Genomic DNA, 112137 nt, shown 5'->3' on the forward strand with positions numbered 1-112137 from the left:
CCGGCCGGCGCACCGGGGGTGGTGGCGGCGGGGTCAGTAGGCGTAGGCAAGGCGCTTCTCCAATCGGCGGATGAGGACGGAGGTGGGGTAGCTGGCCAGCAGGAAGATGACGCCGGCCAGGGTGATGGCCTCCACGTAGCGGAAGTTGTTGCCACCGAAGATCTGGGCGGCGTTGACCATCTCCACCACGCCGATCACCAGCAGGAACGGGGTGTCCTTGAACATGGAGATCGCGTAGTTGCCCAGGGCTGGCACGGTGGCCCGCAGGGCCTGGGGGATCACGACGGCGGTCCAGGTGCGCCGCGCGGACATGGACAGTGCCGTGGTGGCCTCCCATTGGCCCTTCGGGACCGCGTCGATCCCGGCGCGGTACACCTCGGACATATAGGTGGAGTAGTGGATGCCGAACACCACGATGCCGATGGTGATCGCATCGAACATCAGGAACGTGTAGTAGGCGAACAGCAGCTGCACCACGATCGGCGTCATCCGGATGAAGCTGACGATCCACTTGACGATCCCGGAGATCGGCTGTGGCGCCATGCGGATGATGATGGCCCACACCAGGCCCAGGGCGGCCGCGATCAGGGTGGACAGGACGGTCACCAGCAGGGTGACGGTGAGGAAGCCCTCGAGGACGTCCGGGAGGGCGCGGAAGGCCAGGTCCCAGTCCCAGAGGGAGCGTTGGTTCTCCATCAGATCCCACCTCCTGCCGTGGACAGCGCATCCTTGTTCGTGGGAGTGGGTGAGAGGATCTCACGCAGGGAGGGGCCGCGGCCGAGACGGTGCTTGGCGCGGGCCTCCAGGGCGTTCATGAACAGCGTCAGGATCAGGGCCAGGATGAAGTAGCCCACCAGCCCGACGGCGGCGTACGACCAGAAGGTGTTCGTGGCCCGCGTGAGCTGGTCCAGGTAGAAGGTGAAGTCACGCAGCAGGATGACGCTGACGATCGCGGTGCCCTTGAGCAGGTGGACCAGCAGGCTGGCCAGGGACGGGATCATCAGGGCCCAGGCCTGCGGGAAGATCACGCGGCGCATCCGGTGCACGGGGGACATGGACAGGGCCGTGGTGGCCTCCCACTGGCCCTTCGGCACGGAGGCGATGGACCCGCGCACGACCTCTGCACAGTACGCCCCGTAGTTCAGGCCCAGCGCCAGCACGCCCACGAACATGCCGGGCAGCTCGACCCCGAACTGGGGCAGCACGAAGAAGATGAAGAACAGCTGGACCACCAGGGAGGTCCCGCGGAAGAATTCGATGATGATCCGGCCGGGGATGGCCAGGGCCTTGTTGGGGGCCCCGGCCATCAGCCCGAGGATCAGTGCCAGGACGAGTGCCAGTGCCGAACCCATGACCGTGAGCTGGATGGTCACCCACAGCCCCTGGACCAGGAACGGCCAGGCCTCGGCTGTGGCCTGAAGGTTCTCAAGCACGGTCTATCAGCCCAGGTCGCCCGCGCAGAGCTGCTCGGTGGTCAGGTCCTCCGGGGGCAGGTTCTCCGCCGTGAAGCCGTAGTCGCCCACGACCTCCAGGTAGGTGTCCTCGGACTCGGTCACGGAGGCCAGGGCCTCGTTGTAGGCCTCCAGCAGGTCCGTGTCGTCCTGGCGGAACACGGTGCCGCCGGCGCCGATCTGCTCCACGCCGTCGATCACCTGGACGAAGGCGTCGGTGGTCTCCACGCCGGCGTCCGGGTTCTCCTCGGCCAGGGTGTTCAGCGAGATGGCGGTCATGGCGAAGGCATCCGCGCGGCCGTTGGCCACGGTGTCCATGCCGGTCTGGGCGTCCGGGACGGACTGGACGTCCAGGCCGAGGGACTCGGCGTAGCCGGCCTCGATGCCGCCGGCCAGCACGGCCAGGTTCACGTTCTCGCCGGAGTCCATCTTCTCCTTGACCGAGTCCAGGTCGGTCAGGTTCATCGGGTTGCCCTCGGCGACCATCAGGGTGGTGGTGTACATGATCTCCGGATCGGAGAACGCGGCCTGGGCGCAGCGGTCCGGGAGGATGGACATCCCCGCGGAGACGGCGTCGAAGCGGCCGGCGTTCAGACCCGGGATCAGGGAGTTCCACTCGACGAGTTCGGCCTCGACGTTGTCGATGCCCATGTCCCCGAAGATCTTCTCGTGCATGGCCACGGTGGCCCCGGCGGGCTCACCGCCCTCGAGGTAGGAGTAGGGGACCTCGCCGGCGATGCCGACGGTGATGGTGCCCTCCTCCTGGAGGCGTTCCAGGGTGTTGCCGGCAGCGGCGGTGGTGCCCTCGCCGCCCTCCGGGCTGTCCTCGGACCCGGCATCGCCGCCGCCGCAGGCCGTGAGCATCAGGGCGGACGCGGCCAGCAGGCCGGCCCCCTGCAGCAGGCGCCGCGAGCGGCGGTGGCGGGCGACCGGGGGTGCCGCGTGGTTCAGGTGCTGGATGGTCATGGCGTGCTCCTCAGCTGGCCGGACCTCCCGGGGGCTGCCCGCGGGGGAGGCCGGAGATGCGATGGACGGTGCGTGAATCACAGTGCGGTGCGGACAGCTTCAGCCAGACGCTAGCAGAATGTGAATCGGCCCACCATCGGAACGTCGACCTGAAGAATGTCGACAATATAACGATTCACGTGGAAGGATCATGGTCCGTTGCATGGTCTGCCGCGTGGAATGATCGTGGTTGCGTCGAAAGGAACCGCCCCCATGAACGAGACCCGGGACCGGGATGCCCCCCGCCGGAACGGTCCGGTCACCAGGCCGCTGGTCAACATGGTGCGCCGGCCCTCCACGGTGGACCTCATCGCCGTGGAACTGCGCAACGCGATCTACAGCGGCACCCTGCTTCCGGGATCCTCGGTGCGTGAGGCGGAGGTGGCCTCCCAGCTCGGGGTGAGCCGCGGCCCCCTGCGCGAATCCGCCCAACGTCTGGTCCAGGAGGGGCTGCTCGTGGCCCGGCCCGGGGCCGGTTTGCGCGTGGTGACCGTGGGTGCGGACCAGGTGGAGGAGCTCTACGAGGCGCGGCTGGCCATCGAGGGGACGGCCGTGCGGAAGCTGGCAGGTCTCGAGCCGACGGCCCGGGAGCGGCACGTCTCCGCCGCCCGCGAGTTGTTCTCCTCCCTGCAGTCGGCGCTGGAGGACGGCACGGACGCCCGCCGGATCGGTGACGCGGACCTGGACCTGCACTTCGGGCTGGTGGAGGCCACCGGCAACCTGCGGATGACCGGCATGGCCTCCACGCTGATCGTCCAGACCCGCCTGGCGGCCCTGTCCCACCGTGACGGCTACGTGGTGCGCACGGACATCCTGGACGTCCACCGCACGCTGATGCGCCAGATCTCCGACGGTGACGGGCCGGGGGCCGAGCAGACCCTCGCCGGACATTTCCAACAGACTGTGGACCGCCTGCTGGGCCGGTTGGAGGAGCCCTTCAGCACGGTCATGGGCACGGCCGAGGGCTCACACTTCTCCTTCAACCGCCTGCCCTGACATCAGCCGGCCACGTTGCGCCGGCCCTCGAATGCCCGGCCGAGCGTGACCTCGTCGGCGTACTCCAGGTCTCCGCCGACCGGCAGTCCAGAGGCCAGCCGGGTGACCGTCAGCCCCGTGGAGCCGAGCATCCGGGACAGGTACGTGGCCGTGGCCTCGCCCTCCAGGTTCGGGTCCGTGGCGAGGATGACCTCTTCGATGCTCGCATCCTGGAGTCGCGTCAGGAGTTCGCGGATGTGCAGCTGATCAGGTCCGATGCCCGCAATGGGATTGATGGAGCCGCCGAGCACGTGATACCGGCCGCGGAACGTGCGGGTCCGTTCGATCGCCATGACGTCCTTGGACTCCTCGACCACGCACACCTGGGTGCGGTCGCGCCGCTCGTCGCGGCAGATGGAGCAGGTCTCCTGCTCGGAGATGTTGAAGCAGATCGAGCAGAGTTTGACCTTGTCCTTGACGGTCCTGATCGCCTCGGCCAGCCGGAGCATGTCCTCGGCGTCTGCCTCCAGGATGTGGAAGGCGATGCGCTGGGCGGACTTCGGCCCGATCCCGGGCAGCCGCCCGAGTTCGTCGATCAGGTCCTGGACTGCACCTTCGTACACGCTACCGACCACTTTCTGCGTTGCTGGTCCGGCCCGTGGGCCAGAGGATACGGTTTCCGCCGGAGGGCGGGCGGGCGCTCAGGACCGCTCAGGACAGGGGGCTGCCGTCCAGCATCCGTTCCTCGATGAAGCGCCCGCCCAGCAGCCGCTCCACCACCTTGCGCCCGGCGATGCCGGATTCCTCGATGGTGATGTCGTCCTCGCTGGGAACCTCGTCACCCCAGCTTACGGACCCGGACCCCGCCGCCCCGTCCGCACCGCCGGTGGAGGGGCCCGACGACGGCCCCGTCACCCCGGGCGCGCCGGGTGCGCCGAGGCGTGCCCCCGCCGTGGCGGAGGAGCCGCCAGTCGAGGCCTGAGACTGGTTGTACTGCTCCATCATCTGCTGGAACCGGCTCGCCCGCCGCTGGTGTGGGGTGTCTGCGGTGGGGGTGGCAGCATCACCCGGCGCGCTGACGGGTGGCTCCGCGGGCGTGCTGGCGGACGACCCGTGGACGGCGGCGGTGCGGTCGGCCCGCATCTCCGCCTCCGGCTTGGCGAACGACGGGATGCCGCCCAGTCCCGGCTCCGGCCGGGGGATCGGAGCATGACCGGGTGCGGGCCGGGGGATCGGAGCTTGACCGGGTTCCGGCCGGGGAATGGTGGACGCAGCCGGTGCGGGATTCACCGGGGTGGACGGGCCGGGTTCCTCGCCCCACTGGCGGGCGTAGCCCCCGTAGTCCTCGGGCTCGGGTTCCTCGTCGTCGTAGGGCGGGGGGACGTCGTCGTCCAGGTACGAGCCGGCCGGGCCCCCCCAGTCGGAGACGGGGATGCCTTCGGCCGAAAGGTCCTCCGGGGCCTCCGGCACCTCAGGCCGCCGTGGCTCAGCGGGTACGGCGGGCTCATCGGCGACTTCGTCCGCAGCCTGGTTCTCCGCGGGGACCGATTCGGCGCGGACGGACTCGGCGGCCGGCTCGTCGATGGTCGACCCCGCCATCACCTCGGCCGGGGCCGGGATGGACGCTTCGGTGGCAGCCGGATCGTGCTCAGGGGCGCTCGGCTGCGGGGCCGCGGGCTCGGGGCGGCGATCCTCCGGTGCAAGGACGTTCGGCTCCGGGGTGCTTGGCACCGGGGCGCTCGGCTGCGGGACGCTGGACTCGGGGGCGCTTGGCGCGGGAGCGCTGGGCCCTGTGGGGTTCGGGCGCGGGGCTTCCGCCGGCGGTGCTACCGGTTGGGGGGCCGCCGGGCTGGGGCGGCCCTCAGCTTTTGGGCCGGGACCACCCGCGGGCGCGGACCCCCCGGTGATGAGGTCCAGCTGAGGCTGGATCCCGAGGACCGAGTGGACGGCCGCGGCGATGACCTGGTCCCCGCCGCGGCGCTGCACCGTGTCCCGGGGACCGTCGCCGGAGAAGCCGATGGTCAACAGCTGGCCGTCGAAGCCCGCAACGGAGGCGTTCTGCGAGACGAGCATCCAGACGAGCCGCGAGTGCTCCTCCAGGTATGCCAGGATCTCGGGCCATGCCCGGCGGATCATCTCCACCTGGGAGGCGCCGCCGCCCTGGGGCGAGCCCGCCGGCGGTGCGGGCTCCGGACGTGTCGCTTCCTGCGGGGGCTCCGGACGCTGTGCCGCCTCCTGCTGATCGGGTCGACCCTGCGCGGGTTCCGGGCGCGAGGAGGCGGTGGGCTCAGGCTGGCTCCTGTCCGCGGCGGCGGGGCCCCAGCCGCCATGGTCGGGTGAGGGCGCTGCCGAGGGTGGCTGCGGCACGACCTCCGAAGCGGCCGGTGCGGCGGTCTGGCCACCGGCCTGACCGGCGCCTTGGCCCCCGGCCTGCCCCGGGCTGTGGCCGGCGGCCTGTTCCACTGAGGGCTCGACCGGCTGACCGGCACTCTCCCCGCGCTTCATGGCGGCCCGGGCCAGCGCGGCCCCGGACAGCCCGGCGGCCGCGGCAGCACCCTGGGGCGCAGCCGCCCCTCCCTGCGTCTGCGACTGCGCCGGGTGCTCGCCGGGGGCCGGACGTCCGCCCTCGGCCCCGGCGGGACGGGACGGGCCTGCGGAACCGGCCGGGCCGGCGTCGTGCGGGGTGGGGGTCTCAGGGGATTCCGGGGAGCCGCCGTAGGCGAGCCGGCGCTCGATCCGGTCCAGCCGGGCGGCCAGGCCGCGCTCGGTGGAGTCCGTGGTGGGCAGCATCAGGCGGGCCATCAGCAGCTCGAGGTGCAGGCGGGGACTGGTGGCCCCCACCATCTCGGTCAGGGCCTGGTTGGTGATGTCCGCGGCGCGGGAGATCTCGCCGTGGCCGAGCTGGGCGGACTGGGCCTCGAGGCGGCGGACCTGGTCCTCGGGCATGCCGTGCAGCACGGCGGAGGCGGACTCGGGCATGGCCTTGACGATGATCAGGTCCCGGAAGCGCTCCAGCAGGTCCTCCACGAAGCGGCGCGGATCCTGGCCGGACTGCACCACGCGGTCCACCACCCGGAACACGGTCTGGGAGTCGGCGGCGGCCACGGCGTCCACCACGTCATTCAGCAGGGCATCCGGGGTGTAGCCGAGCAGGTTCACGGCCAGCTCGTAACTGATGGCGCCCTCGGCGGCCCCGGCCATCAGCTGGTCCAGCACGGAGAGGGTGTCCCGCACGGAGCCGCCGCCGGAGCGGATCACCAGGGACAGCACGCCCGGCTCCACGTCCATGTTCTCCTGCACGCACAGCCGCTCCAGGTACTCCATCAGCGGCTCGGGCGGGACCAGGCGGAACGGGTAGTGGTGGGTGCGGGAGCGGATGGTCCCGATCACCTTGTCCGGTTCCGTGGTGGCGAAGATGAACTTGATGTGCGGCGGGGGCTCCTCCACGATCTTCAGCAGCGCGTTGAAGCCCGCCGAGGTGACCATGTGGGCCTCGTCGATGATGAAGATCTTGTAGCGGTCCCGCACGGGGGCGAAGGTGGCGCGCTCGCGCAGGTCACGGGCGTCGTCCACGCCGCCGTGGGAGGCCGCGTCGATCTCGATGACGTCCAGGGCGCCCGAGCCGCCGGTGGCCAGCTCCTGGCAGGACTCGCACACCCCGCAGGGGTGGCCGGTGGGGCCCTCGGCGCAGTTCAGGCAGCGAGCCAGGACGCGGGCCGAGGTGGTCTTGCCGCAGCCGCGCGGCCCCGAGAACAGGTAGGCGTGGTTCACCCGGTCCTTGGACAGGGCGGTCATCAGCGGCACGGTGACATGCTCCTGGCCGATGATGTCCTCGAAGGAGTCGGGACGGTAGCGGCGGTACAGGGCGGTAGTCACCTATGGAACCTTATCTTCTCTTCGGGGGTCTCTGCAGGCCCGATCACGGTCTGTGGAGGAGTCCAGGGCGACTCCGGCACGGCGTCCGGGGCGAAGTGCTCCAGGGCTCCGTCCAGGGAGCCGGCCGGCAGCCCGAGCGAGTCCAGCAGCAGGTCCCGCACCCGCTCCGGGGTCCAGCCGCCGCGGGGCACGCCGGCGTGGTCGACCGGGCCGGATGACGGCCCGGCTGCGGCTGCCAGATCCGCCAGCGTGACGGCACCGTCCCGCTTGGCCAGCCGCTGCCCGGCGGCATTGAGGACCAGGGGGACGTGCGCGTACTCGGTCTGTGGCGGCTGCCGGCCGGTGCGATCGCACAGCAGCCGGGCCAGCCAGTCCTGCCGCGGGGTGGAGGAGAGCAGGTCGTCCCCGCGGACCACCTGGTCCACCCCCTGCGCCAGGTCGTCCACCACCACCGCCAGGTTGTACGCATAGGCTCCGTCGTTGCGGCGCAGCACGAAATCGTCGACGCCGGCCCGGACCGTCCCGCTCAGTCGGTCCGTCACGCGGTGGACCGGCGCCTGGCCCTCCGGCAGTCCGGCCGCGCGGGCCGCGTTGATCCGCAGGGCGGCGGGACGGGCGGCGCGGCGGCGCTCTCGTTCGGCCCCGGAGAGGTTGCGGCAGGTGCCGGGATAGGACCCGGGCGGCACGAGGGTGCTGCCCTGCTGGGGGGATGCGGTGGGCGCGTGGTGGGGTGCGCTGGTGGCTTCGGCGATGTCCTTGCGGGAGCAGAAGCACTCGTAGATGAGCCCGTCCTCGGCTGCGGAGTCCAGTCCGCCGAGCGCGGTGAGCGCGTCCTCGTAGAGGTGGAGGCGCTCGGACTGGCGCACGGGTGCGGCGTCCCACGTGATGCCGATCGCCGCCAGGTCGGCGAGCTGTTCTGCCTCGGCCCCGGCGCGGACCCGGTCCAGGTCCTCGAGGCGCAGCAGGAAGTCACGGCCCGAGTGGCGGGCGAAGAGCCAGGCCACGATGGCGGTACGCAGGTTGCCCAGGTGCAGGGTGCCGGACGGGCTGGGGGCGTAGCGGCCAGCGGGCACGGGACCTCCGGACGGTGGGGCGGTCGGGGACGGTGTGGAGAAGTGGTGGGGAAAATTAAAGACCCCCCACGCACCTGCCAGAGCCCACTTACCCTTGCTACCTTCCGGTCCTGGGGGAGTTCAGCGAGATGACACCACGTGAGGGGCCGTCGTCCATCGTATCACCGGAAGGTGGGGGTACGCGGCCCGATCGCATTTCTTCTACGATGTGTAGAAGAACATGCAAGGCAGTGCCGACTATGCCGACGACAAGCCGACTACAAGGAGGACGCCACCATGTCCCACGACCCCACCCATCGATCCGCCGCAGCCTCTTCCGCCGGCGCGGCTGGCACGGCCGGTTCGGCCGCGCCCGTGACCGGCCCTCCCAGCGCCATGCCCGGGATCACCATCGGCGTCGGGGCCCTGCTTGTGATCGTCGGGGTGATCGCCTACTTCACGTCCGGGGCCGCCAGCTGGACGGCGCTCATCCCGGCCATCCTCGGGGCGCTGATCCTCGTCGGCGGGCTGATCGGCCTGAAGAGCCCCAAGATCGGTGTCCACGCCGGACTGGTGCTGGCCCTGCTCGGCATCGCGGGCACGTTCATGAACGTCCTGCAGTTGGGGGAGCTGTTCGCCGGAGAGGCCGAGCGTCCCGCCGCCGTCATCGCCAGCACCGTGACCTTCGTGGTGCTCGTGGTCTACGTGGTGCTGGGCGTGCGGTCCTTCATCCGCGCCCGCCGCTGGAAGAGGACGGCCGGCACCGCCGGCTGAGCGGCAGCCCCACGCCTACGTTGGGGACATGACCTCATAGGAACACTGGGCCGCCGTGGACGACTACCTGGTGGAGACCGCGATCCGGCCCGCGCAATCCTTCGCCCGCACCCGGAATGCCACGCATGAGGCCGGCTCCGAGGTCTGATCCGGAGATGGAGGGTGAGGCCCGAACTGCTCGATTGGTCCCCGGGGGCACCGGTCGGGTAGGATGAATCTCGCTCTTGCGTCGGTCGCCCCGGGTGGCCGAATCGGGAGCACGTCAGGAGGATTCGCCTAGCGGCCTATGGCGCACGCCTGGAACGCGTGTTGGGTTAACGCCCTCGGGGGTTCAAATCCCCCATCCTCCGCACGAGAGAAGGCCCCTGACCGGGGAAGACCTGGTCGGGGGCCTTTTTGGCATCCCCCGACGCACTCATCGTGACGCTTCGCAGTCATGATGACTGCGAAACGTCACGGACAGTGCGAGCTCACGAGCAGCGGGTGGGCGACGGGTCCGGCGGGTCAGAGCTGGTCCAGGTAGTGGGGGCTGTGGATCAGCCCGAGGACGTTGCCGAACGGGTCCACCACGGAGGCCGTCACGAAACCCTCGTCGCCCCGGGGCGTGACCGGCTCGTGCTCCGTGGCGCCGAGGCCGGTCAGGAACGAGACCGTCCCGGGCAGGTCGTCCACGTGCCACCGCGCGATCACCCCGCTGGCGTCCCCCGAGTGTCCGGGCGGCAGGTAGCGGCGGTCGATGATGCCGAGTTCATCCGCGTGGTCGCCCAGGCGGAACTCCACGTAGGCAGGGGCCTCGGCGTCGGGTTGCTGGAAGTACGGCGGCACGCCGAGGGCCCGGGCGTACCAGTCCCTGGCCGCTGCGACATCGTCGGCGGGGATGTTGACCTGGGCCAGTCCTCGGAAGGCGGACGAAGCGGTCATCGGAAGACTCCTGAGTGGGGGACGCCGGGATTCCGGCACCGGACCATGGTGCGGCCCTGGCGGGTGACCGGACAACCGCTGAACGCCGAGGGGACGGCTCTGATCAGGTCACTCCAAGACCATCACCGCGGGCTTGGCGGCCGCTGCCGTCGGAGCGGGTATGTTGCTCGCCGCTACTCCGGCGTCTGCGATAGGTGGCAACTACCAGTACTACTCCGAGGAGGGGTACAAGGAGCTCTACAACTGCTCGTCGGCACGATTCAACGCGATGGAAAGGCTGCAGAGCGAGGGGAAGACCATCTATGGCGGCGGCCAGGATTGCCACTTGGCCGTCTTCTCCAGGACGGTCGACCGGTACGCCTTCACCATCGCCTACAGGTAGGCAGTTCTCGCCCGAGCAGGGCCTCCGGGGTGGTGGTTTGGTCGCGACTCGGGGTGCTCTGGACAACGCTCCGGCCCGTGGGGAATGCTACTGACCAGTTCGTTCTGACGATCTTCAGCAGCAATTGAGAGGACCACCCATGGCCGAGGCCTATATCGTCGATGCCGTCCGCACCCCGGTGGGGCGCCGTGGCAAGGGCCTGTCCCAGGTCCATCCCCTGGACCTGGCGGCGGCCCCGATCCGGGAGATCATCGCCCGGGCGGGTGTGGACACGGAGCTCTACGACGAGGTGATCCTGGGCTGCATCGACCAGGTGGGGCCGCAGGCCATGGACATCGCCCGCAGCGCGTGGCTGGCGGCCGGCGGTTCCGAGTCGGTGCCGGGCACCACGGTGGAGCGCCAGTGCGGTTCCGGCCAGCAGGCCATCCACTACGCGGCGCAGGCCGTCATGTCCGGTACCAGTGATCTCGTCATCGCCGGCGGGGTGCAGTCGATGTCCGCCATCCCGCTGTCCTACTCCAACCAGGCCGCCCGCGAGTTGGGCTTCGAGGACCCGTTCACCGGGTCCGCCTCCTGGGCCGAGCGCTATGGGGATCAGGAGATCTCCCAGTTCCGCGGGGTGGAGCTGATGGTCCAGCGGTGGGGCTTCAGCCGGGACGAGCTGGAGGAGTTCGCGGTCACCAGCCAGCAGCGGGCGCTGGCCGCCCGGGCCGCCGGCCGCTTCGAGCGGGAGATCATCCCGGTCCCCGGTGCGGAGTCCGTCACCGCCGATGAGGGCCCGCGCGAGCCGGACCTGGACAAGATCCGCTCCCTGGACCCGATCCTGCCCGGTGGGGCGCACACGGCGGCCTCGGCCTCCCAGATGTCCGACGGGGCGGCGGCCCTGCTGATCGCCTCACCGGCCGCGGTGGAACGGCACGGGCTGACCCCGCGGGCCCGCATCCATCACCTCTCGGCCCGCGGGGCGGACCCGGTGATGATGCTCTCCGCCCCGATCCCGGCCACGAAGTATGCCCTGCATAAGGCGGGGATGAGCCTGGATCAGATCGACGTGATCGAGATCAACGAGGCCTTCGCCGCCGTCGTGCTCGCCTGGTTGAAGGAGACCGGCGCGGACCCGGCCAAGGTCAACGTCAACGGCGGGGCGATCGCCCTGGGCCACCCGATCGGGGCCACCGGCGCCCGGCTGATGACCTCCCTGCTCCACGAGCTGGAGCGCACCGGCGGCCGCTACGGCCTGCAGACCATGTGCGAGGGCGGCGGCCAGGCCAACGTCACCATCATCGAACGCCTCTGATCCACTTTGAGGGCAATCCCCACCGGTGGGGATCGCCCTCAAAGTGCCCGTACTGCACGGAAGGACTTCCCATGAACACCACGGACGCCACCATCGCCCAGGCCGGGGCCAACACCCTCGGTGCCCTGCTCGCCCGCACGGCCTCCCGCAACGGGCCGAACACCGCGCTGCGCTTCGAGGACCGCGAGTGGACGTACGCGGAGCTGGAACGGGCCGTGCACCGGGTGGCCCACCGGCTCCGGGGCGCGGGGCTGGCGGACGGGGCCCGGGTGGCCGCCTACGGGCTGAACTCGGACGCCTACGTGATCCTGTTCCTGGCCTGCGCCACCGCCGGGTACGTGCACGTCCCGGTCAATTTCGCGCTCAAGGGGGACGAGCTGGCCTACCTGCTGGAGGACTCCGGCGCCGAGCTGCTCGTGGCGGACCCGGCCCTGTTGCCGCGCATCGGCGAGGTCCGAGACCAGGGGCGAGCGGCCGGCGTCGGGCAGGTGTGGCCTTTCCTGGAGGGCCAGGCGGAGGGGCACGACGGCGGCGCGCGGCTCCCAGCGTCCGGAACCGCCGCGCTGCTCACCACGGCGCTGGACGAGCAGGCCCCGGACACCGCGCCGCAGCTGCCGGTGGCCGACGAGGACCTGGCCCAGTTGCTCTACACCTCCGGTACCACGTCCGCGCCGAAGGGCGCGATGATGTCCCACCGGGCGCTGATCGCGGAGTACGGGGCCACGATCGTCGCGCTGGACCTGACGGAGGAGGACCGGCCGCTGGTCTGCATGCCGCTCTACCACTCGGCGGCGATGCACGTGTTCCTGATGCCGTACCTGTCCCTCGGCGCCACCGTCCGGCTGCTGCCCAAGCCCGACGTGCCGGAGGCGCTGCGGCTCGTGGAGGCCGAGCACATCGGCTCCCTGTTCCTGGCACCGACGGTCTGGGTGCCGCTGTCCAACCACCCGGACCTGGAGACCCGGGACCTGTCCTCGCTGGTCAAGGCCCAGTACGGCGCCTCGATCATGCCGGTGACCGTGCTGGCCCGCTTGCGCGAGCGGTACCCGGGGATCGGCTTCTACAACTGCTTCGGCCAGTCCGAGATGGCGCCGCTGTGCACCGTGCTGCGCCCCGAGGAGCACCATGCCCGGCCGGCCTCCTGCGGCAGGCCGCTGCTGTCCGTGCAGGCCCGTCTCGTCACCGCCGAGGGGGCGCTGGCCGAACCGGGGGAGCCCGGGGAGATCCAGTACCGGTCCCCGCAGCTGATGAGCGGCTACTGGAACAAGCCGGAGGCCACCGCCGAGGCGTTCCAGGACGGCTGGTTCAAGTCCGGGGACCAGGCCACCCGTGACGCGCAGGGCTACCTGCAGATCGTGGACCGCATCAAGGACGTCATCAACTCCGGCGGCGTGCTCGTGGCCCCGCGCGAGGTGGAGGACTGCATCTACGAGCTCGACGAGGTGGCCGAGGTCGCCGTGGTGGGGCTGCCGGACGAGCGCTGGATCGAGGCGGTGACGGCCGTGGTGGTGCTCAAGGAGGGCGCGGAGTTGACGGCAGAGACCGTGCGCGCCCACGTGAAGGGCCGGATCGCGGACTTCAAGGTGCCCAAGCGCGTGGACTTCGTGGCGGAGCTGCCCCGCAACCAGTCCGGCAAGCTGCTCAAGCGCCAGCTGCGGGCGGAGCGGAGCTGAGCCGGGCCCGATACCCGGCGCACAGCCCCCAGAACAGACTTTGAGGGCAATCCCACCGGTGGGATTGCCCTCAAAGTCCTAGAGGGGGGTGGGGGTCAGGCTCACCGCTCCGGATCGAGCACGAAGTCGTACTCGGTGATCTCGCCCTCGCCGGCCGGGTTCGGCTTCGGATCCAGCATGAGCTCCGGCTTCACGGCCGAGGCGATGTCATCCTCGTTGTGCGGATCGCCCGGGAAGTAGAGCTGCGCGGTCAGCTTGCGGTGGCCCGGGGCGTGCACCTTGAAGTGCATGTGCGCCGGGCGCCAGGCGTGCCAGCCGGCGGCCTCGATCAGCTGCCCGCAGGCGCCGTCGGTGGGGATCTGGTAGGGCGCGGGGCGGACCGTGTTGATCTCGAAGCGGCCCTCCTCATTGGCCACCCAGGTCGCGCGCAGGTTCCACTCGGGCAGGCCGGGGGCGAACTGGGAGTAGAAGCCGAGGTCATCGGCGTGCCACAGTTCCAGCGTGGCGCCGGGCAACGGGGCACCGTCCACCGCGCGGACCTGCCCGTGGAAGAGGAACGGGGTGCCCGGCTCGTCCTCGCGCATCGGGATGGTGCCGTTCCACGCGACCTCGGGGGAGCCCTCGAGGTAGTAGGGGCCTTCGATGGTGCCCTTGGAGCCCTCCATGTCCGCGTTGGCGACCTCCTCCACGGAGTGCTCGAGCCAGACGTCCAGGAACAGCGGCCATTCGCCGTCCGCGCCGACCTTGATCAGCCAGGCCTTGAAGGCGTTGTACTCCTCGTAGCTGACCTTCTCCTCGAGCACGATGTCGTTCAGTGCCTTCACGGCACGGCTGGCCAGGAGGTTGACGCGCTCGACGTCGACCACGCCGCCGGCGTGCTGGGAGGCCATGCGCTCGCTGAACCGGGCCGAGGCGTTGGCCCCGGAATCGGCGGCGCGGGCAACGGTCTCCTGGTGGTAGCTGTCCTGAGTCATGGTTCCTGCTTCCTGATGGGGGTGTGCGGTGTGCGGTATGCGGAGGTGAAGTTGTGGTCCGTACGGCGGGTGGGGCCTACGGCGCGGTCGGGATGAACTGCAGTCCACGGAACCGGGCTGCCGCGGCGAAGACGTCCAGGTCCGGGTCCGTCCCCCGGTGGGCGGCCATGCGCAGGCCCAGCCGCAGCAGCATCTTGATGTCCCGCGGTGTGATGTCCGGGAACCCGTCCACCAGCTGGTCCAGCAATTCATCCGACAAGGCGATCCTGTGCCCGGCGGCGAAGGTTTGCCAGATCTGGCGTGCGGCCGCCGGTTCCGGGGGGAGGTAGTCGATCACGGCGGCGCAGCGGGCCAGGATGGCCCCGTCCACCTCGTCGATCCGGTTCGTGGTGAGGAACAGCAGGCCGTCGTAGTACTCGAGGGTGCGCAGGAACTCCGCGACGATCGCGTTCTGGTGCAGTTCGAACCCGCGCTCCAGGACGAAGACATCCGCCTCGTCCAGCAGCAGCACCGCGTCCCAGCGCTTGGCCTGGACGAAGATCTCCTCGAGGTTCTTGCGCACCAGCTCGGCCGTGATGCCCAGGGAGCCGGTGTGGATGGAGTACAGCGGGCGGCCGATGACCTCGGCGTACACCTCTGCGGTCAGCGTCTTGCCGACGCCGGGGCGGCCGCGGGCCAGGATCACGTTGCCGGAGGACTTGCCCTCGATGATGTCCCCCGTGAACACGGAGATGTCCGAGGTGAGGATGTCCAGCAGCTCGCGCTGGTCGTCCGGCAGCACCAGCTTGTCCTTCAGCCCCGGGTTGTACTCGTAGCGGGTGAGGTCGGCCGTGTTCACGTCCAGGTAGTCCTGGGCGGCGAGGTCGAACACGCGCACGGCGGTGACCACGGGGACGGCGCCGGTCTCCTGGCCCTCGAAGAGCACGGAGGAGGCGACCATGCGCAGCGGGGCCCGCTCGTCCGGGGCCACATCGTGGACCACCTTGCGGTTCGTGCGGTCCGGGGCGGAGCGGTAGTCCTCGGTGCGCATGGCGCGGCCGGTGAAGAGGAACTGCTGGCCGAAGTCGTGGTCGATCAGGTCCTGGAAGGCCTCGCGGCGCACCTGGTACTCGGCGCGCAGCGTCTCGGTCTCCTTGAACGCCCGATGCGCGGTCAGCACGTCCGCGGGCGTCTTGCCCACCAGTTCGGTCTCGTCGAACTGCAGCAGCCGCGGGGCGCGGGAGGGGCGCTTGACGGTGGGGTTGTCCGCCTCCATGGTCAGCTTGACGCGCGGTGGGTGGGTGCGGTCGCCGTGGTCCATGGTGATGTCCATGACGAGGTAGGGGTGCAGGTAGCCGTCCGGCTCCTGCACGTAGAGCCAGCCGTCGAGGAGCCCGTCCTTGAGGAACTCGCGGAACAGCTCCACGGCGGACTTGATGTCCGGGATGGGGGCGAACCGGCCGGCGCGGGCGGCCTGGACGGCCATCACGGCGCGGGCGAAGCCGGTGTCCTGGACGGACTCGGCGGCGGCGGCGAGGTCCGCCAGGGCGGCATCGCTGAGGTACCGGTCCTGGATGCCCATCTCGCGGGATCGCCACGAGGAGGCCTGGGTCCGCGCCGCCTGCAGGTCCGCGGACCCAGTGGCGAGGACGACCTCCGTGGGGGCGATGAACATCCGCTGGACTCCTTCACTGTGGTGGCTTCACTGTGGTGGCGCGGCGGTGGCACACTGTCGGTCCGCCGCAAGGCCTGTCGGAGCGGCCCGGCGACTATGCCGTGGGTCACTCCGGCGCATTGGGGTCAGCCTAACGCCCGGTTCTTGAAGAAAAAAATACCTAAACCCTCTTGATTCAGACTCAGGCCCTCCGAGTTGGGCCGTGGGGGCAGGGTGATTCGGTTAGCTTTGCCCTCAAAGTGATGGACCGTGACGGATGGGGGCGGGGGTTCCGGCGGGTTCAGTCAGGGGTTCAGGAAACCGGGGGTACGACGTCGGCCAGGAACCCCAGGATCTCCGGCGTCACCTGGTCCTCCAACTCCTCGAAGAACCCGTGGCGCCCGCCCGGGTAGAGGCGCAGCCGCGCCTCGGGGATCCGGTCCGCGATCAGGGTCGCGTTCTCGGTGGGGACCATCAGATCGTCGGTGCCGTGCAGCACCAGGGTGGGCGCGGCGATGCCGGGCAGGGCGTCCCAGGCGTCGTGGCGGTCGCTGGCCCGGCGGTGCCCCACCTGCTCGCGGGGGCTCATGGTGGGATCGCCGAGCAGGGTGCTCTGGGCGGGCGTCCCGGGCCAGTCCGGGGTGTAGAAGAGTTCGTGCAGTTTGGCCTGCTGCTCCTCGCGGCTGCCGCGGGCCAGCCACCGCCGGGTCTCGGCCTTGCGCTCGACGGCATGTTCGCCGCCGGGGGAGGTGCAGCCCAGCACCAGTGCGGAGATCCGTCCGGGGTGATGCGCGGCCAGCAACTGCGCCACCCGGCCGCCCATGGAGGTGCCGAACACGGCCGCGGAGTGGAGGCCGAGGTGGTCCAGGACCTCGATGGCGTCCGCCGCGAACAGACCCGTGGTCCAATCGCCCAGCTCCCCGCGGCTGCCTCCGGTGCCGCGGTAGTCGAACGTCACGGTGCGGAAGGACTCCTCGTAGCCGCCGCGGACGCGGTCCCACCAGCGGTGCGAGTTCGCCTGGCCGGGCAACAGCAACAGCGCCGGCCTGTCCTCCGGTGCTCCTGGCGATCCGCCGACCTGCACCGCGAGCGGGAACCCGTCCCGCGCGTGGATGGTCTGCTGGTCCATGCGCAACCCCCTTGGCAACTGCAGGTCGAAAGATGCCCCGTACGGCCCCCAATCTACGGGTTTCGGGTCACCTTTCGACCTGCGGTTTGAGGTGCCACGTGCTCCGCGAGGACATCAGCATGTCTGCAGGGCGCGACCGACGCGATGGGAGGTTCGAGGTCTGTTCAGCGGGAGCCTCCGGCCAGCAGGTCCACCGCCTGGGCGCGCAGGTCCACCTTGCGGACCTTGCCGGTGACGGTCATGGGGAACTCGTCGATCACGCGCACGTAGCGGGGCACCTTGTAGTGGGCGATCTTCCCGGCGCAGAACTCCCTGAGGGACTCGGCGGTCGGCGCCTCGGCCCCCTCGCGCAGGCGGATCCACGCCACCAGCTCCTCGCCGTATCGCTGGTCCGGCACCCCCACCACCTGCGCGTCCACGATGTCCGGGTGGGTGTAGAGGAACTCCTCGATCTCGCGCGGGTAGATGTTCTCCCCGCCGCGGATCACCATGTCCTTGATCCGCCCGGTGATCTGCACGTAGCCGGCCGCGTCCATCACGCCGATGTCCCCGGTGTGCATCCAACCTTCGGCGTCGATGGCCTCGGCCGTCTTGTCCGGGTCGTTCCAGTAGCCCGTCATCACCGAGTAGCCCAGGGTCTGCAGCTCCCCGGCCTCCCCGCGGGGGGTGACCTCGCCCGTGCCGGGGTCCACGATCCTGACCTCAAGGTGGGGCCCCACGCGCCCGACGGTACTGACTCGCTGGTCGAGACTGTCCGACGTCGCCGTCTGCAGCGAGACCGGGGACGTCTCTGTCATGCCGTAACAGATGGACACGTCTGACATGTTCATCTGCTCGATGACCTGGCGCATCACGTGCTCGGGGCAGGGGGAGCCGGCCATGATGCCGGTGCGCAGGGTGGACAGGTCGTAGGACTCGAAGTCGGGCAGGCCGAGCTCGGCGATGAACATGGTGGGCACCCCGTAGAGCGAGGTGCAGCGCTCGGTGGCCACGGCATGCAGCGTCTCGGCCGGTCCGAAGCCCTGGGCCGGGATGACCATGGCGGCGCCGTGGGAGGTGCAGGCCAGATTGCCCATGACCATGCCGAAGCAGTGGTAGAAGGGCACGGGGATGCACACGCGGTCCGTCTCCGTGTAGCCCACCCGCTCGCCCACGAAGAAGCCGTTGTTGAGGATGTTCCGGTGGCTCAGCGTGGCCCCCTTGGGGAAGCCGGTGGTGCCGGAGGTGTACTGGATGTTGATCGGATCCTCCGGGTGCAGCCCCGCGGCCACCCGGTCCAGCCGGTCCGCATCCGCCGCCGTGCCCGCCAGCGCCTCCCAGGCGCCGCTGCCGATGATCACCACGTCGTGCAGCTCCGGGCACTCGTAGCGGACGGAGTCCAGCATGGCCACGTAGTCACTGGACTTGAAGGCGCTCGCGGCCACCACCGTGTGGACGCCGGACTGATTGAGCACGTACTGCAGCTCCTCCGTGCGGTAGGCCGGGTTGATGGTCACCAGGATGACGCCGATCCGCGCGGTGGCGTACTGCGTCAGCGTCCACTCGGCCATGTTCGGCGCCCAGATCCCGAGCCGGTCGCCCGGTGCCAGGCCCGCCTCGAGCAGCCCGGTGGCCAGACGGTCGACGTCGGCCGCGAACCCCGCGTAGGTCCAGCGCCTCCCGGTGGGCACGTCCACGAGCGCCTCGCGCTCGCCGAAGGCCGCGACGGTGCGGGCCAGGTTGGTGCCGATGGTCTCCTCCAGCAGGGGGGTGGTGGTCTCGCCGCGGTCGTGGGACGGCGCGGTGGGGTGGGGGCCGGTGGGGGTGCTGGTCGGCTGGGTGGTCATGGGACTCCTGTCAGCGGTGGTGATCCGGGTCACATCGGGTGGCCGAGAGTGAGTCTAGTTACTGGCCGCTAACCGGTCCAGTCTCGCTCGCGCCTGGCCATAGATACCCCCTAGGGGTATCGTGGAGGGCGGGGGCGACGAAGGGAACGATGTTGAGCTACGACCACCATCACGAGCATCACGAGCATCACGAGCATCACGAGCATCACGAGCATCACGAGCATCACGAGCATCACGGAGAGCAACACGGGGTGCGCCTCGATGAGCACTCCGGCCACGACCACTCCGGCCACAGTCACCACGACCACTCCGACCACGTCGGCCAATTCCGCCGGCTGTTCTGGATCATGCTCGTCCTCGGCATCCCCGTGGTCGCCACCTCACCCATGTTCGCCGGCCTCCTGGGCTACGAGGTCCCGGGCTGGGCCGCGTGGATCGCACCCATGCTCGGCACCGTCATGTACGTCTGGGGCGGTCAGCCCTTCCTGACCGGTGCGGTCAGCGAGATCCGTCAGCGCCAGCCGGGGATGATGCTGTTGATCGCGCTGGGCATCACGGTCGCCTTCCTCGCGTCCTGGGGTGCCACCCTGGGGATCCTGGACCACCAGCTCGAGTTCTGGTGGGAGCTCGCACTGCTGGTCGTCATCATGCTGCTGGGCCACTGGGTGGAGATGCGTTCCCTGGCGCAGACCACCTCCGCCCTGGACTCGCTGGCCGCGCTGCTGCCGGACGAGGCCGAACGCGTCGGAGCCGACGGCGCGGTCACCACCATCGCCCCGGCCGAGCTCCAGCACGGAGACGTGGTGATCGTCCGGCCCGGCGGCCGCGTCCCGGCGGACGGCGTCGTCACCGACGGTTCGGCCTCGATGGATGAGTCCATGATCACCGGCGAGTCCGCCACCGTGCGGCGCTCCGAGGGCGATCCCGTGGTGGCCGGCACCGTCGCCACCGACTCGGGCCTGCGGGTGCAGGTCACCGCCATCGGCGAGGACACCGCCCTGGCCGGGATCCAGAAGCTCGTCGCGGACGCCCAGGCCTCCTCCTCGCGCGCCCAGCGGCTGGCCGACCGGGCCGCGGCCTGGCTGTTCTGGTTCGCCCTCGGGGCGGCGATCATCACGGCCATCGTGTGGTCCGCCGTCGGGCTGCCGGACGAGGCCGTGGTGCGGACCATCACCGTGCTCGTCATCGCGTGTCCGCACGCCCTCGGCCTGGCCATCCCGCTCGTGGTCTCCATCGCCACCGAGCGCGCCGCCCGCAGTGGCGTGCTGGTCAAGGACCGCCTCGCACTGGAGGCCATGCGCACCGTGGACGCGGTGCTCTTCGACAAGACCGGCACGCTCACCCAGGGCGCCCCGGAGGTCACCGGGGTGGAGCCCGCCGAGGGGTACGACGCCGGCCGCCTCCTGGCGCTCGCGGCCGCGGCTGAGGCGGATTCCGAGCACCCGCTGGCCCGCGCCATCGTCGGGGCCGCCACGGAGTCGGCCAGGGGAGGGGGCCCGCAGGTCCCGACGGCCAGTGGGTTCTCGTCCTCGCCCGCGGTCGGGGTGCGGGCCGACGTCGAGCTGGCCGGAACCCCGACCGCTGGGAACGCACTGCCCGCTGGGACCGGGCCGGACAGCGCGCGGCCGGGGGCCGCCGTCGTGCAGGTGGGTGGTCCGTACCTGCTGGAGCAGGAGGGCGCCTCCGAGCTGCCTGTCGCGGAGAGATGGCGCGAGGAGGGCGCGATCATCCTGCACGTGCTCGTGGACGGGGAGGCGGCCGGCGCCCTGAAGCTGGCCGACGCGATCCGCCCCGAGTCCCGGGACGCGGTGGCCGGGCTGCAGTCCCGCGGCGTCCAGGTGATCATGATCACCGGCGACGCCGAGGCGGTGGCCGCCTCGGTGTCCGCCGAGCTCGGGATCGATCGGTACTTCGCCGGGGTCCGGCCGGAGGACAAGTCCGCCAAGGTCCGGCAGTTGCAGGGGGAGGGGCGCACGGTCGCGATGGTGGGAGACGGGGTCAACGACGCCCCCGCGCTGGCGCAGGCCGACGTCGGGATCGCGATCGGTGCCGGCACGGACGTGGCGATCGCCTCCGCCGGGGTGATCCTGGCCAGTGACGACCCACGCGCCGTGCTGTCCGTGGCCGCCCTGTCCCGGGCAAGCTACCGGAAGATGAAGCAGAACCTGTGGTGGGCCGCCGGGTACAACCTGCTCTCGGTGCCGCTGGCCGCCGGGGTGCTGGCTCCGATCGGCTTCGTGCTGCCGATGAGCGTCGGGGCGATCCTGATGTCCCTGTCCACCGTGGTGGTGGCCCTCAACGCCCAGCTGCTGCGGCGGGTGGAGCTGCGGCCGGAGGCCATGACGGCTTAGGGCGTCACGGCCTCCGGGCCGCCGGGCGCCTCAGAGCTGGACGGTGTTGCTCTCCCCGGGGCGGGCCGGCTTGTCACTGACCATCCCCTTGACGACCTCCACGGCGACTGCGGGCAGGCCGGGGGAGTCCCAGTACTCACCGGAGTCCGGGTCCACCTTCAGCAGCACGATGTCCGGGTCCTCGGGCTTCGACTCGCCGAAGAAGGCCTCGGTGGCCTTGGACCAGTACCGCTTCTTGCGTTCCACATCCGCCTCCACGGTGGCGGTGCCGGTGATGGAGGCCCAGAAGCCCTTCTCCGCCACGGTCACGTTGACCGGCTGGCTCCCGGACACCTCGCCGATCTTCGGGGTGCTGACCCGGGTGATGAACCAGATCGTGTGGTCCTCCTCGATCTCCTGGACGGCCATGGGCCGGCTGACGATCCTCCCCTCGGCATCGGTGGTGGCGAGCATGGCCACCCCCGCCTTCTCGGTCTTCTCCAGCAGGGTCTTCACGGGATCGTTGGCGTTCAAGGGTCCTCCTCGGTGGTGTTCTCGGTGGTGTTGCCTGACCGCGTCATCGGTGGATGAGCGGCGCCGCCAGTCCACCACGGGCGGTGGGGGAGAGGGCAAGGGGAGAGGGCTGTCCGGAGCGGATGCCCAGTGGATTCCCAGACTCGGGCCACTGTCCCGGGCCGGAGCCGGGCCGTACCGTGGCCCCCATGACCTCCGAGCCCACCTCGCCCCTGCACCTCTCGCTCCCGGAGGGCCGGGGCCGACGTGTCCTCGTCACGGGTGCCACCGGCTACGTGGGCGGCCGGCTCGTCCCGGAGCTGCTGGCGGCCGGCTTCACCGTGCGGGCCGTCGCGCGGAACCTGGCCGGCCTCGCCGACCGGCCCTGGTCCGAGGACGTGGAGCAGGTGCAGGCCGACCTGCTGGAGCCCGGCGACGTCGGGGCCGCCACGCAGGATGTCCACACCGTGCTGTACCTCGTGCACTCCATGGGCTCCGGCGCAGACTTCATCGACCGCGAGGCAGAGATGGCCCGGACGGTGGCGGCGGCCGCCCACGAGTCAGGTGTCCGCCAGGTCGTCTTCCTGGGTGGCCTCCACCCGGACAAGCCGCTGGAGGAGCTCTCGGACCACATGCGCTCGCGCGAACAGGTCTCCCGGATCCTGCTGGGCGGCGAGGTGCCCACCCTGGTCTTCGAGGCCGGCGTCGTGATCGGCTCCGGCTCGGTCTCCTTCGAGATGATCCGCCACCTGGCCGAACGACTGCCGGTGATGCCCGGCCCGAGCTGGCTGGAGAACCGCATCGAGCCGATCGCCATCCGGGACGTGCTGTACTACCTCGCCCACGCCTGCGCCCTGGCGGAGCCGGTCAACCGCACCTGCGGCATCGGGTGCGGCACGGACCAGTCCTTCGCGGCCATGCTGACGGACTACGCCGAGGTGGCCGGACTGTCCCGCCGCCGGGTCTACGCCCTGCCGATCCCCGCCCAGCGGCTCTCGGGGTTCTGGATCGGCATGGTCACGCCCATCCCGCGCGGTATCGCGATGCCGTTGGCGGCCTCCATGGCGGAGGACGCCGTCACCACCGAGCACGGCGTCGCCGAGCTCATCCCGGACCCGCCCGGCGGGCTGACGGGCTTCAGGCAGGCCTGCGCCCGGGCCATCGAACGTCAACGCCGCGGGCCCTTGGACCAGACGTGGGATGACGACGTACTGACCGCGATGGCGCAGGACCCGGCCGAACCCCTGCCCTCGGACCCGGACTGGGCCGGCAACACCGTCTTCACGGACGAGCGGGAACGCGAGGGGGCGGCTCCGCCGGAGGCCGTGTGGGCGGTGGTGGAGACCATCGGCGGCCGGAACGGCTGGTACTCGGCCTCGGCACTGTGGCGGATCCGTGGACTGATGGACCAGGCCCTGGGCGGCTATGGGCTCGCGCGCGGCCGGAAGGATCAGGGGCGGCTGCGCGTCAACGACCACGTGGACTGGTGGCGTGTGGAGTCGGTGGACCCCGGCCGCTCCGTCACGCTCCGGGCGGAGATGCGCGCCGGCGGGCGCGCCTGGCTGCAGTTCGCGGTCGAGGGGAACGACGGCGGCGGCTCGCGACTGCGCCAGCGTGCGGTCTTCTTCCCCTCGGGGGTGCTCGGCAGGGCCTACTGGCGCGCCATCCAGCCGTTCCACGCCCTGATCTTCCCGACGATGGCGAAGAACATCCTGGCGGCGGCGGAGGAGGCGGCCGAGGGGGACCGGGCCGGGTCCTAGCCGTCCCCGTCCTCGGGCTCCGGGATCAGGCTCTCGGCGAGGGAGTCGAGGAAATCCACCACGGCCTGGCGGGATTCCTCCGGGACATCCCGGGCGGCTTGGAGCATCCGCTGGTGCATCGGTGAGAGCCAGCCGCGCACCTCCTCATGGGTGTGCTCGGTGGCGGTCACGATCACGGAACGGCGGTCTCCGGGGTGGGGGCGGCGGCGGATGTGGCCGGACTCGCTGAGCCGGTTGAGCAGCTTGGCGGTGGACGCCGTGGAGATGTGCAGGTGGCCGCTCAGGCCCCGGGCGGTCACCGGGGTGCCGGCCCGTTCGTGGGCGATGACGTGACGCAGTGCCTCGAGGTCCGTGGCGTTGACGTCCATGTCCGTCTCCATGCCGCGGCGCATCTCCTCATCCGCCCGCCGGAAGCGTCGCACCGCCTGCAGCAGCGGCACCGCAGGGTCGGAGTCATCGAACCAGTAGGCCGTGGATGGGGCTCCGCTCCCCGGTGGTGTGGACATGACCCCCATGCTACTGTCAGAATTGCTAGCCAGGCTAGGTAAAATTTGATGATTCAAGGAGACGCCATGGACCCCGTCGCGGAAGACCACGTGGTGCTCGTGGATGAGGACCGCCTCGCCCAGGGACTGGCCCCGCGCGCCACGGTGCACACCGCGGACACCCCCCTGCACCTGGCCTTCTCCTGCTACCTCTTCCGTCCCAACGGCGACCTGCTGCTCACCCGCCGTGCGCTGGAGAAGCGCGCCTGGCCGGGGACCTGGACCAACTCCTTCTGCGGCCACCCCCGGCTGGAGGAGTCCTACGAGCAGACCATCGAGCGATACGCGGACCACGAGCTCGGGGTGCAGGTCCACCGGATCCAGGAGGTGCTCCCGGACTTCCGCTACCGGGCCGTGGACCCCTCCGGGATCGTGGAGCACGAGATCTGCCCCGTCTTCACCGCCGTCACCTCGCAGGACCTCGAGCCGAATCCGGCCGAGGTCATGGAGTACCGCTGGGTGCCGGTCGCCGAGGTCGAGTCCCTGCTCCAGGTGGCGTCGTGGACGGTGAGCCCGTGGATGCAGCTGCAGTGGCCGGGTGTGCTGGACCGGCTGCGGAACCCCGGCGGCCGGTCCGATCAAAGCGGCCGGTCCGATCAGACCGGCAGATCCGCGCAGACCGACAGCCCCGAGCGGTCCGGCTCGTCTGCTCGGACCGCTGAGATGGGGATGCCATGACCGAAACGGGTGACGTCGACGGCGCCCTGGACCGGATCCTGGCGGAGGGTGCCGCGCGGTCCACCGCCCTCGGGGCGGACCACCACGGCCTCTGGGCCGCGCTGGCCCGGGCCACCGGGGGCGGCAAGCGGTTCCGGCCGGGCCTGATGGTCTCCACCTATGGCGCCCTGGCCGCAGGAGCCGCGGGTGACGCCGCGGGGGCGGATCCCGTGACCAGCACGGCCGTGGCCCGGGTGGGGGCCGCCCTGGAGCTGCTCCACACGGCCTTCGTGGTCCATGACGACGTGATCGACGGGGACACGGTCCGCCGCGGCAGCCCCAATGTCTCCGGGACGTTCGCCGCCTCGGCGCGGCAGCGGGGAACGGAGCCGGCGGCCTCCCGGCATTACGGTGAAGCAGCCGGGATCCTGGCCGGGGACCTGGCACTGGTCTCGGCCCTCCGGACGGTCGCGGCCAGCGGGGTCCCCGCCCCGGTGGTCGCCGACCTCTTCGACCTCATCGAGGACACCGTCCACGCCACGGCGGCCGGAGAGCTGGCCGACGTGCGCCTCGGCCTGGACCGGACGTCCGCCCCCGGTGATGCAGGGGGTGCCGTGCAGGAGGCCGTCCGGGTGGCCGAGCTGAAGACCGCCGTCTACTCCTTCCAGCTCCCGCTGCAGGCCGGCGCCCTGCTGGCCGGGGCTCCCCGCCGGATCACGGAGGCGCTCGAGCCCATCGGTCGGAACCTGGGCATCGGCTTCCAGCTGCTGGATGACCTGCTCGGGGTGTTCGGGCTGCCCGCCCGCACCGGCAAGAGCGTGCTGACGGACCTGCGCGAGGGCAAGCACACCGCCCTGGTGGCCCATGCCCGGACCACCGCGGCCTGGCCCGCGCTGCGGCCCCTCGTGGGAGACCCGCACCTCACGGAGCACGACGCCGGCCGCGTCCGGGACCTGCTGGAGGGCTGCGGCGCGCGGTCCGCCACCGAGGAGCTCGCGCAGTCGCACCTGGACAAGGCGCTGGCCCTGGCCTCAGAGCAGCCCGTGCCGCCGGCCCTCGCCGGGGTGCTGACGGGCCTGGCGGAAGAGATCAGCCGCACCACGGAGACCTGCCTCGCCCCGAGCCGGCACCCGCCACATCAGGACCCGGCGCCGACGCCGGAGCCAGCGTCCGAACCAACGCCGCCGCGGCGGCTGCCCGCCGGGGCGGGGGTGGCCCGGTGAGCGTGCATCCGGCGGTCGGACGTTATGACCGGGTGGCCCAGTCCAGTGCCGCCCGGGTGATCCGCGGCTACTCCACGTCCTTCGGGTGGGCCACGAGGCTTCTGGCGGAGCCGGTGCGCACCGACGTGCGCAGCATCTACGCCCTGGTGCGGGTGGCGGACGAGATCGTGGACGATCCGGGGCCCGGGCTGAGCCCTGCCCTGCGGCGGGAACTGCTGGACGGGCTGGAGGCAGAGACGCTCCGGGCGCTGCAGACCGGCCGTAGCGCCAACCTGGTGGTCCACGCCTTCGCCGGCGTGGCACGCCAGCACGGGATCGGCCCCGACCTGATCGGCCCGTTCTTCGCGTCCATGCGGGCCGACCTGATGCTGAGCGACCACACCGGGGAGAGCCTGGAGGACTATGTGTACGGATCCGCCGAGGTGGTGGGACTGATGTGCCTGAAGGTCTTCACCGCGGGGGAGGCGGCCACCTACGAACGGCTGGCCCCGGCGGCCCGCCGGCTCGGTTCGGCCTTCCAGAAGGTGAACTTCCTGCGCGACCTCGCGGACGACCACGAGGTGTTGGGACGGCACTACTTCCCCGGCCTGGACCCCGCCCGCTTCACGGACACCCACCGGGACGAACTGCTGGACGGGATCGACGCGGACCTGGCCGTGGCCGCGGCGGCGATCCCGGAGATCCCCGCGAGCAGCCGCCGCGCCGTCCGGGCCGCCCACGGGCTCTTCGCCGCCCTGTCTCGACAGCTGCGGCAGACCCCCGCCGCCGAGATCCGCCGCACCCGCGTCAGGGTGCCGGACCGCCGCAAGGCCGTGATCCTGCTGAGCGCCCTGACCGCGGGCTCACGGGGCCCTGTGGGCTCCCGCGGGGGCAGCCGATGACGCGGAGGGTGGTGGTGATCGGCGGGGGGATCGCCGGACTGGCCACGGCCGCGCTGCTGGCACGGGACGGTCACTCCGTGGACCTGGTGGAGGCCCGGGGCTCCTTCGGCGGGCGGGCCGGCTCCTGGGAGCAGGACGGTTTCCGCTTCGACACCGGCCCGTCCTGGTACCTCATGCCGGACGTCTTCGAGCGGTTCTTCGGCCTGCTCGGCACCTCGGCGGCCGCCGAACTGGACCTGCGCCGGCTGGACCCGGCCTACCGCGTGTACTTCGAGCCGGCGCCAGAACCAGAACCAGAAGCAGAGCCCGACGCCGGCCCCTCCGGCTCCCCGGTCGCCGCGCCCCGGGCGCCCCGCACCGCGCCGGATCCGATCGACATCGTCGCCGACACCGCCACCAACGTGGAACGGTTCGAGGCGATCGAGCCCGGCGCCGGGCAGGCCCTGCGCCGCTACCTCGACTCCGCGCGGGACACCTACGCCGTGGCGGTCCGGCGGTTCCTCTACACCTCCTTCGACTCGGTGCGCCCCTTCCTGCACCGCGACGTCCTCCGCCGTGCGCACCGGCTGGTGCCGCTGCTGCTTCAACCGCTCGAGCGGTTCGTGGCCCGCCGCTTCGCTGATCCCCGGCTGCGCCAGATCCTGGGCTACCCGGCCGTGTTCCTGGGTTCCTCCCCGGACCGCGCCCCCTCCATGTACCACCTGATGAGTGCGCTGGACCTGACCGGCGGGGTGCTCTACCCCCAGGGCGGCTTCGCGCACCTGATGGACGTGCTGGTCCGGCTGGCCCGGGAGAACGGGGTGCGGCTGCACGCCCACACGGCTGCCACCGAGATCCTCACCGAGCCGCTCACCGAAACGATCAGCGAATCGGACCCCGCGCGCCCCGGCGGCCGGCGGGGGACCCGCGGGCTCCGCGCCCGGACCACCGGCGTCCGCGTCCGCGACCGCGCACCCGGGGGCGGGGCCGAGCGGGAGCTGCCGGCCGACGTCGTGATCTCCACCGCGGACCTGCACCACAGCGAGACCGCGCTGCTGCCACGCGAGCTGCAGACCTACCCCGAGGAGTGGTGGCAGAAGCGCACGAGCGGGCCCGGCGGGGTCCTGGTGATGCTCGGCGTCCGCGGCGCGCTGCCCGAGTTGGCGCACCACAGCCTGTTCTTCACGGATGACTGGCGCGCCAACTTCGCGGCGATCGCGGCGGGGACGGTCCCTGACCCGGCCTCGGTCTACGTGTGCAGGCCCTCGGCCACGGACGACTCGGTGGCCCCGGCCGGCCACGAGAACCTCTTCATCCTGGTGCCGATGCCCGCCGACCCGGCCCTGGGCCGCGGCGGGACGGACGGCGGCGGCGACCCGGCGATCGAGGCCATCGCCGAGGCGGCCATCGAGCAGGTGTCCCGGTGGGCGGGCATTGGGGACCTGGCCGAACGGATCGTGGTCCGCCGCACCGTGGGGCCCGCGGACTTCGCCGGGGACCTGAACACCTGGCGCGGGGGCATCCTCGGGCCGGCCCACACGCTGGCCCAGAGCGCGTTCTTCCGCGCCGGCAACGCCTCGAAGCGCGTGGCCGGGCTCCTCTACGCCGGCTCCGGCACCATCCCCGGCATCGGGCTGCCGATGTGCCTGATCAGCGCCGAGCTGGTGCTGCGGCGGCTGCGGGGTGAGCGCGCATGACGGCGGCACTGCCCTACCTCTACCTGCTCTGCCTGCTCGTGCCGACCGGCTGCATGGCGCTGCTGGACCGCCGCTTCCGCCTGGTGCTGTGGCGCCGCACGCCCCGGGATCCCGGTCGCCGGGTGCGGGCCGGTGCGGTGACGGTGGGCCTCGGGATCGCCTTCTTCCTCGCCTGGGACCTGGCGGCCATCGCCTCCGGGCACTACGCCGCGGGCCAGAGCGCCGGGATGACCGGGATCATGCTGGCCCCGGAGCTGCCGCTCGAGGAGATCGTGTTCATCACCTTCCTCTCCTACCTCACCCTCGTGCTGCGCGGGCTCGTGGTGCTGGCCCTGCACCGGGTACGGTCCGAGGAGCACGACGCCGGCCGGCCGGCACCGGGCGTCCGCGCCGGGGCGGGGGACGGGACATGAGTTACCTTGCGCTCGCCGGGTGCTTCCTGGCGATCCCGGTGGCCGTGGCCGCCTATGCCACCTGGCGCCGGCGCCTGGACGGGCGGTGGTGGGCCGCCACCGGCCTGACCATCGCCGGGCTGCTCGTGCTGACCGTGGTGTTCGACAACCTGATGATCGCCGCCGACCTGTTCCGGTATGACGAGGAGCTGCTCACCGGCTGGCGGGTCGGCCTGGCCCCGGTGGAGGACCTCATCTGGCCCGTGGCCGCCGGACTGCTGCTGCCCTCGGTGGCCGCGCTGCTGGAGCCCGGGCAGGCTGGGCAGGTCGGGCAGGCTGGGCAGGCCCGCCCGATGGACCGTGAGGAGAGCCCATGAGCACGACGACCCCGCACCGACCGGCCGTGTCCGAGGGGTTCCGCCAGCTGCTGGGCTCCTCGCGGCCGATCAGCTGGGTCAACACGGCGTACCCCTTCGCCGCCGCCTACCTCATGGCCGGGGGCGGGATCACGGCCGGGCTGGTCATCGGCACGCTGTTCTTCCTGTTCCCGTACAACCTGCTGATGTACGGGATCAACGACGTCTTCGACTACGAGTCGGACCTGCGCAACCCCCGCAAGGGCGGGGTGGAGGGGATCGTCCTGGGGCGGCGCTGGCACCGGCTGATCCTGGTCTCGGCCGTGGTGCTGGCCCTTCCGTTCGTGGTGGCGCTGCTGGCCGCCGGCACCGTGCTGTCCGGTGTGGTGCTCGCGGTGGTGCTGGCCGCCGTCGTGGGCTATTCGGCGCCGCGGGTCCGGCTCAAGGAGCGGCCGCTGCTGGACTCCATGACCTCCTCCACGCACTTCGTGGGCCCGGCCGTGTTCGGCCTCGCGCTGGCCGGGGCGGCTCCGTCCCTGCCCGTGGTGGCCTCGATGGTGGCGTTCTTCTTCTGGGGCATGGCCTCGCAGGCCTTCGGGGCCGTCCAGGACGTCACGGCGGACCGGGAGGCCGGCATCGGCTCGATCGCCACGGCGCTGGGCGCCCGCGGCGCCGTGCGGACGGCGATCGTGCTCTATGCGGCCGCCGGGCTGGTGATGCTGCTGACCGGCTGGCCGGGGGCGCTGGCCGGGCTGCTGGTGCTGCCGTACCTGGTCAGCATCTGGCCGTTCCGCGCCCTGCCGGATGCCCGGTGTGAGGAGGCGAACCGCGGGTGGCGGCGCTTCCTGTGGTTGAACCAGGTGACCGGGTTCCTGCTGACGCTGCTGCTGATCTGGATCGCCCTCCGTGGTTGAGGGCAGATGGCCCAAGACCGGGGCGAGCCGGGGCCGCGCGGGCACCGGCGGCACCGGTTCCGTGCGGAACGCCGCGGCCGCCGTGGGACGGGACGGATGGGCCCTGCTCCGGGTGGACGGGCCCGTCGCCGCGCGCCTCACCGCCGACGCCGCAGCGGTCGTCACGGTCCTCAGCCTCGTGGTGGGGCTGTGGCAGGACGGCGTGGCCGTGGCCCTCTTCGCCCTCGTCCTGCTTGGACAGACCGTGCTGCGACTGGCCCCGCTGCGGGCGCCGGTCCAGGCCGGCACCGCCGTCCTCCTGGTGGTGGCCGCCGGGGCGGCCCTGGTGGACGCCTACCAGCGGATCCCCTGGCTCGACCTCGTGATGCACCTGCTGGTCACGGGTCTGCTGGCCGCACTCGCGGTGGGCGCGGTGCTCCGGAGCGGTTGGCTGCGGGTCGAGGGGGCGCAGGCTGAGGGGCCGGAGGCCGCCCAGCGCCCCTCCGCCGTGGACCGGACCGTCGTCACCGTGCTGACTGCCGGCACGGGGGCCCTGCTGGCCGTGCTCTGGGAGATCGGCGAATGGTTCGGCCACACGGTCCTGGACCCGGCCATCCAGGTGGGGTATGAGGACACCGTGGGGGACCTGGCCGCCGGCGTGCTCGGCGCGGTGCTGGCCGGGCTGTTCCTGGACCGGCTGGTCACCGGCCGACGGGTCGCGGACAGGCCGTCCAGATGAGCCTGGGTCGACGCGTCAGCGTGGTGATCCCGGCGCGGGACGACGCCGAGCTTCTGGAGCTTTGCCTGCGGGCCCTCGCCCGGCAGACGGTGGCCCCGGCCGAGGTCATCGTGGTGGACAACGGCTCCACCGATTCGACGGCGGCCGTGGCCGCGGCGCACGGTGCCCGCGTGCTGACGGAGCCGACGGTGGGGATCTGGGCCGCGGCCGCCACCGGCTATGACGCTGCGCGTGCCCCGGTGATCGCGCGGCTCGATGCCGATTCGCTGCCCCGGCCTGAGTGGGTCGCGTCGATCGCTGCGGCCCTGGACCGTTCTCCGCACGCCGCCGCGGTGACCGGCTGGGGCGTCTTCGAGGACCTGCCGAGACTCCTGGGCGTGCCGACGGCCGCCATCTACCTGGGGGCCTACTACCTCCTCGGGTACGCCGCGGCGGCCCGGTGTCCGCTGTGGGGATCGAACATGGCCCTCCGCCGCGTGGTGTGGCACGAGGTCCGGGACCGGGTGCACCGCACCGAGCGGGAGGTGCATGACGACATGGACCTGGGCCTGGCCCTCGGCCCCCACCGCATCGTCGCCGCCGACCCTCGGCTCGTGGTGGGTGTCTCCGCCCGGTCCCTGCGTGGCACGGCCCAGATGGGCCGCCGCTTCCAGCGCGCCTTCCGCACCCTGTCCCTGAACTGGGCCTCGATGCCGCCGTGGCAGCGGTGGTCCCGGCGGTTCCGGAACCTGGGACGCCACCCGGCACCAAGGGGGCCTCACCATGGGGAGCTCTGACGGATCCGGGCGCACGCACTGGCTGCTGCCCATCAACCCCGCCGCCCATGGCGACCTGCCGGGCCGACGGACGCACCGCGGCGGTGCTAGACCGGACGCTCCCAAGGCTCGACGGGTCCGGGGACGACCTCGAACAGGGGGTGGACCTCCGGGGTGATGACGTCTGACAGGGTGGCCAGGCGTGAGGGGTCGCGGTGATGGAGCTTCGCCAGCAGGTGCTGCCGTTCGTAGTCGACCTGGCCGTCCGTCACCGGGATCAGGAGGCCCGGGGCGCCGGGGCGATCGATCCGGGTCCGGTCGAAGCGGTACCCTCGCTCGCTGGCCTCCTCGGCCAGCACCAGCAGGAAGGACCCGACGGCGGCTGCGGGGTCTGGGTGCGCGCGGAACCGGACCAGCTGGGGGTGGGCGCGGTAGCCCTTGGTGCGGCCGGCCAGCACGGCCTGGGCGAGCAGTGCCTCGCGCCAACCGCCGGTCAGGCCCTGCCGGTCGAGGTATCGGGGGTGCAGGCTCCACAGGCGCATGGACCCATCCTTCCGTATCCCGGGCGGGGCAAGGCACAGTGAGAGACAGAGGACAGGAGAACACCATGGACACCACACACCGAGCAGGACCTGAGGCAGCAGACCAGGGCCGGGGGGCCGCCGTCGGGCTGGGGGTGCCGCTGATGGTGCTGGTCAGCGGGATCGTGGCCACCGCAGGGGCGTTCCTCGGCAGCGGAGTGCTGGGAGGGACGCCGGTCTCCGAGGCCGCCGGCGGGTGGCTGAACGAGGACTCGACCCCGCTGGCCCCGGCCTCTGCCGCGTTCCGCATCTGGTCCGTGATCTATCTGGGACTGCTGGCGTACTCAGTGTGGCAGCTGCTGCCCGCCCAACGCCGGTCCGAGAGGCACCGGGCCCTGCGGCCGTGGGCGGTGGCATCGATGCTGCTCAATGCCGCGTGGATCTGGGTGGTCCAGCTCGGCTGGCTCGTCCTGAGCCTCGTGGTGATTGCGGTGCTGCTGGTCGTGCTGGGGTGGATCCTGAGGCTGCTGGTCCGCACCGGATCGAGGGGGTGGGCGGAGTCCCTCATCACGGACGGGACCTTTGGGCTGTACCTCGGCTGGGTCACCATCGCCACCGTGGCCAACGCCTCTGCTGTGTTGGGTGCGGCCGGGTTCGATGGGTTCGGGTTGCCGATCACTGTGGTGGCCTCCGTGGTGTTGGCCGTCGCGGCGCTGATCGGTGTGGCCACGGCGTGGCGCAGCGGCGGGCGGATCGCGCCCGCGCTGGCCCTGGCGTGGGGGCTGGCCTGGATCACCATGGGCCGTCTGGACGGTGGTCTGGAGTCCACGGGGACGGCGGTGGCCGCGGGGATCGCCGCGGCGGTGGTGCTGGTGGCGGCGGTGGTGTTCCGGCTACGGGCAGGACGGTATTAGGCAGAGGGGAGGTCAGGCCGGCGGCCGGAAGAAGCCCTGGGCTGGCCGTTGTCGCCTTCCTCCTGGGCCAGCAACTGGTCCGAGGCGGCGAAGGTGTGGTGCAGCACCAGGGGCGCCAGCTCGGGTTGGTGCCGTTCGACGACCTTGCGGACGGCGTTCTCCGCCGGAGGCCCCAGCCGGTCATAGAACAGTGCGGCGGCTGCTGCGGCCCGGCGCAGCGGGGGCTCCTCGGGCAACAGGGCGTTGGGAAGCTGGGGGTCCTGGTGGACCAGCGGCCGCCACTCGGAGAGCACCTCCGTGCGCAGGCGTAGGGCCTCCAGCCCGGTGGGCCAGTGGTCCCCGAGGTCCCGGGCCCTGCGCTCCCACCGTAGGGCGAAGGACAGGTACTCCTCGTCCAGGGCGTCCGCGTCGAAGGCCCGCCGCAGCTCCAGGGGGGAGACGAAGTCCGGCAGCCGGGCCCCCTCGAAGAAGGAGACCAGGGTCAGCACGGAATCATTGCCCGACTTCAGGTGCGTGAACGCCTCCTCGGCATGACTGCCCGGCTTGATCCACACCCCGTCATTGAGGTGCCCGAACCGCAACTGACGCAGGGTGTCCCGGAGGGCCCGGCGCAGGGGGGCCGCGGTCTCCGGAACCCGGTAGGTGATGATGGTCCAGGTCCCGTCCCAGGGGCGCTCGCGGTGTGCCTGGAAGATCCGCTCGATGCGCTGCGCCTGGTACTTCCGATTGCCCGCGTGGACGGAGTAAGAGGTGCGCCGCCCGTCCTTGTGGGCCACCAGGAACCCCCGCTGGGCCAGCCGTTGGATGGCGGCCCGGGCGCTGGAGGGGGTGATCTCGAGCGCTCCGAGCAGCTCCACCAGGGCGCTGGAGGGCAGGGGTTCTCCGCGGCTGAACCAGTAGTCGCCGAGCAGCACCGTGAGCATGCGCTGCGGCGCCACCCCGGACTGGTAGCGGGGGAGGTTCCCCCGGACCGGGTCCGGGGGGCTCACGGCATCCTGAGGGCAGGCCGCAGGGCCAGGGGAACCGAGCGGGGCCCGTACTCGAGCCAGTTCATCATCACGATCTCACCAGCCAGCGTGAAGGTCTCGGTCCTCGAGAGCAACTCCTCAAGCGCGATGAGCAACTCGAGTCGTCCCATCGTAGCGGCCGGGCACTTGTGCGAACCGCGCCCGAAGGACAGGTGTGAGTTCTGCTTGCGCCGCAGGACGAACGTGTCCGGGTCCTCGAAGCGGGTCTCGTCCCGGTTGGCGGAGGGGAAGATCAGGGCGATGGGCTCGTCCTGGGCCACGTGGCGCCCGTGGATCAGCGTGTCTCGCGTGGCGGTCCGCGCGAACACCCGGTAGGGCGCGTGCAGGCGGATCATCTCCTCGATCGCCGAGGGCAGGTCCTCGGGGTGGGCCCGCAGGTGCGCCTGCAGCTCGAGGTCCGTGGCCAGGTGGGCGATGCAGCTGCCCAGGACGGCCTGGGGCGCCCCCATCCCGGCGACGATCAGCTGCCGGATGGTGGCGACGGCGGTCGTCTCGGTGATCGCGGTGGCGGGGTCCAGAGCCGCGCGGTGCAGGCTGGCCACGAGGTCCCGGGACGGGTCGGGATCCTCCGCCAGCCGCCGGTCATAGATCTCGCGCGCGATCTCGTACAGCCGCTTGCTGCACTCCTCGATCACGGGGTTGTCCATGTCCTGGATGGCGAAGCCGTAGCGGACGCCGAGTTCCCGGATCTCCCGGGTCTGGTCCCGCGGCAGCCCGAGCAGGGAGGCGAAGCAGTCCATGGCGAACGGCGCGGACAGATGCCGGACGCCATCCGGCGAGGATTCCATCAGCATCCCGTCCACCAGGCGGCGGGCGCTGTCCCGGAAGTCTCCGGCGTGTTCGGTGACCACCGAGCGGCGGAACACCGGGTCGATCGCGGTGCGGTAGTCGGTGTGCTCCGGCGGGTCGAAGTGCAGCGGCGGCCGGCGGGAGGCCCGGGGCACGTGCGGCACCACGTTCTGCTTGGCCGTGCTGAACAGGTCGTCGTCCTGGGTGATGGCCAGGATGTCCTCGTAGGTGGTGGCCGCCCAGAAGCCGCCGTAGTCCTCGCTCCAGGGGAACGGGTTCTGCTCGCGTAGCGCCGCATAGTCGGCGTGGGCCGAGCCGAAGGTCTCGTCGCGGTCCGGGGACCACTCGGAGGTGCGGACAGCCCCGGTCGGCAGGGCCTCGGCCGCCCCGGCGTCGGCGCCGGATGTCCCGGTGCCGGACCGCCCGGTGAACGGGCAGCGTCCGGTGCCGGCCGTCGTCGTGCCCTGTGGGTGTGGGGTTGCCATCTCAGATGACCTTCCTGCGCGCCCAGCGCGCCATTTGCTCGACCGCGACCACCACGACGATGAGGCCGAGGAGGATGCCCGCGGTGGACTGATAGTCGATCGAGGTGACGGATTCGTGGAGCAGGAAACCGATGCCGCCGGCGCCGACGATCCCGAGGACCGCCGATTCGCGCAGCGCCAGGTCCGCGGTGAACAGGCTGTTGCCGATGAAGGAGGGGACGAACTGCGGCCAGGCCCCGGCCACGAAGGCCTGCAGCCGGCCGGCGCCCACGGCCTCGAGGGCACGGATCGGGGCCGGGTCGATGTTCTGCAGCGCATCCGTGAAGAACTTGGAGGCCAACGCCGTGCAGGAGATGGCCAGCGCCAGGAAACCGGCAAAGGGACCCAGCCCCAGCGCGGCCACGAACACGATCGCGTAGACGATGTCCGGCACGCCGCGAACCACCACGATCACGGCACGCAGTGCCCAGCCGAGCACCGGCACCCGTACGAGGTGCTCCGTGGAGAACACGGCGATGACCAGGCCGATCAGCACGCCGAAGGTGGTGGCCGTGAAGGCCATGACGAGGCTCTCGAAGAGGCCCAGGGCGATCTCCGCCGTGAACACCGGCGGCACGAACCCGGTGAGCATGGCCACCGCGTTGTCCCAACCCCGGGCCATCCGGTCCGGGGAGACGGCCAGCGCGGACAGGGACAGGATGAAGAGCACGACGCCGGCCAACAGCCCGGCGCTGCGGCCCGCCCTGGGTGCGTCCCAGCCCGGGGTGAAGGGCTGCTTGCCGGGCGGGAAGGCCATGGAGTGCTTCGTGTCCCCTGCGTGTTCGGAGACGGTGCGCTGCACCAGGTTCGAGATGAGCTCCAGAACGAGCAGCAGCACGATGATGACGCCGATGATCCCGGCGGCGCGTGGGTAGTCCAGGCTGCCGATGGAGCGCTGCAGGGCCACACCGATGCCGCCGGCGCCCACGAGGCCGAGGACGGAGGAGGCGCGGATGTTGATGTCCAGGCGGTAGAGGACGAACGAGGTCATCTGCGGCAGTGCCTGGGTGAAAGTGGTCGCGATGAAGACCTGGAGGCGGTTCGCCCCGGTGGCGTCGACGGACTCGCGGGGCGCGGCGGAGATCTCCTCGAAGACATCCGTCATCATCTTGCCGATCATCCCCACGGAGTGGAAGGCGATGGCCAGGGCCCCGGCCGCGGGGCCGAGCCCGAAGATGCGCACGAAGATGATGGCGAAGACCAGGGAGGGCACGGCGCGGCTGACCACGATCAGCGTGCGGCAGAGCCACTGGATCCAGCGCGGGCCGGTGAAGGTGTTGGCCGCGCCGGCCGCCAGGGGGATCGAGACCAGGGCCGCGATCCCGGTCCCGGCGACGGCGATCTGCAGGGTCTCGATCACGAGGGCGGCCAGCTCCGGCACGGGGCCCGTGGTGGCGGGGAACATCCGGCGAAGCAGGCGGGCGATGTCCTCGAAGCCGGCGGCGAGGGCCGCCGGGCGGACATCGATCCACCACAGCCCGAAGACGGTGACGGCCCCCAGGATCAGCGGGATCACCCAGGTGGCCGCGGAGACGCGGGGCGGCCGGACCGGCGCGGGTGCCGGCGTCCGGCCCCGGGTTCCCGGCGGGGTCAGGGTGGCGGGCATCTCAGGCACCCCGGTGGGCTTGATAGATGGATCGGATCTCCGGCTCGTCCGTGGTGTGCGTGGGCTTGTCCAGGATGAACTGCCCGTCACGCACGGCCACGATCCGATCCGAGACCTCCAGGGCGAGGTCCACCTGATGCAGCGAGCAGACCACGGTGAAGCCGTCCTCGGCGCTGAGCTTCTTCAGCGTCTCCAGCACGGAGATGCTGGCCGCCGGGTCCAGGGAGGCCACGGGTTCGTCCGCGAGCACCAGGCGGGCGTCCTGCATCAGCATGCGGGCGATGGCCACTCGCTGTTGCTGGCCGCCGGAGAGGGTGTCACAGCGCTGGAAGCGCTGGTCCACCAGGCCGACGCGCTCCAGGTTCTCCACGGCGCGTTCGCGCAGCCGCTTCGGGTAGCTCGTGATCCCGTAGCGGGGCATGGTCAGGGAGCCGAGGGCGCCCATCAACACGTTCTCCAACGCGGTGAGCCGGCCGACGAGCCCGAACTGCTGGAACACGAAGCCGATCTCGGTGCGCAGGAGCCGCAACTCGCGGCGGCTGCAGCGGGCGGGTTCCCGACCGAGGACCTGAACGCGGCCCTCGGTGGGGCTGTGGCTGCCGTTCAGCAGGCGCAGCAGGGTCGACTTGCCGGCGCCGGAGGGGCCCACGAGAGCGATGAACTCCCCGGGGTGGATCTGTAGGTCCACCCCGTGCAGCACGGTGTTGTCCCCGAACCGCTTGACGACCCCGTCCAGGGTGATGCTGGGGGAATGCTGCGCGGTCTCGGCCGCGGGCTTCTCAAGCGTCATCACGGCAGACCTCCGCCTGGGTGGTCTCGCAGATCTTGCGGATCGGATCGTAGTCGGCGTCCGTGGCCGGCTCGAAGGCGAAGGCGCCCGTGCCGCCCCACTCGCAGGCAGGGCCGCCTGCCACGTCCTCGCCCCAGGGAGCGGGGGCCTCGCGCTGGGCGTCCGCCTCGCAGAAACCGGCCTCCACGGCGGAGACGGCATCGTACTTCTCCATCGCACGGACCACGCCGTCCCTGATGTCATCGGACAGCCAGGAGCCCACCACCATGGGGGTGCCGGGGATCGGATCGGAGGTGAAGAACGTCTCCGTGTCCCCATCCTCGATGATGCCGCGAGCCGGCAGGATGTCCGTCACGAAGGTCTCGGCCACGAACGCGGCGTCGCAGTCGCCGGCGATCATCTGCGTGACCGCCACGTCATGGGAGCCGGCGAACACCGGGTTCAGATCCTCCTGTGGGTCGATGTCCGCCTCCATCAGGGCTGCGGCCGCGGCCAGGTACCCCGTGGTGGAGGCCGGGTCCGTGAAGCAGACGTCCTTGCCCTTGAGGTCCTCCAAAGAGCTGATGCCGCTGCCGGGCGCGGTGACACCGAGGGAACTGACGGAGCCGGAGCCGGGCTCGGGGGAGAGCTGGTCCTTGGCGACCGGCTCGACGTCCGCCACATCCGAGGCGAGGTAATAGGAGAAGGCGCCGTAGACCGCGATGTCCACGCGCTCGGAGACCTGTGCCTCGATCACGCCCGCGTTGTTGCTGACGGCCTGGATCTCCACGGGCAGGCCGGTCTCCTCCTCGATGGCCGCGACCACGGGTTCGAAGGAAGCCAACAATTCCTCGCTGTTGTCGGTGGGGACCACGGCGAAGACGAGTTCAGTGGGGGCATCACTGGCGCTGTCCGCCGGGCGGGCGTTGGGACTCTCGCCGCAGGCTGTCAGGGCGATCGCGGCAGCGGCCAGGAGGCCGAGGGTCTTGAGATGGGTGCGCATGGTCTCTCCTCGGGAAAGTCCGGTGGGGGTCAGATGGAGGTCCGTAGGGGTCAAAATGTGTGGCCTATTGATCCCTGTGAGGAGGAGCGTCCAGGCCGGTGTGGTTCATATCACAGCAGGATGTTCAGTGGATGTCAAACGACTTGATATCACCCCGGACTGTCTGCCGGGTGAGAGGCTGTCACCATGAGCACTGCGTCCTCTCCGTTCGTCCCTCCCATCCGTGGGACGTTCTACCGAGCCGTCGACCCGCAGTTCCGTGAGTATGCGACGTCCGGATCTCGATCTGCGGGTCGATACTCCAGGGCGAGCGAGCCCACGCTGTACCTCAGTTCATCGGTCGAGGGCGTGGGGGCCGCCATGATCGCCCACGGTGGTGCGGGGTCCCTGGCACGAGAGATCCTTGAGATCGAGGTCGATGCCAGCGGGATCTTCGATCTGCGCGACGCGGCTGCCGTGAGCGCGCTCGGTCTCGATCTGGCGGGTGCCGCCGCCCCCTGGCAGGACGTCGCCGCGTCCGGCGGCACCCCGCCCTCGTGGACGGTGCGAGATCGCCTCATCGCAGCCGGCGCTCAGGGGCTGATCGATCCCTCACGCCAGCGTCCGGGACTCTGGCACCTGGTCCTCTTCCGTTGGAACGAGCCGGGGGCTCCGGTGGTTCGCGTGCGGGTGACGTGAGGGGTCAGGGTGCTTCCGGAACCCAGCCCGGCCGCAGAACAAGGGACTCGCGAAGCTGGGCACGATGCTGGATGTGCGTGGGAGAGAAGCGTCAGGATCTGGAGCCGGGAGCCGTCCCGCAGTCCAGTTCATCGAGGTCGTCCGGCACGAGGAACTCCCCGGAGAAATGTGCACCGGCGCGAAGCCACACGTCACGTTCCACGGTCCCTGGGACCAGGTGGTGCACGGCCAGCCGCGGCACGCCGGCGGCCTCGGCCACCCGGATCGCGTCCGCCACGGAGCTGTGGGACTTGTAGTGGTGCTCCAGCGAGGCAGCCGCCGTGGGGCTGGGGAGCCCCTGGTACTGCCGTTCCATGAACCCGAAGTCCAGGGCCTCGTGGAGCAGTAGCCCGGCGCCCCTGGACAGCCGGACGAGGTTGTCCGTATAGGCGGTGTCCCCGGAGACCACCACGGACCCGTCCGCCGTGTCGAAGCGGAAGGCGAACGCCGGGGCGATGGGCGGATGGCGCACCAGGGTGGCGCTGACGGTGACGTCTCCGTCGCGGTGGATCACCCAGGGGTCCATCTCCGGTGTCGGGTTCCCATTCGGGTGGTAGCCCGAGTCCGCCGGGACCTCGATGTCCTGGGCCCGGAAGAGTTCCATGGGGCTGGGCCGCAGCGAGTCGAGTACTCGGTCGTTGATGTCCGTGGCGTGGGCTTCCATTAGCTTCTGGAACATGGTCCGGGTGCCCGGCGTCGGCTGCTCCGGGTGGAACGGCTCGGGAGGTGTCTCGGCGCGGGGCGAGGTCGGCGGCAGCACACCGCGGTCCCCGGGCCCGAGGATCGGCACCGGCCGTCCTAACCGGTGCTGCAGGGCCGGGAGGGAGAACAGCACCACACCGTTCAGGTCGATGGCGTGGTCGGAGTGTAGGTGGGTGAGGAGGATCCCCTTCAGCCGGCCCAGGTCCAATCCGGCGCGCACGGCCTGGCGACCCACGCCCTGCCCACAGTCCACCAGGTAGAAGCCGTCTCCAACCACGACAGCCGTGGCGATTCCCGAGCGTTCCGTGTCGCGCCAGAAACGGGGTCCTCCGGCGGTGCCGAGGGTGATGACCCGGGTGCCGGCCGTCGCGGCGGGGGCGGTCATTCAGGCATCCACCTCCGTCTTGGCCAGCGTGGAGGCGTCCTCCGGGAGCACGGGCACCCGACGGCGGCGCACCAGGCGGATCACCTGCGGGATGGCGATCAGGGTCACAGCCAGGGCGAGGATCACCAGGGCGATCGGGCGCTCCAGGAAGATCCCCATCGTCCCGTCCCCGATGGCCAGGGAGCGGCGCAGCTCGGCCTCCACCATGCCGCCGAGGACGAGCCCGAGCACCAGGGGTGCCACGGGGTAGCCGTGCTGCTTCATGAAGACACCGAACACGGCCAGCCCGGCTGCGAGGAAGGCGTCGAACAGGCGGGAGGACACGGCGTAGGCGGCCACGATCGCCACCACCAGCACCACCGGGTACAGGTAGGTGTACTTGATGCGGAGCAGGGAGGCGAAGACCGGGGCCAGAGGCAGGTTGAGGGCCAACAGGATGACGTTGCCGATGTAGAAGGACGCGATCAGGCCCCAGACGAGGTCCCCCTGCTGCTCGAAGAGCTGCGGTCCCGGCTGGATGTCGAACAGGATGAAGGCACCGAGCAGGATGGCGGTGGTCGCCGAGCCTGGGATGCCCATGGTCAAGGTCGGGATGAAGGCGCCGTTGACGGCCGCGTTGTTGGACGCCTCCGGGGCGGCCACGCCGCGGATGTCGCCGTGGCCGAACTGGGACTTGTCCTTGGCGATGCGCTGCTCCGCCCCGTAGGTGAAGAACGTGGCGAGGGTGGGCCCGGCGCCGGGCAGCACGCCGATGATGAAGCCGAGCAGGCCGCCGCGGCCGATGGCGCCGCTGGCCTTGCGGAGGTCCTTCCGGGAAAGGACCATGTCCCGGAACCGGGTGCGGATCGGCTTCACCTGACCGGAGGCGCCCTGGGTGGCGAGCTCGGCCAGGGCCACGATGCCCACCACCACGGCGACGAGGCTGACGCCCGAGTACAACTCCGAGCGGTCGAAGGCGAAACGCAGCGTCGACGTCTGGGAGTCGATGCCCACCATGGCGATCATCGCACCGACCACCGCCATCAGGATCCCCTTGAGCGGGCTCTTGCCGATGATGCCGCCCACGGTCAGCAGGCCGAGCAGCATCAGGGCGAACATCTCCGGTGGCCCGAAGTTCAACGAGATGGCCGCGAAGAACGGGGCCAGCACGCTGAGGAACACCACGGAGATGGTGCCCGCGATGAACGAGGAGATCGCCGCAATGGCCAACGCCTGGCCGGCCCGCCCCTTCAGGGCCATCTGGTGGCCGTCGATCACCGTCACCAGGGCCGCACCGTCACCCGGCGTGCTGATGAGGACGGCGCTGATGGTGGAGCCGTACTCGGTCCCGTAGTACAGGCCCGCCAGCATGATCAGTGCGGTCACGGGGTCCAGGGTGAGGGTCAGGGGCAGCAGGACGGCCACACCCGAGGCCGACCCCATGCCGGGCAGCATGCCGATCACGGTGCCTAGCAAGACGCCGAGCAGGCAGAACAGGAGGTTCTGCGGTTCGAAGGCGACGCTGAAACCGTTGAGCATGTCCTGCATCAGGTTCATCTCAGAGTCCAATCAGGCTGGTGGGGAAGCGGACGGAGAGGAGCAGGTCGAAGACCAGCCACAGCATGAGTGCTGTGACGGCGCCCATGATCAGGATGTAGACGGGCTTCAGCTTCTCGACGAAGAAGGCGATCGCCATCACCACGAGGGGCATGGCGATCATCATCCCCGTGATGGGGGTCAGCATGAGACCGGCGATGAGGATGAGCAGGATCAGGATCGGCTTGACGAGGTCCCGGGCTCCCGGCTGCGCCTCGTGCCCGTGCTCCTCCCCGCGGTCCGACGCCGCCTTGGCGCGGCGGTAGGACCGGATCTCCTGCCCCAGTAGGAGCAGACAGCCCAGCATCAGCAGGGCTCCCATCGCCGCCGGGGCGGCCCCTGGGCCGAGGGGGTTGGTCTCGGCGGTCATCCCGTAGCCCACGGCCACCACGGTGTAGGCGGCGCCGACCACGAGGAGGAAGCCCAGGAAGCCTAGGCCCACGTAGTTCGGTCTGGGCGCCGCCGGGGCGGGTGCCCCTGCATCCGTCATCATGATGGTCACTCCATGTTCTCGAGCAGGTTCTGCTCGCTGTCCTCGATGAACGCGGTCAGCTCATCGCCGGTGATGAAGGCCGGGGACAGGGCGTTGTCCTCGATGTACTCGTCGTAGGCCGGGCTCTCGGTCCAGGCCGTGAGGGCGTCCATCCAGTAGTCGTGCTGCGCCGGCTCCAGGTCCGGGGCACCGAAGACGATCCGCCACTGCGTGGAGAACCTCTGGTCGGTGCCGAGATCGCTGGCAAGCGGGACGTCGGCGAGCTCCGGATGGTCGGCGGCCTCGGTCCCGGTGCTCAGCACCACCTCCAGCTCACCGGCCTCCAGCTGGGGGAGGAACTCGGCGGCCTCGAGGACGGCGAGGTCCACGTCCCCGGAGAGCACGCCGCGGATCGAATCACCGCCGCCCTCGTAGACCACGGGCTTGAGCGTGATGTCGAAGGCGTCCTCCAGCTGGCGCGTGAGCAGGGAGTCGGCGGCACCCGAGCCCACCTGGGCCACGGTGAGTTCGTCGCCTCCCTGCTCGATCATCGTCTCGGCGGAGTCGAAGGCCCCGGTCTTGGCCACCACGTAGGAGACGTCCTCGGCCACGAGCGCCAGTTGGGTGTAGTCCTTCCAGGTGTAGCCGACGTCCTGCTCATTGGGGCGGACGACCATGTTGGAGTAGTTGCCCACGCCCACGAGGTCCCCTCGGCCGGGCTCGTTCTTGACGATCAGGACGCCTTCGACGGTGTCGTAGTTCTCGACCACGGTCGAGTCACCAGTGGACTCCTCGATGGAGGCTGCGAAGGCGCGGCCCATGATGTCGCTGCCGCCACCCGGCTGGGCGCCGACGGCGACCTCGACGGTGCCGGAGGGACTCCAGGTGCCGTCTTCGTCGGTCTCGCCGCTGGAGCCCTGGCCGCAGCCGGCCAGGAGGACGAGGGAGAGTGCGGAGGCCGTTGCAAGGATTTTCCGGTTCATGGGGGTGCCTTTCAGACGATGCTGCCGTGGTGGGAGGGTGGTCGGCACCCGGAAGTGACCGACCGTTGGAGATGACGAAGGGGCGGTCGAGGGGTCAGGTCAGGGAGAGGGAGGTCTGTCGGATGGTCTCGCCGGCTGCCTGGAGCGCAGAGAGCTCCTGGCGGGACAGGTCGGGCAGGGCGGTTCGCGGCCGGCCATCCGACAGCCGGGTGGGAAGGGCCATGAAGGTCTCGGGCAGGTCCTCGATCCCCGCGGTGCTGGCCGTGGTGATGACCTCGTCACCGGCGGCCAGGGTGCGGACCAGGTGCATGACGCCGGAACCGCTGGCCCACCCGGAGCTGCGCCCCGGTTTGAGCCGTGACCAGCGGTCGAACCAGCCGTCGACGTCGGCGCGGACCCGGTCGATCGCCCCGTCCGGCCACGCGACGGGCTTGCCGTCCACGCGCACCGAGGAGAAGATCGGGACCTGGCCCTTGCCGTGTTCGCCCAGGACGCCCGCCGTCACGGAGCTGACCTCGGCGCTGAGCTCCCGGGCGATCGCCAGGCGGAACCGGGCGGAGTCGTTCAGGGCGTAGCCGATCAGCCGGTCCGCGGGAAAGCTGTGGTGGCGGTGCAGCCAGTCGGCGAGGATGTCCACGGGGTTGGTGAGGAGCAGGACGAGTCCCTCCTCGCCGGCCTCCCGGCGGATCTGCCCCGCCAGTGAGGCGAGCAGCTGGGCGTTGGCGGCCAGGAACTCGCGCCGGTCGCCGTCCGGGGTCTCCGGCAGGGAGGCGGCGACCACCACGAGGTCCACGGGTCCGTCCGGGGATCCGGCGTGGATCCGGGGACGATCGACGCCCAGCACGGCCTGTGCGTCGGACAGGTCGATCCGGTGCGCCTCCACGAGGTGGTCCCGGCGGTCCTGGAGGTACAGGTCCTCTCCGATCGCCAGGGTGGCCATCGAGGCGGCGGCGGAGGATCCCACCAGGCCGGCGGCGCCGATGATGGAGATGCTTTGAGGCCAGGCGGCTGTGCGGGTGCTCATGCGATCTGGTACTTCTCGAAGGTCTCGTCGGTGAACACGATCCCGTGGCCGGGTGCCGTCGGGACTGCGGCGCGGCCGTCGGTGATCTCCAGCCGGTTACTGGTGTACGGCTCGAGGAAGGGGAAGTACTCCACGTAGACGGTGCTGGTGGTGGCGGCCGCCAGATGGATGTTGAGGTCGGTCATCAGGTGGGGGGCGAAGCCCACGCCGTGCGATTCGGCCAGGCGCATGATGCGCACCATCTCGGTGACGCCCCCGACCATGCAGACATTGGGCTGGACCATGGTGAAGGCCCGCTCGGTGACGTAGTCGAGGAACTCGGCGGAGCTGCAGTGGTGCTCCCCACCGACGATGGGCATGGGCAGGTGTCGGGCCAGTTCCAGGTGGGAGCGCCGGTCGGTGTACAGCACGGGCTCCTCGAACCAGAAGATGTCGTGCTCGGCCAGCTGCCGACCCAGGGAGAGCGCCTCGGTGTAGCTGAGGCGCTCGTTGGCGTCGATCATGATCTTCACGTGCTCGCCCAGGGCCGCGCGGACGGCGGCGATGCGGGCCGGGTCCTCGCCAGGCTCCCGGCCCACCCTGATCTTGACGGCGTCGAAGCCGGCCTCCACATACTCCTCGGAGAGCCGGACCAGCTCGTCCACGGAGAGGCGGCCGCCGGCTTTGCCGGAGCCGTACACGGGGACGTCGTCGGTGAGCTGGCCGAGCTCAGCGGCCAGCGAGTGGCCGTTGGACTTCGCTTTGAGGTCCCACAAGGCGATGTCGATGCTGGCCATCGCGAAGCGATTGATGCCGGTGCCCATCCGGTGGGTCAGGTCCTCCATCGCGTTCCAGATCCGCTCCGGCTGGGAGGCGTCCTGGCCCAGGACGCTGGGGACGAGCAGGTCATCGAGCAGGGCCTTGACCGAGGTGCCGCCGGCATGGTCGGTGATGAAGCTGTAGCCCATCCCGGTGAGTCCCCCGGAGTGGACGGTCACGCCGATCAGCTCATGGTGGGCGTCGTCGAAGTCGGCCGTCTCCCGCAGGAAGGGCACCCGGAGGACCCAGGTGTCGATGTTCTCAATCTTCATGCCGCTCGTTTCATCAAAGTGCTGGTCAATTGTTCCGTGAGATGGAACACTGGTGTTTCAGGTGGCACAAATGATGGTGTCTCACGTCACACCGTCTGTCAACAGGTGCGGCAGGATGTGGATAGGCACGGGCCTCCGGCTGGTGCTCTCATGAACAGGAGGGATGCCCATGCAGGTCGTCACCAACGCCCTTCGCGTAGTCGAGTGCGTCATCACCCATCAGCCCGTGGGGGTCTCGGAGATCGCCCGCCAGCTGGATCTGCCGAAGTCCTCGGTGCAGCGGTCCCTCGAGGTCCTCCAGCGAAACGGGTGGCTCAAGCGGGACCGCACCAACCCGAGGCAATGGATCCAGACGCCGCGCATCTGGACGTTGGCCCACGCCGGCCCTGGCTTGGAGATCCGCGAACTGACGTGGGAGGTTCAGGACTGGCTGAACGAGATGACCGACGAGAGCATCCACGTGACGCATCAGGAGGGGGACAACATCGTGGTCGTCGACCGGGTGGAGTCGACGAAGTCGATCCGGGTCTTCGATCCCATCGGCACCACCGTGCCGATGCACCTCTCCGGCTCGGGGCGCGCGCTGCTGGCGAGCTGGGAGCCGGCCGCCCTCCAGGCCTACATCGAGCGCCAGCTGTCCAGCCTGCCGGCTGAACAGCGTCCGGAGCCGGAGCAACTCCTTGCCGAGGTGGAGGAGATCCGGGCCCGCGGCTTCTCGGTCAACCGCGGTAGCTGGCGCTCGGAGATCTCAGGGGTGGGCATCGCCCTACCGCTGGCCGGGCCGGGGAATCCGGCTGAGTACGGACTGGCCATCGCCATCCCCAGCCACCGGTTCGAAGAGGACAAGGTGGACCACTATGGCGAGCTGGTGGAGGAGGGGCGGAAGCGTATCCTGGCGGCGGCCGGTCTGCAGGTCTGAGGTTGCGCGAACGCTATGCCAGCTGACGGGTCGGCTGTCACGTCTCCTTCTCGGTCTTGCGGGAACGCCCGGGCCAGCCCTTGACGAGGTCACCGCCCCACCGGAGGACGGCGAGCACGGCAACGCCGAGGGCGAGGGCGATACCAACGAGGAGGGGCCATTGCGTCTCAAACCAGTACGCGACCCTCTCGACGAGTGAGGCACTGACCTGGACTTCGGTGACGTACGTCCGCACAGAGTCTGAGGTGATCGTCTGGGCGCCGTCGTTGATGGAGAGAGCGGGTCGGAGCTGGATTCGCACCTGCTGGTCCTCGGGGACCGTGGCCGTCACAGACCAGGCCCAATCGATCGTCCCGTCCGCCGTGAATCGCCGGTTGACCCAGTCGCTCTCGATACTCCCCGGATCCCCTGCGACGGTGACGTTCTCACCGACGGCCAGCAGCCGGGCCCCGACGATGCATCGGACGCGGATTCCCTGCTGGGTGGTCACTCCGTCCGGATTGGAGATCACCTCGTCGAGGGACTGGTCCGACTGGTCCAGGACGACGGCCGCCTGGTAGGTCTCGGAATCTCCGACGTCCGTCTGGAGGGAACGTGGGTACACCAGCTTTCCAGGCAGGTCGGTCTCCTCTGCCGACCCTTGGCACTCATCAAGCCATGGGCGCAGGTCATCAGGATCCGGAAGTGCCGGTTCCGGATCCTCGCTGGCTGTGCTGGACGGTGGTGGAGGTGCGGGTGGTGCTCCGTCCGCCCCGCCGGTTGAGGTGGGGATCGGCGCCGGCGCAGACGTGGGTGTCAGCCATTCCTCTGACGAGGAGCCATCGCCGGGCGAGCAGCCGCTCAGTCCGAGCAAGGAAGCGGCGAGGCTGCAGGCCGCCATCGGCAGTGCTGCCCTGGCCCGTCCTGAAGGGTTGCGATTCTTGAATCTGTCATGGTCCGTCATCCCAGCATCCTTCGCCGCAGTCAGTACAGGTTAGGGCGCAGCTGCTCGGAGCCGGTAGGGCTCGTCAGTGGCGTGCCTGGGAGGGCGCCAAGACCAACCGCCGTTCCATCTGGTCCGCGTACGGCCGGAGGCGCCGGGCCAGGGAGCGGGCGTCGTCCGAGCGGCTGAGCCGCAGGTACGGGAGCATGACCGTCACGGCGGCCACCGTCTGGCCGAAGCCGTCCCGCAGCGGCATGGCCAGGGCGGCCATGCCCGGCTGAGCCTCCCCGACCTGGATGGCCCAGCCCCGGTTGCGCACCTTCTTGAGCTCCGCCTTGAGCTGCGCCCAGTCCTGGATGGTCCCCGGCTGGACGGTCTCCAGGTCGGCCCCCTGGTACCGGGCCGCCAGGTCGTCGTCGCTCAACCCGGCCAGCAGGGCGCGTCCCGCCGCGGTGGCGTGTGCGGGGGTCACCGTGCGGACCGGGTGGGCGATCCGGACCAGCTGGGAGCCCTCCTCCGTGAGGAGGAACCGGATGTTCCGGCCCTCGAGCACGGCGAGGCCGGCCGTCTCCAGCAGTCCCTCCGCGACCTGCCGCAGCACCCCTCCGAGCAGGTCCGGCAGGGTCGAACCCCGCGCGACGTCGGCGGTGACCTGCCGCAGCACGGGGCCGACCGTGTACGGGCCGTGGCGCAACTCCTGGTCGAGATAGCCCGCCTCGGCGCACGTCCGCAGCAGCCGGTGGGCCATGGAGGGGCTGACCTGAAGGGCCCCGGCCACCTCGGTCAGGGTCATCTCGCCGCGGGACGCCACGAGCCGGACGAGCCGGAGGGCGCGCTCAGCGCTTTGGAGCATCGTCACCGTGTTTCCGCATAGAGGAAAGACTGGCACGGGTGCGCGTTGCGGCACAAGGGCGGCATGATCCCGTTCTCACGCACGCGAGGTGGCGTCTTTCCCGAGGCAGGAAAAGTCCCTCGAATCCATTGTCGATTTCCCTGTTCCGGCCTTTACTTCTGGAATCACCCCGCTCCCGTCCCGGACTAAGGAAGCACCATGACCTCCCACGCCGCATCCATCACCCAGCAGCTCCGCCGGGGCCTGGCCGCCGCCCTCGCTGCGGGCACCCTCGTCCTGGCGGGATGCGGCTCCGGGTCGCCGACCGGCACCGAGGAGTCGGCCTCGGAGGCCGGGTCGAGTCCCGTGACGGCGGACTCCGGGGAGCTGACCAGCATCTCGGTGGGCACCATCGCCATCGCCTCCTCCACCGAGCTCCGCTACGGCGTGGCCGAGGGGATCTTCGAGGACCACGGTCTGGACGTCGAGCTCATCGAGGGCCAGGGCGGCGCGGCGCTGCTGCCGGCGGTCCAGAACGGGTCCATGCAGTTCGCGGTGGGCAATCCCATGTCCGTGCTGACCGCGGCGGACCAGGGCCTGCCCATGAGGGTGGTCTCCGGGTACTCGTGGTCCTCGGCCGAGGGCGATGACATCAACGCCGTGGTCGCCCGCAAGGACTCCGGCATCGTCGGTTTCGAGGACCTGGAGGGCCAGACTGTGTCCGTCAACGCCGTTCACACCCTGGGGGACCTCTCCATCATGGAGTCCACGGCCATGGCGGGGGGCGACCCGGCGGAGATCAACTTCAACGAGATGCCCTTCCCGGACATGTTGGCCCAGTTGGAGCAGGGCAACGTGGATGCCGTCTGGTTGCCCGAGCCCTTCATGGGCCGGGCCCTGGCCGACCCGGAGAACGTCGCCGTCGGGTTTCCGAACCAGGAGGTCATGGACGGCATGCCCCTGACCATCGCCTTCACCAGTGAGTCCATCGCCGAGGAGAGCCCGGAGATCGTCACGGCGTTCCGGGAGGCGCTGACGGAGTCGACCGAGCGGGCCGCCGAGGACGAGGAGGGGGTCCGGGCCATGCTGCCCGAGTTCCTGAAGATGGATGAGGAGACCGCCCAGTCCATCCGCCTGGAGCCGGCGCACACGGACCTTCCGGTGGAGAAGATGCAGACCATCTACGACCTCATGCTCAAGTACGGCATGGCGGAGAACCCGCTGGACGTGGAATCCCTGTTCGTCGCGCGCTAGTCCCTCGCAGAAATCACCACGTTGAAGGAGTACTCATGAAAGTCGCTGTGATCGGCGCGGGTATCGGGGGACTGGCCGCGGTGGCCGCCCTGCGGCGGCGCGGCATCGATGCCGAGGTGTTCGAGCAGGCCCGGGCACTGGGCGAGATCGGCGCGGGCATCTCACTGGCGTCCAACGGCTGGCGGCTGCTGGAGCGCCTCGGCCTGCTGGAGCAGATCGAACGCGTCGGCTCGCACCTGGACCAGGGCTACTTCCAGCTGCGTGAGGACGGCTCCTTCATCTCCACGCTCCGCGAGCCCGGTGCCGCCTGGGACCGCCGGGTGTTCGGGGTGCACCGCGCGGACCTGATCGAGGTGCTCGCCTCCGCGCTGCCGACCTCCGCGATCCACACCGGCCACCGGCTGCTCGACCTCGAGCAGGACGACTCGGGGGTGCTGCTGCGCTTCGAGAACGGCGAGACCGCCCGGGCCGATGTGGTGATCGGCGCCGACGGCATCCACTCCGTCGTCCGCCGCCGCGTCGTCGGGGAGGTCGCCGCCCCGCGCTCCTCAGGGACCGCGGCCTACCGGGCCCTCGTCCCCGTCTCGGGGGCCGGGGACTGGGACTGGGGCACCTCGAAGATGTGGATCGGCCCGGGCAAGCACTTCCTGGTCTACCCGATCCGGGCGGACCGGCTGATCAACGTCGTCGCCGTGGTCCCCGCCCACGGCGGGGAGCGGGACTCCTGGACGGCCCCGGGCGACCCGGCGCAGCTCGCCGCAGAGTTCGCCGGCTGGGACCCCGTGGTCACCGGGCTGATAGAAAGGGTCACGGACACGTTCCAATGGGGACTGTTCGACCGGCCCCCGCTGAGCAGCTGGACCAGCGGTCGGCTGGCGTTGCTGGGTGACGCGGCCCACGCCATGCTGCCCCACCTCGGCCAGGGCGGCAGCCAGACCATCGAGGACGCCTTCGCGCTGGCCGCCGCACTCGAGGGCTCGTCCGTCGCGGACGCCCCCGCAGCCCTGGCGCGGTACCAGTCCCTGCGCCTGGAGCGGGCGAACGCCGTGCAGCTGGCCTCCCTGGAGGCCGGGCACCTCTACGATTCCGTCGTCGAGGAGGACTACGACGCGCGGGACGAGAGGATCCGGAGGATGGCACCCTTCTACGGGTGGCTGGGCAACCATGACGCGGATTCGCTCGAGGCCCCGCCCCTGGCGCCCTCACGCTGAGGAGGCCAGCCCCCCGGCCGGTGTCAGGCGGCGGACCGATACATCCTGGACGTGGGCGGGGGAGTGCCGCTCCACCACGGAGCGGACGTGAGCCAGGGACGCCTCAGTCGTCCCCTCGTAGAGCTCGGCGAAGGCCTCACGAGCCGTGCGGCGGGGCCAGTCTGGTGTCAGCAGCCCCAGGGGCAGGTCAGGATCGAACCGTGGGAAGCCACGGAAGGTGTTGATGGTCTCCGTGCGGGCCCGCATCGACTCGACCGGTGAGAGGCCGCCTTCATGGAGCCGTTCCAGGGGCACTCTGAGGATCGCGGTGAAGGACGTGTAGAGCTGGCGGGCGAGATCGAGGTCCCAGGCGTCCACGGGGTTGCCGAACCTCGTCCCGGCCGCGTCGATCCTGCCGCGGAGCAGGGATGCCGACTCCACGCCGAGTTTGTGGCAGAGGGCAATGGCCTGCTCGCCCTGCGGCCGGGGGGAGACCCAGGCGCCGTCGTACAGCGGGGCGAACCACATCCACGAGAGCCCCTTGCGCAACTGCTGCCGCACGCCTCGGTGTTCCTCCGGGACCGAGTACAGCAGGGTCGTCCATTCGGGGTCGGCGGGCCCGTGATCCGTGCCGAAGGTGCGGATCACGTCGAAGCCCTCGGTGAGCCGGTGCCGTGCCTTCGGGGAGAGCGCGTAGAACGTGCGGCGGCCCTCCTTGATGGTGGTGAGCCGCCCCTCCCTGGCGAGCCGGCTCAGCAGGGTCCGGGTGCCGGACGGGCTGACCTCGAGGGCTGACATCAGATCCACCAGGGCGCCCGAGGGCGCCGCTGAGCCCTCGTCCAGCCAGTACTCGGCCATCAGGGTGACGAGCGCGCGGCGACCGCGCGGGCCCTCGGCCACCACGGACCTCAGGTCCTCCAGATTGCTCCACACATCCCACATCATTCCACCCATGCATCCAACGTATCGCGAACTCTTGACGACCGATTCATTTATGCCATACTTCATGTGTGACCCAGTTAACATCAGCTCCCTCCCGGGGCGCCCAGAGAAACGCTCACGACGCGGACGCCGCTGAGCCCGCGGTCCAGATCCGTCAGCTGAACAAGCACTTCCGCCGCCGAGACGGCTCCACCGTGCCCGCCATCGACGGGGCGAGCCTCGACATCCAGGACGGGGAGTTCATCGTTCTGCTGGGTCCCAGTGGCTGTGGGAAGACCACGCTGCTCCGCTCCGTGGCCGGGCTCGAGACCCCTGATTCGGGGTCCATCACGGTGCGTGGCAAGGCGGTCTTCGACAGCGGCACGGGAGCCAATCTCGGCGCCGACCGGCGGGGGCTCAGCATGGTCTTCCAGTCCTACGCCCTCTGGCCCCACATGACCGCCGCCCAGAACGTGCGGTACCCGTTGGAGAACCAGAAGGGCGCCCGGCAGGGCCGAGCCGTGATGAACCAGCGAGTGGCCGAAGCCCTGGAAGCCGTGGGCATCGGTGACCTGGGTGGCCAGTACCCGAACCAGCTCAGCGGCGGTCAGCAGCAGCGGGTGGCCCTGGCCCGGGCCCTGGTGAACAACTCCAAGGTCGTACTGTTCGACGAGCCGCTGTCCAATGTCGACGCCAAGGTCAGGGAATCCCTGCGCATCGAGCTGCTGGCCATGCAGCGCCGCTTCGGGTTCACCGCCCTGTTCGTCACCCACGACCAGGCCGAGGCCATGGAGCTGGCGACGCGTATCGCCGTCCTGGACCGCGGCAAGGTCCAGCAGTTCGGGACCCCGGACGAGATCTACGCCCGGCCGGCCACCGAGTACGTGGCCAAGTTCATCGGCAACACCAACGAGCTGTCCGGTCGGCGCGCCGACGGCGGCTATGAGACCCCGCTCGGACTCGTCCGCACCCCGCAGGATGTCGGCGAACGGGCCACCGTGCTGTTCCGCCCGGAACACGCCCAGCTGTCCCGCGAACGCCCGGAGGCCGCCAGCGCCCTCGCCGGCCAGGTGGTGGCCGTCCTTTTCATGGGCACCCACACCGAGTTCCTCGTCCGGTCCGGCGAGACCCGGATGCGGATCTGGGTCAGCGGTCGCTCCACCGATTTCGCGGAGGGGGACGAGGTCTGGGTCGGCCTCCAGGAGCCCGACGTCATGGTGTTCCCCCGGCAGGACCATGACGGCCAGCCCGAGGGCGACGACTGATGAGACCGACCCCCACCCTCGAGGAACCCACGCAGACTCCGGTCGAGCCCGGACACTCCGGCCCCGAGCAGCCCATGCCCCGCTACCGGCCCGGCCTGCTCACCCGGCTGCGCCGGATGAGCAGTTTCGAGCTGTTCTCACTGACCCTCGCCGGCATCCTCGTCGCGCTGGTGTGCCTCCCGCTGGTGCGGGTGGTCATCAACATGTTCTACAAGGACGGCCGCTTCACCTTCGAGGCCATCCAGCGCACGCTGGCGATCGAGGACCTGGGCAAGATGGTCGTCGATACCGTGGTGGTGGTGCTGGCCAGCTCGATCCTCGCGGTGGTGATCGGGTTCCTGCTGGCGTGGGCCAACACCCGCACCGACGCACGCTTCGGGGTGATCAACGAGATCTTCCCGTACCTGCCCTTCCTGCTCCCGCCCATCGCGGGCGCCGTCGGCTGGACCATGCTGCTCTCCCCCCAGGCGGGCCTGCTCAACGCCTGGCTCCGGGACGTCCTCGGGGTGGTCGGGATCCAGTTGGAGTCCGGGCCGTTCGACATCAACTCCTGGTACGGCCTGATCCTCGTCTACACGTTCTATGCGGTGCCCTATGTCTACATGAACGTCTCCGCCGCCATGCAGAGCCTGGACGCCAGCCTCGAGGAGGCCTCCCGGCTCACGGGCGCCAGCGCGTTGAAGACGCTGCGCCGGGTCACCCTGCCGGCCCTGGCCCCGTCCATCGGCGCCGGCTTCCTGCTGTGCACCTGGTTCGGCTTCGGCATGTTCTCCATCGCCCAGATCATCGGCACCCCGGCGGGCATCGACATGATCCCGGTGCGCATCGTCAAGCTCCTGACCTTCACCTACCCGCCGGACGAGGACCTGGCCATCGGCCTCTCGGCCATCGTGGTGGTGTTCGTCGGGCTGTCCTATCTGGTGCAGTACCGCATCCTGAAGAACTCCCGCTTCGGCAGCATCGGGGGCAAGGCGACGCACCACACGGTGACCCGGCTGGGCGTGTGGCGTCCCGTGGTCCGGGCCGGCGTCCTGCTGTACATCGGGGTCTCCACCGTCCTGCCGATGTTCGCCCTGTTCATCGTGTCCCTGAACGGCTACTGGACCCCCAACATCCAATGGGGCTCCCTGAGCCTGGACGCCTTCCGCGTGGCCCTGTTCGAGGACCCGAAGACGCAGGAGGCGTTCGGCAACTCCCTGACCCTGGGCCTGGTCGGCGGTGTCATCGGCATCCTGGTGGCCGCGGTGGTGTCCCTCTACATCGCCCAGCACCGCAGCCGCGCCACCCTGGGGCTGGACGCGGCGATCAAGCTGCCGTCCTCCGTCTCCAACATGGTGATCGCCGTCGGCATCCTGCTGCTGCTGGCCCGCCCGCCCTTCGACCTGGGCGGTACGTGGCTGATCCTGCTGCTGGGCTACCTGGCCCTCTACCTGCCACAGGCCTCCATCGCGGCCGATGCCGCGGTGGCCACCATCGGCAAGGAGCTCGGTGAGGCCTCCGGGGTCGCCGGCGCGCGGCAGTGGAAGACCTTCCGCCGCGTCTACCTGCCCCTGATGATCCCCGGCCTGGTGGGCGGGTTCGCCCTGCTCTTCGTCCGCATCATCGGTGACCTCACGGCCTCGGCCATCCTCTCCGGGACGAACAACGTGGTGGTCGGCTTCCGCATCCTGGAGGTCTTCAACGGCGGCTCCTACGCAACCCTGGCCGCCCTGTCCTCCGTCCTGGTGGTGGTCTCCGCCCTCATCCTCGGCGTCGTCCTGTGGCTGTCCAAGCGCACCGGCGTCGCCCGCAGCCGCTGATCCCCCGCAACACCCCAGTCATCCCCGAACACCCCTTGAAAGGATCCCCCCTCATGAAGAAGAAGCTCTCTGTCCTGGCCACCCTGGCCGCGGCGTCCCTCGCCGTGTCCGCCTGCTCCGGCGGTTCGGATGCCGGCTCCGAGGCCGGCGCGGCCACCGATCTGGATGCGGCCACCCAGGCCCTCGTGGACGAGGCCCGGGAGGCCGGCTCCGTCACCCTGTACAGCATGGTGGACGAGGCCGTGCTGCGGGAGGTCGCCGCCGACTTCGAGTCGACCTACGGCATCAGCGTGGAGCCGGTCCGGCTGGTCTCCGCCGACCTGGCCCAGCGCTTCTCGAGCGAGGCGTCCACAGGGAGCAGCCCGGCCGACCTCATCATGCTCACGGACTCCCCGTTCTACGACGAGGCCCTCGAGCAGGGCTGGATCTCCTCGTTCGCCGAGGCCGAGCTGCCCGAGTCCCTCGTCGGGGAGTTCCCGGAGGACCTCTACACCCATGAGGGCAGCACGCCGATGGTGTCCTTCGTCCCCACCGAGACGGTCTACAACACCGACCTGGTCGACTCCGCCCCCACCTCCTGGGAGGACTACGCAGATCCGGCCTATGCCGGGAAGATCCAGATCGCCGAGGTCGACTCCTCTCCCGCCAACGTCGCGTTCTGGTCGCTGATGCGCAACGAGTTCGGGGACGAGCTGCTGGAGGGCATCGCCGCCAACGAGCCCACCGTCTCCGGCGGCGCCGTGCCCGGCACCCAGGCCGTGGCGGCCGGCGAGGGCGCGCTGGGCCACCCCGGCGTCCTGCCCGTGATCAAGAACCTCCAGGACAGCGGCGCCCCCGTGGACGTGGCCTCGATGTCCCCGACCACGGGCCCGGAGGTGGGGCTCGGCCTGGCGGCGAATTCGCCGAACCCGGCCGGGGCGAAGCTGCTGGCCGCCTACCTGATGAGCGAGGAGGGGAACCTGAGCTTCAACGAGGCGGCCTCCCAGATCTCGCCGTTCGACACGGAGGGGATGGAACGGTTCACCCGGACCTCGGAGGTCGAGCTGTCCGAGGCGGCAGAGCTCAAGTCCCTGATGGGGATGAACTGATTTGACGGAGGTCATTGTGGATTCCCGCCGTTCCGCGCACGATTTCGACGCGCAGTCGCCAGAAGGATTCGACGACGCCCACCGCGAGTTCGCCCGGCTGCGGGCCGAGCACCCGGTGGCGCGCAGCCAGGACTTCGGCGGCTTCTGGGCCATGCTCGGCTACGAGGAGCTCGCGGAGGTCATCACGGACATCAGCCGGTTCACCACCACCTCGCAGAACGCGATCCCCAAGTTCGCGTTCACCGGGGTCCGGCCGCCCCTGCACCTGGACCCGCCGCAGCATACCAGCTACCGGCGCGTGATCAACCACTTCTTCACGCCCCCCAAGATGCGGGCCCTGGAGCCGGCCGTGCGGCGGTGCGTGCAGGAGCTGATCGAGCCCCTCATCACCGAGGGCACGGCCGATGTGGCCCGCCAGTATGCCCAGAAGCTCCCGGCCCACGTCTTCGCCGAGTTCTTCAACCTCTCGCCGGAGACGAGCCTGGAGATCAAGACGGTCAGCGGCACGTATGTGGACGCCATCCAGGTGCTGGACCACGAGACGGTCAAGTCCCTGAGCGGCCGGCTCTACGAGATCGCCCAGGCGATCATCGACGAGCGCGCGGCCGGTGGCTTCACCGCCGAGGATGACCTCACGCAGGCCCTCCTGGAGGCCGAGTACGACGGCGGCCGGTTGCCTGACGCGATGGTGCTCGGCTGTGTGCGGCAACTGATCGTCACGGGCATGGTGGCACCCAGCGTGTTCATCGGCAACATGTTCGTCCACCTGAGCCGGGATCCGGAGCTGCAGCAGCACCTGCGCGAGCACCCGGAGGACATCCCGGGCGCGGTGGAGGAGTTCGTGCGCCTGTACAACCCCTACCGGGGCATGGCGAGGACCGCGCGGCACGACACCGTGGTGGGTGGCCAGCAGATCCAGGAGGGCGACCCGATCGCCCTGGTCTACACGGCCGCCAACCGCGACCCGCGCATGTTCGAGGACGCGGACACGTTCCGGCTGCACCGGGAGAACATCACCAAGCACATCAGCTTCGGCCGCGGCACCCACTCCTGTCCGGGGGCGCCGCTGGCCCGCATGATGTTCCGGATCACCCTGGAGGAGGCGCTGTCCCGCAGCAGCTTCGACCTGACGGGGGACCCGGGAATGGCCAAGTGGGCCGAATGGGGCACCAACCACGTGCCGCTCGAGTTCATCGCGCTGGGGGCCTGATCATCGTGGACCACACCGTGACAGCGAGCCGGACGGCCGACGGCCGTCCGGCCGGGATGTTCAGCCTGCCGGACAACCACCCGGACGCCGCCTTCGCCACCTACGCGAGGCTCCGGGACGCGCATCCGGCGGCCTACACCGAGGACCTCGGCGGCTACTGGGCGCTGACCGGGTATGAGGACGTCCGCGCGGCGGCCTCCGACGCGGCCACGTTCATCTCCTCCGTCAAGGCCGTGGTCCCCAGCGACCCCCGGGGAATCCGCCGGCCGCCGCTGAACTTCGACGCACCCCGGCACACCCCGTTCCGCCGAGCCCTGACGCGGACACTGGCGCCGGGACGGGTGGCGGCACTGAGCGAACGGATCAGCGAGCGCGCGGTGTCCCTCTTCGAGGAGTTCGTGGACGGTGAGGACGACGAGCTCACCCGCTCGTTCGGCACCCTGCTGCCGGCCTACGCGGAGGCCATGTGGCTCAACCTCGACCCGGACCGGGTCACCTGGCTGGCCGAGACCGCCACCGCGTGGGTGGAGGCCTGGCGCCGCCAGGACGGGGAGGCCGTCTCCCTCCACAGCGAGCGGATGTACGAGGTCGCCCGGTGGCTGGTGGCGGACCGCCGCGAGAACCCACGGGACCCCAAGGAGGACCCGGCGTCCTCGCTGCTCTCCGAACGGGTGGACGGTCAGGGGCTGGACGAGGAGCACATGGTCGGCGCCCTGCGCCAGTCCCTCGTGGTGGGCATGGTGGCCCCGCCGTTGCTGATCGGCGGGATCGCCCGGCACCTGGCGCTCGACCCGCAGCTGCACCAGAATCTGCGGACCGGGGCGGTGCCGATGGACGCCGCACTCGAGGAGTTCCTGCGGCTGTACACCCCGTACCGGGGCTTCGCCCGCACCGTCAGCGCCACCACCGAGGTGGCCGGCGAGCGTCTGGAGCCCGGCGAGCCCGTGACCCTGGTCTACGCGGCGGCCAACCGCGACCCGGCGCAGTTCCCGGACCCGGACCGCTTCGACGCCTCCCGGCCCAACCTGGACCGGCACCTGGGCTTCGGACGGGGCCAGCACCAGTGCGTGGGCCAGCACCTGGCCCGCGGCATCATCCGGGCGGCCCTGGACGTCATGGTCCACCGGGCCGAGCGGCTGGAGCTGCTCGGGGAGCCCGAACCGACCCGGATGCCCGAGCTGGGCTACCAGTCCGTGCGGATCCGGGTCCACCGGTGAACGCCGCCCAGGATGGGGTCTCCCGCCGGGACACCGGGATGGCCTGGGGGATCAAGACCAGCTTCCTGGCCTACGTGGAACGGTGGTCCGAGGAGGACGCCGTGGAGATGGCCCCCGGTACGGGCCGCCTCGCGGACGGCCGCTTCTACTTCACCCCGGACCCGGAGCGCCCTGCCGGCGCCCTGTGGTTCCGGGGCGGGGTGCGGCTGCGCGCCCACGGCGGCATGCTGGACGTCTCCGTCTCGGACCCGCGGGTCGAGGAGCGGGGGTCCGGTCATGTCCTGACCGCGGCGAGCTGGGTCGAGGGTGAGTGGACGCGGATCGCGTTCGCGGACCTGGACTGGCCGGATGCTGATGCTGATCCTGCGCCGGAGCCCGGGCAGGGCGGCGCCGTGCGGATGCTGGCCGCCGGGGCCCGTCTCCACGTGGAGGCGGTAGCGGTCTTCGACGGCACCTACCCCGCCGGTTCAGAGCTCGCCCCCGTCCAGGTGCGGTTCTGACACACCACGGAACATCACAAACAACTTGATATTCTCTAGGGATGGAGCTTGATCGAGACCCGCGCGGCGAACCGGCCACGGACCGCCTGAACTACACGGCCTACCGCCTCGGGCGGGCCCTGGACCGGTTCACGGAGAACCTGGCGCTCTCCCACGGCGTGACGCTCTCCCAGTTCCTCGTGCTCCAGGTCCTGGGGGAGGGCAAGCCCCTCTCCAACGCCCAGCTGGGCCGACGGACCTTCGTCAGCGCCCAGGCCGCCCACCTCGTGTCCAACGAACTGCTCGAGCTGGGGCTGGTGGAGCGCGGCAACCATCCGACGAACCGGCGCATCCGCCTGGTCCAGCTCACGGAGACGGGCTGGGAGCTCATCCAGAACTGCACCGAGGAACTGCGCGCCCACGAGCGGCGCCTGACCGCCTCGGTCGGGGACGACCTCGGGAACTCCATCGTCGCGGTCCTCGACCACGCCGCCCGCGAGCTGGCCGGCGGGTACTTCGGGGACGACGAGGCCGAGGCGCAGGCCGTGTCCCGCCGCCAGATCACCAGCCGCCCGCGCCACGTCCCCTCCCGCCTGGCCGCCAGCCGTCTGAAGGCCCTGGACCGGCAGTCCGGCGGCACCACGCCTGCCTGAATGTCTCAGGCCCGCGCGGACTGCCCGCTCCGCGTCCGGAGCAGGACCAGCACTGTGCAGGCCAAGGCGCTCGCCGCGGAGACGGCCAGGGCCACCCGGCCCGAGCTGGCATCGATCACCCAGCCCATGGCCAGCGCCCCGAACGGCACCATGCCGTAGCTGCCCAGGGTCATGAAGGACATCATCCGCCCGATGTACCGCGGCGGCACCGATTCCTGGGCCGCGGCGTTGACGATCCCCTGGTAGTACCCCAGGCCGACCCCCAGCAGGGGCGCGGCCGCCAGGAACAGCGGCAGCGTGGGGGCCGCGGCGTTGACCGCCAGCACCGCGCCGAACACGGCCGTGGCCGACACCAGGGACCGCACGCTCACCCGCACCCGGCGCGCCGCGAGCACCCCTCCGGCCACCGCCCCCACCGCGTTGAGCGTGTGGACGGCTCCCACGGCCGCGGCGTCCCCGCCGTAGGACAGGTCCACCGTGGAGGTGAGCACCAGCCCGAAGTTCATGGCCAGCAGGGAGACCACCACGTTGACCACCAGCAGGGTGCTCACGTCCCGGTCACGGCGGAAGGGGCCCGACGCCGGCCCGGCCGGGTCCCCGGCACCGGCGGGGGCCGCGAGGGTGGCGCCCCGGTCTGCGGTACCGGGCCGGCCGCCGTCGTGCTCCGGCGGGGTCCGCGGGTGCAGCGCTGCCGGGCGGATCAGGCACCGGGAGGCGAAGACCAGCAGGTAGGCGCCGGCGTTGATGAGGATGCAGGGCCCGGGCCCGAGCCCCTGGAAGGCGAGGCCGGCCAGCGCCGGGCCCACCGAACGGGCGGCGGCCAGGGCGATGGTGCTGACGGAGGCCGCCTGGGAGAGCCCGTCCGGGCCCACGAGCTCGAAGATGATGGTCTGCGCCGCCACCCGCTCGAAGGCCTGCACCGTGCCCAGCACCCCGACCAGCCCGTAGAGCAGCCACATCTCCGGGTCCTCGGAGACCACGAGCACCAGCCCGGCGGTCGCCACGGCGGAGGCCACCGAGGTCACCATCAGCACCGTCCTGGGCGCCACCCGGTCCAGGAGCCGGCCCGCCGGGATGCCCAGCAGGAAGATCGGCAGGAACTGGGCGACGGTGATGCCGCTCAGGGCCTGGGCGCTGCCGGTGGCGTTGAGCACCACCAGCTGCAGGGCCAGGTTCTGGAACCAGATCCCGGTGTTGGAGAGCAGCTGCCCGGTGAAGTACCAGGAGAAGTTCCGGTGCCGGAACGGGCTGCCCACCGTCAGAGGCGGGTGCGGATGAACTCGGCCATCCGCTCCGGGATGCGGGCCGCCGAGCTGGAGCGCTGGTCCGCGTTGTTGGCCCGGATCTCCAGCACGGGGATGCCCTCCGCCTCCAGGGCCTCGGTGATGAACCCGCTGCCCGGGGTGTCGTCCGCCACGAGGTGCACCACCCCGTGCACGCCGTGGCTGAGGGCCTCCTTGACGTACCACTGGGCGGACCACGGCGGCACGTAGAGCTGGTCCGTGATCCCCACGAAGCGGGCGGCCAGCGTCCGGACGGGGTCCTCGCCGTGGCGCTCGTAGCCGTCCGCGGCGATCGCGAGGTACATGCTCCACACGAACACGGCCCCGAACTCCTCCTGGAACCGCGTGTACAGGCCGAGGTCGGACCACAGCCCGCGGCCCACCCACATCAGGCGCAGCCTCTCGTCCGGGCACACGGCCACGCCGTCCTCGACGCGCTGCTCGGTCTCCTCGTAGAGGGACTGGGCCGCGTCCACGGCCCACCGGGTGCCACGCTGCCACTGGGGGGCCATCACGGCCGGCATGGTGTCGTTGACCAGGACCGGGGTGGGACGGGCCGCGGCGATGAGGTCCCGGGTGCGGCGGTTCCACTGCGCCTGCTCGTTGCCCAGCGCCATGATCTCCGCCAGCCGGTCCCGGTCCAGGCGGCGGCCGGTGCGCTCCTCGAGCCAGGCGATGAGCTCCTCGATCTCGCCCTGCAGCAGGTCCAGGCGGTCGCTGCCGAACGCCCGCTCCCACTCGTGCGGAACGAGCTCCCACCACCGGTCCGGCACCGGGTCCGCCCCCGTGCGGGAGAGCAAGAAGGTCTCCGTGCCCTCGAACCGCCCCCACTGCTCGAAGATCTTGGCGGTGACGTCCCCGCTGCGCTCGGCCACCGCGAAGCGCGGGGTCGGCAGCCCGCCCCAGGGGCGCTCGCCGGCGGGGAGGTGCTGCTCGCCGAGCGGCATGGCGTCGTACTGCAGGCTGAAGTCCGGCAGCCCGCGGGCCACGAGCTGCTCCATGGAGGCGGGGCCGGCCCGCTTGGCCGCGATGATCGAGGACCACCACTGGGTGACCACGTAGGGGATGTCCAGGGCGCGGAACACCTCGTGCGGGGCGTCGGCGTTCAGCAGCGCGATCGGCTCGCCGGCCAGGGCCCGCCGGCGCACGTCCTGGAACCACTCCTTCTGGTAGGCGGTGGCCGCCACGGCGGAGCGGAGTCGGGTCTCGGTCACGGCGCGGTCCTCCCGGAATGCTGCTGGATGCTGGAGAGGAGTTCGGCGGTCGCGTCCCGGACCCCGTCGGCGGGGATCTGCACGACGCCGGCCAGCCAGGTCCCGCTGCCGGCCAGCGCCTCGCGGTGGTCGGCCAGGTCCCAGGCGGGGCCGTCGTCGAGGTCCCGGACCAGGGCCACCACCCCGGCCGCGCCGGTGCGGTGCACCTCGGCGAGCAGGTGCCGGCTCCGCTCGTCGGCCAGGGACCGGGCGGCCGCGGGCGGACGCAGCGCGTGCCGCTCGGCCAGGGCCCGGAACACGCCTCCCAGCCCCCCGCCTGCTTCAGGCGCAAAGTGACCTGACCCCCGCCGTTGTGACGGGGACAGGTCACTTTGCGCCTCGGCGGGTGGCACCTCGCCGGACTCCACCGCCTCGCCGATCCAGGCCGCATCCCCGGCGTCGTGGTCCTCGCCCACCACCAGGATCCCGGCCTGCTCGAGGGCCGCGTAGACCGTGGGGTCCGGGTGGGAGCTGCCGGTCATGAAGACCGGCACGGCGTCAGCGAGTGCCGCGTCCGGTGCGGCTCTTCGCTCATCCAAGACCGCCTCGATGGAGTCCACCGCCTCCTCCGGTGTGGTGGTGGCCGCCGCCGCGTAGCAGCGCAGGGCTGCGGTGCCGGACAGGGTGCGCGCGCGTCGTCGCTCCCGTACGCGTTCGAGGGCTTGGCCCACGAGGGTCTCCCGGGCGGCGGCCTCGGCCAGGGACGCCGAGTCCAGTCGGGTCCCGGTGCAGCCGGAGACGAACCCGGCCAGGCGTTCGTACTGCCGGGCCACGAAGCGGGTCCGGTGCGGGCCGCCGCCGCGGGGGGTGTCCAGCAGGTGGACCGGGAAGCCGAGGCGGCCGCGTCCGGCCAGCACCCGCAGCACGTAGAAGACCCGCAGGTGGGCCATGGAGTCGTTGCAGACCACCAGCCCGGCCAGCCCCGACTTTGCTTCACGTCCGTCACGTCCGCCGTGGGCGCCGGAGAGCACCGAGTCCAGGATCCGGGCTGCCACCACGTCGGCGGCCCCGAGGAGCTCACCGGCCTCCCGGGAGACCTCCCCGCTCCAGGCCCCGGTCAGCCGTACCGGGGTGGCGCCCGCGGCGAGGACGAGCTGCCGGGGCACGTCCGCCCCGATGATCCCGATCCGGGGTGCCGTCACAGCACACCCGCGGTGCGCAGGCCCTCGATCCGGGCGGGGTCGTAGCCCAGGGAGCCGAGGATCGCCTCGGTGTGCTCGCCCAGGTACGGGGCCGGGGCGTCCAGCGAGGTGCTGCTGCCGGAGAGGACCATGGGCAACCCGGAACCGAAGAGCCCGTCGAAGTGGCCGAACTTGGGGTGGACCAGGGGCACCACCTCGCCGCGGGCCACCACCTGCGGATCCCGGACGGCCTCGGCGGTGGTGCGCACGGGCGCCGCGGGGGCGCCCTGGCTCGTGAGGGCCTCGAGCACCTCGGCGAGGGGCTGCTCGGCGGCCCAGCCGGCGATCAGCCCGTGCAGGCGGTCGGCGTTGGCCACCCGGGCGTCCCGGGTGCCGAAGTCCTCGGACTCCAGCAGGTCCGCGCGGTCGATGGCCCGGAGCACGCCCGCGGCGAACTGGTCGGTGGGGGCGCAGATGGCGAAGTAGCCGTCGGCGGCCCGGAAGGTTCCGAACGGCGCCAGCCGGGGCACGTAGGCGCCGGTGCGCAGGGGGAAGCCGATCTCCTCCAGGGCGTCGAAGGGCTCGCAGGCCACCAGCGAGGTCAGGGCCCCGAGCATGGAGACGTCCACGTGCTGGCCCTGGCCCGTGTGCTCGGCCTGCAGCACCGCCCCCAGGGTGCCGATCACCGCGAAGAGCGGTGCGGACAGGTCACCGATCGGCAGGCCGAAGCGCACCGGCGGTTGGCCCGGTTCCCCGGCGGTCATCATCACCCCGCTGAGCGCCTGGACGATCGTGTCCATGGCCTTGCGGTCCCCGTTGTCCGTGCCGGCGCCGAAGCCGCTGATGGAGGTGTAGACCAGCTTCTCGTTGAGGTGGCGCACGCTCGCGTAGTCCACCCCGAGGCGCTTGGTCACCCCGGCGCTGTAGTTCTCCACCACGATGTCCGCCTCGGCGATGAGGTCGAACAGCACCTGCCGGCTCTCCGGGTGCTTGAGGTTCAGGGTGACCGACTCCTTGCCGCGGCCCCGGAGCATCATGGAGACTGACATGTCGTCCTCCGAGGTCCGCCGCACACTGATGCCCTCTTTGGTGACGTAGGGGGAGTTGTTGCGGGAGGTGTCCCCGCCGCGCGTGGGGTTCTCCACCTTGATCACGCGGGCGCCCAGCCCGGCCAGCAGCAGGGTGGCGTAGGGGCCGGCCAGCGCGGTGGTCAGGTCGATCACGGTCTTGCCCGCCAGGGGCTGGGTCTGGGTGCTCATCGGGATGTCTCCTCCAGGTGGATGCTCAATCGGTCCCCGCTCCAGTCCAGGACCGTGTCCAGGCCGGCTTCGCGGGTGATGCGTGTCAGGTAGTCGCCGACCTGTTGGCCGCCGTCGGCGCGGACCACCGGGACCGGGCGCGCCTCGTCGTCGATCCAGCAGGGGATGGCCTCCGCGCCCACCGCCCCGTCCGGGCCCAGGGTGATCACGGCGATCACGGTGTTCCGGCTCTCGGGGTGGAACGGATACTCGGGCATCGCCGGGTCCGGCTGGAAGCCGAACACCCGCAGCCGCTCGCGGGCCCAGGCCCGCCGTTCGGGGGAGTCGTCCGGCGCCCCGCCGAGGGCCCTCGTCACGGTGGCGAAGTTGCCGAGCCCGTGGAAGATCGGCCGGCCGCGGTAGGACTCGATTCCCTTGAGCAGGTGCGCGTGGTGGGCGAGCACGGCCACGGCGCCGGCGTCGATGGCCGCGTGGGCGATCTCGTACTGGTACGCGGCGATCTCCACCGGCTGGTGGACCAGCCCCTGATGCAGGGACACGACGACGGCCGTGCCCTCGCGCACCTGGCCCGCCACCCGCTCGGTGAAGGCGGCCAGGGACCGCGGCTCGGCGAAGGTGTAGGTGCGCGGCGGCCCGCCGGGGTTGGCGCCGCGGGGCTCGTAGTGGGTGACGACCTCGATCCAGGCACAGCCCGCCTTGGCGCTGCCCGCCCAGGACTCGCGTGGCCCCACGCAGTTGACGCTGAGCACCACGACCCGCCGGTTGCCGACGTCGGCGACCGCCGGTTCCCACGCCTCCTCCAGGTCCCGGCCCGCCCCCGTGGTGGCCAGGCCCCGGTCCCGGCAGTGCCGACGGGTGTCCTCGATGCCCTGCCCACCGGAGTCGTAGACGTGGTTGCCGGCCAGGGTCAGCACGTGGAACCCGGCGCCCGCCACGGCGTCCAGGGCCGAGGGTGGGGCCGGCAGGGCGGGCACGTCCGTGGACATGCTGGCCGTGGCCTCGGTGTGCGGGACCTCGAGGTGGCCGATGACCAGGTCCGCCCCGGCCAGCACGGGGGCCGCGGCGGCGAGCAGGGACGTGGCGTCCGCCCGCTCCAGGACCAGGTCCCCGGTGGCCATCAGCGTGGTCGTCGCGGTCACGGCTGCCCGGCCCCCTGCTGTGGTTCGGCAGTCTCCTGGCCTGCCTCGGGTGCGGACTCGGTGCCATTCCCGGAGCCGGCGTTGGCGCGCATCGAGCGGGCCAGGAAGGAGCGCAGCCGGTCGGTCTGCGGGTCACGGAAGAAGGCCTCGGCGGGACGGTCCTCGATGACCCGGCCCTCGGCCATGAAGACGCAGCGGTCCGCGACCTCGCGGGCGAACTCCATCTCGTGGGTGACCACCACCATGGTCCGCCCGGTGGCGGCCAGTGCCTTCATGGTCTGCAGCACCTCGTCGATCAGCTCCGGGTCCAGGGCGCTGGTGGGCTCGTCGAAGAGCAGCACGCGGGGCTCCACGGCCACGGCGCGGGCGATGGCCACGCGCTGCTGCTGGCCGCCCGAGAGCTGCCGCGGGTAGGACGTCGCCTTGTCCGAGAGGCCCACCTTGGCCAGCAGTTCCACGGCCCGGGCCTTCGCCTCGGCAGGGGCGATGCCGTGGACGGCGATCGGGGCCTCGGTGATGTTGCGCATGACCGTCCAGTGCGGGAACAGGTTGAACTGCTGGAACACCATGCTCATCCGCCGGCGCTGGGCCCTGACACCGGCGTCGGTCAGCGGCCGCAGGCTCTTGCTCTGTCTGCCCTGCTCGAAGCCGAGCAGCTCGTCGTCCAGGTACATGGCGCCGCCGTCGATGGTCTCGAGCTGGTCCAGGCAGCGCACGAGGGTGGACTTGCCGGAGCCGGAGGGGCCCAGGATGGCCACGACCTCGCCCTCGTTGACGGTCAGGTCGATGCCGTCCAGCGCCACGAGGTCTCCGAAGCGTTTGCGCAGTTGCACGACCTCGAGGACGCGGGCCCCCGGGGTCTGGGCGTCGCCGTCCCGGCGGTCAGGTGCCGTGCTGGTCTGGGTCCTGTTCATCACTGGTTCTCCTCGTTCCGGACCGCTGCCGCGGAACCGGCCGGGCCGGCGTCGGGCCCTGACGGTGCGGTGGCCTTGGGGGCGGTGCGGGTGGCGCCGCGGCCGTAGTAGTCCTCGACCTTGCGCTGGAAGAAGGTCAGCACGGTCACCGCCACGAGGTACCAGATCACGGCCACGATCAGCATGGGCACCACGTCATAGGTGCGGTTGTAGATGACCTGCACGGCGTGCAGCAGGTCGCCCATGGCGATGACGCTGACCAGGGAGGTGCCCTTGAGGGTGGCGATGACCTGGGAGCCGGTGGGCGGGATGATGACGCGCATGGCCTGCGGCAGCACGATCCGGGTGAAGGAGTGCCAGCGGCTGAAGCCCATGGCCGCGGAGGCGTCGTGCTGGCCCTGGTCCACGGAGAGGATGCCTGCGCGGATGATCTCCGCCATGTAGGCGGCCTCGTGCAGGGACAGGCCGATGATGGCCGCTGTCAGCGGGGTGATGAGGTCGTTGGTGGACCAGCTGAACAGCTCCGGGCCGAACGGCACCCCCACGGAGATCCGCGGGAGCAGGTAGGCCAGGTTGTACCAGAAGATCAGCTGCACCAGGGGCGGGACCCCGCGGAAGAAGCCGACGAAGGTCATGCACGCCATTCGCACGGGCCAGTAGTCACTGAGCTGGCCGGCGGCCAGGAGGGTGCCGAGGGCGGTGCCGAGCACCATGGCCACCACCATCAGCAGCACGCTCGTCACCAGACCGAGCAGCACGCTGGGGTTGAAGAGGTACTCGGCCACGACGGGCCATTCGAACCGCTCGTTGGTGACCAGGAAGGACAGGATGCCGAAGACCACCAGGACCAGCACGGCCGTGCCCAGGATGCGCAGCGGGCGGACCCGGGGGCGGGCCTGCGCCACGTCCGCGGCGTCGGTGCGCACGGCGGGGGCCGAGGGGGCGTACGGGGCGGAGCGGGCGGACGGGGTGGGAGGATTCATAGGGGTCTCCGTGAGGGTCATTCGCCGGACTCGGTCATCGGGTTGAGGGTCGGGGCCTCCACCGTGACGTCGTCCAGCGCCCATTCAGACATGATCCGGTCGTACTCCCCGTTCTCGAAGATGCCCTCGAAGGCGGCGAGCATGGCCGGGGCGAGCTCGTTGTCCTTGGGCAGGAACATGGCCAGCTGGTCCACGCCGGCGCCCTGCTCGTCCGTCTGGACGAGGTACTCGAAGGTGCCCTCGTTCTGGGACTGGAAGTCGATGGCGGCGGTCTGGGTGGTGCCGGCGAAGTCCGCGCGGTCGGACTGCAGGGCGAGGAAGGTGGAGTTGGTGTCCTCCAGGCCGATGAACTCGGGGGCCTCCAGCCCCTCGCCCTCGCACCACTCGGTGTAGTGCTCCAGCTGGCTCTCGGTGACGGAGCCGGTGACGCCGGCCACGCGGGCCCCGCAGACGGCCTCCGGGTTGCCGAGCTCGTCCTGGCGCTCGGCCAGGAAAAGGTAGGAGGTGCGGGTGGTCATCCAGACCACGGCGTCGAAGTCCTCCTCGCGCTCCGGGGTGGTGCGGACCGGGCCGTTGAAGGCGTCGTAGCGGCCGGAGAGCATGCCGGTGAGCATGGCATCCAGTCCGGAGGAGGTCTGGATGGCGAAGGGCACGCCGAGCTGTTCCGCGAGGGCGGCCTGGATGTCCGGGTCGATCCCGGTGATCTCGCCGCTCTCCTCGATGGTCCGGTAGGGCGGGTGGGTGTCGCCGGCGATGTTGATGACCCCGGCGTCCTGGATGGCCTGCGGCAGCTGGTCGTACACCGGGGCCTCGGTGTTGACCTCGCCGGTGGTGGCCTCGGTGGCCCCGCCCGAACCGGGGCTGGCTTCCCCGCCGGTGTCACCGCCTCCGGCGGAGCAGGACACGAGGGTGAGGGCGGCCAGGCCGGCCAGGGCTGCGGTGCTGAGACGGCTGAGCTTCATGGTGATCTCCCGGGTGAGTGAGGTGCATCACGGATGGAATGTTCGATGACAATATCATGTGGCTTGATATTAATCAGTAGTCGATTCCCTCGTGAATGGCGAATCAGGGGTGATCGCCGGACATCCTCTATTGTTCAGAACCTCAAGGGAAAATGGGGACAGGCGTACGGCAGCCGGGATGCGTGGCATCGTGGGAGCATGCATCAATGTCCCAGGGCGGGCTCTGCCCACCCGACCGTCGTCTGGTGATGCGCAGGTACGCGGCCCTCGGAGTTCTCCTGGCCGTGGGGTTGACGGGCTGCACCGTCGAGGAAGCAGAGGCCCCGCCCCCCGCCGAGTCTGAATACTCCGACCCTGCCGTCAACCGGCCGGAAGCCCGGCAATCAGACGTCCTCGCCCAGCTGGAGACCGTGGCTGTGAAGGGCCGGGCGCCCCGGACGGGGTATGACCGCGACCATTTCGGCCGCGGGTGGAAGGACCCGGACCGGAACGGGTGCGACGCCCGCAACGACATCCTGCGCCGCGACCTCGAGGATGCCGTGGCGAAGCCCGGGACGCAGGGCTGCGTGATCCTCTCGGGCCACCTCGAGGATCCCTTCACCGGGGAGATCATCGAGTTCGTCCGCGGGCAGGACACCAGCACCGAGGTGCAGATCGACCACGTCGTCGCACTGTCCGACGCCTGGCAGAAGGGGGCCCAACTCATGGACCCGGACGAGCGGGTCGAGTTCGCCAACGACCCACTCAACCTCCTCGCGGTGGACGGGCCCACCAACTCGGCCAAGGGCGACGGCGACGCCGCGACCTGGCTGCCGCCGAACCGCGGGTTCCGGTGTGACTACGTAGCCCGCCAGACGGCCGTCAAGGTCAAGTACGAGCTGTGGGTGACCTCGGCTGAGCGGGACGCGATCCGCCGGATCGTCACGACGCAGTGCCCTGAATAGTCCATGCCGCGGGGCAGGCCGGCATGGGCCCATGAGGCTGGGAGGGACAGGAGGGGGCGCATCAGGGACGGGGCGCGGTCGGTAGGGTGATCGGATGACATGTGAGCGACACCCGAGGCGGTTCACCTCCGATCCCCGTCCGGGCCGGAATCCCCGCCCGTGTCTGCTGCAGCCATGAGTGCGGTGCAGCCCTCCCGCAACGTGCCTCGCGCTGCATGGATCATGGCCCGCGCGTTCACTCCCCACGCCCTGTTCGCACCGCTGGCGCTGCCTTGGACCCTGCTGTCGGTGATCTCCGGCGCCCTGCGCCGCGGGCTGTTCCTGGATCGGACCCGCACCGGCATGGTGCTCCTGTACCGCTCGGATCCCCTCCTCGACGTGCTCCTGGTGCTGCCCATCATGGGCGTGATCTTCGGCATCAGCCTCACGGTCCCGGTGCTGCTCTTCCTCCTGTTCCCCGGCCTGTGGACGCTGCTCACGATCCTCGGGGCGCCCGTGGTGCTGTTCCTCGGGGCCTTGTTCCTGCTGCCCCGCGGGGGAGGGGCAATGTCCCCGTTCGGTGCTGAAACCCCTGCCGGACCGCGATGGGAGCTCGCCGGCCTGGCGCAGCTTCCCGGCACCCGTCTGACCGGAATCCAGCTCGCCCGGCGGGTGGTCAGCCAGGTCCCGCCGGCTGGGGCGGTGGTCGGTGCGACCGCCGGCACGCAGGCGCTGTACCGGCAGTACCTGCGCCACGGTTTCCATCCCGGGGCCAAGCACCGCGTGTACAAGGTCATCGGTGGACCACCACGCCCCGCAGGCCCCGTCGAGTCCTAGCTGCTCACCACGCCGATCAGCGCCATCAAGAGACCCAGCACCGCCACCAGCGAGACCACCGCGGCAAGTGCCCACTCACGGCGTGAACCGGTGGGGCCCAGGACCGGCACCTTCATCCGCCCGCCGCTGCTCCACAGCTCCTTGACCACCGGAATTCTGGTGAGAGCCCGCGGTGGCTTCAGGGCGGCGGGCCAGAGCAGGTTGCAGCCGCCGTCCGTGAGCATGTCCCCGGCCACATGCGCCACCGCACCCAGGGCCACGGCCGCCACGAAGAGCCCACCCTGATCACCCATCCCCACGGATACGAGGGCACCCAGGGGCACGGCCACCAGCCACGGGACCCTCCGGGCGCGGTCCGGCACGAACTTCAGGACCTTAATCGCGAAGGAGGCCAGCAGCACGGTCCCCAGCCCGGCGCCGAGCTGCAGGGTTCCCGTGGTGGTGGGCATCGCCAGCAGGGACAGCAGCCAGGCGAGCAGGGTGAAGGCGGCCAGCCCCAGCAGCGAGTGGGTGCCGTTGCGGTGCCCGCCGGCCACCGCGCCCACCACCCTGCAGATCCACTCGGACACCGGCGGCAGGGAGTGCGCGATCGAGGCGTTGCGGTGGTCGGCATCCGGCAACAGGGCGGCGCCGGCGGCGACGACGGCGCCGGTGAGGACCCCCAGATCCGTGATCCCGTCCAGCAGCCCGAAGCCCAGCGGGATCGCTTCGGGCAGCACCAGCACAGAATCTGAACCGAAGGGCCCGACGCCGGCCAGCGGCCCGAGCGGGACCGTATAGTCCGCGGCGAGCAGCACCCAGGCCGCCGCCCCGCAGGCGGCATGGTGCGGTCCCATCATGGGTGGGGTTCCCTCCGGTCAGGTGTGGTGGTGGACAGCTATCCATCAGACCACGGTCCGCGGACAGGATAAGGGTGGACTCCATGCCATGATCGGAGGATGAGACCGGCATCACCACGCCGTGCCGGCCCGCCACCTCAAGGAGTCGCTCCATGGCACAGGACATCACCGTCGAGCTGCAGGACGCCGTCCTCACCGTCACCCTGAACCGCCCTGCGAAGAAGAACGCGCTGACGGAGGAGATGTACGGCCTGCTCGCCGAGGCGATCGAGCGTGCGGAGGACGACCCGCAGGTCAGGGTGGTGCTGCTCCGTGCCGAGGGGGACCTCTTCAGCGCCGGCAACGACATCGCGGACTTCTCCCGCCTGGCCGCCCAGATCACCGAGCAGACCGCCGACCACCCGCCCGCCGGGACCTCGGGCACCCCGGCCGAGGGGCCGGCGTCGGGCGTCACGGCACAGATGGCCGTGTGGCGGTTCCTCCATGCACTGGCGGCCAGCACCACGCCGATCGTCGCCGCGGTGCAGGGCAAGGCCGTGGGGGTGGGGACCACCATGCTGTTGCACGCCGACTACGTGATCCTGGCCGAGGGAGCCACCCTCATCACCCCGTTCGTGGACCTCGCCCTCGTGCCGGAGGCCGCCTCCACCGTGCTGCTGCCCCAGCGCATCGGCCACGCGCGCGCCTTCGGGATGTTCGCGCTCGCCGAGCCGCTCTCCGCCGAGGACGCCGTGGCCTCGGGCCTGGCGAACCGGCTGGTCCCGGCGGCGGAACTGCACGAGACGGCGCAGCAGGTGGCCGCCACCCTGGCCGCCAAGCCGCCGGGGTCGCTCGCCGCCACCAAGCGCCTGATGCGGGACGCGGAGGGATTGACCGCCGTCATCGACCACGAGGTGGCCGTGTTCGCCGGGCGACTGGGCAGCCCGGAGGCCCGCGAGGCCTTCACCGCCTTCGCCGAACGGCGGACACCGGACTACTCCCGGTTCAGCTGACCACGGACCACACGCCACCCGACCACGAGGAGATCCCATGACCGAGAACACCACCGCATCTGCCGCCCGCCCCGACTCCGAACGGTCCCTCGCCGGCCTCACCATCCTGATGTCCGGCGGCAGCCGCGGCATCGGGCTGGCCATCGCCCTGCGAGCCGCGCGGGACGGGGCGAACGTGGCCCTGCTGGCCAAGACGTCCGAGCCGCACCCGAAGCTCGAGGGCACCGTGTATTCGGCGGCGGAGGCCATTGAGGAGGCCGGCGGGCAGGCGCTGGCGATCGTCGGGGATGTGCGCGACGACGGCTCGGTCGCCGATGCGGTCGCCCGCACCGCGGAGCGCTTCGGCGGGATCGACGTGGTGGTCAACAACGCCAGCGCCATCGACCTGTCCGGCACCGCCGAGCTGCCGATGAAAAAGTACGACCTGATGCAGGACATCAATACGCGGGGCTCGTTCCTGCTGGCCAAGACGGCGCTGCCCTGGCTGGAGACGTCCCGGGCTGCCCACATCCTGACGCTGAGCCCGCCGCTGAACCTCAACTCGCAGTGGGCCGGGCGGCACCTGGGCTACACGATCGCCAAGTACGGGATGTCCCTGGTGACCCTCGGGCTGGCCGAGGAGCTGCGCGGGCAGTCGATCGCCGCAAACAGCCTGTGGCCGCGGACCACCATCGCCACGGCGGCCGTGCGCAACCTGCTCGGTGGGGAGCAGATGGCGGCCCGCTCCCGTACCCCGGAGATTATGGCCGATGCCGCCTGGGAGATCCTCACGCGGGACCCGGTGGAGTGCACGGGGAACTTCTTCCTCGACGACGAGGTGCTCGCCGAGGCCGGGATCACCGACCTCTCGGTCTACGGTGGTCCGGCGGAGACCCTGGAGCGGGACCTGTTCCTGGACGGGTAGTCAGGTTGAGGGCCGTGAGAGGCGGGGGCGCTCGACGGCCGGCATCTCGACGAACCACTCAACTTCGGTGCTGTGTAGGCCGGCAGCAATCGCGGTGGCGGTCTCTCGCCATGAGGTCAGTTCGGCGATGGCCAAGTGAGGTTGTTCTGTAGAGAACGATGCTCGGGCAGCGTCGAGAATCTGCTGCGCACAGGTGTTCCTGTCCTCCTCAGTGAGGGCCAGCATCCAGGGAAAGAGCTTCGTCATTCGTTCCGCGAGCGTGCCGTTGGAGTCGGTAGCGGCCGCGATGAGCTGGGCGGCGAGTTCCAAGAGCTTCCGCCGCGCTTGATCGTGGCTGTCCGTCATCAAGACGAGAGACTCTCCATCGCGCCGCGTGACTGTGACTGGATGGTCTGAAGCAGCTGCGAAGACCTCCGCAGAAGCGCGGCTGAGATCTGAAGACTTGAATTCAGTTTGGGGTGGAAGGAGAGTGGGCATGCTCGAATCATAGTTCAGAACATGATCTGAATACAGTGTGAGGCCGCTGAACTTGAACCCGCAGTGGGCCGGCCGGCACCCGGGCTAGACGATCGCCAAGCACGATGGCGGGGGCTGTGCTTGGGACAGGCCGCGGTCAACCCTCCAGATTCAGCACGATCGACTTGGTCTGCAGGTACTCGTTCAGCCCCTCGGGGCCATTCTCCCGGCCCCAGCCGGAGGCCTTGACGCCGCCAAAGGGGACCGCCGGGTCCATGAGGCCCCAGCCGTTGATCCAGATGATGCCGGCCTTCAGGCGCGAGGCCACCCGCTGGCCCTTCACCGCGTCGCCGGTCTGGACGCCTCCGGCCAGGCCGTAGGCCGTGCCGTTCGCCACCGCGATGACCTCCTCCTCGGTGTCGAAGGGCTGCACCGTGAGGACCGGCCCGAAGACCTCGCGCGCCACCGCCGGATGGTCCTCCCGCACGTCCACCAGGACCGTGGCCGGATAGAAGTACCCCGGCCGCTCGGGATCGGGATTCCCGCCGACGAGCAGCCGCGCACCGGCGGCCACCGTCTCCGAGACCAGGGCCGAGACCCGGTCGAACTGCTTCCGGCTGATCAGGGGGCCGAAGACCGATTCCGGGCGGGTGATGTCACCCCAGGGGATGCTGGAAACGGCCTGCGGCAGCCGTGCGAGGACCTCCTCGTACACCGGACGTTCGACGTACAGCCGGGAGCCGGCCATGCAGAACTGTCCCGCGTTGAAGACGAACGACTGGATCACCGTGTCGATGGCGCGGTCCAGGTCCGCATCCGCGAACAGGATGTTCGCCGAGTTCCCGCCCAGTTCGGAGACGACCGGCCGCAGGTTCCTCCCGGCCTGGCCGGCCACACGGGCACCCACCTCGGTGGAACCGGTGAAGGCCACCTTGTCGACCTCCGGGTGCCCCACGAGGTGGTCGCCCAGTTCGGACCCGACGCCCGTGACGACGTTGAAGACGCCGTCCGGGACGCCCGCCTCCTGGAGGATCTCGGCCATCTTCAGCGAGGACAGCGGGGTGTCGTCGGCGGGCTTGAGCACCACGGAGTTGCCGGCGGCCAGGGCCGGGGCGACCTTGGACGTGGAGAGGATCAGGGGGAAGTTGAACGGCGTGATGGCCGCGACGACGCCCAGTGGCTCCCGCTGCACCGTGGCGAGGACGTGCCCCGGGGTCTGGCGGACGGAGCCGTCGAGCTGCTGGGCCAACATCCCGTAGTACTCGAAGGTCTCGGCCGCACCGTTCACGTCGACGGCCGTGGCCATGGCGATCGGCTTGCCGGCGTCCTGGCTCTCAATCCGCCCCAGTTCCTCGGAGCGCTCCCGCATCAGGCGGCCGACCTCGAGCAGGATCCGGGCCCGTTCACGCCCGGGCAGTCCCGACCACACCCCGGAGTCGAAGGCGGCGCGGGCGGCGGTGACGGCGGCGTCCACATCCGCGATGGTGGCGCGGGCGACGTCCGTCAGCTTCTCCCCGGTGGCGGGTGCCTCGACCGCCATGAGCCCGGACCCGGTGGCATCTCGCCATTGCCCGCCGATGAAGAGCCGGCCGGTGGGGAAGGGGTTCTCGCTGACGTGCGGTGAGGTTTCGGTGACGGTCATGGTGGCGTCCTTCGCGATGGTGGCGGGTGGTGGCGCGCAGGGGAGGGTGGGCTGCGCTCAGTGCTTGATGAGCCCTCGGATGTTCTTGCCGGCCTTCAAGTCCTCGTAACCCTGGTTGACGTCCCCCAGGTCGTAGGTCCGGGTGATCAGGGCGTCGAGGACCAGCTGTCCCTGCTGGTAGAGGAAGAGCAGGCGCGGGATGTCATAGGTGGGGTTGCAGTCGCCGAAGAGGGTGCCGCGTAGCGTCTTCTTGAACAGCGCAAGGATGGTTCCGGGGACAGTGACGGAGGTGTCCTCGAGGACTCCCATGCTGGTGACCACCGCGGTCCCACCCTTGCGGATGGCCTCGAAGGCCGCCGACGTCACCGACTCCTCGAGGTGTCCCACGGTCACGATCGCCTTGTCCGCGCCGACGCCGAGGGTGAGGTCCCGGGCCAGCTCGGCCGCCTCGGCGGCCTCTGCGACCGCGTGGGTGGCCCCCAGTTGCATGGCGGTCTCCCTCTTGAACGGCTCGGGATCCACGGCGATGATGTTCGCGGCCCCCGCATGGCGGGCCCCCTGGACGGCGTTGGAGCCGATCCCGCCGATCCCGTAGACGATCACGGTCTCACCGGCGCGGACGTCGGCGGCGTAGACCGCTGAGCCCCACCCCGAGGGGACGCCGCAGCTGACCAGGGCGGCCTTGTCCAGGGGGATGTCCTTCGGGATGGGGACCACCGAGTTCTGGTGGACGACCCCGTACTCGCTGAATGTGCCCAAGGAGTTCATGCCGCCGTACTGGCCGTGCTCCCCGGTGAAGACGAAGCGGTCCCCTGGCAGGTTGCCCACCAGGGCGTTCGCGCCCAGATCGCACAGGGCCTGCTGGCCGGTGGCGCACCAGCGGCACGTGCCGCAGTTGGGGATGAAGGAGCAGACCACGTGGTCGCCCTCCCGGACCCGCGTCACCCCCGGCCCGACCTTCTGGACGACAGCCGAGCCCTCGTGTCCGCCGACGAGGGGCAATCGTGCCTCGGAGTCGCCTTGCAGGATGTGGAGGTCGGAGTGGCACAGTCCCGAGTAGGCGTATCGGAGCAGGACCTCTCCGGGGCCGGGCTCGGAGAGGTCGAGCTCCTCGATCCGGAAGCCCTTGCCGGGTTCCACGATGACGGCGGCTTGGGTCTTCACATTTTCTCCTGGTGGGTCACATGACGTTCAGGCGCACTCCATGCACAGCCGCTGGAATGTGACCCGTATCACTGTGGACCCTAGGGAGGTGTAGTGGAGGGGGCAATGGCACTTTCACCTGGAAGAACGGAAGTCCTGTCCTCATCCCAATGACTCGAGCAGCTCGGCGCACGCCTGCTCGCACCGGCGGCACGCCTCGGCGCAGACCGTGCAGTGCGCGTGCATCTCGGCATGCTGGCCGCACTCATCGGCGCACACCCGGCACGCGGTCCGGCAGGCCTCGAGCAGGGCGCGGGTGGTCTCGGCATTGTTGCCGGTCTGGCGGGAGAGGACCCGGCCCGTGGCTGCGCAGAGGTCTGCGCAGTCCAGGTTGAACCGGATGCACTGCCGGAGGTCGGCGACGTTGTCCTCGGCCAGGCAGGCGTCCGCACAAGCGGTGCAGGTCTGGGCGCACTCGAAACACGCCTCGATGCACTGGGCCAGCTTCTCTCGGTCGATCGTGCCCAAGTCCTTCGGATAGGTCTCGAGCATCGAACTCACGTGATGGGTCATGACATCCTCCTTGGACGGGCCAGGTCGGTCGGCGTGATGAAACGATCGGTGGTGGCAACGCCTCGGCGGACGCTCAGAACAGTCCGGCGATCGAGCCGGCGATCCAGAAGCCGACGAAGACCAGGACCAGGACCAGCAGGGCCACCAGCCAGGCCTTGTTCTTGGCACCGACGCCTCGCTGGTCCTTGTCGAGCTCGTTGTTGGTGGGCTCCGCGCTGGTGCCCTCGGCTGGCGGGGTGTCCCCGTCGATGCTGTGGCCCGACGTCTCACGGGTGGCCTCGGCCGGGTTCTTGGAATGGCCTCGGGTCTCTTCGGGGTCGATGGTTGACACGGCTACCTGCCTCTTGCGGTCGGTCGTTCAGGGCGTGCGTACGCACAGGCTAACAAGGCCTCCGGCCTGCAGAGAGGGTAGGTCTGCGGTGCCTTTGAAGCACGACCCGCGGCCCAATGGCACCCAGATGCCTCCGGCCCATGACAGGCCGCGAGACCCGACTGACGCTGATTCCTGCCGCGGTAAGAGGTGACGCTGGCGTCAGGCGCGCAGTTGCTCTGCGGTAACGGGTCCGCTCGTGAGTGCCGCGAAAGCGGGGTCGGCATCTGGAGAAGGGCTCTTGAGCCGGTCCGGGTCCCACTTGATGAGGGTGGCGGTGAGGAAACCGACGAACGGCACGGCGGCCATGGCGACGATCGCGCCGGAGGTACCCAACCAGGCCTGCAGCAGCGGGAACAGGAACAGGCCCGCGGCCGCGCCGATGTTGCAGAAGGTGGTGGAGACGCCCATGCCCAGTCCGCGGAGGTGGCTCGGATACGCCAGTGCGGACAGGGCCGCACCGCCCGGGGCCGCCAGGCCTGAGTGGAAGAGGATAAACAAGGACGGCAGCAGGATGGCCACCGCCAGGGGAGCGGACTCGAGCGTGAGCCCGAAGACGACGAGGATCACCGCGCAGGCGGCGAAGCCGAGCTGGACGGCACCGCGGATGCGTAACCGGGACGCCAGCCCGGCTGCGGCGAAACCACCGACGATGCCCAGGACGTTGAACGCCGCGGCCCCGAGCGTGGCTCCCGCGAAGCTCTCTCCGAACAGGGTCAGGGCGATGATCGGTAGGTACCAGCCGATTGCGTAGTACTGGCAGGCTTCCGCGACCCAGGCGACGTTGGCCAGGATGGTGCGCCGCAGGTAGGGCGGGCGGAACAGCGTGGCCAGCCGGCCGGCGTCGTGCTGGGTCGTCTCGGTCGCCGCGCTGTCCGGGGCGGCGGTGACCTCGGCGCCGGGGAACTCGTACATCCGCTGCAGGGCGGCGGCGGCCTGGGCGTACCGGCCCTTGGAGGCCAGCCACCGCGGGGACTCCACCAGCACGGCCCGCTGGGAGACGAGGAGCGCCAGTGCGACGACGGCGCAGCTGCCCAGCAACCAGCGCCAGATCGAGGTGCCGACCCCGAGGTGGTAGATGCCGAAGGTGAAGAGCAGGTTGGTGGTGGTGGCCACATACCACATGCCCTGCCAGCGGTTGAGCTTGCTCTGGTGCCGTGCCGGCAGGAACTCGGAGATATAGGTCAGCAGCGCTCCGAAGTCCATGGCCCAGGCCACGCCGGCGAGCACGCGGGAGAGGATGAGGATCTCAAAGCTGCCCGCGGACAGTCCGATCACCATGGCGACCAGGGCGAAGGCCTTGGCTGCCAGGAGGATGTTCAGCCGCCCGAACTTGTCCGCCAGGCCTCCGGCGAAGGGGCAGACGAAGATCGCCACGAACATGTAGGTGCTCGTCACCAGGGAGACCTGGACGGGGCTCAGGCCCAACTCGCGGGTCAGCGGATCGAGACCGGAGGCGAGGGCCGCACCGGCGTAGGCCTCGAAGAACACCCCACCCAGGCCGAGGATCCACACCCACTTCATGGCCGGCCGGGTGCGGCCGATGTCCAGGCCGTGGACCACGGATGCCTCGGAGTCGATTCTCAGTGTGGACGTGCTCATGGCCTGTCTTCCCTACCTTGGCTCGCGTCTTGCCCGCACCAGTGGGCTGCGGGCCGAATCCTCACCTGGGGCACCCCACACGTGCGGAGGGTTGCCGGCCACGGAACCAGGGTTCGCTGTGTGTGGCACTCGTGATTCGCCGCCGACGCTATCGGCGGGGCGGGCCCGGGGCATGCCGGCGGTCTTGGTCCGTCATCCTGGCGGTGTTTGAGCCGATCACCCGGGTGCAGGGGACGGAGATGACGCCGTGAGACGCAGGGTGGCCTGCCAGGTTCTCCAGGACCTCAGCCCGCCGGCGCCTCCAGGGCCGCCTCGATCGCGCTGCGCATCTTCTCCGGTCCGGTGGCTGGCGCGAAACGCTCGATGACCCGCCCGTCCCGGCCGATGAGGAACTTGGTGAAGTTCCACTTGATGGCCCCGCCGAGCAGCCCGGAGGTCTCCTTGCGCAGCCAGCCGAATAGGGGGTGGGAGCCGGAGCCGTTGACGTCCACCTTGGCGAACATGGGGAAGTCGACCCCGTAGTTCAGCTGGCAGAACTCGCTGGCCTCGGCGTCCGTGCCGGGTTCCTGGTTCGCGAACTGGTTGCAGGGGAAGCCCAGCACCACCAGACCCCGGTCCTGGTACTCGGCGTAGAGCTCCTGCAGGCCCTCGTACTGGGGCGTCAGGCCGCACTTGCTGGCGGTGTTGACCACCACGGCCACCTGTCCGGCGTAGTCGGCGAGCGGCTGCTCCTGGCCGGCCACGGTGGGGGCGGCGAAATCGTACAGCGTGGGCATCAGTCCTGCACCACGTTCACGTGGACATCGATGTTGCCGCGGGTGGCGTTGGAATACGGGCACACCTGGTGGGCCTGGTCGGCGAGCTCCTGGGCCTGCTCGGCCGACAGGTTCGGCACCACCACCTCGAGGGTGACCTCGAGGCCGAAGCCGCCGGCGTCGTTGGGACCGATGCCCACGCGGGCACCCACGCTGGACTCGCCCAGGTCTGCCTTGGCCTTGCGGGCCACCATCTGCAGGGCGGAGTGGAAGCAGGCCGCGAAGCCGGCGGCGAAGAGCTGCTCGGGGTTGGCGCCGTCACCGGAGCCGCCCATCTCCTGCGGGACAGCCAGGTCCAGGCTGATGGTGCCGTCCGCGGTCTGGGTGCGGCCGTCGCGGCCGCCTCCGGTGGCCAGGGCCTCGGCGGTGTAGATGGTCTGCATGGTGGTCTCCTTCGGGTCGGGGTGGTGCTGTGAGTTGGTCAGCCGGCGCTCACGAAGCGCCGGGAGAGGTCCCGCAGCGCCAGCAGCTCGGGGCCGGAGAGCCCGACGGCGTCCAGCAGGCAACGCTGGACGTCCACCGCGCGCTCGCGGAGGGCGTCGCCCGCCTCGGTCAGGTGGACGGTCACGCGGCGGGAGTCCGCTTCCTGGCGCCGGCGGGTGATGAACCCGTGGGTGTCCAGGCGGCGCAGCAGCGGCGAGAGCGTGCCGCTGTCCAGGTGCAGGCGCGCGCCGAGCTCAGAGACGGACGGTCCATCCTGCTCCCAGAGCACCAACAGCACCAGGTACTGCGGGTAGGTCAGTCCCAGCTCGTCCAGCAACGGGCGGTAGGCCTGCTGTGCCGCGCGGGCCGCCGAATACAGGGCGAAGCAGACCTGTTTCTCCAGCTGCAGCGTGGGTGCAGTATCGGTGCCGCTCATGCAGAAAGTATTGCGCACAATTCAGTTGTGCGCAATGGAAATCTTCAGCCCGAGGCTTCCGGGCGGATCCGCACGGTGCTCGTCAACGTGGTCAGGCTGGGAAACCGCGGGGTGGAGCTGAATCCGAAGTCCGCCGGGGGATCCAGGTCCGCCAGGGCCCCCAGGTCCTCCCCATCCCACGTCGCACGAGAGGCGGCGAGGCGGTGCAGGTCCCGGGCGGCATACCACTCGGTGCGGTCGTTGCCAGCGGTGCCCAGGGTCCGCACCCCCGGCATCACCACCCCGGCCACCCGGTCGGTGATCCTGGCCATGGTCAGAGATGTTCCCACCGGGCCGGGCACCGCCCGCAGCAGATGCCCCAGGGCGTGGCGCCGCCCCACCTCGAAGTACCAGTCCAGCGGTCCGGCGGTGACGTGCCAGCGGGAGCCGGCGGCAGCGCCGGCGTCGGACCTCTGGATGCTGACCGGCACCTGCTGCACCTCGTCGAAAGTGTAGGTCGCGGAGACGAACTCGGCGACCCACTGATCAGGGGCCAGCAGGATGCGGTGCCCGTCCGGGCGCTGGATCATGACGTCCGCGAACATCCCGTGCGGGGACGCCGTCCAGCATCCGAGCACCAGTCGCATCCCGCCGGCGGTCCCGGCGCCGGCGATGTGGCCGGTGAACCTCAGGCGCGTGCCTCGATTACTCAACGGACGGCTTTCGGGCGGGGGCCGGTGTGATCACGCGGGTCTGCTGGACTGGCCATCCAGCCAGAGCACGTCCGACTCGTCCCGGTGGGAGCCCGTGGACCCGACATGCTTCGCGTCGATCTGCGGGCCCTTCTTGATGACGTGCACCAGGGCCATGCCGTGGCCGCGCCCGAGCCCGTAGTCGGCCTTGAGCCAGTCGAGGATCTCACCGGCCTTCACCGAGGGATCGCCATACCCCTTGCCCTGGGCGATCTCGAGCAATTGGCGTGGGGTGAGTCCGGTCTTGTCCTCGATGGTGTCGAGGTAGGCCTGGAAGGACATGGGTGCTCCTGGGGTCGGCCGGGTGTCGGCAACGCGGTGGGCACCATTGTGTTCCATCGCGGAGCCGTTCGTCAGGGTGTGTTGTTCTCCGTCACCGGCCAGCTGGCCTCGAGCGCTCCGTGTACGTCTGGTCACTGATCTCCCGCAGGTACCTCACCACCAGGTTGAGGAACCCGGCGAAGGCGATCAGTGCCACGAGGGCGAAGATCCCGGACGCGACGCACAGGGCCACGATGAAGTTGAGCCCGATGCCGTCTATCCCCATGTACCAGGGCACGGCGGAGGCCGCGCCTGCCGTGATGATGGATCCGATGGTGCCGACGGCGAACCAGCTGCCGACGTTGTCTCCTGCCATGGTTGACGCACGTCCGTTCTCTGAAGCGGTGGGTGGGTGTCGGGGAGTAGATGTGAGGGTGCCGCGGCCGCGGCGGTGATGGGCGGGGACGACGCCGGCCCTGCCGGTCCCGTGGTCAGAGGGCCCGGCAGGGTGGTCGCCGGGGGGAGCTACAGCCCCGTCTGGCCCACACCATACTGGGCCTGCTCCTGCGAGTAGCCTTCGAAGACCAGCTGGTCGATCAGGCCCTGCTTGGAGAAGGATGTGTAGTCCAGGTAGTCCTCGGCGGACTTGGCTGCCTGCTCGTTCCAGTCGACCTCCACGCGGTCCACGGCCCAGGTTGCGTCAGCGGTGGAGTACCCCTCGAACTCCAGTTGGCCGATGAGCCCGGTCCGAGAGAAGGCCGTGTAGTCGAGGTAGTCCTCGGCCGACCGCAGCGCGTTCTGCTGGCTCAGCGTGCCGCGCTCGGCTTCGGCCTCAGCTTCTGCAGCGGCTTCCTCGGCGGCGCGAGCCTCCTCCTCTGCCTTCGCCTCTTCCTCGGCCTTCTGGGCCGCTTCAGCCTCCGCGGCCGCCTGCGCCTCTTCTTCGGCCTTCTCGGAGGCCTCTGCCTCGGCCCGTGCAGACTCCTCGGCTTCCTGCGAGGCCGCATCGTCCGCTGAGGGGGTGGCCTCGGTGAGCTGGACCTCCTCGGTGGCGGAGGGTGAGGCCGACTGGGTGGAGGTAGCGGTCACCGGTGCCGTGTCCTCCCCGCCGCCGCCCGCGAGTCCGGCGACGATGAAGAGCGCGAGGAATCCTCCCGGGATGAGGAAGCGCTTCTTCTTGAACCAGGGGCGTGCCGCCTTGGCTGCCGCCTTCCCGTGGGGGTTCGGGGCGCCGCTGAAGAGCTGGTCCTGCTGGTACGGGGTGGGTGATGACGGGTTCTTGGTCATGGTGTGTCCTTCATGAGGATCGCGGGGAAGCGATAGACGGTGAACGGCACTGAGGCGGTCACCCCGGAGCCGACGATCCGGCGGTACCGGAACGATGACCGATGGGAATGCCCCGCCGGGTGGCGGGATCGATCATGATTCGGACAGTACGGACAGCGGCGGACAAGATAAGGGCGCTAACGCACGACGTCGGCCGGTCACGTTCCGCTTTCAGCTCGGCTACCGTGAATGAACGAACGCAATGGTGGGGGGGACCGCACGGTGAAAGAGCTGTTGACCGAGGCACTGCAGATCCTGAAGGGAACGGATGCGAACGACACCCGGACCAGGGCCAGGGGACGCAGGGCCCATGCCCGAGTCTTGGCGATGATCAACTTCGCCGACGAGACGGCCAAACTCAGCCGTGAGCAGCGCATCAACAATCTCCTGATGCTCGCGAGGACGGACCACGAGGATGCGGAGTGGGCCCTCGGCGAAGCCCGCCGGATGCTGTCCGAATCGGATTTCTAGGACCCACTGCCGGCGCTGGTGCGAGGCGGGGACGGATGCTCACGGACCCGCTGTTGCGTGAGCATCCTCCATCAGGTCGTCACGGAAGTGATCATCCGTCACGTTCGAAGAGAACACCCACGATGCGGGGAGGGGGCAAGGTAGCGGCGACGGTAGGTGCTGTCCGGGTCAATGACCTGCAGGACTCCCACCTCCACGAGTTGGTCGACGATCTTGCGTGCTCCGGGATGCCCCAGCTCGCGAACTGCGGTCGCCGCCGAGCAGTCAATCTGTCAGCATTCCCCCGGCTGCCCCTCCACAGGACGTCGCGGACCTTGAGATACTGGCGCCATGCCCAGCGACTGGACCATCCGCGACCTCAGACCGAGGGAGACCGAGCTGCTGCGGTTGGCCACGCTCACCAACATGAACTGGTCCGGCGAGCAGCGATTCAGCTTCCGGGACCTCGACATGGACCCCGCGCTCCGCCACTATTACGCCTTCGACGCCGACCGAGGTGACCTCGGATTCGTCGCGATGGCGATGGCGACGTCAGAGGCGACGGTCGTCCTGGGAGTCGTATGGCTCCTGTTCCTCGACTCGACAGATCCCGGCTACGGCTTCGTGGCGGACGGCGTCCCTGAGCTCAGCGTTTGCGTGTGGCCCGGGTATCGCGGCCTGGGGATCGGACGAGCCCTGATCGACCACGCGCTGGTCGAGGCGGGTAGCAAAGGCATCCGCCGGGTCAGCCTGAGTGTGGAGGACGGCAACCCAGCCGTGAATCTTTACCTGCAACGGGGCTTCGCACCGGTCCCCGGTGCATCGGCCGGCACGCTGTCCGTGAGCCTCTGACGACTCAAGACCAAGGGCACGACGTCGGCCCCGCCCAGTCCCGCTTGACGCGGGCCGGGGAATCACGAAACAGGGTGGCCACGGTTCATCCCGGTCAGCGGCTGAGGAACGCCTGGAGGCCGGCCAGGTCGTCGGTGTTGATGTGGTCCACGCCGGCGGCCTCGAGCTCCGCCCAGAGGTTCTCGCGGGCCTCTCCGGCGATGTCGTTCGTGGCCCAGAACCGGATCCGGTAGCCCGCGGCGTGGGCCTGTTCCACATACTCGTGCAGGCGCTCGCGCTCAATGGCCGGCATCTCGCCCACACCCTGCCATGTGAACAGCTTGGTCCAGTTCTCGCTGACCAGCGGCATGAACTCCGGCTTCATCCCGGAGCCCAGGTCCGCGGACCGGCCGTCGTAGGCGGAGTAGCGAGTGCCGGCGGCCTGCATGTCCGCCAGCGGGCGATTGCCGCTGATGACGGCCTCGACTGCGCGGTCCTTGACCTTCCCGTTCTTGTAACGGGTGATGAACTGAGAGTGCTCGGCGAGCTCGTCCTCGATCGCGGCCCAGGTAGCCTGGCCCTCGCTTTTGATGTCGATCAGGAGCTGGAAGTCTCCGTCGTAGCCGGGGTAGAGCTGCTTGCCGTTGGGGGAGACCAGCTCGGACAGCGGCTCGAGGTAGGCCTCCTCCAGGGTGGGGGCGTTCTCGAGTTCCCAAGAATCGTGGGCCACGAGCAGCTCGCCGTCCACGAGCCAGACGTCCGCCTCCACGGAGGTGAAGCCGTGTTCCAGGGCGTCCAGCAGCGGGCGCTCGTGCTCGTAGTCGTTGTGGGCGTGGGCCTGAGCCAGCGGGGTGCCCAGCGCGACCGCGGGAACGTCTGCGGGCGCTGCGGTGGCGGCCTGCGGGCCGGCCAACAGGAGTGCGACGGCGGCGCCGGAACCAAGGGTGCGGAGGAGCGACTTCATGGCGTGGAGACTTTCCAGTGGAGAACAGGACTCCTCGATCGTTCACCGGCCGGGTATCCGCCACAGTGCCTCGCCGTGAATATCAGGGCAACAGCGGGTGACGAGGCCCGGTTCCCGTCGCCCGGGCTCACTGGATGGTCAGCGGAGCGTCTCCCTCCATGGGTACCAGGACCGCGACATCCCGTCAGCTGGGCACTTCTTCCTCCTGCCGTGCTACGGCGCGGTTATGAGCATTGTCATGGAGAGGTGCCGCTCGCAGTACTGCAGCTCCATCCGCAGGATCTCCGACGTCTCCATCACGGTGAGACGCCTGTACCTCTCGGCCAGGCTCGCTCGGTAAGCACCGGGGCTTCCCACAATTATCGGCAAGGCCGGGCACGGGGCGTCGTGTCCGGTAACCCCGAATCATGGTGAGCGAGGCTCGGCCCGCAGCCCTCCACGCCGGATGAGCCACTACATACCTCAAATGGGTAGCGGTGAGCCCCAGTATGGCCGCCAGACTGGAACTCGTCGGGCCGGGCGTGACTTCCTGCATACTCGACATGCCTTGCGGTGTCCTGTAGACCGCTGGTCCGCCCGGGCTGTGGACCGTCTAGAAACCCCGTCAGGCTCCAGACGATTGAGTAACGTCGAATTCCCAGCTCCATCCGCCCCCATCGAGGTACCAAGGCCTGTAGACGACCTCACCCTGCAAATCGGGAACCTCGAAAACCACCAGGCCCCGAGCTTCCTCCCCCGGGCCGATCTCCCAAGGGAGCTCTTCTGAACCGTCGAGGCAGTTGTAGGTGACCGGTGTGCGGATTTCATTGATCCGCTTTCCATCTCCGGTAAACCCCAGCCAATTACTGCCGAAGCTCACGGTGAATCCGGGGATGATCTCATTCATCTCCGTCTCGGCCATAGCTGGGGTAGTAGACACCGAGAGATCGGCCGCGACCAAGTAATTCTCCGGGTCGTCCATCAAGGACTCCGACCAGTTGTCCGGACATTCGATCCGCTGAAATCCCTCAATAGAGAACTCCATCCAGACACTGTCGTTCTCGTATTCGATCACCGAGGCCGTCTCCCCTACCTTCTTTTTCAGGTCACCTCGATCTGTCTCGTCGGAACCTGCGGAAGAAGGAGTCTCAATCGCGGTGGGGGACGGTGAAGTAGGAGCAGCCGTTGATGAATGGGGAGGAGCCCCCGCGTCGGACGACTGCTCAGAAGCAACGACCGAATCGGTGTCCGGTGTGGAGGCAGCGCATCCCGCCAAGGACAGGGATGCGATCACGACTGATGCGGTAAGAAGATGACGGCGAGACAAAGGGCTCACGAATCCTTCCGGGTGTAACGGACTGTGCGCACGAAAGGGGGGATCATCCTGTGCGGTTGGATGACCTCATTACACCCCACCGCATGGACACGGTAAGCAATCATCAGAATGTTGACGTCTCTACCGGGACCAGCGTCACATTGCGCACCTCAGGAGCGTCCATCGCACCATGAGCTGCGGGAGGGCGGCACGCTCCACGGCAGCATGCCGAGTTTCATGTCGCAGGCATGGTTCGTAAGACGCGCCCTTTACCGGTCTCCTCGCCTGGCCGTGCGAAAGGGACGTAAGCAGGGATGTGGGTCGTTTCAGTGGAATGCCCAGCTCCACGTTGCGAGTGAGCTGGATGCGAGCGTCAGACCACGCTTCGGAAACGAAGGACTCGTCTACCGATCCGTTCTCGTGGGGAGGTTGGTGCCCAGGACATCCCGTAACAACCGACGGGCGATGCCGAGGTCGCGTTCTGGATCTCGATCGATTCTGCCCTTGGCCATGGGGAAGGCGTCTTGTCGGATGTGGAGCAACCGGATCCGTTGTGCAGCAGTCTTCTCAACCTTCCGCTGATCGTAGATCTTGCGCTGTTCTCCTCGGGTCATCCCCGATGCCGTCTTCTTCTGATCCCAGAAAGGGACGGGTTTGAAGTGTTGCTTCTCCTGGAACTCGATGGCCAAGTTGTACTTTTCCCAGTACCCATCCAGTGGCAGCTTCTTCGAATTTCCGGTAGCCAGGGAAGGATCTCCCTTGAGCCATTCGAAGGTCTTCTGTCGCACTCCGTTACCGAGTATCTGATCACAAAGGCCGAGGACGTAGAGCTCGTCCGGTTGTGGCTTCCCGTTCTTCACGGTGGCAACCGCGGCTGCAGGCTCCCTGCCTACTGCGCCAGCACGATTCGTTGTAGACAGTGGATCGCGGGCTAGAGCAGTCGGCACCTGCGGAGGTTCATCGAAGCGTAGGTAGGGGTGACCGATAAATTGCCAGCCCGGCCGGGGCTCCCAGCTGTCGTCGAAGGCAAACGGCACAGTCTCAAGAGCGACGGCCGTTGCGGTTAGTTCGGCAAACCATTCAACGTAATCCGGATCGGCCCCTGTGCGAGGGGTGGCCGCAGGTAATGCCTCGAGAATGGCTCGGGCGACCTGCTCGGGATTCACGCGACCGTCGGCGATATCCTGGTGCAGTTTCTGACTGAATTGCTCGCAACCGGCCGACGAGTAGTGGATGGTGCTGCTGCCCCCGTCGAACAGCCTTTGAAGGTCCTCAACGGCGGGGTCATCGGCATCGTCAAGGGCTCGAATCTCCATACGCCAGTACATGCCGCTGGGGCTCATGTACGGAAGCGCTCGGGCGGATTCATATCCCCACTCGTGGAGCAGCTTGACGGCTCGGAGCACGACCAGTTGGCGGGCGATGACCGGTTCGCGGTCACCTGAGGATTCCTTATCCATGGGCTGTCCTTTCAGACGTCTGGGCAGAAGGAATTGGACACGGAGTCAGCGGAACGGTCTGGCTGTAGACGATCAGCCGATTCGAACCTTAAGGACTTTGAGGGGCGTTCCGTGGCCCCGGAACTCAGATGGAGCACCGAGGCCACGGAATGCTAGTTGGTGCTAGCCCATGTCACGACAATGCTGACACAGCGGCCAGTCGTTGGTACCCGGTTCGCGGTTCCGCGCCGGGATCTGTTTGCCGGTCTTGCAGTCGGAGTGCACGTGGTGGACATCTGGATCGGATTGGTTCTTCGAGTGATACGGGTTGGTGCGCATTTCCTGGCCTTTCGCGATGGGAGGCCCCGATATGTGGGGTGATTGAAAGGTAGGTCCGGCGACAGACACGATAAGCGTGACCTACCCCACTTCCCTTTCCCCATTCAGCCGCTCATGCAGCCCCAGCGCCATGAGGAAATCCACCAACTTCGGCCCCGACAGCCCCCGGAAGGCCTTCAACACCTCATCTGTTGAGTTCTCGTGCTGCCAAATGGCGTCCTCGGCCACCTGTACGAGGGTGGGGGAGTGACGGAAGTCCACGGCGGAGTTGTTGCGGGCCTGGGTGCGGAGGTCCTCGTTGCCGAGCATGTTCTCCACGAGATGGTTGCCCGCGTCTACCAAGAACTCGGGCGAGGCTTCCAGATCACCGAAGTATTCGTTGACCTTGGCGATCAGCTCACTCTTTTCCGCCCGCTCCTTCTCGAGCTGACGGGTCATGCCAGCTTCGGTCATCCCGTCCAGGCCCCGGCCTTCGCCGTCGGTCAGCTCTAGGTCCTCGTCCTTGAGCTTCTCCAGTCGGAAGTGCGTGAGCACCACGTCGTCGGCCGTGACCAGTCCGCCGGCGTCGTCATCAGACACCACGCCCCGCAGCCTGCGGGCCAATAAGTCGGCAAACACGGACAGCTTCTCGAAGCGAGGATCCCCGAAGTTGAGGATTTGGGACATGAAGGAGTACGACTTCTCGTACTGACCCAGCACCGTATAGAAGTCGTACAGCCGATCCCGGGCGGCGTCATCTCCCTCCACCGCTGCCTGCTTCCACCGGACGGAGAACCGGTCAACCGCCGGGTTGAGTCCGGCATCCAAACGTGACCGCTCGGCCTTGTTCCGGCGGACAGCACCCCACGCCTTCCACACCTGCTCCAGCTCGGACTCGGTGTAGACGTCCTCGTGGTCCAGCCGGTTCATCAGATCCGCCACCAGGTCCGGATCGGACGCTGTCTGGAGGGTGGCGTCCTCGTAATAGTCCTGGAACGCGGCGAGGATGGTGTCCGGATCGTTGACGAAGTCCAGTACGTAGGTGTCGTTCTTGCCCGGCGCGCGGCGATTCAGCCGGGAGAGTGTCTGTACCGCGGCGATTCCAGAGAGCGACTTATCTACGTACATGCCCACGAGCAGTGGCTGGTCGAACCCGGTCTGGTACTTGTTCGCCACGATCAGCACGTGCTGGTCCGGCTGGTTGAACACCACCGCCAGATCCCGGCCCTTGAGGTCCGCATTGATGGATGCCTCGGTCACGGTCTTCGGTTCGTGGCCCGGTAGTGGAGTGACGTCCGGGTCCGGGACCTCACCGGAGAAAGCTACGAGCGTCTTTAGATCCAACTTGCGCTGCTCGATCGCCTTCTCGAACGCCCGCTGGTAGCGCACGGCGGCCGCTCGCGATCCGGTGACCACCATGGCCTTGGCCCTCCCACCGAGCTCGGGCCGCACCGTGTTCTGGAAGTGTTCGATGATCACGTCGACCTTGGACGCCACATTGGTCGGGTGTAGTTCCACGAATCCGATGTACGCCTTCGTCCCCCGCCGCACGTCCACCTCGGTGCCCGGCGTTCCGCCGGATTCTGAGCCCGACGCCGGCCCGGTTCCTGCAGATCCGGCGTCCGGTTCCTGCTCGGTCCCCTTCAGCGCGATGCGGGCGGCGACGTCATAGGTGGTGTAGTTCTTCAGCACGTCGAGGATGAACCCTTCCTCGATGGCCTGCTTCATCGGGTACAGGTCGAAGGGGGCGGGCTTCCCATCGGGGCCGGTGGTGCCGAACAACTCGAGGGTCTTCGCCTTCGGGGTCGCTGTGAAGGCGAAGTAGCTGATTCGGTCGTCGTCATCGGCGCGGGCCGCCATCGTGTTGAGCGCATCCTGATCCGCTCCCGGCTCCAGCTCGACCTCTTCCACCGGACCGGACAGGCCGGCGTCGTTGTTCAGGTAGAGCAGGTTCTTCAGGGCGGAGGCGGCATCCCCGGCCTGGGAGGAGTGGGCCTCATCCGCGATCACCGCGAAGTGCTTGCCAGCCAGCGCTCCGCCCTTGTCCTGGATTTTCTCCAGGGCGTAGGGGAAGGTCTGCAGGGTGACGCCGATGATTGGCACACCGATGGTGAGGGCCTCGAGCAGCTGCGTGGTCTTGGAGCCCTCAGAGCCGGCGGTGATGGGCTGGAAGGTGCCGGTGGCGGTGACGAGCTGGTCCACGGCGTCCTGCAGCTGGCGGTCGAGGACCTGCCGGTCGGCGATGACGATGACGGTGTCGAAGACCTTGTGCCCGTCCGGGGTGTGCAGCGTGGACAGGCGGTGGGCGCTCCAGGCGATGGAATCGGTCTTGCCGGAGCCGGCGGAGTGCTGGATGAGGTATTTGTGTCCCGGGCCGTCGGCTCGGGCGGCCGCTGTGAGCTTGCTGACGGCCCTCCATTGGTGATAGCGGGGGAAGCGGATCTGGGTCTTCTCGGTGACCTTGCCAGTCAACGGGTCTGTTTGCTTCTCGTGGTTGGTGTAGATGAACTTGGACAGGATGGTCAGCCAGGTGTCCCGGTCCAGAATCTGTTCCCAGAAGTAGGCGGTTGAGTATCCGGCCGGGTTGGGTGGGTTGCCGGCGCCATTCTGATGGCCCTGGTTGAACGGCAGGAAGAAGGTCTCGGCGCCCTGGAGCTTGGTGGTCATCACGACTTCGGCCTCGGTGGCGGCGAAGTGCACCAGGGCACCGCGGCCAGCGGTCAGCAGGGGTTCACCCTGCGGTGTGCGGTCCACCTTGTACTGGGTGATGGCGTCCTGCAGGGTCTGCGTGTAGTGGGTCTTGAGCTCGATGGTCGCCATGGGCAGGCCGTTGAGGAAGAGCACCAGGTCGATCCGATCGGCCTTCTTGGTGGAGTAGACGACCTCCTGGACCACCCGCAGGCGGTTCTGCCCGTACCGGGTGATGAGGTTGGGGTTGCGGTGGTCCGCCGGGGGCATCTGCATTAGGTTGAACTTCTTCGCCCCCGGGAGGTGGAATCCCTTGCGCAGGGTATTCAGTGTGCCGCCTCCCTGGGTCTCACCGATCTCCAGCTGCTTGACCACGCGGTCGAGGATGCGCCGCTCACCCTTGGCACGGGTGGCGTCATCGGCATTCGGCGGGACGATCTTGGCGTAGTTCTCCGGGTCCGTGTCCTGGAGCCAGCCGAGCAGATCCTCCGGGTAGAGCGCCCGTTGCTTGTCAAATCCAGCGGAGGTGGGGGAGTGGAGCCAGCCGTGTTGTTCGAGGTGCTCGGCGATCTGCCGTTGGAGCGGCTTCTCCTGGTGCGCTGCGCTCATGGATGTCCCCTTTGACGTGGTGTTGGGGTCAGCCTACGGATGATCTGTTCGCTCGGGCCGTTGTTTCACTGGGACCAATTCATCTGGAGCAGTGCAGTTAATTTTCCTGGGTGCTGAGAATTAATTAGTCCGTGCTTCCGTGCAGCCGAAAATCCTTGAAATCATGCGTATCTGCGCGTCCTGCGCTTAATTATCTGGATATGCTCGGATAAAGTCTGGATGCATGGAGCTGAAAATCCCGACGTTCGCTTTCGACTCTCCGCTGACCGAGGCCGTGTTCGAATTGGAGCGCCTCCGTGGAGACCTTGCCCTGACGGATACGGATCCAGACGTACTCGTGCAGATCGGTGAGGTGCTGAGGCTGGTCACCAGCATGACGAGTGCGCGGATCGAGGGCAACCGGACCACGGTCCTGGACGTTGTCACCGAGAAGGCCGAAGCGACGACACAAAAGTCGGATGCCGTTCAAGAGGTCATCAATCTGGAGGCAGCATCAGAATTCATCGATGACCACATCGAACCCGGCGGCCGCCTGACTCAGGCCTTCGTGCGCGAACTGCACCATCTTGCCGTGGATGGTCTGTTGGCTGAAGGCGACAAGACGCCGGGCTCATACCGAACGAGGCCGGTAGCCATCGCCGGAACAGAGCACACGCCGCCGGGTCCGGACCTTGTACCGGCCTTGATGACCGAGCTCGTGGACTTCATCAACGCCGACCGAAGTCGTAATCAGGATCTGGTGGCCACCTCGATCTCCCACCACCGCTTCCTGTGGATCCACCCGTTCGGCAATGGCAACGGCCGTGTAGCACGGCTACTGACCTACGCCATGCTGGTGCAACAGGGATTCACCCAGACCACGAGCTTCCGCGCCCTGAATCCGACGGCGGTCTTCGGCGCTGACCGGGAGAAGTACTACGAGCGTCTCTCGGCTGCGGATCGGTACGACAACCAAGGGTTGGTGGAGTGGTGCGAGTACGTCCTGGTGGGTCTGCGGCAGGACCTGTCCCGCGTGAAATCCCTCGGTGAGGCCTCCTTCGTGCTGAAGCAGCTGTTCATTCCGGCCATTGATGGTTTGCTGCGGTCAACCGCCGTAACCGCACACGAGGCCGCGGCCCTCAGGACGACTGCGACCAGTGGAGTGGTCAAGGCAGGCGACCTTGCCGCAGCTGTCCCGGGGTCAGCGTCGACGCGCAGCCAGGCCATTCGGAAGATGCTCGACCGGCATCTGTTGGAGTCGTTGCCGGAGTCTCCCCGGTCCTACCGGTTGTGCCTGACCACTGGCCCCCTCGTCTTGGCGGTCATCCGGCAGTTGGAAGACCTCGGCTTCGTGCCGGAGATCATGCGAAAGGCCATCTGACGGCGTCGATTGCGGCTGCGTACTTCCGGGAAGCGCATCTCACTATTGAGTGCGGGCCAGCTCGCTCTCCAGCCGTTCGGCCTCTGAAGGCCCACGACGGCGGCCGGGCACGTCAATCTGCCCGGTCACCGCGGCGCTGATGAGGGCCGCGCGGCGTTCCTTGACAAGGTCAATGGCCTCCTGAACGTCATCTTTGATCGACTGGGCTTCTCTGCGTTGCTGCTGTATCACCTGCAGCATCGCTTGCTGATCGCTTGGAGAAGGAAGAGGAATCATGATGTCACCCACCGAATCAGTATTGAGGTTCAGCTGGGTGCCGAGTTTCCCGAGCCCGGCGAAACAGAGTCCGGCTTCGAATACTGCAAAGAGCCATTCGGTCAGTTCAGGGGCTTCGGGAAAGTAGACGAATCCATCGTGGATGCAAGCTGGAATCTCGGTGATACAGGGTTTGCCGACAGTTGCCGCAATGCTGAGAAAGAGACTGCCGGGTTCCAGAGGAACACTGCGAGAGCTGCCGAGTGTTGAAAGCCGTTGGCTTGTGTGGGTGAGCCGTCCGTTGCTGTTGGTGACATCGCTGATTCTCACCCAGGAATAGTGCCCGTTTTCATCGAAGTAGATCGGATCGTTAATGGGTCGCGGTGAAGCGCCTCGGAGAACTGGCGTGAGGTGCCGAATTTTGACGGCTTGCCAATCGTCCGGAATTGAGTCGAACCAGCGGGCACCGTTGATGGATTGCCTAGATTTCGGCAAGGACTTGCCCGTGAGTGTTGAGGCCAGCCGTGACGCCCGTTGTTCGTCAGAGAGGGTCTGAAGTTGGTGCAGATCCTCGAGGAAAGCATCGATTTCGGCGGTCTCGTGGTCGAGGTAGTCGGCGACCGCCCGCTGCTGTTCAGAGTCAGGAGCCGGAAGCTGGATGGACGAAAGATCGGCTTGATTCAGCTTGTCGCGGGTGGAGCCCTTGATATGGATTCGATAATCGACTGTGTTGAGTGCGTACGCGAGATATCGATGGTCGTTCCAGGGGCGGGCCCGAAGCACGTGCACATGGTTGTTGGGCCAAATTGGCTCATCGATGGCGAAAGCCACGGGTCTCATTGGGTCGAAGAATGGTGCCCCATCTTCACCGATCAGGACCAGAGGACCACTGACTAGATGTTCGTCGACGTGATCGACGATCGAATTTGCTCCCCAGTACGGTATGGACCCGAAACGGGAAGCCCGCTCGGAAGCGTTGAGCGGGATCCGCTGGTAATCGAGGTTCTCAGCCAGCCGGCGAACTTGAACAAGCGGGTAGCGGGTCGGCATCGAGGTCACGCCTTCACCTGCTCGAGTCGGGCGCGGATGCGGCCGAGGACTTCGTCGAGGTCGCGGTCGATCTCCTCGAGGGGGCGGGGCGGGACGTACTCGTAGAAGTGCCGGGTGAAGGGGATCTCCGCACCCTCCTTGGTCTTGGACTCATCGATCCAAGCGTCGGGTACGAAGGGCTTCACCTCCCGCTCCAGGTACTCGTGGATGTCCTCGCCCCACGGCACGTTCTCGGTGTCTCGCAGCGCGGTGTTCGGCTCGGGCTTCCCGCTGCGACCGGTGACGGGCTCGCCGTCGTCATCCTGCTCGCCGAACTCGTCCACGAGCTTGCGGAACACGGCCGGGGTGAACTTGAGGCCGGCGTCGTTGACGAGGTCTCGTAGCTGGGAGGTGAATGGGTCGCGGGAGGTGACCGAGCCGGCGTCGGGCATCTTCAGGCCGTTCTCCAGTGCCTCCCGCAGGGAGAAGAATTCCGTATCCTCGAGCTTGGCGACCGCTTTGGAGGCCAGCGCCTTCTCGATGCGCTTCGACGTCAGGGCGAAGCTCAGCTTGAGGGGCCGCTCGACGGTGATGGTGCGGTAGAAGAAGTCCTCCGTGGCGAAGATCTTGGAGTGCTTTGACTCGCTGAAGTCGTCGTAGAGCTTCGCGATCTCGGAGATGTTCTCGCTGGATAGCTGCTTGCGCTTGGACCCGACGGACTTGCGCATCTTGACGAACATGCCGGTGGCATCGATCAGCTGGACCTTGCCACGGCGCCGGGGCTCCTTGTCCTTGGAGAGGATCCACACATAGGTGGAGATGCCCGTGTTGTAGAACATGTCCATGGGCAGGCCGATGATCGCCTCAAGGTAGTCGTTCTCCAGCACCCACTTGCGGATGTTCGACTCCCCGGAGCCTGCGCCACCCGTGAAGAGGGGAGAACCGTTGAGGACGATGGCTCCTCGGCCGGCAGTGGAGTTCGGACTGTTCGGCTGAGGCTCTCGCATCTTCGAGACCAGGTGCATGAGGAACAGCAGGGAGCCGTCCGAGACGCGAGGCAGCCCGGGGCCGAAGCGGCCGTCGAAACCAGCGATGGTGTGTTCAGTCTCGACCGCTTTGCGAGACTGCTTCCAATCCACGCCGAAGGGCGGGTTCGAGAGGCAGTAGTGGAAAGTGTCGTTCTCGAAGGCGGGGTCCGTCAGGGTGTTGCCGAGGACGATGTTGGAGATCGGCTGCTCCTTGACCACCATGTCCGCCTTGCAGATGGCGTAGGACTCTGGATTGAGCTCCTGGCCGAGGAGGTTGACCTGGGCGGTGTGGTTGAACTCCTTGATCTTATCATCGGCGATTGAGAGCATGCCGCCGGTGCCGGCGGTGGGGTCGTAGACCGAGCGGATGACACCGGGGGTGCGGAGGTCCTCATCATCGTTGAGCAGGACCGTGACCATCAGCTCGATGACCTCGCGCGGGGTGAAGTGCTCACCGGCAGTCTCGTTCGAAGCTTCCGCGAACTTCCTGATCAGCTCCTCGAAGATGTGACCCATCTGCTCGTTAGTCACGTGCTTGGGGTGGAGGTCGGCCTTGCCGAAGTGCAGGAGGACCTGGAGCAGCAGGTCGTGCTGGGAGAGGTCTGAGATGGTGTCCTCGAACTTGTACTGCTCGAAAATGTCCCGGACGTTGGTCGAGAAGCCAGTGACGTAGTCCCGCAGATTCTGCTCGAGGTTGTCCGGGTCGCCCTGGAGGGTGCGCAGGTCATGGGCCGAGCGGTTGAAGAAGGAGTAGCTGTGGCCCGCTCGATTGCGGAGCATGGCTGGGCTGGGATCGGCGTCCGGGTCCGTGTTCTCGAGGGCCTTCAACACGGCTTGTTTGGTGGGGGAGAGAACCGCGTCCAAGCGGAACAAGACGGTGAAGGGCAGAATCACGTCCCCGTACTGGTGCTGTTTGAACGTGCCGCGGAGGATGTCTGCGGCTTGCCAGATGAAGGTGGCGTGGTTGAGCTTCTGGGCAGTTTGCAATGTTCCACCTTAGTTTGAGCAGATTGGCCAAGGGACTGAATTGAACGACTCGAGACTCAATTGCCTTGAAGTAGTGAAATATAACGATCCAGCATGGAATCAGGCCCGCCCAGCGCTGTTCTGGAAAGCTTGTCGAATGTGGCTTGATCCACATTGCAGGGGAAGCCCGCTTCGATAAATCTGACTGCATTGCCTTTAATGGACTTCAACGTAGAGAGGTCTATTGCTCTGGGTTTGGGCCAGATCTGAACAGACTCGCGAGTCTCCAGTAGAGAATATTTGAATTCCCACTGCGGGTGCCAGATTGCGTCAAATCTGACAGACTCTATTTCGAAAGACTTTACAAAGTGGCGTATCGTATGCTCACCGATATTTAGCCAAGGTAGACTCACTTCAGTTTCTCGGCCATCTGTTTCAATTTCCGGCGTGCGATCGACTCGAGAGATGAAGACGGAAAATGCCTGAGGCGGATCAGATTGATTCCTCAGCCAAGCGAACCAGGATTCGTCCACGCAATCGAATTTTTGATTAGGGACGTCATAGAGAGAATGCTGACTATCATGATTTGAGTCCGGATGTGCACCCAGCAAGCACACCTTTAAGACCCATCGGGCAACGTCTCCAGCTTCGCTCGGAGTGAGAGTGGTTTGCAGTTTCGAGTCCCGAAGTCTGCGGATAACGTCCTTGGCCGGTTCTTCAATTTTTGTATTGAGTTTGCCATTGCACTCACTGCACATCGGTGCGTGTGTAACCTGCAGCGATGGGTACTGAGTAGCAATGTCAGGCTTCTTGTTGCTTGACAACGGCTTATCATTCACGTGCAGGGTGAATGGTCCGTCGTCCCTCATGTCTTTGATCAACCAACTAGGCAGAACATGCTCCCCAGTTCCCTGGGAAGTATTCGTGCACAATGCGCATGGAGTATTAGGGAAGCGATTGACCACGATCTTCAGGCTACTACCGCTGGGCTGAAATGATCCTCATCGTTGGTGGACGCTTCTTTGGACTTGGGCTCAGACCCTTATGCCGTACTCGAGAGTACGGGAGTCAGGCATGAGGGGCTGAGAGGCTACGCGCACTTAAAGTCGGTTCTCAAATGAATGTCGAAGTCATCGGTCGCCGGCAACCATGCGGCGAAGTACTTGCCCCGTTAGTTCAGTCGGTCATGCCACAATCGCCAACATGACCTCCACCTTCGGCTGGCTCGCCATCGACCCAGAGCAGCGGCGGCGCATGATGGAGGCCGTGGATCAGTTCCGGGATGAGACGACCCTGGACGATCTGGGGTTTGGCGCGATCCGGGATGCCTTTTCGAACACCCTGTTCCCCGGGGTCTCCTCCATCCAGACCCGGCTCCGGTACGTGTTGTTCATCCCGTGGCTGCTGCAGGAGGCCAGCCATCGGGACACCGTGGGACGCATGCAGTCGCAGTTCCGCGAGGCCGAACTCCGGCTCATCACCGCACTCCAGAGCGGCAAGGAGACCGTCGGCGTCATTGGGCGCGACGCCGGCCGCACGCTGCAGCGGCTCCCCAGCGAGATCTACTGGGGCGCGATCGGCCGGTGGGGCCTCGTTGAGTCCGGCTTCTCCGCCCGTCGATACTTCGAACGCGAACTGCTGCGCCGTGAGGAGCTCAAGGCCACACCTCGCGCCGACGATCCCGACGTGCCGATCCGGCTGACGCCCACCGGGCTCGACCCGCGCTTGCCACCCCCACCCGAGCATCTACTGCGGGAGACCACCTTCGCCCTCCGCCCCGAGGACGCCCGCTACCTGCGGGAGGCCATCACCCGCACCGCGGCCGGCTCCCTGCTCGCCCACCTCGCCACCCACCGGCCGGAGAGCTGGACGGACGAAACCACCCAGCCGGCCGGCGTCGGGGATACAGCCATCCGGCAGGGACTCCCATCCGAACTGGACGCCCTCGTGGACCGCGCCACGAGGTTCGCCCTCCACGCCCAGGGAGCGAATCTGCTCTACAACCTCCTGCTCGCCGAGGCCACGAACAAGCATGACCACCAGGGCACCTCCCTGATCGAGGTCTATACCCAGCGCCTCGGAGAATGGTTCACGGAGGTCCAGCATGTCGAACCCCTGCACGCCCAAGACCGGGAGCTGATCTGGCAGACGGTCATCCACAGCGGCCGGCGGCTATCCGCAACCACCAAGGACTTCGTCGGCACCTGGGCGGACGCCGTCGCGGATGCCGGCACCGCGGGCGACCTCACCGGAAACGATCAGCTCCGCCGCCTGATCGTTGTCCGCGAGCGGGAGAAGAAGGGCCCTCGCGCCCGGCTCACCCCGGGCAACCAGCTCGCCCTCGATGCCTGGGGCGGCGCCAGCGGCACAGGTCGCTTCGACTACCTGTGGGCCAACGCCCGCCGCCACCTCCAGGACCTCTACGACGCGGAGGATGCCTCCTGATGCTGCACCCGGAGACCACCGTCCTGCTCACCGACGCGCTGCGCCCGCCTGCTGGATATCACCTCGACCACGCCGTAGCCACCACGTACACGCTGAACCTCACGGCCCTGCTCATCGCGCCGATGACCTTCTCCCTCGGGGACGTGGACAGCGCCGACGCCCTCGCCTCCGGGGACCCCGTCCGGCTCCTGGACGCAGTGCAGCGCCACGTGGAGCACACCACCGTCTTCGTCCAGACCGCCGGCATCCACGTCCCCGCCAGCCACAGTCGCATCCATACCTTCCTCGAGGACAGCATTCACGAGGTGCTGCCGCCCAACGAGGGCCACCTCTTCCACCCCAAACTGTGGGCCGTGCGCTTCGCAGGCGAGGCCGGCGCCCTCCACCACCGCGTCATCGTCGCCAGCCGAAACCTCACCCTGGACAATTCCTGGGACACCGTCCTGGTCCTGGACGAGGACCCGGACGGGACCATCCCCGCGGCGCCCGCCGCCGATGCCGTCGCCGCCCTGCCCACCATGACACTGGACCCGCTCCCGGAGGCCCGGGCGGCCGCCGTCGCCGATGTGGCCCGTACCCTGCGGGCGGTCACGCTCGCCGCACCCGAACCGTTCACCGGCGGCAGCCTGCTCCCGCTGGGGCTGGGCGATGACCGGCCCTGGCCCTTCCCGGCGAACCCGGAGCGGGTGCTGGCCATCAGCCCCTTCGTGTCCGCCGAGACGTTGAAATCCATCCGCGGCACCAGCGCCGAGGCCACCCTCGTCTCCCGGGCCGAGGCCATGGACCTCCTCGGCCGCAACGCGCTCAAGGAATGGTCCACGAAGGTGCTGCACCGCGCCGCCGAGGAGGGCGACGACGATCAGTCCAGCCTGCGAGTTGTGGATGAGTTCACGGCCATCACGGATACCCCCGACGGCGCGGACGAGAGCGGCGCCGTCGCGGTGATCCGCCTGGACGGGCTGCACGCGAAGACGGTGGTCCTCGACCTGCCGGGCGGGCAGTCCATGGTGGTCACCGGCAGCGCCAACCTGACCGGCCAAGCGTGGAGCGGTGGGATGGAAATGAACGCGGTGCTCACCGGTCCCACCGCCACGTGCGGCGTCCACGCAGTGCTGGGCCAGGGCCGGGAGAGCCTCGGCCTGGACGCCATCCTGCAGCCCTACACGCCGCAGCACGAAGCCGGTGCCACCGATCCCGCGATCACCACCAGCTACCGCCTCGAGCAGTTCCACCGAGAGCTGGCGCGGCAACGGCCCGAGCTGGTGGTCACCGAGCTGGACGAGGACCGGGTGGAAGCTCGGCTGAGCCTGACCATGCCCGACGACGGCCCCGGCCAGACCCGCGTCTGGCTCACCACGGTGCCCGCTCAGGTCCGCGACCTGGCTCCCGAACAGAGCTGGGAGGTGGCCCCGGTCAACGTCACCCCGTACCTGGCCGTCGAGACCACGGCGGGCGAGGGCGAGGGGCGGGTGACCCGCCGCTGCATCCTGATGATGCGGCTGCGGGGCGATACCGTGGACCGCCGTGGGGCGGTGCTGGCCGCGCTCCTCTCCAACCAGTCCGCCGTTCTGCGGTACCTGGCCCTGCTGCTGGGCCTGGACCCGCTGCAGTCCGAGTCAGCACCGTTGGAGGATGTGATGACGGTGACCGAGCAACTGGAAACGGCTGGTGACGGGGGGACCGGGCCACAGCTGCCGCCGATCGTGCTCTTCGAACCGCTGGTCCGGGCTGCCGGACGGGACCCGCAGGCGATGGCGTCCGTGGCCCGGCAGGTGGCCGAACTGCGAGAGATGCCCGGGGCGGAGGACCTGGTCCCACCGGAGTTCCTGCAGATGTGGGACGTGGTGCTGCGGGTGGCACAGAAGCGGAGGCAACCATGACCGAACAGCGGCCTGACCTGGAGCGGATTCTGGGCGGTCTCAAGCCCTTTCAACGGGCGACGGTCGACCACGGCTTCCGCCGGTTGTGGCTGGACGAGGACCGGGTGGACCGGTTCCTCGTGGCCGACGAGGTTGGCCTGGGCAAGACCCTGGTGGCCAAGGGGATCGCCGCCCGCGCCATCGACCACCTCTGGGAAGAGGACCGCCCCATCACCGTCGTCTACATCTGCTCCAACGGGCAGATCGCCCGGCAGAACCTAGCCCGCCTGCGCGACCTCACCGGGGGAGAGCTCCAGGACAACGCCGACCGGCTGACCATGCTCCCGGCGACCATGGGTGTTGGACGGCAACAGCGGCTGCAGCTGATCGCCTTCACCCCGGGGACCTCCCTGAACCTCGGCCAATCGACAGGCAAGGCCGCCGAGCGGGCGCTGCTGCGCTGGATGCTGCTCCAGGTGCTCGGGGCGAAGGAGGTGGGATTGTCCTCCTGGTCCACCTATCTTGCGGCGACCTCGGGACGGGAGGGTTTCCGGCGGGCGGCCAACGACCCGGCGAACCGGCCGGACCTGGCGCCGGAGCTGGTGGAGGACTTCCGCCGATACCTGACCACGGCCCCCGGGCCGCTGGGGACGGGCGCCCGTCTGCTGGACGAGCTGCTCGAGGACCAGGAGGCCTGGGCGAACCAGCGCCACCGGCCGTGGAAGACCAGACAGCGGCGCAACCAGCTGATCGGGGCGCTGCGGATCGCCATGGCCACGGTGTCCGTGGACCGGCTGAACCCGGACCTGGTCATCATGGACGAGTTCCAGCGGTTCAAGGACCTCTTCCCCAACCTCGGCGAGACGGGAACCACCGGCCTTACGGATGCCCAACGACTGGCCCAACGGGTCATCACCACGGAACGGGCCAAGGTCCTGGTGCTCTCCGCGACGCCGTACAAGATGTACACCCTGCCGGATGAGCCCGACGGGGAGGACCACTACCGTGACTTCACGGACACCATCGCCTTCCTGACCGGTGCCGAGACAGCGCGGGACGTCACTCGTCGCCTCGGGCTGCTGCGCGAGGGCATCCTGCAGGGCACCGCCGAGGGTCAGGCCGCGGCCGAGGTGGCCCGGTCCCAGGCCGAGACCGTGCTCCGCAAGGTGATGTCCCGGACGGAGCGGCTCTCGGCCACCCCCGACCGGGACGGGATGCTCACCGAGCGGAGCCTCGGGCCGATGACGCTCGAGGAGGCCGACCTCGAGGGCTGGCTGGCGGTCGATGCGATCGGGCGCCAGGTCGGAGGGCAGGACCCCTTCGAGTACTGGCGGTCCGCGCCCTACTCGCCCAACCTCATGGACAAGCACGGCTACCAGCTCCAGGAACAGTTCCTCACCCAGGCGGAGAACAACGACGCCGGCCTGGCTGGGGTGCTGCGTGAGCACCGGGGCGCTTTGCTGGATTGGGAGACCATCCGTGAGTACGGGCCGATCGACCGGGTGAACGCCAAGATGCGCGTGCTGGTGGATGACCTGATGGAGCACGAGGCCTGGCGGCTGGCCTGGATGGCCCCATCCCTGCCGTACCTGGAACCGGGCGGGGCCTACGCCTCGTCTGCGGCGCAGAAGTTCACGAAGCGGCTGATCTTCTCGTCCTGGGCCGTGGTGCCCAAGACGGTGGCCGCCCTGGTCAGCTACGAGGCCGAGCGGCGCCTGCGCGCAGAGTCCGGGGCCGCCGTCGACTCCTCCCACCGCTATGGCGACCGACGGACCGCCGTGCCCCTGACCTTCAACTGGGACCACGAGAAGAACCTGCCCAGGAACCTGCCGAACCTGACCGTGCTGTATCCCAGCGTGACGCTCGCTCGCCTCGGTGACCCCCTGCTGCTGGCAGCCGAGCACGGCTGGGAGCTGCCGCTGGAGCGCGACCAGGTCCTGGCCGCCGTCGAGCAACGCATCGGAGAGCTGCTCGCGGGGCTGGACATCCACCCGCAGCCGGGGAAGGAGGGGGTGCGGCGCCGCTGGTACGGGGTGGTGCCGTACCTGCTCGACGCGGCGTATGCCGCCGACGGGAGCGAGAACGGGCGGCTGCGGCAGTGGCTCAAGGACGAGCGCGGTGAGGGGTCACTCCTGGTCGATCACATGAGGTGGGCGAGCCGGCCGGACGGACCGGACGTGGCTGAGATGGGGGAGCCGCCGGAGGACCTGGCGCGCGTGCTGGCACAGATGGCCCTCGGCGGCCCGGGTGTCTGTGCGCTCCGGGCGCTGGCCCGGGCGGAAGGCGGCACGCGATTCGTGGCCGACCCCGAGCTGCGGAAGGCGGCGGTCATCGCCTCCAAGGGGATGCGGTCGCTGTTCAACAAACCCGAGATCGTCTCGGCCGTGCGTGGTGCCGTGGGCGGTACTGCTGACGCTTCGGACGGGGAAGGCGCGGACATCGACTCGTACTGGAATCAGGTGCTGCGGTATTGCGTGGACGGGAACCTGCAGTCGGTGCTCGACGAGTACGTGCACACGCTCGTGGAGTCCGAGGGGCTGAACGGCGCCGGTGTGCCGCGGGGCCAGCGGGCGGAGGCGTTGGCGGACCGTCTGGCGGCGACGGCCTCCATCCGGTCCGCGCTGAACACGGTGCAGGACGTGCGCGAGGCCGGTGGACAGATCACGATGGAGGAACGGCACCTGAACTCCCACGTTGCCGCCCGCTTTGGACGGGTGCAGTCTTCTGAGGCAGCCGTGGAGCGAGAAGCCACTGTGCGTGAGGGCTACACGTCGCCGTTCTGGCCGTTCGTCATGGCCAGCACATCGGTGGGGCAGGAGGGGCTGGACTTCCACACCTACAGCCACGCGGTGGTGCACTGGAACCTGCCGAGCAACCCCGTGGACCTGGAACAGCGTGAAGGCCGCGTGCACCGGTACAAGGGCCACGCGGTGCGCAAGAACGTGGCGGCGGTCTACGGGGAGCGCGCCGTGACGGCGCATGGCGGAGACCCATGGGCCGCGCTCTTCGCGGCAGCTGAGGCGGACCGTGACGAAGGTGACTCCCTGATCAATCCGTACTGGGTGTTCCCCGTCCAGGGCGGGGCGATGATCGAGCGCTACGTCCCCGCGATGCCGCTGAGCCGGGAGGCGAAGCAGTACACGCAGCTGCGCAAGACCCTGGGCGCCTACCGGTTCGTGATGGGCCAGCCGCGGCAGGAGGACTTGATCCGGTACCTGGGCGATGGGGCCGAGAAGCTGCGGATCGATCTGAGCCCGCCGCAGGCCAACTTGGCGCGCCACCCCGAACAACCGTGAGAATATTCATCCATGGCATCGTCAAAGGTGGTTTCAAGGGTCCTCAACGGAGACCGACTCGAGTGTGTGGTCACTCCGCCGAAGGGGGAGCCCCTTATTATGGCTGGAGCGGCGACCGACCCGATTCCTCAGTTTGAGAAGACCGGACTCGGAACCCATGGGTTTCTGGTGGACCATGCTTGGGCTTACGCACTGTCGAGATACCAGGCCGTCGACTTGCCGGACCGGGAGCAGCAGAAAAACGCTGAAAAGCGTGCCGAGGAAGCGAGGAGGGTCACCGAGTGGGTTGCCGACTTGGCGGCCGATCTGTCGGACGAACAGAAGCTCGGATGGTGTTCTGCCTGCATCGAACAACACGGACACCGCAAAGTGAGACGTTCTGTGGGCCAATTGCCGGCGTACCTCTGCAATGGATGTGGGACGCCGACGTGGTCCTGCTCCGGAATCGGGTGCAAGAATATGGCGGTGCGCGATCGGGCTGCTCTGAAAATGCAGCCCTACTGTGCCGAGCATCGACATGACATCCCTGGTTTCGCCAAGGCGGACGGCAAGCTGGCCGCGCTCAACGAGTATGCGGAGTTCCTCACTTACGACAAGCCCAATCTGGCCCGTACTGCGAAGGCCGTGGGATTGGCTGGAGCAGGTGTGGCCTTGGCGACGCCACTCGCATATTACGGGGCTTCCGTCATCGGTGGAGCTGTTGGAGCAGCAGTCGGCGGCTTCTCGGGCGCGGCTGCCAGCAGCTTCGGTCTGGCACTACTGGGTGGGGGCTCCCTGGCTGCTGGAGGTTTAGGAATGGTCGGTGGCACCTACGTGGTCGCTGGACTGGGAGCCGCCCTCGGTGGAAGCTTGGGGGCATCGATCATGAACGCCTACGTGCGACAGGACAAGTCCTTTCACATCGAAATGCTCAAAGGCGGCACCGGCATTCCCGTGGTGGTGTGCAACGGCTTCCTCAGTGAGAGTGGGAAGGGCTGGGGCGAGTGGAAGGACATCGTCACCCGTCGGTATCCGGACTCACCCGTCTATCGCGTCCATTGGGGCGCCAGAGAACTCAGACACTTGGCGCTTCTCGGCGGTGGTGGGGCTGCAGGCTACCTCGGGATGGCGGCCGTCAAGAATGTCGCTGTCAAGGCGGCCAAATCAGCTGCGTTGAAGGTCAACGCTGTCGCGCCCGCTCTGGTCGCTGCGGACCTAGCCAAGAACCCCTGGCACGTCGCCAAGAATCGTGCAGATAAGACTGGTGTCGTTCTCGCCGACCTCTTGGCGCGAACTGACGAAGACTCGTATGTACTGATCGGACACAGCCTTGGCGCGCGAGCAATGGTGGTCGCGGCCCAGACTCTAGGCACCAAACCTGGGGCGCCGCGGGTTCACGCAGCGCACTTGCTGGGGCCGGCCATCGGTGCCAAGAGTGACTGGAACTCGCTGACGGCGACAGTCGATGACGCGGTGTACAACTATCACTCCAAGAACGACCCCATCCTTAAACTCGTCTACCCAGCCGCGCAAGGCGGTCAAATCCCTGCCGGATTCAGCGGATTCGTGCCAGTGGTGGACCGATTGAAGAACATCGATGTCTCTGGACTCGTCAAATCTCACCACGGCTATCACTCCCACGTTCGTCTGGAAGACGCGTCACTCTGATGTATCGAAGCCTCCTCGACCCAGTGGAAGCGGTAGGCGGGTCCGGTCGTGCGCGGTAAACGCGGAGCCAGAAATCTCACTGGGGATGCGGGAAAAGCTCGGGCAGATGGCGGTCGTGAATGGCGAGGCCGCCGGGTGGAAGACACCTACGGCGACGGTGATGAGTGGCGAGAGCGTCAGCAACTGGAATGGACATACCTACCAAAACGACGACGCAAGGCTTCGAAGTCGCAGGATGAGACGGTGCCGCTCCGCAGGCAGCGGCCGAAGCCGCGACGAACCACGGCTTGCCCGACTTGCGGCGTGATCTTGCCGGCCATCGGAAAATGCGATTCCTGTTCTGGCTGACACCTGTGCCTAACCTCGGAACTGCGCTAGTTACGACCCATTATTTCTGATCAAGCGGAAGATGCGTTCCTCGACGTCAGCAGGAGCCAATCCGTATGGCATGCCCCAACGCTGGAGGGTTTCAATGTATCGCTCGTATTCGGCAGTGCGAGCGGGTTTCAAGTGTATTGAAGCCTTGGATCTCAGCCAGCGGATAATCAGCTGGTCCAAGTGCTAGCGGACATGCCCATCTCCTTGTAGACGGACAAGGACTTCCCTGCTGACGGACAACTGATCTCCCTGTCCGTGGCCACCGGGCCGGTCGTGTCGGTCCACCCAAAGACATCCCTCCGGGGTTTGCTCAAGGTCTCTGACCACCACGAGCCGATTCCACCGGAGGGACGCACGAAGACGTCTGACAGGGAGATCATGGAAATTCTTGAGGCCTACGACGCCACGGGCAGCGCGCACTCGGCCGCACAGCTGGCGAGGGTGGATCCGAAGACCATCCGCCGGTACGTTGCAGCCCGGGACGCTGGACGGCCGGTGACTGGGTCGGGGCGGCGTCCGCGGATGATCGACCAGTTCCTGCCGAAGATCGAGGAATGGGTCGAGCGCTCCAAGGGCAAGGCCCGCGCCGACGTCATCCACGGCCGGCTCGTCGGTTTGGGCTTCACCGGCGTCGAGCGGACCACCCGCAGGGCGGTGGCCGAGGTGAAGGCTGCGTGGCGGGCCGGAAACCTGCGCACCTACCGGCCGTGGATCACGGAGCCAGGGGTCTGGCTTCAGTTCGACTGGGGCGAGGGCCCGCGCGTGCCTGGCCCGGACGGGGCCCTGCGGCGGACGTGGCTGTTCTGCGCCTGGCTGGCCTGGTCCAGGTACCGGGTGGTGATCCCGGTGTGGGACCAGACCCTGCCGAGCCTGATCGCGTGCCTGGATGCGACCCTGCGCCAGATCGGTGGAGCCCCGAGCTACGTGCTGACCGACAACCCGAAGACCGTGACCGTGGACCACGTGGCCGGGGTGCCGGTGCGCCACCCACAGGTCGTCGAGGTCGCCCGGCACTACGGCACCCAGGTCCATACCTGTGTCCCGTATGATCCGGAGTCGAAGGGCGGCACGGAGGCCACGGTCAAGATCGCCAAGGCCGACCTGGTGCCCACCGAGGCCAACCTGCGCGCCCAGTACGCCTGTTTCGCCGAGCTCGAGGCCGCCTGTGATGCGTTCACGGCCAAGGTCAACGCGCGCCGGCACCGCGAGTCCGCCAGGGTGCCGGCGGATGCCCTGGTCGAGGAGCGGGCCCGGCTGCACGTGCTGCCGGCCGCCCCGCACACCATGGCGCTCGGGACGACCCGGGTCGTCAACAACGACCAAACCATCCGGTTCGGCTCGGTGCGGTACTCCACCCCGCCGGGACTGGTCGGGGCCGAGGTCTGGGTGCGGGCGGCCGGTTCCGAGCTGGTGGTCGTCGCTGATCTCGACGCCCTGCCGGTGACCCCATCGTGGGCCGGGGGACGTCGTGGGCTGGTGGAGGTCGCCCGCCACCGGTTGGCGACTCCGGGCAACCCGAGGATCGATCTGGCCCATTATCCGGACCACCCGCAGGACCCCGAGGGGGCACCCCAGCCGCCGCGGCCCCGCCCCCGCAGCGCCGCGGAGCAGGAGTTCCTGGACCTCGGCGCCGGTGCCCACTCCTGGCTGGTGGAGGCCTCGGCCGTCGGGACGGCCAGGATCCGGGCGAAGATGACCGCCGCAGTGCAACTGGCCGCCCTGGTCGGCGCCGAGAAGGTCGACGCCGCCCTCGGGGTCGCCGCGACAGCTGGCCGGTTCGACGAGGCCGACCTCGCCTCGATCGTGGACCACCAGGCCACCGGAGCCAGCCCGGCCGAGCTCGTCGTCGCCGACGAAGCCCATTCTGCCCAGCCCGGTACCAGCACCTGGGCCGGATTCACCACGACCAGCAAGGAACCCACCGCGTGAGATCAACCATCACAACGCCCACTGCCTCCTCAGTGATGCCGGCGCCGCCGTTGCCCGAAGACCTCACCGAGGTCCTCAAGCGGGTGCGGATGCCCCACCTGCGGGCCGTGGCCCCCGAGGTGCTGGCCACGGCCAAGGCCCAACGGTGGGACCCCACCGAGGTGCTCCGCGTACTGCTGGCCGAGGAGATCCGGGGACGGGACGAGGCCACCAAAGCCGCCCGTCGCAAGGCCGCCGGGCTGCCGGCCGGCAAGACCTTCGACTCCTGGCACGAGGCCGATTCCTCGATCCCGGCTCCAACCCAGTCGGCCCTGGCCGCCTTGGAATGGGTTCACCGCGGGGAGAACCTGGCCGTCACCGGTCCCTCCGGCACGGGCAAGACCCATTTCGTGGAGGCCTTGGCTCACCGGGTCATCGATGCCGGGATGCGGGTCTCGTGGTTCACCCTGGAATCCCTCACCACCGCGATCGGCCGGGCCGCCGTCGACGGGTCGACGAGCAAGGTTCTGGCCAGGATCACCCGCGCCGAACTCGTCGTCGTTGATGACATCGGCATGCTCCCCACCGGGCAGGCCGCTGCTGAGGCGTTCTACTGACTCGTGGACGCCACCTACGAACGCCGCAGCCTGGCAGTGACCAGCAATATCCACCCGTCTGGCTTTGATTCGTTCATGCCGACCACCCTGGCCACCGCGGCCGTGGACCGGCTGCTGCATCACGCTCACGTCATCGTCACCGAGGGCGCCTCGCTACGTCATGCCGAGGCAACCGCCGGACGCGGGGTCAAACCCCTGACCTGATCGGCAGGGAGGTCAGTTGTCCGCAGACAGGGAGATAACGTGTCCGCCGGCAGGGAGATCAGAAGTCCGCCCACAGGGAAGTCCCGGTGTCCCTTGACACCAAGACTGGTGCAGTTCCCTGTGAGTTTCTTCCGTCTTGTGTGGTGACGAAATAGAGCCATTTAGTGAAGAAGGCGGGCCCTAGTCCAGGGAGCTTCCCAGGACGATTGATGAGGTACCGGTAACCCGATCCGGCACCGGATTCCTGAGCGAGGCGAGCAGCGTGCGCGAGGCGACCGACATTCTCGGGAGAGAGCGGGGCGCCCTGGTGTTCTCTAGACCCAGTCAAGACGTAAGCCGTGCGTTATGGACCGTTGCCAGCTTGTCCGTAACCCCAGATCATGGCCGCAACAAACGCGCCGGCTGGAAACTCCCGCAAGGAACTCTTGGCGATCTCGGCTGTGGTCAGGCGGTCCAACGATTCGGGCAGCTCTGACAAAAAGTCCGACATGCCGTCGATGTGACCGAGCCACTTTATCCAGGACTGTCGCGAGAAGGAGAAGGCCTGTTGTGGAGGGAAGCCCTTCTCCCCGAGAACGGCGAGGAGAGGGTGAGCTCGGCGGGTGCCGCTTTGACGTGCCGGAACCCATGGCCGTGGAGCTGGAGCAGCCGCACGTCCCGCTGGATGATCCGGGGGGAGAGAGCCAGGGCTTCGATCTGGTCCAACAGGATGGCGCCTCCCCGTAACGGGATCTCGCGCAGGATGGTCTCGTTGAGGGCGGCGTCCACCGTTTCGGCTGCATAGAGGGTCGGTACCGGCGGATCGCCGAAGAAGGAGAAGCGGGCACTGGGGCGGGCCGGTGCGGACCCCGGGTGGAAGGTCGCTGCAGAGTAGACCGTGCTGTGCACGCGGTACAGCGTGGACCCGGCCGGCAGGGTCTCGATCAACGGATCGACAGAGTCCCCGTCGGGCGTGAGCATCACCAGTCGACACCAAACGAACTGCGGAAGGCGTCCAGGATCTGCTCGGGTTCATCGAGGTGGTCGACGGGTCGGTCCGCGGCCTCAGAGCCGAGACCGTCCCACCACGTGCTCGGCGTCGCCAACCACAACAACACCGAGGGTTCACGGACCTGAAGATGCTCCGCCTCCAAGGCCAGTTGCTCGATAACCGGGCGGGGGCCGGACTCATCCAGCTGGAACGCAGGGAAGGAGTAGTGCCCGCCCCGGCGGACGGCCAACAGCTGGCCTGCCTTGCGCCGGTCCGAGGCATAGGACCGTCCTGACTTGCCCACCGCGTGCGCCACCTCGGCGGAGCTGGGCAGGCCAAACTCGCGGTCGATGTCCCGCCAGGCGTTCTCGGTGGCCTGCCCACGATCAGCGGCCTCTCGCGTCACCTGGGTCGGCAACGTCGCCAGCGTGTCGCCGAGGACGCGCTTCGCCTGACGGATCAGCAACACCTGGTGGACGACCTCAGCATCGCCTTGGGCCTCGATCAGCGGACTGCTGCCGGGATCTTCATTGGCTGCGGCCGACATGAACTCCTCGTTCCATCGGTTCTTACGCTAAACCATATCGTCGGATTCGTCGCTTGGGGAGGCACCACGGGCGAGGAGGACGCCCTATAGCCAAGAAAATTGAACGTGACAGCTTCATTTCTTCGGTCTGTGCCCGTCACCCTCGAGCGTGGACGGCCGAGCGCGGGTGGGAGACTGGAATCTGTCCGCCTGCGCCCGGGGCAGCGCGCGACGTCCTGATCCGAAAGAAGGTTCCGTGCGATTCTTCCCTCTCCCAGACCGGTCGGACACCCCGTCCACACGCCGGACCCTGGGGACGGTGCCCATCCTGCTGGCGTTCATCGCCGTCCTGTTCGCGTCCATCAACCTGCGGGCCGGGATCGCCTCGCTGGGCCCCGTGCTCGGCGAGGTCCTGGGTGCCTTCGGTGCCGCCGGCTGGATGGCGGGGGTCATCACGGCCATCCCGGGGTTGTTCTTCGCCCTGATGGGCCTCGCTGCGGTCCCCGTGGCGCGACGGCTGGGACTGAGCGGGGCGCTGACGGCCGGCATGGTCCTCACCCTCATCGGCCTGGCGGCACGCCCCTGGGTGGGGCAGTTCTGGGTGTTCATCATCCTCACCGCGTTGGTGGTTGCGGGGATCGCGCTGGCCAACGTCCTCCTGCCTGCCTGGATCAAGAACCACGGCCGGCACCGCACCGTGGCTCTGATGACCGTCTACACCTCCTTCCTCGGTGTCTCGGGCGCGATCGGACCCTTGAGCGCATTGCCCTTCCACGGAGTCGACGCCTGGCAGTGGGCGCTGTTCGTCTGGGCCTCCATCGCCGCCGTACAGGTAGTCGTCTGGATGCTCGTGACAGCACGCACCGGCGTCGACTTCCCGTCGGTCGGCGTGGCGGCGGACGCGCCCGGCGGCCCGGATGAACCCATCGGCGGCGGAGCGCCCAGCGGTTCGGGCGTTTCACTGTGGCGGGCGCCGACGGCCGTGTTCCTCATGGCGTTCTTCGGTCTGCAGTCCATGAACGCCTACGTCCAGATGGGGTGGCTGCCGAAGATCTACATCGACAGCGGGGCATCGGCCTCGGTCGGTGCGGTGGCCCTGGCCCTGATCGGGGGGCTGAACATCATCGGTGGCCTGGTCATGCCGTTCCTCATCAACCGCTTGCGCAACCTGACCCTGTTCCCCGTGCTGTTCTCCGCGCTGGCCGCTGCGGGTTACCTGGGGCTATACCTCGCTCCGCAGACGATGCCGTTGCTGTGGGCCGTGCTGCTCGGGCTCGGAGGGTTCTGCTTCCCCACGGCACTGGCCCTGATCACTGCCCGGAGTCGGACCGCGCTGGTCACCGCCCGGTTGTCCGGGTTCGTCCAGCCGTTCGGCTACTTCGTGGCGGCGGCGGGCCCGCTGTTCGTCGGCATCCTCTACGACCTCAGCGGCCAGTGGTCCCTCATCCTGTTGCTGCTGGTTGCCGGAACAGTGCTCATGGCCATCACCGGTTTCCGGGCGAGCCGTCCGGGATACATCGACGACGAACTCCACCCCGCGCGCTGAGCAGGTGATGAGACGTGGCCCAGGAGATCGCCGGGCTGCCCCGCTGGGCCGTGAGCCTCTCGCGTCACCGGTCGGCCAGCGCGACCCCGAGCGCCTCGGCGAATCGATCCACGTCGGCACTCGTGTTGTAGAAGTGCGGGGAGACGCGGATGGTGTCCATCTTCTCCACCACGTGGACGCCGCCGCGCAGCAACTCGGCCGTGATGGCGGTGGGATCCTCGACGGTGAAACTGACGATCCCGGCCTGCGCATCCGCCGGGGTGATCGGTTCGATCCCGAGCGCGCGGACCGCATCCGCCGCCCGCCGCGTCAGGTCCTCCACACGGCCATGGATCACGGGCCATCCCACTCCGCCGAGGAACTCCAGCGTGGCGTCCAGGACGTACAGGCCTGGATAGTTCGGATCGGCGTAGCCGAAGTCGGTGCTCGGGGGCCTGTTCCGATAGCCGCGGTAGGCCGGGGTGAGCATCTCCCGTGCCCGCTCCCGGAACACCCCGATCCCGGTGCCGAAGCTGGACAGCAGCCATTTGAACACCCCGGCGGCATAGACGTCCACGTGGGTGAGGCCGACGGGGATCGCCCCCAGCGCCTGGATGCCGTCCACCACGAGCAGGGCGTCGACCTCGCGGCACGCCCGTCCCAACCGGTCGAGATCGAGCCGGGTGCCCGTCACCGTGTTCACGTGCGAGACCGCGACCACCCGGGTCCGCGTCGTGATCGCCGCCAGGAGCCGGTCCTCGCGCTGGGACTCCGCCCCCGGGTCGACCCGGACGACGCGGCCGCCGGTCGCCTCCGCCCGCACCCACG

General features: G+C 69.1%; 104 protein-coding genes, 1 tRNA gene, 1 other RNA gene, 3 pseudogenes and 1 riboswitch (2 of these 110 cut by a window edge). Of the genes and pseudogenes, 43 read left to right on the plus strand and 66 right to left on the minus strand.

Annotated elements, in window-relative coordinates; translation table 11 throughout:
- The 4 genes in view from ehuA to ehuB are tightly spaced (at most 6 nt apart) and all read right to left on the minus strand, a layout consistent with a single transcriptional unit that may run on beyond the window.
- A protein-coding gene (gene ehuA, locus AB0K08_RS01540; RefSeq protein WP_363350957.1) for an ectoine/hydroxyectoine ABC transporter ATP-binding protein EhuA crosses the window boundary here: on the minus strand, positions 1-50 show its start. It extends 793 nt beyond the left edge of the window; the window shows 50 of its 843 coding nt (coding positions 1-50); the start codon lies at positions 48-50; the stop codon falls past the left edge of the window.
- Positions 34-696, minus strand: coding sequence for an ectoine/hydroxyectoine ABC transporter permease subunit EhuD (ehuD, locus tag AB0K08_RS01545; protein WP_363350959.1), 663 nt, complete (start codon positions 694-696; stop codon positions 34-36). The genes ehuA and ehuD overlap by 17 nt, the downstream gene beginning before the upstream one ends.
- The gene (locus tag AB0K08_RS01550; RefSeq protein WP_363350961.1) at positions 696-1433 is read right to left on the minus strand and encodes an amino acid ABC transporter permease; all 738 of its coding nucleotides are present in this window, start codon (positions 1431-1433) and stop codon (positions 696-698) included. The genes ehuD and AB0K08_RS01550 overlap by 1 nt, the downstream gene beginning before the upstream one ends.
- A 6-nt stretch (positions 1434-1439) precedes the next feature.
- On the minus strand, positions 1440-2417 hold the full coding sequence (gene ehuB, locus AB0K08_RS01555) for an ectoine/hydroxyectoine ABC transporter substrate-binding protein EhuB (protein ID WP_363350963.1): 978 nt from the start codon (positions 2415-2417) through the stop codon (positions 1440-1442).
- A gap of 252 nt (positions 2418-2669) precedes the next feature.
- On the opposite strand from ehuB, the gene AB0K08_RS01560 reads away from it, so the two are divergent.
- Entirely contained in the window at positions 2670-3452 is a 783-nt protein-coding gene (locus AB0K08_RS01560) for a GntR family transcriptional regulator (protein ID WP_363350965.1), read from the plus strand.
- Positions 3453-3454: 2 nt separating this feature from the next.
- On the opposite strand, the gene recR is transcribed toward AB0K08_RS01560, so the two are convergent.
- The 4 genes from recR to ffs form a co-directional block, all read right to left on the minus strand.
- Positions 3455-4054, minus strand: a complete 600-nt coding sequence (recR, locus tag AB0K08_RS01565) for a recombination mediator RecR (RefSeq protein ID WP_363350967.1) — start codon at positions 4052-4054, stop codon at positions 3455-3457.
- Positions 4055-4142: 88 nt separating this feature from the next.
- A complete protein-coding gene (locus AB0K08_RS01570) occupies positions 4143-7307 on the minus strand; it encodes a DNA polymerase III subunit gamma and tau (protein ID WP_363350969.1) in 3165 nt (1054 codons plus the stop codon).
- Positions 7304-8380 carry a tRNA glutamyl-Q(34) synthetase GluQRS gene (gene gluQRS / locus AB0K08_RS01575; protein WP_363350971.1) on the minus strand — a complete coding sequence of 359 codons (1077 nt, stop codon included), beginning with the start codon at positions 8378-8380 and terminating at the stop codon, positions 7304-7306. Before gluQRS ends, AB0K08_RS01570 begins: the two co-directional genes overlap by 4 nt.
- A gap of 54 nt (positions 8381-8434) precedes the next feature.
- Positions 8435-8531, minus strand: an RNA gene (gene ffs / locus AB0K08_RS01580) — signal recognition particle sRNA small type.
- Positions 8532-8656: 125 nt separating this feature from the next.
- Between ffs and AB0K08_RS01585 the strand changes: the two genes are divergently transcribed.
- Positions 8657-9133 (plus strand): hypothetical protein, encoded by a 477-nt coding sequence (locus AB0K08_RS01585; protein WP_363350973.1) that lies wholly within the window; start codon positions 8657-8659, stop codon positions 9131-9133.
- Positions 9134-9398: 265 nt separating this feature from the next.
- Positions 9399-9483: transfer RNA gene (locus AB0K08_RS01590), tRNA-Ser, on the plus strand.
- 154 nt (positions 9484-9637) lie between these two features.
- Here AB0K08_RS01590 and AB0K08_RS01595 read toward each other — a convergent pair.
- Entirely contained in the window at positions 9638-10054 is a 417-nt protein-coding gene (locus AB0K08_RS01595) for a VOC family protein (RefSeq protein WP_363350975.1), read from the minus strand.
- Positions 10055-10214: 160 nt separating this feature from the next.
- Between AB0K08_RS01595 and AB0K08_RS01600 the strand changes: the two genes are divergently transcribed.
- The 3 genes from AB0K08_RS01600 to AB0K08_RS01610 all read left to right on the plus strand — a co-directional run bounded on the left by AB0K08_RS01600 (position 10215) and on the right by AB0K08_RS01610 (position 13406).
- Positions 10215-10436: a hypothetical protein gene (locus AB0K08_RS01600; protein ID WP_363350977.1), complete on the plus strand. Its 222-nt coding sequence runs from the start codon at positions 10215-10217 to the stop codon at positions 10434-10436.
- Between the two features lie 139 nt (positions 10437-10575).
- A complete protein-coding gene (locus AB0K08_RS01605; protein ID WP_363350979.1) occupies positions 10576-11733 on the plus strand; it encodes an acetyl-CoA C-acetyltransferase in 1158 nt (385 codons plus the stop codon).
- A gap of 71 nt (positions 11734-11804) precedes the next feature.
- Complete coding sequence (locus AB0K08_RS01610) at positions 11805-13406, plus strand: fatty acyl-CoA synthetase (protein ID WP_363350981.1); 1602 nt, start codon at positions 11805-11807, stop codon at positions 13404-13406.
- A 101-nt stretch (positions 13407-13507) separates the two neighbouring features.
- Here the strand turns inward: AB0K08_RS01610 and catA are convergent, their stop codons facing one another.
- The 5 genes from catA to AB0K08_RS01635 all read right to left on the minus strand — a co-directional run bounded on the left by catA (position 13508) and on the right by AB0K08_RS01635 (position 19216).
- Positions 13508-14380 (minus strand): catechol 1,2-dioxygenase, encoded by an 873-nt coding sequence (gene catA / locus AB0K08_RS01615; protein ID WP_363350983.1) that lies wholly within the window; start codon positions 14378-14380, stop codon positions 13508-13510.
- 76 nt (positions 14381-14456) lie between these two features.
- Positions 14457-16034 (minus strand): ATP-binding protein, encoded by a 1578-nt coding sequence (locus AB0K08_RS01620; protein ID WP_363350985.1) that lies wholly within the window; start codon positions 16032-16034, stop codon positions 14457-14459.
- 292 nt (positions 16035-16326) lie between these two features.
- Complete coding sequence (locus AB0K08_RS01625; RefSeq protein ID WP_363350987.1) at positions 16327-17142, minus strand: alpha/beta fold hydrolase; 816 nt, start codon at positions 17140-17142, stop codon at positions 16327-16329.
- Positions 17143-17306: 164 nt separating this feature from the next.
- Positions 17307-18968: an AMP-binding protein gene (locus AB0K08_RS01630; RefSeq protein ID WP_363350989.1), complete on the minus strand. Its 1662-nt coding sequence runs from the start codon at positions 18966-18968 to the stop codon at positions 17307-17309.
- A gap of 110 nt (positions 18969-19078) precedes the next feature.
- Positions 19079-19216, minus strand: a complete 138-nt coding sequence (locus AB0K08_RS01635) for a hypothetical protein (protein ID WP_363350991.1) — start codon at positions 19214-19216, stop codon at positions 19079-19081.
- 99 nt (positions 19217-19315) lie between these two features.
- Here AB0K08_RS01635 and AB0K08_RS01640 point away from each other — a divergent pair, with 99 nt between their 5' ends.
- Positions 19316-21319: a heavy metal translocating P-type ATPase gene (locus AB0K08_RS01640; RefSeq protein ID WP_363351838.1), complete on the plus strand. Its 2004-nt coding sequence runs from the start codon at positions 19316-19318 to the stop codon at positions 21317-21319.
- A 30-nt stretch (positions 21320-21349) separates the two neighbouring features.
- On the opposite strand, the gene AB0K08_RS01645 is transcribed toward AB0K08_RS01640, so the two are convergent.
- Positions 21350-21832, minus strand: coding sequence for a pyridoxamine 5'-phosphate oxidase family protein (locus tag AB0K08_RS01645; RefSeq protein ID WP_363350993.1), 483 nt, complete (start codon positions 21830-21832; stop codon positions 21350-21352).
- Between the two features lie 188 nt (positions 21833-22020).
- On the opposite strand from AB0K08_RS01645, the gene AB0K08_RS01650 reads away from it, so the two are divergent.
- A complete protein-coding gene (locus tag AB0K08_RS01650; RefSeq protein WP_363350995.1) occupies positions 22021-23571 on the plus strand; it encodes an SDR family oxidoreductase in 1551 nt (516 codons plus the stop codon).
- Here AB0K08_RS01650 and AB0K08_RS01655 read toward each other — a convergent pair.
- A complete protein-coding gene (locus AB0K08_RS01655; protein ID WP_363350997.1) occupies positions 23568-24077 on the minus strand; it encodes a MarR family winged helix-turn-helix transcriptional regulator in 510 nt (169 codons plus the stop codon). The two genes, AB0K08_RS01650 and AB0K08_RS01655, sit on opposite strands and share 4 nt — an antisense overlap.
- A gap of 66 nt (positions 24078-24143) precedes the next feature.
- Between AB0K08_RS01655 and idi the strand changes: the two genes are divergently transcribed.
- The 9 genes and pseudogenes from idi (at position 24144) to AB0K08_RS01700 (ending at position 31709) form a co-directional block, all read left to right on the plus strand.
- Entirely contained in the window at positions 24144-24794 is a 651-nt protein-coding gene (idi, locus tag AB0K08_RS01660) for an isopentenyl-diphosphate Delta-isomerase (RefSeq protein WP_363350999.1), read from the plus strand.
- Positions 24791-25996 carry a polyprenyl synthetase family protein gene (locus AB0K08_RS01665; RefSeq protein ID WP_363351001.1) on the plus strand — a complete coding sequence of 402 codons (1206 nt, stop codon included), beginning with the start codon at positions 24791-24793 and terminating at the stop codon, positions 25994-25996. Before idi ends, AB0K08_RS01665 begins: the two co-directional genes overlap by 4 nt.
- Positions 25993-26877: a phytoene/squalene synthase family protein gene (locus AB0K08_RS01670; protein WP_363351003.1), complete on the plus strand. Its 885-nt coding sequence runs from the start codon at positions 25993-25995 to the stop codon at positions 26875-26877. The genes AB0K08_RS01665 and AB0K08_RS01670 overlap by 4 nt, the downstream gene beginning before the upstream one ends.
- Positions 26874-28550 (plus strand): annotated as a pseudogene (gene crtI / locus AB0K08_RS01675) (phytoene desaturase family protein); the annotation flags it as partial. The gene AB0K08_RS01670 and the pseudogene crtI, both read left to right, overlap by 4 nt.
- Positions 28550-28966, plus strand: coding sequence for a lycopene cyclase domain-containing protein (locus AB0K08_RS01680; RefSeq protein ID WP_363351005.1), 417 nt, complete (start codon positions 28550-28552; stop codon positions 28964-28966). The pseudogene crtI and the gene AB0K08_RS01680, both read left to right, overlap by 1 nt.
- Positions 28963-29322 carry a lycopene cyclase domain-containing protein gene (locus tag AB0K08_RS01685; protein WP_363351007.1) on the plus strand — a complete coding sequence of 120 codons (360 nt, stop codon included), beginning with the start codon at positions 28963-28965 and terminating at the stop codon, positions 29320-29322. Before AB0K08_RS01680 ends, AB0K08_RS01685 begins: the two co-directional genes overlap by 4 nt.
- Complete coding sequence (locus AB0K08_RS01690; RefSeq protein WP_363351009.1) at positions 29319-30215, plus strand: prenyltransferase; 897 nt, start codon at positions 29319-29321, stop codon at positions 30213-30215. The genes AB0K08_RS01685 and AB0K08_RS01690 overlap by 4 nt, the downstream gene beginning before the upstream one ends.
- Entirely contained in the window at positions 30208-30933 is a 726-nt protein-coding gene (locus tag AB0K08_RS01695; protein ID WP_363351011.1) for a hypothetical protein, read from the plus strand. Before AB0K08_RS01690 ends, AB0K08_RS01695 begins: the two co-directional genes overlap by 8 nt.
- Positions 30930-31709 (plus strand): glycosyltransferase family 2 protein, encoded by a 780-nt coding sequence (locus AB0K08_RS01700; RefSeq protein WP_363351013.1) that lies wholly within the window; start codon positions 30930-30932, stop codon positions 31707-31709. The genes AB0K08_RS01695 and AB0K08_RS01700 overlap by 4 nt, the downstream gene beginning before the upstream one ends.
- 86 nt (positions 31710-31795) lie before the next feature.
- On the opposite strand, the gene AB0K08_RS01705 is transcribed toward AB0K08_RS01700, so the two are convergent.
- Positions 31796-32230, minus strand: coding sequence for a pyrimidine dimer DNA glycosylase/endonuclease V (locus tag AB0K08_RS01705; protein WP_363351015.1), 435 nt, complete (start codon positions 32228-32230; stop codon positions 31796-31798).
- Between the two features lie 65 nt (positions 32231-32295).
- Here AB0K08_RS01705 and AB0K08_RS01710 point away from each other — a divergent pair, with 65 nt between their 5' ends.
- Positions 32296-33123, plus strand: a complete 828-nt coding sequence (locus AB0K08_RS01710; protein WP_363351017.1) for a tryptophan-rich sensory protein — start codon at positions 32296-32298, stop codon at positions 33121-33123.
- Here AB0K08_RS01710 and AB0K08_RS01715 read toward each other — a convergent pair.
- Genes AB0K08_RS01715 through AB0K08_RS01735 form a run of 5 tightly spaced genes read right to left on the minus strand, consistent with a single transcriptional unit; the run spans position 33120 to position 38842 of the window.
- Positions 33120-34112 (minus strand): PaaX family transcriptional regulator C-terminal domain-containing protein, encoded by a 993-nt coding sequence (locus AB0K08_RS01715; protein ID WP_363351019.1) that lies wholly within the window; start codon positions 34110-34112, stop codon positions 33120-33122. The two genes, AB0K08_RS01710 and AB0K08_RS01715, sit on opposite strands and share 4 nt — an antisense overlap.
- Complete coding sequence (locus AB0K08_RS01720) at positions 34109-35425, minus strand: cytochrome P450 (RefSeq protein WP_363351021.1); 1317 nt, start codon at positions 35423-35425, stop codon at positions 34109-34111. Before AB0K08_RS01720 ends, AB0K08_RS01715 begins: the two co-directional genes overlap by 4 nt.
- 1 nt (position 35426) lies before the next feature.
- The gene (phnE, locus tag AB0K08_RS01725) at positions 35427-37070 is read right to left on the minus strand and encodes a phosphonate ABC transporter, permease protein PhnE (protein WP_363351023.1); all 1644 of its coding nucleotides are present in this window, start codon (positions 37068-37070) and stop codon (positions 35427-35429) included.
- A 1-nt stretch (position 37071) separates the two neighbouring features.
- Positions 37072-37860: a phosphonate ABC transporter ATP-binding protein gene (gene phnC, locus AB0K08_RS01730; protein ID WP_363351025.1), complete on the minus strand. Its 789-nt coding sequence runs from the start codon at positions 37858-37860 to the stop codon at positions 37072-37074.
- Positions 37850-38842: a phosphate/phosphite/phosphonate ABC transporter substrate-binding protein gene (locus AB0K08_RS01735; protein WP_363351027.1), complete on the minus strand. Its 993-nt coding sequence runs from the start codon at positions 38840-38842 to the stop codon at positions 37850-37852. Before AB0K08_RS01735 ends, phnC begins: the two co-directional genes overlap by 11 nt.
- 186 nt (positions 38843-39028) lie before the next feature.
- Between AB0K08_RS01735 and AB0K08_RS01740 the strand changes: the two genes are divergently transcribed.
- Positions 39029-39520, plus strand: coding sequence for an RES family NAD+ phosphorylase (locus tag AB0K08_RS01740; RefSeq protein ID WP_363351029.1), 492 nt, complete (start codon positions 39029-39031; stop codon positions 39518-39520).
- A 91-nt stretch (positions 39521-39611) separates the two neighbouring features.
- On the opposite strand, the gene AB0K08_RS01745 is transcribed toward AB0K08_RS01740, so the two are convergent.
- From AB0K08_RS01745 to AB0K08_RS01770, 6 genes are all read right to left on the minus strand, one after another.
- A complete protein-coding gene (locus tag AB0K08_RS01745) occupies positions 39612-40646 on the minus strand; it encodes an MBL fold metallo-hydrolase (RefSeq protein WP_363351031.1) in 1035 nt (344 codons plus the stop codon).
- The gene (locus AB0K08_RS01750) at positions 40647-42182 is read right to left on the minus strand and encodes a tripartite tricarboxylate transporter permease (RefSeq protein ID WP_363351033.1); all 1536 of its coding nucleotides are present in this window, start codon (positions 42180-42182) and stop codon (positions 40647-40649) included.
- Position 42183: 1 nt separating this feature from the next.
- Positions 42184-42714 (minus strand): tripartite tricarboxylate transporter TctB family protein, encoded by a 531-nt coding sequence (locus tag AB0K08_RS01755; protein WP_363351035.1) that lies wholly within the window; start codon positions 42712-42714, stop codon positions 42184-42186.
- A 5-nt stretch (positions 42715-42719) separates the two neighbouring features.
- Positions 42720-43676, minus strand: coding sequence for a tripartite tricarboxylate transporter substrate-binding protein (locus tag AB0K08_RS01760; RefSeq protein ID WP_363351037.1), 957 nt, complete (start codon positions 43674-43676; stop codon positions 42720-42722).
- Positions 43677-43770: 94 nt separating this feature from the next.
- Positions 43771-44700, minus strand: coding sequence for a hypothetical protein (locus AB0K08_RS01765; protein ID WP_363351039.1), 930 nt, complete (start codon positions 44698-44700; stop codon positions 43771-43773).
- Entirely contained in the window at positions 44697-45770 is a 1074-nt protein-coding gene (locus AB0K08_RS01770) for a mandelate racemase/muconate lactonizing enzyme family protein (protein WP_363351041.1), read from the minus strand. Before AB0K08_RS01770 ends, AB0K08_RS01765 begins: the two co-directional genes overlap by 4 nt.
- A 169-nt stretch (positions 45771-45939) precedes the next feature.
- Between AB0K08_RS01770 and AB0K08_RS01775 the strand changes: the two genes are divergently transcribed.
- On the plus strand, positions 45940-46689 hold the full coding sequence (locus AB0K08_RS01775; protein WP_363351043.1) for an IclR family transcriptional regulator: 750 nt from the start codon (positions 45940-45942) through the stop codon (positions 46687-46689).
- Positions 46690-46726: 37 nt separating this feature from the next.
- Here the strand turns inward: AB0K08_RS01775 and AB0K08_RS01780 are convergent, their stop codons facing one another.
- Both AB0K08_RS01780 and AB0K08_RS01785 read right to left on the minus strand, forming a co-directional pair.
- Entirely contained in the window at positions 46727-47293 is a 567-nt protein-coding gene (locus tag AB0K08_RS01780) for a hypothetical protein (RefSeq protein WP_363351045.1), read from the minus strand.
- Between the two features lie 403 nt (positions 47294-47696).
- On the minus strand, positions 47697-48464 hold the full coding sequence (locus AB0K08_RS01785) for an IclR family transcriptional regulator (protein ID WP_363351840.1): 768 nt from the start codon (positions 48462-48464) through the stop codon (positions 47697-47699).
- Positions 48465-48662: 198 nt separating this feature from the next.
- Here AB0K08_RS01785 and AB0K08_RS01790 point away from each other — a divergent pair, with 198 nt between their 5' ends.
- Both AB0K08_RS01790 and AB0K08_RS01795 read left to right on the plus strand, forming a co-directional pair.
- Positions 48663-49697, plus strand: coding sequence for an ABC transporter substrate-binding protein (locus AB0K08_RS01790; protein ID WP_363351047.1), 1035 nt, complete (start codon positions 48663-48665; stop codon positions 49695-49697).
- Positions 49698-49732: 35 nt separating this feature from the next.
- Positions 49733-50908 (plus strand): FAD-dependent monooxygenase, encoded by a 1176-nt coding sequence (locus AB0K08_RS01795; RefSeq protein WP_363351048.1) that lies wholly within the window; start codon positions 49733-49735, stop codon positions 50906-50908.
- Here AB0K08_RS01795 and AB0K08_RS01800 read toward each other — a convergent pair.
- Positions 50900-51841: a PaaX family transcriptional regulator C-terminal domain-containing protein gene (locus AB0K08_RS01800; RefSeq protein ID WP_363351050.1), complete on the minus strand. Its 942-nt coding sequence runs from the start codon at positions 51839-51841 to the stop codon at positions 50900-50902. The two genes, AB0K08_RS01795 and AB0K08_RS01800, sit on opposite strands and share 9 nt — an antisense overlap.
- Before the next feature lie 56 nt (positions 51842-51897).
- Here AB0K08_RS01800 and AB0K08_RS01805 point away from each other — a divergent pair, with 56 nt between their 5' ends.
- The 7 genes from AB0K08_RS01805 to AB0K08_RS01835 are packed head-to-tail and all read left to right on the plus strand — an operon-like array spanning position 51898 to position 59519.
- On the plus strand, positions 51898-53073 hold the full coding sequence (locus AB0K08_RS01805; RefSeq protein ID WP_363351052.1) for an ABC transporter ATP-binding protein: 1176 nt from the start codon (positions 51898-51900) through the stop codon (positions 53071-53073).
- Positions 53073-54872, plus strand: a complete 1800-nt coding sequence (locus AB0K08_RS01810) for an iron ABC transporter permease (RefSeq protein ID WP_363351054.1) — start codon at positions 53073-53075, stop codon at positions 54870-54872. Before AB0K08_RS01805 ends, AB0K08_RS01810 begins: the two co-directional genes overlap by 1 nt.
- A gap of 53 nt (positions 54873-54925) precedes the next feature.
- Complete coding sequence (locus AB0K08_RS01815; RefSeq protein ID WP_363351056.1) at positions 54926-55960, plus strand: ABC transporter substrate-binding protein; 1035 nt, start codon at positions 54926-54928, stop codon at positions 55958-55960.
- Between the two features lie 16 nt (positions 55961-55976).
- Positions 55977-57170, plus strand: a complete 1194-nt coding sequence (locus AB0K08_RS01820) for a cytochrome P450 (RefSeq protein WP_363351058.1) — start codon at positions 55977-55979, stop codon at positions 57168-57170.
- 17 nt (positions 57171-57187) lie between these two features.
- The gene (locus AB0K08_RS01825; RefSeq protein WP_363351060.1) at positions 57188-58387 is read left to right on the plus strand and encodes a cytochrome P450; all 1200 of its coding nucleotides are present in this window, start codon (positions 57188-57190) and stop codon (positions 58385-58387) included.
- Complete coding sequence (locus AB0K08_RS01830) at positions 58384-58887, plus strand: HtaA domain-containing protein (RefSeq protein ID WP_363351062.1); 504 nt, start codon at positions 58384-58386, stop codon at positions 58885-58887. The genes AB0K08_RS01825 and AB0K08_RS01830 overlap by 4 nt, the downstream gene beginning before the upstream one ends.
- A 41-nt stretch (positions 58888-58928) precedes the next feature.
- Positions 58929-59519: a MarR family transcriptional regulator gene (locus tag AB0K08_RS01835; RefSeq protein ID WP_363351064.1), complete on the plus strand. Its 591-nt coding sequence runs from the start codon at positions 58929-58931 to the stop codon at positions 59517-59519.
- A gap of 5 nt (positions 59520-59524) precedes the next feature.
- On the opposite strand, the gene AB0K08_RS01840 is transcribed toward AB0K08_RS01835, so the two are convergent.
- Genes AB0K08_RS01840 through AB0K08_RS01875 form a run of 8 tightly spaced genes read right to left on the minus strand, consistent with a single transcriptional unit; the run spans position 59525 to position 68433 of the window.
- Positions 59525-60775 carry an MFS transporter gene (locus tag AB0K08_RS01840; protein ID WP_363351066.1) on the minus strand — a complete coding sequence of 417 codons (1251 nt, stop codon included), beginning with the start codon at positions 60773-60775 and terminating at the stop codon, positions 59525-59527.
- A 2-nt stretch (positions 60776-60777) separates the two neighbouring features.
- On the minus strand, positions 60778-62016 hold the full coding sequence (locus AB0K08_RS01845; RefSeq protein WP_363351068.1) for a 2-hydroxyacyl-CoA dehydratase family protein: 1239 nt from the start codon (positions 62014-62016) through the stop codon (positions 60778-60780).
- A complete protein-coding gene (locus AB0K08_RS01850) occupies positions 62013-63197 on the minus strand; it encodes a 2-hydroxyacyl-CoA dehydratase family protein (RefSeq protein WP_363351069.1) in 1185 nt (394 codons plus the stop codon). Before AB0K08_RS01850 ends, AB0K08_RS01845 begins: the two co-directional genes overlap by 4 nt.
- The gene (locus AB0K08_RS01855) at positions 63194-64435 is read right to left on the minus strand and encodes a CoA transferase (protein WP_363351071.1); all 1242 of its coding nucleotides are present in this window, start codon (positions 64433-64435) and stop codon (positions 63194-63196) included. The genes AB0K08_RS01850 and AB0K08_RS01855 overlap by 4 nt, the downstream gene beginning before the upstream one ends.
- Positions 64432-65574, minus strand: a complete 1143-nt coding sequence (locus AB0K08_RS01860; protein ID WP_363351073.1) for a CapA family protein — start codon at positions 65572-65574, stop codon at positions 64432-64434. Before AB0K08_RS01860 ends, AB0K08_RS01855 begins: the two co-directional genes overlap by 4 nt.
- A complete protein-coding gene (locus AB0K08_RS01865) occupies positions 65571-66488 on the minus strand; it encodes an amino acid ABC transporter ATP-binding protein (protein WP_363351075.1) in 918 nt (305 codons plus the stop codon). The genes AB0K08_RS01860 and AB0K08_RS01865 overlap by 4 nt, the downstream gene beginning before the upstream one ends.
- Complete coding sequence (locus AB0K08_RS01870) at positions 66488-67471, minus strand: amino acid ABC transporter permease (RefSeq protein WP_363351077.1); 984 nt, start codon at positions 67469-67471, stop codon at positions 66488-66490. The genes AB0K08_RS01865 and AB0K08_RS01870 overlap by 1 nt, the downstream gene beginning before the upstream one ends.
- Before the next feature lie 17 nt (positions 67472-67488).
- Positions 67489-68433, minus strand: a complete 945-nt coding sequence (locus AB0K08_RS01875) for a transporter substrate-binding domain-containing protein (protein ID WP_363351081.1) — start codon at positions 68431-68433, stop codon at positions 67489-67491.
- A 206-nt stretch (positions 68434-68639) separates the two neighbouring features.
- On the opposite strand from AB0K08_RS01875, the gene AB0K08_RS01880 reads away from it, so the two are divergent.
- The gene (locus AB0K08_RS01880) at positions 68640-69377 is read left to right on the plus strand and encodes an HNH endonuclease family protein (protein WP_363351083.1); all 738 of its coding nucleotides are present in this window, start codon (positions 68640-68642) and stop codon (positions 69375-69377) included.
- Positions 69378-69551: 174 nt separating this feature from the next.
- The gene (locus AB0K08_RS01885; RefSeq protein ID WP_363351085.1) at positions 69552-70193 is read left to right on the plus strand and encodes a hypothetical protein; all 642 of its coding nucleotides are present in this window, start codon (positions 69552-69554) and stop codon (positions 70191-70193) included.
- On the opposite strand, the gene AB0K08_RS01890 is transcribed toward AB0K08_RS01885, so the two are convergent.
- Positions 70190-71032, minus strand: coding sequence for a metal-dependent hydrolase (locus tag AB0K08_RS01890; protein ID WP_363351086.1), 843 nt, complete (start codon positions 71030-71032; stop codon positions 70190-70192). The genes AB0K08_RS01885 and AB0K08_RS01890 overlap by 4 nt on opposite strands.
- 152 nt (positions 71033-71184) lie before the next feature.
- Between AB0K08_RS01890 and AB0K08_RS01895 the strand changes: the two genes are divergently transcribed.
- Together AB0K08_RS01895 and AB0K08_RS01900 are read left to right on the plus strand one after the other, a co-directional pair.
- Entirely contained in the window at positions 71185-72024 is an 840-nt protein-coding gene (locus AB0K08_RS01895) for an enoyl-CoA hydratase (protein WP_363351088.1), read from the plus strand.
- 37 nt (positions 72025-72061) lie between these two features.
- Positions 72062-72928 (plus strand): NAD(P)-dependent oxidoreductase, encoded by an 867-nt coding sequence (locus AB0K08_RS01900; RefSeq protein ID WP_363351090.1) that lies wholly within the window; start codon positions 72062-72064, stop codon positions 72926-72928.
- Here AB0K08_RS01900 and AB0K08_RS01905 read toward each other — a convergent pair whose 3' ends face one another.
- From AB0K08_RS01905 to AB0K08_RS01965, 13 genes are all read right to left on the minus strand, one after another.
- Positions 72929-73405: a prevent-host-death protein gene (locus AB0K08_RS01905; protein ID WP_363351092.1), complete on the minus strand. Its 477-nt coding sequence runs from the start codon at positions 73403-73405 to the stop codon at positions 72929-72931.
- Between the two features lie 136 nt (positions 73406-73541).
- Positions 73542-75026, minus strand: coding sequence for an aldehyde dehydrogenase family protein (locus AB0K08_RS01910; RefSeq protein ID WP_363351094.1), 1485 nt, complete (start codon positions 75024-75026; stop codon positions 73542-73544).
- Positions 75027-75083: 57 nt separating this feature from the next.
- Positions 75084-76190, minus strand: coding sequence for an NDMA-dependent alcohol dehydrogenase (locus tag AB0K08_RS01915; protein WP_363351096.1), 1107 nt, complete (start codon positions 76188-76190; stop codon positions 75084-75086).
- 141 nt (positions 76191-76331) lie between these two features.
- Positions 76332-76742, minus strand: coding sequence for a four-helix bundle copper-binding protein (locus AB0K08_RS01920; RefSeq protein ID WP_363351098.1), 411 nt, complete (start codon positions 76740-76742; stop codon positions 76332-76334).
- Positions 76743-76815: 73 nt separating this feature from the next.
- On the minus strand, positions 76816-77073 hold the full coding sequence (locus AB0K08_RS01925; RefSeq protein ID WP_363351100.1) for a DUF6480 family protein: 258 nt from the start codon (positions 77071-77073) through the stop codon (positions 76816-76818).
- A gap of 201 nt (positions 77074-77274) precedes the next feature.
- Positions 77275-78714 carry an MFS transporter gene (locus AB0K08_RS01930; RefSeq protein ID WP_363351102.1) on the minus strand — a complete coding sequence of 480 codons (1440 nt, stop codon included), beginning with the start codon at positions 78712-78714 and terminating at the stop codon, positions 77275-77277.
- Positions 78715-78734: 20 nt separating this feature from the next.
- Positions 78735-78851, minus strand: a riboswitch (SAM riboswitch).
- Positions 78852-78998: 147 nt separating this feature from the next.
- A complete protein-coding gene (locus AB0K08_RS01935) occupies positions 78999-79490 on the minus strand; it encodes a glutathione peroxidase (protein WP_363351104.1) in 492 nt (163 codons plus the stop codon).
- Positions 79490-79912, minus strand: a complete 423-nt coding sequence (locus AB0K08_RS01940) for an organic hydroperoxide resistance protein (RefSeq protein WP_363351107.1) — start codon at positions 79910-79912, stop codon at positions 79490-79492. The genes AB0K08_RS01935 and AB0K08_RS01940 overlap by 1 nt, the downstream gene beginning before the upstream one ends.
- Positions 79913-79950: 38 nt before the next feature.
- Positions 79951-80388: a MarR family transcriptional regulator gene (locus AB0K08_RS01945; RefSeq protein WP_363351109.1), complete on the minus strand. Its 438-nt coding sequence runs from the start codon at positions 80386-80388 to the stop codon at positions 79951-79953.
- Positions 80389-80432: 44 nt separating this feature from the next.
- Positions 80433-81080, minus strand: coding sequence for a hypothetical protein (locus AB0K08_RS01950; RefSeq protein WP_363351111.1), 648 nt, complete (start codon positions 81078-81080; stop codon positions 80433-80435).
- Positions 81081-81110: 30 nt separating this feature from the next.
- Positions 81111-81401, minus strand: a complete 291-nt coding sequence (locus AB0K08_RS01955; protein WP_363351113.1) for a DUF4287 domain-containing protein — start codon at positions 81399-81401, stop codon at positions 81111-81113.
- Between the two features lie 91 nt (positions 81402-81492).
- On the minus strand, positions 81493-81756 hold the full coding sequence (locus AB0K08_RS01960) for a hypothetical protein (RefSeq protein ID WP_363351115.1): 264 nt from the start codon (positions 81754-81756) through the stop codon (positions 81493-81495).
- A 149-nt stretch (positions 81757-81905) separates the two neighbouring features.
- Positions 81906-82664: an Ltp family lipoprotein gene (locus tag AB0K08_RS01965; RefSeq protein WP_363351117.1), complete on the minus strand. Its 759-nt coding sequence runs from the start codon at positions 82662-82664 to the stop codon at positions 81906-81908.
- Between the two features lie 228 nt (positions 82665-82892).
- On the opposite strand from AB0K08_RS01965, the gene AB0K08_RS01970 reads away from it, so the two are divergent.
- Both AB0K08_RS01970 and AB0K08_RS01975 read left to right on the plus strand, forming a co-directional pair.
- Positions 82893-83174 carry a hypothetical protein gene (locus AB0K08_RS01970; RefSeq protein WP_363351119.1) on the plus strand — a complete coding sequence of 94 codons (282 nt, stop codon included), beginning with the start codon at positions 82893-82895 and terminating at the stop codon, positions 83172-83174.
- Between the two features lie 330 nt (positions 83175-83504).
- Positions 83505-84005: a GNAT family N-acetyltransferase gene (locus AB0K08_RS01975; protein ID WP_363351121.1), complete on the plus strand. Its 501-nt coding sequence runs from the start codon at positions 83505-83507 to the stop codon at positions 84003-84005.
- A gap of 94 nt (positions 84006-84099) precedes the next feature.
- Here the strand turns inward: AB0K08_RS01975 and AB0K08_RS01980 are convergent, their stop codons facing one another.
- The 4 genes from AB0K08_RS01980 to AB0K08_RS01995 form a co-directional block, all read right to left on the minus strand.
- A complete protein-coding gene (locus tag AB0K08_RS01980; RefSeq protein WP_363351123.1) occupies positions 84100-84948 on the minus strand; it encodes a phosphatidylinositol-specific phospholipase C/glycerophosphodiester phosphodiesterase family protein in 849 nt (282 codons plus the stop codon).
- A gap of 604 nt (positions 84949-85552) precedes the next feature.
- Positions 85553-86002, minus strand: coding sequence for a hypothetical protein (locus tag AB0K08_RS01985; protein WP_363351125.1), 450 nt, complete (start codon positions 86000-86002; stop codon positions 85553-85555).
- A 644-nt stretch (positions 86003-86646) separates the two neighbouring features.
- Positions 86647-87702 (minus strand): hypothetical protein, encoded by a 1056-nt coding sequence (locus AB0K08_RS01990; RefSeq protein ID WP_363351127.1) that lies wholly within the window; start codon positions 87700-87702, stop codon positions 86647-86649.
- A 399-nt stretch (positions 87703-88101) separates the two neighbouring features.
- Entirely contained in the window at positions 88102-91296 is a 3195-nt protein-coding gene (locus AB0K08_RS01995) for a type I restriction endonuclease (protein WP_363351129.1), read from the minus strand.
- 223 nt (positions 91297-91519) lie between these two features.
- On the opposite strand from AB0K08_RS01995, the gene AB0K08_RS02000 reads away from it, so the two are divergent.
- Complete coding sequence (locus AB0K08_RS02000) at positions 91520-92656, plus strand: Fic family protein (RefSeq protein ID WP_363351131.1); 1137 nt, start codon at positions 91520-91522, stop codon at positions 92654-92656.
- 42 nt (positions 92657-92698) lie between these two features.
- On the opposite strand, the gene AB0K08_RS02005 is transcribed toward AB0K08_RS02000, so the two are convergent.
- The 3 genes from AB0K08_RS02005 to AB0K08_RS02015 are packed head-to-tail and all read right to left on the minus strand — an operon-like array spanning position 92699 to position 96758.
- The gene (locus tag AB0K08_RS02005) at positions 92699-93961 is read right to left on the minus strand and encodes a restriction endonuclease subunit S (RefSeq protein WP_363351842.1); all 1263 of its coding nucleotides are present in this window, start codon (positions 93959-93961) and stop codon (positions 92699-92701) included.
- A gap of 5 nt (positions 93962-93966) precedes the next feature.
- On the minus strand, positions 93967-95955 hold the full coding sequence (locus AB0K08_RS02010) for a class I SAM-dependent DNA methyltransferase (protein ID WP_363351133.1): 1989 nt from the start codon (positions 95953-95955) through the stop codon (positions 93967-93969).
- Between the two features lie 56 nt (positions 95956-96011).
- Positions 96012-96758 carry a hypothetical protein gene (locus tag AB0K08_RS02015; protein WP_363351135.1) on the minus strand — a complete coding sequence of 249 codons (747 nt, stop codon included), beginning with the start codon at positions 96756-96758 and terminating at the stop codon, positions 96012-96014.
- A gap of 379 nt (positions 96759-97137) precedes the next feature.
- Here AB0K08_RS02015 and AB0K08_RS02020 point away from each other — a divergent pair, with 379 nt between their 5' ends.
- From AB0K08_RS02020 to AB0K08_RS02035, 4 genes are read left to right on the plus strand one after another with little or no spacing between them, the layout of a single operon-like run.
- Positions 97138-98379 (plus strand): DUF6361 family protein, encoded by a 1242-nt coding sequence (locus AB0K08_RS02020; protein ID WP_363351137.1) that lies wholly within the window; start codon positions 97138-97140, stop codon positions 98377-98379.
- Positions 98379-100259: a hypothetical protein gene (locus tag AB0K08_RS02025; protein WP_363351139.1), complete on the plus strand. Its 1881-nt coding sequence runs from the start codon at positions 98379-98381 to the stop codon at positions 100257-100259. The genes AB0K08_RS02020 and AB0K08_RS02025 overlap by 1 nt, the downstream gene beginning before the upstream one ends.
- Positions 100256-103534, plus strand: coding sequence for a DEAD/DEAH box helicase (locus AB0K08_RS02030; RefSeq protein WP_363351141.1), 3279 nt, complete (start codon positions 100256-100258; stop codon positions 103532-103534). Before AB0K08_RS02025 ends, AB0K08_RS02030 begins: the two co-directional genes overlap by 4 nt.
- A 12-nt stretch (positions 103535-103546) precedes the next feature.
- Positions 103547-105181, plus strand: coding sequence for a DUF726 domain-containing protein (locus AB0K08_RS02035; protein WP_363351143.1), 1635 nt, complete (start codon positions 103547-103549; stop codon positions 105179-105181).
- A gap of 176 nt (positions 105182-105357) precedes the next feature.
- Here the strand turns inward: AB0K08_RS02035 and AB0K08_RS02040 are convergent, their stop codons facing one another.
- Positions 105358-105501 carry a hypothetical protein gene (locus AB0K08_RS02040; protein ID WP_363351145.1) on the minus strand — a complete coding sequence of 48 codons (144 nt, stop codon included), beginning with the start codon at positions 105499-105501 and terminating at the stop codon, positions 105358-105360.
- Positions 105502-105559: 58 nt separating this feature from the next.
- Entirely contained in the window at positions 105560-105739 is a 180-nt protein-coding gene (locus tag AB0K08_RS02045) for a hypothetical protein (protein WP_363351147.1), read from the minus strand.
- 198 nt (positions 105740-105937) lie between these two features.
- On the opposite strand from AB0K08_RS02045, the gene istA reads away from it, so the two are divergent.
- Together istA and istB are read left to right on the plus strand one after the other, a co-directional pair.
- On the plus strand, positions 105938-107488 hold the full coding sequence (istA, locus tag AB0K08_RS02050) for an IS21 family transposase (RefSeq protein ID WP_363351149.1): 1551 nt from the start codon (positions 105938-105940) through the stop codon (positions 107486-107488).
- Between the two features lie 35 nt (positions 107489-107523).
- Positions 107524-108288 (plus strand): annotated as a pseudogene (istB, locus tag AB0K08_RS02055) (IS21-like element helper ATPase IstB).
- A 58-nt stretch (positions 108289-108346) separates the two neighbouring features.
- Here the strand turns inward: istB and AB0K08_RS02060 are convergent.
- The 3 genes and pseudogenes from AB0K08_RS02060 to AB0K08_RS02070 form a co-directional block, all read right to left on the minus strand.
- A pseudogene (locus AB0K08_RS02060) lies at positions 108347-108805 on the minus strand (hypothetical protein).
- Positions 108802-109248: an RES family NAD+ phosphorylase gene (locus AB0K08_RS02065; RefSeq protein WP_363351844.1), complete on the minus strand. Its 447-nt coding sequence runs from the start codon at positions 109246-109248 to the stop codon at positions 108802-108804. Before AB0K08_RS02065 ends, AB0K08_RS02060 begins: the two are co-directional and overlap by 4 nt.
- The gene (locus AB0K08_RS02070; protein ID WP_363351151.1) at positions 109248-109805 is read right to left on the minus strand and encodes a hypothetical protein; all 558 of its coding nucleotides are present in this window, start codon (positions 109803-109805) and stop codon (positions 109248-109250) included. The genes AB0K08_RS02065 and AB0K08_RS02070 overlap by 1 nt, the downstream gene beginning before the upstream one ends.
- 298 nt (positions 109806-110103) lie before the next feature.
- On the opposite strand from AB0K08_RS02070, the gene AB0K08_RS02075 reads away from it, so the two are divergent.
- Positions 110104-111330, plus strand: a complete 1227-nt coding sequence (locus AB0K08_RS02075; RefSeq protein WP_363351153.1) for an MFS transporter — start codon at positions 110104-110106, stop codon at positions 111328-111330.
- A gap of 64 nt (positions 111331-111394) precedes the next feature.
- Here AB0K08_RS02075 and AB0K08_RS02080 read toward each other — a convergent pair whose 3' ends face one another.
- Positions 111395-112137, minus strand: the 3' portion of a protein-coding gene (locus AB0K08_RS02080; protein ID WP_363351155.1) for an aminotransferase class V-fold PLP-dependent enzyme. Its footprint extends 355 nt past the window's final position; the window shows 743 of its 1098 coding nt (coding positions 356-1098); its start codon lies beyond the right edge, outside the window; it ends in the stop codon at positions 111395-111397.

It is taken from the genome of Citricoccus sp. NPDC055426 (assembly GCF_040677445.1).
Lineage (GTDB): Bacteria > Actinomycetota > Actinomycetes > Actinomycetales > Micrococcaceae > Citricoccus.

Excerpts from the sequence above, each read along its gene's own strand:
- phnC (WP_363351025.1), bottom strand. The coding sequence starts at position 37,860 with ATGACGCTTGAGAAGCCCGCGGCCGAGACCGCGCAGCATTCCCCCAGC.
- AB0K08_RS01935 (WP_363351104.1), bottom strand. The coding sequence starts at position 79,490 with ATGCCCACGCTGTACGATTTCGCCGCCCCCACCGTGGCCGGCCAGGAG.
- AB0K08_RS01815 (WP_363351056.1), top strand. The coding sequence starts at position 54,926 with ATGAAGAAGAAGCTCTCTGTCCTGGCCACCCTGGCCGCGGCGTCCCTC.
- AB0K08_RS02070 (WP_363351151.1), bottom strand. The coding sequence starts at position 109,805 with ATGTCGGCCGCAGCCAATGAAGATCCCGGCAGCAGTCCGCTGATCGAG.
- AB0K08_RS01665 (WP_363351001.1), top strand. The coding sequence starts at position 24,791 with ATGACCGAAACGGGTGACGTCGACGGCGCCCTGGACCGGATCCTGGCG.
- AB0K08_RS01865 (WP_363351075.1), bottom strand. The coding sequence starts at position 66,488 with ATGAACAGGACCCAGACCAGCACGGCACCTGACCGCCGGGACGGCGAC.
- AB0K08_RS01800 (WP_363351050.1), bottom strand. The coding sequence starts at position 51,841 with ATGGGTGGAATGATGTGGGATGTGTGGAGCAATCTGGAGGACCTGAGG.
- AB0K08_RS01880 (WP_363351083.1), top strand. The coding sequence starts at position 68,640 with ATGTCCCAGGGCGGGCTCTGCCCACCCGACCGTCGTCTGGTGATGCGC.
- AB0K08_RS01795 (WP_363351048.1), top strand. The coding sequence starts at position 49,733 with ATGAAAGTCGCTGTGATCGGCGCGGGTATCGGGGGACTGGCCGCGGTG.
- AB0K08_RS01995 (WP_363351129.1), bottom strand. The coding sequence starts at position 91,296 with ATGAGCGCAGCGCACCAGGAGAAGCCGCTCCAACGGCAGATCGCCGAG.
- AB0K08_RS01835 (WP_363351064.1), top strand. The coding sequence starts at position 58,929 with ATGGAGCTTGATCGAGACCCGCGCGGCGAACCGGCCACGGACCGCCTG.
- phnE (WP_363351023.1), bottom strand. The coding sequence starts at position 37,070 with ATGCCCGCCACCCTGACCCCGCCGGGAACCCGGGGCCGGACGCCGGCA.
- AB0K08_RS01750 (WP_363351033.1), bottom strand. The coding sequence starts at position 42,182 with ATGAACCTGATGCAGGACATGCTCAACGGTTTCAGCGTCGCCTTCGAA.
- AB0K08_RS01870 (WP_363351077.1), bottom strand. The coding sequence starts at position 67,471 with ATGAATCCTCCCACCCCGTCCGCCCGCTCCGCCCCGTACGCCCCCTCG.
- AB0K08_RS01760 (WP_363351037.1), bottom strand. The coding sequence starts at position 43,676 with ATGAACCGGAAAATCCTTGCAACGGCCTCCGCACTCTCCCTCGTCCTC.
- AB0K08_RS01690 (WP_363351009.1), top strand. The coding sequence starts at position 29,319 with ATGAGCACGACGACCCCGCACCGACCGGCCGTGTCCGAGGGGTTCCGC.
- AB0K08_RS01600 (WP_363350977.1), top strand. The coding sequence starts at position 10,215 with ATGTTGCTCGCCGCTACTCCGGCGTCTGCGATAGGTGGCAACTACCAG.
- AB0K08_RS01895 (WP_363351088.1), top strand. The coding sequence starts at position 71,185 with ATGGCACAGGACATCACCGTCGAGCTGCAGGACGCCGTCCTCACCGTC.
- AB0K08_RS01855 (WP_363351071.1), bottom strand. The coding sequence starts at position 64,435 with ATGAGCACCCAGACCCAGCCCCTGGCGGGCAAGACCGTGATCGACCTG.
- AB0K08_RS02025 (WP_363351139.1), top strand. The coding sequence starts at position 98,379 with ATGCTGCACCCGGAGACCACCGTCCTGCTCACCGACGCGCTGCGCCCG.
- AB0K08_RS02005 (WP_363351842.1), bottom strand. The coding sequence starts at position 93,961 with ATGCCGACCCGCTACCCGCTTGTTCAAGTTCGCCGGCTGGCTGAGAAC.
- AB0K08_RS01685 (WP_363351007.1), top strand. The coding sequence starts at position 28,963 with ATGAGTTACCTTGCGCTCGCCGGGTGCTTCCTGGCGATCCCGGTGGCC.
- AB0K08_RS01720 (WP_363351021.1), bottom strand. The coding sequence starts at position 35,425 with ATGGCAACCCCACACCCACAGGGCACGACGACGGCCGGCACCGGACGC.
- AB0K08_RS01765 (WP_363351039.1), bottom strand. The coding sequence starts at position 44,700 with ATGAGCACCCGCACAGCCGCCTGGCCTCAAAGCATCTCCATCATCGGC.
- catA (WP_363350983.1), bottom strand. The coding sequence starts at position 14,380 with ATGACTCAGGACAGCTACCACCAGGAGACCGTTGCCCGCGCCGCCGAT.
- AB0K08_RS01735 (WP_363351027.1), bottom strand. The coding sequence starts at position 38,842 with ATGCGCACCCATCTCAAGACCCTCGGCCTCCTGGCCGCTGCCGCGATC.
- AB0K08_RS01640 (WP_363351838.1), top strand. The coding sequence starts at position 19,316 with ATGCTCGTCCTCGGCATCCCCGTGGTCGCCACCTCACCCATGTTCGCC.
- AB0K08_RS01755 (WP_363351035.1), bottom strand. The coding sequence starts at position 42,714 with ATGATGACGGATGCAGGGGCACCCGCCCCGGCGGCGCCCAGACCGAAC.
- AB0K08_RS01975 (WP_363351121.1), top strand. The coding sequence starts at position 83,505 with ATGCCCAGCGACTGGACCATCCGCGACCTCAGACCGAGGGAGACCGAG.
- AB0K08_RS01650 (WP_363350995.1), top strand. The coding sequence starts at position 22,021 with ATGACCTCCGAGCCCACCTCGCCCCTGCACCTCTCGCTCCCGGAGGGC.
- ehuB (WP_363350963.1), bottom strand. The coding sequence starts at position 2,417 with ATGACCATCCAGCACCTGAACCACGCGGCACCCCCGGTCGCCCGCCAC.
- AB0K08_RS01560 (WP_363350965.1), top strand. The coding sequence starts at position 2,670 with ATGAACGAGACCCGGGACCGGGATGCCCCCCGCCGGAACGGTCCGGTC.
- AB0K08_RS01625 (WP_363350987.1), bottom strand. The coding sequence starts at position 17,142 with ATGGACCAGCAGACCATCCACGCGCGGGACGGGTTCCCGCTCGCGGTG.
- AB0K08_RS01630 (WP_363350989.1), bottom strand. The coding sequence starts at position 18,968 with ATGACCACCCAGCCGACCAGCACCCCCACCGGCCCCCACCCCACCGCG.
- AB0K08_RS01785 (WP_363351840.1), bottom strand. The coding sequence starts at position 48,464 with ATGCTCCAAAGCGCTGAGCGCGCCCTCCGGCTCGTCCGGCTCGTGGCG.
- AB0K08_RS02020 (WP_363351137.1), top strand. The coding sequence starts at position 97,138 with ATGACCTCCACCTTCGGCTGGCTCGCCATCGACCCAGAGCAGCGGCGG.
- istA (WP_363351149.1), top strand. The coding sequence starts at position 105,938 with ATGGAAATTCTTGAGGCCTACGACGCCACGGGCAGCGCGCACTCGGCC.
- idi (WP_363350999.1), top strand. The coding sequence starts at position 24,144 with ATGGACCCCGTCGCGGAAGACCACGTGGTGCTCGTGGATGAGGACCGC.
- AB0K08_RS01705 (WP_363351015.1), bottom strand. The coding sequence starts at position 32,230 with ATGCGCCTGTGGAGCCTGCACCCCCGATACCTCGACCGGCAGGGCCTG.
- AB0K08_RS01585 (WP_363350973.1), top strand. The coding sequence starts at position 8,657 with ATGTCCCACGACCCCACCCATCGATCCGCCGCAGCCTCTTCCGCCGGC.
- AB0K08_RS01745 (WP_363351031.1), bottom strand. The coding sequence starts at position 40,646 with ATGACCGCCCCCGCCGCGACGGCCGGCACCCGGGTCATCACCCTCGGC.
- AB0K08_RS01905 (WP_363351092.1), bottom strand. The coding sequence starts at position 73,405 with ATGCCCACTCTCCTTCCACCCCAAACTGAATTCAAGTCTTCAGATCTC.
- AB0K08_RS01945 (WP_363351109.1), bottom strand. The coding sequence starts at position 80,388 with ATGAGCGGCACCGATACTGCACCCACGCTGCAGCTGGAGAAACAGGTC.
- AB0K08_RS01700 (WP_363351013.1), top strand. The coding sequence starts at position 30,930 with ATGAGCCTGGGTCGACGCGTCAGCGTGGTGATCCCGGCGCGGGACGAC.
- AB0K08_RS01775 (WP_363351043.1), top strand. The coding sequence starts at position 45,940 with ATGCAGGTCGTCACCAACGCCCTTCGCGTAGTCGAGTGCGTCATCACC.
- AB0K08_RS01980 (WP_363351123.1), bottom strand. The coding sequence starts at position 84,948 with ATGAAGTCGCTCCTCCGCACCCTTGGTTCCGGCGCCGCCGTCGCACTC.
- AB0K08_RS01885 (WP_363351085.1), top strand. The coding sequence starts at position 69,552 with ATGAGTGCGGTGCAGCCCTCCCGCAACGTGCCTCGCGCTGCATGGATC.
- AB0K08_RS01955 (WP_363351113.1), bottom strand. The coding sequence starts at position 81,401 with ATGTCCTTCCAGGCCTACCTCGACACCATCGAGGACAAGACCGGACTC.
- AB0K08_RS01605 (WP_363350979.1), top strand. The coding sequence starts at position 10,576 with ATGGCCGAGGCCTATATCGTCGATGCCGTCCGCACCCCGGTGGGGCGC.
- AB0K08_RS01890 (WP_363351086.1), bottom strand. The coding sequence starts at position 71,032 with ATGATGGGACCGCACCATGCCGCCTGCGGGGCGGCGGCCTGGGTGCTG.
- AB0K08_RS02040 (WP_363351145.1), bottom strand. The coding sequence starts at position 105,501 with ATGGCCGGCAAGATCACGCCGCAAGTCGGGCAAGCCGTGGTTCGTCGC.
- AB0K08_RS02030 (WP_363351141.1), top strand. The coding sequence starts at position 100,256 with ATGACCGAACAGCGGCCTGACCTGGAGCGGATTCTGGGCGGTCTCAAG.
- AB0K08_RS01940 (WP_363351107.1), bottom strand. The coding sequence starts at position 79,912 with ATGCAGACCATCTACACCGCCGAGGCCCTGGCCACCGGAGGCGGCCGC.
- AB0K08_RS01770 (WP_363351041.1), bottom strand. The coding sequence starts at position 45,770 with ATGAAGATTGAGAACATCGACACCTGGGTCCTCCGGGTGCCCTTCCTG.
- AB0K08_RS01740 (WP_363351029.1), top strand. The coding sequence starts at position 39,029 with ATGAGCACTGCGTCCTCTCCGTTCGTCCCTCCCATCCGTGGGACGTTC.
- AB0K08_RS01965 (WP_363351117.1), bottom strand. The coding sequence starts at position 82,664 with ATGACCAAGAACCCGTCATCACCCACCCCGTACCAGCAGGACCAGCTC.
- AB0K08_RS01680 (WP_363351005.1), top strand. The coding sequence starts at position 28,550 with ATGACGGCGGCACTGCCCTACCTCTACCTGCTCTGCCTGCTCGTGCCG.
- AB0K08_RS01595 (WP_363350975.1), bottom strand. The coding sequence starts at position 10,054 with ATGACCGCTTCGTCCGCCTTCCGAGGACTGGCCCAGGTCAACATCCCC.
- AB0K08_RS02000 (WP_363351131.1), top strand. The coding sequence starts at position 91,520 with ATGGAGCTGAAAATCCCGACGTTCGCTTTCGACTCTCCGCTGACCGAG.
- AB0K08_RS01810 (WP_363351054.1), top strand. The coding sequence starts at position 53,073 with ATGAGACCGACCCCCACCCTCGAGGAACCCACGCAGACTCCGGTCGAG.
- AB0K08_RS02035 (WP_363351143.1), top strand. The coding sequence starts at position 103,547 with ATGGCATCGTCAAAGGTGGTTTCAAGGGTCCTCAACGGAGACCGACTC.
- AB0K08_RS02065 (WP_363351844.1), bottom strand. The coding sequence starts at position 109,248 with ATGCTCACGCCCGACGGGGACTCTGTCGATCCGTTGATCGAGACCCTG.
- AB0K08_RS01920 (WP_363351098.1), bottom strand. The coding sequence starts at position 76,742 with ATGACCCATCACGTGAGTTCGATGCTCGAGACCTATCCGAAGGACTTG.
- AB0K08_RS01910 (WP_363351094.1), bottom strand. The coding sequence starts at position 75,026 with ATGACCGTCACCGAAACCTCACCGCACGTCAGCGAGAACCCCTTCCCC.
- AB0K08_RS01970 (WP_363351119.1), top strand. The coding sequence starts at position 82,893 with ATGAACGAACGCAATGGTGGGGGGGACCGCACGGTGAAAGAGCTGTTG.
- AB0K08_RS01610 (WP_363350981.1), top strand. The coding sequence starts at position 11,805 with ATGAACACCACGGACGCCACCATCGCCCAGGCCGGGGCCAACACCCTC.
- AB0K08_RS01930 (WP_363351102.1), bottom strand. The coding sequence starts at position 78,714 with ATGAGCACGTCCACACTGAGAATCGACTCCGAGGCATCCGTGGTCCAC.
- AB0K08_RS01990 (WP_363351127.1), bottom strand. The coding sequence starts at position 87,702 with ATGGATAAGGAATCCTCAGGTGACCGCGAACCGGTCATCGCCCGCCAA.
- AB0K08_RS01710 (WP_363351017.1), top strand. The coding sequence starts at position 32,296 with ATGGACACCACACACCGAGCAGGACCTGAGGCAGCAGACCAGGGCCGG.
- AB0K08_RS01620 (WP_363350985.1), bottom strand. The coding sequence starts at position 16,034 with ATGTTCATCGCCCCCACGGAGGTCGTCCTCGCCACTGGGTCCGCGGAC.
- ehuD (WP_363350959.1), bottom strand. The coding sequence starts at position 696 with ATGGAGAACCAACGCTCCCTCTGGGACTGGGACCTGGCCTTCCGCGCC.
- AB0K08_RS01655 (WP_363350997.1), bottom strand. The coding sequence starts at position 24,077 with ATGTCCACACCACCGGGGAGCGGAGCCCCATCCACGGCCTACTGGTTC.
- AB0K08_RS01875 (WP_363351081.1), bottom strand. The coding sequence starts at position 68,433 with ATGAAGCTCAGCCGTCTCAGCACCGCAGCCCTGGCCGGCCTGGCCGCC.
- AB0K08_RS01960 (WP_363351115.1), bottom strand. The coding sequence starts at position 81,756 with ATGGCAGGAGACAACGTCGGCAGCTGGTTCGCCGTCGGCACCATCGGA.
- AB0K08_RS01900 (WP_363351090.1), top strand. The coding sequence starts at position 72,062 with ATGACCGAGAACACCACCGCATCTGCCGCCCGCCCCGACTCCGAACGG.
- AB0K08_RS01790 (WP_363351047.1), top strand. The coding sequence starts at position 48,663 with ATGACCTCCCACGCCGCATCCATCACCCAGCAGCTCCGCCGGGGCCTG.